Raw genomic sequence first — 111,642 nt, forward strand, 5'->3', positions numbered from 1 at the left:
ATCGTCTGCGCCATGCTGAGGTAGGGGCCGATGCCGCTGCGGAACAGGGGCGTCTCCGGGTTGGTGGGCTCCCAGGGGCGCAGCCATTCGGCGTTGCGGATCCGCACCTCCCGCCAGATGGAGGCGTCGCGAAGACGCAACGGCCGGAGCCCTACCGGACCCTCGGCCAAGGTGGCGGGCCAACCCCGCATACGATCCACCCCTCCATGATTGCCCCGAGACTCGCCGTGCGCCACCATCGGCCGGGCGACTCAGGACGTACGCGGGTGGTCGCCGCCGCCGATCTGGTCGACCGCGTGACGCAGGACGCCGGCGAGGACGGCCATGCCGTCCTTCACTCCCCCGGCCGAGCCGGGCAGGTTGACGATCAGCGTACGGCCGGCCACGCCGGCGAGGCCGCGGGACAGCACCGCCGTCGGGATCTTCGCGAAGCCGGTCAGGCGGATCGCCTCCGCGATGCCGGGTATCTCGCGTTCGATCACCCGGCGGGTCATCTCCGGCGTCAGGTCCAGGGGGGTGAGCCCGGTGCCGCCGCTCGTGATCACCGCGTCGTACTCCGCGGCGACCGCCTCCCGCAGCGTCTTCTCGACGGGCTCGCCGTCGGGGATGACGACCGGGTCGCCGACCTCGAAGCCGAGTTCGCGCAGCCCGGCGACGATCAGTGGCCCGGAGGTGTCCTCGTAGACGCCCGCCGACGCACGGTTCGACACGGTGACCGCCAGGGCCCGCATCATCGCTCCTCTCCGCCGGGCCGCCGCCAGTGACCGGTCTTGCCGCCGGTCTTCTCCTCGACCCGCACGTCGGTGATCACCGCGGCGGGATCGACGGCCTTGACCATGTCGATCAGTGCCAGAGCCGCGACGGAGACGCAGGTGAGCGCCTCCATCTCCACGCCGGTACGGTCCGCGGTGCGCACCTGGGCCTCGATGGAGACACCCGCGTCGTGGACGGCCAGGTCCACGGTCACGCCGTGGATGGCGATCGGGTGGCAGAGAGGGACGAGGTCGGGCGTGCGCTTGGCCGCCTGGATGCCGGCGATGCGGGCCACGGCCAGCGCGTCGCCCTTGGGAACGTTCCCGGCGCGCAGGGCCGCGACGCAGTCGGCCGACAGGCGTACGAAGCCGCTCGCGGTGGCGGTGCGGGCCGAGACCTCCTTGGCGGAGACGTCGACCATGCGGGCCGCGCCGGACTCGTCGAGGTGGGAGAACCCAGAAGGATCCGTCATGGCAGCCTCAGCACCTCGACCCGGTCGCCCTCGGACAGCTCCGTGACGTCCTCCCCCACCACGATCAGGCAGTTGGACGTGGCGAGCGCGAAGATCTGGTGGGACCCCTGGCCCTCCGCGGGGCTCACCTCGTAGGCGCCGTCACGGTAACGGAGATCGCCGCGCAGGAAGTGCCGCAGCCCCGAGGGGGACCTGACCGGCGAGGCGAGGTGCGCCGTCACGGTCGGCAACGGCTCCGGCGGCAGGCCCTGGAGGGCGCGCAGCGCGGGCCGTACGAAGACCTGGAAGGACACGAAGGCGCTGACCGGGTTGCCCGGCAGGGTGAACACCGGCGTGCGGCCGTCCAGCAGGCCGAATCCCTGCGGCTTGCCCGGCCGCATCGCGACCTGCTCGAACTTCATCGTGCCCAGCCCCGACAGCACCTCTTTGACCACGTCGCGGGCGCCCATGCTGACCCCGCCGGAGGTGACGACCAGGTCGGCGAAGCCGAGCTGTTCCTCGATGGCGGCGAGCACCCGGCGGGGGTCGTCGCCGATCGACCCCTGCCGGAAGCCGACGGCTCCGGCCTCGGTGGCGGCGGCGGTCAGCGCGAAGCTGTTGGAGTCCCAGATCTGGCCCGGGCCGACGGTGCCACCGGGCTCGACCAGTTCGCTGCCGGTCGACAGCACGACGACACGCGGGCGCGGCCGTACGGAGACGCGGGCCCGGCCGACCGCGGCGAGCATGCCGATCTGGGAGGCGCCCAGGCGCGTTCCCGCCTCCATAACGGTCTGACCCGCGGTGACGTCCTCGCCGCTGCGCCGGATGTAGCGCCCGGGCTCGGCGGCCTGCCGGATCGTGACCTTGGCCGTGCCTCCGTCGGTCGCCTCGACCGGCACGATCGCGTCGGCGCCGGCCGGCACCGGAGCGCCCGTCATGATCCGCGCGCACAGGCCGGGCCGGATGGCGTGGGTGCCCTGGTCGCCGGCGGCGATGTCGCCGATCACCGACAGGCTCACCGGCGACGTCTCCGACGCCCCGGCGACGTCGGAGGAGAACACGGCGTACCCGTCCATGGCGGAGTTGTCGAACGGCGGCAGGTCGACGGGCGCGGTGACCGGCTCGGCCAGCACACCGTGCAGCGACTCCAGGAGGGCGACCTCCAGCGGTGGCAGCGGGCGCGTCGCCGCCAGGATGTCGGCGAGGTGCTCGTCGACGGTCTTCATGACGCGTCTTGCCTGGCCACGAACTCCCGCAGCCACGGCAGGAACTCGGCGGCCAGGTCGGGCCGGTCGGCGGCGAACTGCACCACCGTGCGCAGGTAGTCGAGCTTGTTGCCGGTGTCGTAGCGGCGTCCGCGGAAGAGCACGCCGTGCACCGGGCCGCCCTGGGACCGGTCGCGCTGCGCGAGGGTCATCAGCGCGTCGGTGAGCTGGATCTCGCCGCCGCGGCCGGGCGGGGTCTTCTCCAGCACGTCGAACACGGCCGGGTCGCAGACGTAGCGGCCGATGATGATCCACCGGCTCGGGGCCTCACCGGGCACCGGCTTCTCGACGAGGTTGGTCACCTTGACGACGTCGTCCTCGGCGGTGGGCTCGATCGCGGCGCAGCCGTACAGCGACACCTGCTCGGGCTCGACCTCCATCAGCGCGACGACGCTGCCGCCGAACTCGGCGCGCACCTCGAGCATCCGCTTGAGCAGCGGGTCGCGTGCGTCGATGAGGTCGTCGCCGAGCAGCACCGCGAACGGCTCGTCGCCGACGTGCTGGCGGGCGCAGTGGACGGCGTGCCCGAGGCCCTTGGGCTCACCCTGGCGCACGTAGTGGACGTTGGCGAGCTCGCTGGACTCGCGTACGGCCGCGAGGCGCTCGGGGTCGTCCTTCGCGCGGAGCGCCTCCTCCAGCTCGTACGCGCGGTCGAAGTGGTCCTCCATCGGGCGCTTGCCGCGTCCGGTGACGAGGAGGACGTCGTTCAGACCGGCGCCCACGGCCTCCTCGACGACGTACTGGATCGCCGGCTTGTCGACGATCGGCAGCATCTCTTTGGGGGTCGCCTTCGTGGCGGGCAGGAAGCGGGTTCCAAGGCCGGCCGCGGGGACGACCGCCTTGGTTACGGGTTCGTGGTCGACCATGGGAAGACCCTAGTCCCCGACTTCCCACGGGACGCCCGCGCGGGTCCGCGAGTTCCGGTCGCGGAGGGCGGGAGAATGGTCTCGTGCGTGACATCGCCGAGGACAAGACGACCCTGCGGGCCGGGCTGCTGGCCGCGCGCGCCGGGCTGAGCGAGGAGACGCGTGCCACGGCCGCCCGGGTCCTGCGCGACACGTTCCTCACGCTCCCGGAGGCCGAGATGGCCGGCACCGTGGCGGCGTACGTCTCGATCGGGGACGAGCCGGGCACTCACGGCCTGCTGTTCGCGCTGTGGAAGCGCGGGACGTACGTGCTGGTGCCCAGGCTGCTGCCCGGCGGCGACCTCGACTGGGCCTCCTACGAGGGGCCCGACTCCCTGCGGCCCGGCCCGTACGGGCTGCTCGAGCCGGTGGAGCCGCCGCGCGGCGTCACGGCCGTCCGCGGGGCGGACCTGATCATCGTGCCGGCGCTGGCGGTGTCGTCCTCGACCGGCACCCGCCTCGGACGCGGCGGCGGCTCGTACGACCGGGTGCTGGCGCGTGTCGACCCCGGCATCCTGACGGTCGCGGCGGTGTACGACTCCGAGCTCCTCGGCTCGGTGCCCGCCGAGCCGCACGACCGCGCGGTGCGCGCCGTCGTGACGCCCTCGCGGGGCATCACGCGTTTCACTTGATCACAAAAGAGGCGCTGATCACACTCCCCCGGCGTAGCGGAGATTCCTCCGGTACAGAAGAATCGGGCTGAACACCCCGATTCGTGAGGAGATGGTGAGTGCGCCGGACGACCGGAGCGGTCTCGTGAACGGCACGCCGTGGCGATTGCTCGCCCTGATGCCGCTCGGCGAGGAGATGAACCGGGGCCTCTTCGAGCCGCTGGGCGCGGAGGTGAGCGTTCCGGCCACCCGCGACCGGGAGGGGCTGCGCGCGGCACTCTCCGAGGCGGAGCTGGTCGTCGGCGACTACACCGGTCTGCTGGCCATGGACGCGGAGGCGGTGGCCTCGGCGCCGCACCTGGCGTTCGTGCAGATGCCGTCGGTCGGGGTCGACTCCTGCGACCTCGACGCGCTGACCGCCGCGGACGTGCCGGTGGCGAACACGGCCGGGGCGAACACCCGGTCGGTGGCGGAATGGGCCCTCGCGGCCGCACTCGACCTCTCCCGCCGCCTCACCTGGTCGGACCGGCGGATGCGCTCGGGCGGATGGCCGCAGCTGGAGGCCGCCGCGCACGGCGCGGACGAGCTGGGCGGCCGACGCGTCGGGATTCTGGGGATGGGCGCGATCGGCACCGAGGCCGCGCGGCTGTTCTCCGCGATCGGCTGCCCGGTGGCGTACTGGTCGCGGCGGCGCCGCCCGGAGGGGGTGTACAAGGAGCTCGACGAACTGCTCGCCACCTCCGACGTCGTCGTCGTCTGCCTGCCGCTGACCGCCGAGACGCGCGGGCTTCTCGGCCCCGAACGCCTCGCGCTGCTGCCGGACGGCGCGCTGCTGATCAACGTCGCCCGCGGCGGGATCGCGCCGGATGACGCCGTGCTCGCGGCACTGAACGACGGGAGGCTCGCGGGCGCCGCGCTCGACGTGTACGACCAGGAGCCGCTGCCCGCCGACCATCCGCTGCGCGGCCACGACGACGTCCTGCTGTCACCACACGCCGCAGGCGGGACCCGGCGGGCCCAGAGCAACATCATCACCATGGTCATGGACAACGTGCGGGCCGCGGTCGAGGGGCGGCCGGTGTCGGACGTGGTCAACGGCGTGGACGCGGTGATCCGCCGCCGCTAGCGGCCCGGCCTGCCGTTTCGTGACGGTGCCACCGAGGCAGGGGCACGGTGAGGGGCCCGGCAGGCGCGGTTTTGAACCCGGCAGAAGCCACAGTGAGGGGGCGCGGTGAAACTCGATCTGTGGCTGCTGCTCGGCTCCCTCGTGCTCATCACGGCCATCGTCGCCGTACGCGTGGCGCATCGCACCGGACTGCCCAGCCTGCTCCTCTACCTCGCGCTCGGGCTGCTGCTCGGGGAGGCCGGGTTCGGCATCCGCTTCGACGATCCGGCGCTCGCCGAGACGCTGGGTCTGGCCGCGCTCATCCTGATCCTCGCCGAGGGTGGTCTGACCACCCGATGGGCGGACGTACGTGAGGGCGTGCCGGCGGCTCTCTCGCTGGCCATCGCCGGTACGGCGGTCAGCATCGCGGTGGTCGCCGCCGCCGCGCACTGGCTGATCGGCGCCGAGTGGCGCAACGCCGTGCTGCTGGGCGCGGTGCTGGCGCCGACCGACGCCGCGGCCGTGTTCTCGGTGCTGCGGAGGCTGCCGCTGCCCTCACGGCTGTCCGGCGTTCTGGAGGCCGAGTCCGGCTTCAACGACGCGCCGGTGATCATCCTGGTCCTCGCGCTGACCGCCCCGCACGTCCCCAGCACTCTCAGGTTGGCCGGTGAGCTGGTGGCCGAGCTGATCATCGGCGGTGTGATCGGGCTGGTCGTGGGATGGATCGGCGCGTTCGCGCTGCGGCGCCTGGCGCTGCCGGCCTCGGGCCTGTACCCGCTCGCGGTGCTGTCCCTGGTGATCGGCGCGTACGGCGAGACCTCCCTGATCCACGGCAGCGGGTTCCTCGCGGTGTACGTCGCGGCGCTCGTGCTGGCCAACAGCCCGCTGCCGCACCGCCCGGCGACCCGTGGATTCGCCGAGGGGCTGGCGTGGCTCGCCCAGATCGGGCTGTTCATCATGCTCGGGCTGCTGGCGTCGCCGTCCGAGCTGCCGGCACAGATCTGGCCGGCGCTGGTGTGCGGGTTCGCGCTGGTGCTGGTGGCGCGGCCGCTGTCGGTGCTGCTGTCGACGCCGTTCCTCGGGCTCTCCTGGCGGGAGAAGGCCTTCCTGTCGTGGGCGGGGCTGCGCGGGGCGGTGCCGATCGTCCTCGCCACGGTGGCGATGACGGCCGGCGTGAGCGGGGCGGACGAGCTGTTCGCCCAGGTGTTCATCATCGTGGTGGTGTTCACGCTGCTCCAGGGGCCGATGCTGCCCTGGCTCGCCCGCGCGCTCGGCATCGCCGTCTCCGAGGCGAGCCGCGAGATCGACGTCGAGGCCGCGCCTCTCGAGGAACTGCACGCGGACCTGCTGACCGTCCGCATCCCGCCGGAGTCACGCCTCGACGCGGTGGAGATCTTCGAGCTGCGGATGCCGACCGGCGCGGCGATCACCTTGGTCGTACGGGACGGCAAGAGCTTCGTGCCCGAGCCCAGCACTCGCCTGCAGGCGGGCGATGAGCTGCTGGTCGTCACGACGAGCGACGCCCGCGGCCCGGCCGAACGGCGCTTGCGCGCGATCAGCCGGCGCGGCAAGCTGGCCGGTTGGTACGGCGAGCGAGGGGATGTGTGAGCCCTGGTCGGGAATGATCCGGCGCCCCGTACACTTAGCAGTCATCAGGTGAGAGTGCCAGGTTGCCCCACGTGGCCTGTGCAGCAAGGAGGATCTCGTGCCGACGTATCAGTACGCTTGCACGGAATGCGGTGAGCCGCTGGAGGTCGTGCAGAAGTTCACCGATGACGCGCTGACCGAGTGCCCCGCGTGCGGCGGGCGGCTTCGGAAGATCTTCTCGCCCGCCGCCATCGTGTTCCGTGGATCGGGTTTCTACCGCACCGACAGCCGCTCGGGCTCCGGTGGGACGAGCAGCACGTCCAAGGAGACCACCAAGAAGGACGACACGAAGGCCAAGAGCGAGACGAAGACCGAGACGAAGTCGGAGTCCAAGTCGTCCGACTCGTCGTCTTCCTCCTCATCCTCGAAGTCCAGCGGATCTTCGGAGAAGGTGGCCTGACCGGGCCCGGCGAGGCCGCCGGGCCCGCTCTGCCCGGCCGCTCAGCCGACCGACGTGCGCGCCCGCGGCTCGCTCTCCGGCCGCGGGGCGGTCCGTAGCCGGCCCGGCCACCAAAGGCCCGCGCCGACATCGCAGGCCAGCGCCGGCACCAGCAGAGACCGTACGAGCAGGGTGTCGAGCAAGACCCCGAAAGCCACCGCGAAGGCCATCTCCACCAGCCCGGTCAGGGGCAGGGTGGCAAGTGCCGCGAAGGTGGCGGCCAGCACCACGCCGGCCGAGGTGATCACACCGCCGGTGACGGTCAGGCCGCGCAGGACGCCCCGCCGGGTCCCCAGCCGCCGCGCCTCCTCGCGTACCCGGGTGAGCAGGAAGATGTTGTAGTCCACCCCCAGGGCGACCAGGAAGATGAAGATCTCCAGTGGGAACCCGGAGTCGACGCCCTCGAAGCCGAACACATGGGTGAACACCGGTCCGCAGACGCCGAGTGACGCGGCGAAGGACAGCACCACGGTGCCCATGAGGAGCAGCGGCGCCACGACCGCCCGCAGCAGCAGGACGAGGATCACGAAGACCACGCCGAGGACCAGCGGGATGATCACCTTGCCGTCGCGGACGGCGGCGCGCTGCGTGTCCACGTTGATCGCGGTGGTGCCGCCGACCCGGCCGCCGAGCGGGTGTACGGCGGCCCGGAGCCGGTCGACGGTGTCGCGCGCGGCCGGGCTGTCCGGCGGATCGGCGAGCGTCGCCTCGTACTGCGTGTAACCGCTCCCGGTGACGGGCTCGCCGATCTGGGCGACGCCCGGGGTGCCCGCGATCGCGTCGTGCAGTCCCGGCGAGGTCGGCGCGATCACCACGGCGGGGTTGCCGGTACCGGCGGCGAAGTGCCGGGCGATCACCTGTTCGCCGACGACCGAGTCGGGGGTGCCGACGAACTGGCCGGCGCTGGAGACCGGCCCGACCTTCAGCGACGTCAGGCCGAGCGTCAGGACGCCGAGCAGGACCGCCGTGCCGATCCAGATGACGCGTTGCCGGTTGCCGACGAACCGGGCCACGGCGGCCCAGACTCCATGCTCGCCTTCGTCGTACTCGCGGTCGAACCGGGGCACGACGGGCCAGAAGACGCCGCGTGGCAGGGCCACCAGCAGGGCGGGCAGCAGGGTGGTCATGGCGGCCAGCGCGCAGACGATGCCGGCGGCGCCGACCGGGCCGAGGCCGCTGGTGGAGTTGAGCTCGGCGGCGAGCAGGCAGAGCAGGCCGATCGTGACGGTGGCGCCGCTGGCCAGGACGGCCGGTCCGGCACGGCGCAGGGCGAGTTGCATGGCCTCGTGCTTGTCCTCGTGGCGGTGGAGCTCCTCGCGATACCGAGCGATGATCAGTAGCGCGTAGTCGGTGCCGGCTCCGAAGACGAGGACGGCGAGGATGCCGGTGCTCTGCCCGCTGACGGTGAGGCCGGCCCGGGCGAGCAGGTACACCACGCCCTGCGACAGCGTGTACGCCGAGCCGGCGGCGATCAGCGGGACGACCCACAGGAACGGACTGCGGTAGGTCAGCAGCAGCATCAGCACGACCACCGCGAGCGTGACCAGGAGCAGGGTGCCGTCGATGCTGCCGAACACCTTGACCGCGTCGGACAGCCCGCCGGCGGGGCCGGTGACGCGGACGTCCAGCCCGGGCGGGGCGCGTTCCACGGTGTGGCGGATGGTGTCGACGGCCTTCAGCACTCCGTCCCCGTCGCCGGTTATCGGCACGAGGAGCTGCATCGCCCGGCCGTCCTTGGCCGTGAGCGGTCCGGTGACGGGACCGATGCGGGCGAGCTGCGCGGCGGCCTGCCGGGCGTTCGCCTGGTCGGCCGGGGTGATGCCGCTGCGGCGCTCGTACGAGACGACGGCGAGCATCCCGTCTTCCTTGTGCACCTTGTCCTGGAGCTTGATGACCTGGGTGGCCTCGGCGCTGCCGGGCAGGTAGGCGTCGGCGTTGTTCTGGGTCACACCCTGGAGCCGGCCGCCGAGCGTGCCGCCGGCCATGAGCAGGACCAGCCACCCGACCAGGACCAGCCACTTCGTACGGCGGCTCGCCGGGAGCCGTACGAGTCTCCTGTTCATGTATCTTCCTCTCGTTTTGCGAGAAGATATTACGCGTTTGTTGGAGCGGTCAAGACATATCGCGTTTTCCGTTGTCCACAGGCGCGCAGGGGCCTCGCGCGGTGGTTCGGCGGGCCGCTAATGTCCCGCTCATGCATGCAGAGATCGGTGTGATCGGCGGCTCGGGTTTCTACTCCTTCCTCGACGACATCGAGGAGGTCGAGGTCACCACGCCCTACGGCCCGCCCAGCGACCCCATCGCCATCGGCACGTTGCCGGGCGGTGATCGAGGCGCGGGACGGCGGGTCGCCTTCCTGCCCCGGCACGGCCGCGACCACCGTTTCCCGCCCCACAAGATCCCCTACCGCGCCAACCTCTGGGCGCTGCGGTCCCTGGGCGTGCGGCAGGTGGTGGCACCGAGCGCCGTCGGGTCCCTCACCACGGCGTACGGGCCGGGCACGCTCTGCGTCCCCGACCAGCTGATCGACCGCACCCATGGGCGCGCACAGACCTACTACGAGGAGGGCGGCGCGATCCACGTGTCGTTCGCCGACCCCTACTGCCCGGCCGGCCGCCGCACGGCCGTCGAGGCGGCGACCGCGGCGGGCTGGCAGCCGGTCGACGGCGGCACGCTCGTGGTCGTCGAGGGGCCGCGCTTCTCGACCCGGGCCGAGTCCCAGTGGTTTGCGGGGCAGGGCTGGACGCTGGTCGGCATGACCGGGCACCCGGAGGCCGTGCTCGCCCGTGAGCTGGCGCTGTGCTACATCCCGGCGTGCCTGGTGACCGACCTGGACGCCGGCATCGAGGTGGGCACGGGCGTGACCCACGAGGAGGTGCTGCGGGTGTTCGCCGAAAACGTCGACCGCCTACGCGGCCTGGTCACCGACATCGTCACCGGCCTGCCGACCGAGCGCGAATGTCTGTGCCCACAGGCCCTCGACGGGCTCAAGCTTCCGTTCGACCTGCCATGACGCCCCTCCGGCCCTGACGGAGTCCTCCGGCTCGCCTGTGGGGCTCCCCGCCTTGTCGCCGACCGCCCACCCGGAGGATTCCGCTGAGGTCCTGCACCGGCTCCCGACGCCGACACCACCGCCGACCCGGCGGCCAACGGGCCACCGACCCGGGACCACGAAGCTTCCCCACCACGTCGCCGACTCCCCACCCGGAGGACTCCGTTGAGGCCCTGCACCGGCTCCCGACGCCGACACCACCGCCGACCCGGCGGCCAACGGGCCACCGACCCGGGACCACGAAGCTTCCCCACCACGTCGCCGACTCCCCACCAGGAGGGCTCCGTTGAGGCCCTGCACCGGCTCCATACACCAACACGGGCAAACGGGTTACCGCCCTGGAGAACGGACCTTCCCCGCTACCTCGCCGCCCCCCACCCGGAGGATTCCGTTGAGGTCCTACACCGGCTCCCCACCCCTACACCGCCGACCCGGCGGGCAAACGGTCACCACCCGGGAGAACGGCGCTTTCTCTAAGGAGATCAGATGAGGGCGGCGCTGAGCCGGCATCGCCGGTTGCTGGCCGCGGTGTTCGCCGCGGCCGCGGCCGCCCTGGGCCTGGCCGCCGCCCGGCCGCACGGCGACGGCGTCCGCGTGTGGGTGGCCGCCCGCGACCTGCCCGCGGGCACCACGCTGGCCACCCGCGATGTGACCGCGAGGTCGTTACCGCGAGCCGCGGTCCCGTCCGGCCTGGTGCGCGTGGCGACGGGCCGGACCCTGTCCGGCCCGGTCCGCCGAGGCGAGCCCCTGACCGACGCCCGCCTGCGGGCAGGCGGCCTCCTGACCGCAGACGACCCGGACGCCGTCGCCACCCCGATCCGCCTGGCCGACGCCGCCGTAGCCCGCCTGCTCCACCCGGGCGACCGCGTGGACGTGCTGGCCGCCCGCCCCGACAGCCCCACCCCGGCCCGCACCGTGGCGTCGTCCGTCCCGATCCTGGCCGTCCCCAAACCGGCCCCGACCTCGGACGAGGGCGCCCTGATCGTCGTCCGCACCGACCGCCCCCAAGCCGCCGCCCTGGCCAGAGCCTCCGTCGACTCCCGCCTATCCGTCACCATCCTCAGCCAGTGACGCCCCGGCTGCTCGGCGGTGGATGGCGAGCGTGCGCGTGGCGGCGGCCAGTGCGAGGGGCACTGCGATGGCGAGAGCGATCCCCGGGACGCTGATCCCTGAGTCCTCCACCAGGAATCCGATCATCGACGTCGCGAAAGCACCGCCCAGGCCCGCACGGAGCGCGGGTGCTCGTCCGTAGGCCAGCTCGAGGGCCCCGGCGCGCCACCGAGTCGGGCGGATGAGCGCCAGCCACAAGAACAACAATGCGGCCACGGTCAAGACGGTCAGTTCCGGGGAGTGGCCGACGCTTCGCAGCATCGCTCCGGCCTTGCGGGTCATGACCGTGGCGGCCTGCCCGTTCAGCACCTGACCGGCGAACTCGCCAAGGTGGGTGCGATCTGCGGGAGGGCGCGAGTAGTCGATGAAAGCCGAGGTCGCGATGACGACCACACCGGCGGCCAGGCATCCCACGACGTGCGCGGGTGAGATCCGGCGGCCGGCGACGATCAAGGCGGTCAGAACGATGCCCGGGACGAAGGCGATGGTTCCGCCGAACTTGGCGCCCCAGTCCGGCCATGCGGTGACCACCTCGGCCGCGGCACCGAGTACCAGGACGACGATCACGGCTCCACGGCGATGACCGCGGGTGACCAGCAGGTGGGCGAGGCCGGCGGCGGTGAGCAGAACAGCGGTGGCGTAGGCGGCGAAGGCGATGTTCGCGAATCCGTAGAAGCGCCCCGCGATGATCGGGTTGTATCCGGTCACGCTGTCCCACTGCAACCGTGCGCCGGTCATCACGTCGGTGGCGAACGTGACCATGGTCAGGGCGGCGATGATCGTGCCGGGTGCGATGACGTCGCGCCGCCACCGGCCTGCCAGCGCCGCTGTGACGAGGAGGATGTCGAAGCCGGCGACGCAGGCGAACATCGTGGTGACCGGATGAGGGGAACGTGACCACGGCAGCAGGTTCACCAGGTAGGTCGCCAGCGGCCCGGCCGCCCCGCACAACGCGACCGTCCGGGTCGCCGCCAGGATGCGGCGCCGTCGTCCGCCTTGCCAGTTACGCCGTAGCGCCAGCGCACCTGCCGCGTACAGGAGCAGTTGCCCGGCCATGAACGCGATCCAGAACGGTGTCATGGTGTGCTGGCTGATCTCGGCGGCGCGGTTGGCGTCGCCGAACGAGTCCGCCGCCGCGGCCACCGTGACCGGCTCGCCCTCCGGATGCCAGGCCCTGCCGACGACGGCGGCCGGAGCCGGGACGCCGGCGGCCGACAACGCGCCGGCGGTCAGATCGGTCAAGGTCACCAGACCCTGTCGCCGGGTCGAAGCAGAGGTCAGATACCGCGGGCGAAGGCCCGGGGCCGTCATGAGGACGTGCAGTGAGTTCCGCCGGGTGGTGTCGGACACGCCCGCGACCACGACTTTCGCCGAGGCCGGAAGCGCGGTGAGCACACCGCCGATACGGCGGTCGGCCTGCCGCACGGCGGCTGCCCGCCGCGTTCGGCTGATGGTCGCCGATCCGGCCCGGGGATAGGCGCGCTGGACGTCATCGACGTCCACCACGGCCAGCCTGACCGAAGCCCACCTGGCAGGGGGAACGGCCTCCGGCGCCGGGGAGTAGAAGTCGACTCGTCCCTGGTCGTCGGCTGCGGCGAACGCCGCCCCCGGCCCGGCCGCCATCGTCAGCCCGCCTGACCGGTGGATCGCCGTGCCCAGCGAACCGACCCGTGCGGCGTACTTTCCGTGCAGGTTCCGAGCACGGATCTGGGCGAAGCCGGGCACGATCGCCCCGGACCCGCTCGGGGACGGCGGCGCGGGCAGATCGCACACCGCCCGCTCGCCGCCGTACAACGATGCTCGTTGACCCGCGGAGACCGTCAGCCAGCCGTCCACCGGGCAGGTGACCCCCGACACCGTGTATGTGGACAGGTTCGCCAGTCCCGCGCGTCCGGCCAGGCGCCACAGATTCGGGGCGTCCCGCGGGTCGAGATCGTCCCACCGCAGGCCGGGCACGCCCACGACCACCACCGGCCCGTCCGGGTCCTCCCTCGCGCCGGCGTGCGCCGTCCCGAACCCCAGCGCACACCCGAGCAGGGGGACCACGACCGCCAGGGAGACGAGCATCGACAGAGTGCGCCCCAGCCGAGATCCCGCCCCTGCGGTCGGCCACCGCGCGCCGGAACAACTCAGCCGCATGCCCGCGAGCCTCTCACAGCGGACCAACCGACGCGGACGCCGCACGACCGCCCGACGCGGACGCCGCACGACCGCCCGACGCGGTGACGGTCATCACCCACGACGCGCCCGGGCGTTCCCGGATCCGTGACCCACCGGCCGATGCCCAGGCCGGCCCGATCACGGTGTGACTCGATCTCGCCGGGACGAGTCGCGGTCGGTGGTCAGGCGCCTTCGCCGGTGGTCCCGGAGGCGGTCGGGGCGGGTTGAAAACGGGTTGCCGCTGCCGTCCTCGTGCGTTCAGGCTGGCGGGCATGCGTGCTGCCGAGTTCGCCTCATCACAAGCGTTGCGCGGCAGGGTCGCGCTCGTCACCGGGGTCAGCCGCCGAGCCGGGATCGGGTTCGCGGTCGCGCGGCGGCTGGCCGGGCTCGGGGCCGGGGTCTTCCTCCACCATCATGTTCCGCACGACGCCGAGCAGCCCTGGGGAGCCGACCCCGGCGGCATCGAGGCGGTGGTCGACGGGGTCCGCGAGGTCCTCGCCGAAGACGCCTCTCTTCACCATCTCGGCCTGGACCTCGGCGAGCCCGGCGCTCCCGAGCGTCTCGTCGACGCGGCCGTGGCGGCGTTCGGGCACCTCGACATCCTCGTCTGCAACCACGCGCGCAGCGGTGGCGACGGTCCGCTCGGCACGCTGGAGGCCGCCATGCTCGACGCGCACTGGGCCGTGAACACCCGTTCCACCATCCTGCTCACCCAGGCGTTCGCCGCCCGGCACGACGGGCGGGCCGGCGGCCGGGTCATCCTCATGACCTCCGGGCAGAACCTCGGTCCGATGCGCGACGAGGTCGCGTACGCCAGCGCCAAGGGCGCCCTCGCCGCCATCACTCCGACGCTGGCCGACCACCTCGCCGACCAGGGGATCAGCCTCAACGCGGTCAACCCCGGTCCGGTGGACACCGGCTACGCTCCGCCCGCCGCCCACGAGGAGGTACGCCGGCGCTTCCCGGCCGGCCGCTGGGGAACGCCGGACGACCCCGCCCGCCTCATCGCCTGGCTCGCCACCGACGACGCCGCCTGGATCACCGGCCAGATCATCAACAGCGAAGGCGGCTTCCGCCGCTGAAGAGACTCGCGGTTGTGAGGGTCCCCCTCAACACGCCCGGCCCAGGTGAAGGGTCCCCTCAACACGCTAGGCCCAGGTGAGGGGCACCCTCAACACGCCCGGCCCAGGTGAGGGGCACCCTCACACGAGCCGAGGGCCTCGCCGACACGGCGACCGCCCGGCGATCACGTGTCGTCGGTGGACTCGGTGAAGGGGAGCAGGACCTGGAAGCGGGTGTCGCCCGGTTCGGACCGTACTCGCAGGTCGCCGCGGTGTTTCTTGACCACGATCCGCCACGAGATGTCCAGGCCCAGCCCGGTGCCCTCGCCCACCGGCTTGGTCGTGAAGAACGGTTCGAAGATCCGCTGGGTGAGCTCCGACGGCACGCCGGGGCCGTTGTCGCCGATCTCGACGAGCAGGTGGTCGTTCTCCCGTGCGGTGCGGACGGTCAGGCGGCCGTCGCCGTTCATCGCGGCGACCGCGTTGTCCACGAGGTTGGTCCAGACCTGGTTGAGCTCGCCGGCGTACGCGGGGATCTGCGGCAGGGACCGGTCGTAGTCCTTGACCACCTCGACGTGGCCGAGCTTGCCCGACAGCATGATCAGCGTCGAGTCGAGGCCGTCGTGCACGTCGATCCACTGGTATGGCGCGCGGTCCATCTGGGAGTACTGCTTGGCCGCCGCCAGCAGCGTGGAGATCCGCGTCGTGGCGTCCTCGATCTCGCCCATCAGCGACTCGGTCTCCACGGCGTACCCGAGCCAGCGCAGCGCGGCGTTCAGGAACTCCTCGCCCACCGCCGCGTGGACCTCGTCCAGGCGCTCCACCGTGATCCCGGCCGGGACGAAGACCGCGGCCAGGTCCCAGCCGTCGGCGATGTCGTGGTCCTCGAACCAGTCGGACAGCTCGTCCTCCCGGTCGCTGGTCTGCATCGCGGTCAGCTTGGGCGCGTCGGCGACCTGCTTGACCAGCGTCTCCTGCACGTCGATGAGCTGTTCGAGGAGGTGCGGGTCGATGTCCTTACGGGCGAGCATCGCGAGTTTCTGCCGCATCCCGGCGACGCGTTCGCGCAGCGAGGACGTCGCGCGGACGGCCGCCGCGGCGGGGTTGTTCAGCTCGTGGGTCAGGCCGGCGGACAGCGCGCCGAGCGCGAGCAGGCGTTCGCGCTGGCCCACGACCGCGTCGGTGTTGCGCCGCCCGAGGAACATGCCCTCCAGCAGGTGCGCCGCCATCGGGAACCACTCGCCGAACTTCTCCCCGAACTCCGCGGCCGGCAGGGAGAAGAACGCCGTGTCGGTCAGCGCGTACACCGAGGCGGAGTACCGCTGCTCGCCGCGCTGCCCCATGAGGAACTGCGTGGCGCCGCAGTACGACCCGCGCTGCTCGCTGCGGAGCATCTCCAGCTCGTCGCCGTGCACCACCCGCGTCATCCGCAGCGTGCCGGACAGCAGCACGTAGAAGCAGGTCGCGGGGTCGCCCTCGGTCAGGACCTTGGTGCCCTCCGCGTACTCCTCGACCTCGCCGTTCGCGCTCACCCAGGCGAGCTGGTCGTCCGTGAGCTTCTCGAAGAGGAAGAGCGTGCGGAGTTCGTCAGGGGAAAGCGTGCTCATCGCTCCTCCAGGTACCGGTGCACGAGAGTGACCGCCATCGCGCCTTCGCCGACCGCCGAGGCGACGCGTTTGACCGACTGCGAGCGTACGTCCCCGGCGACGAACACGCCCGGCACCGACGACTCCAGGTACAACGGATCGCGGTCGAGGCTCCAGCCCGCCGGACGCCGCCCCTCGGCGAGCAGGTCCGGCCCGGTACGGACGAAGCCGTGTTCGTCGCGCAGGATCGACTCGCCGAGCCAGTCGGTGTACGGGGCCGCGCCGATGAAGACGAACAGGTGCCCGCACGGCACGGTCTCGGTCTTGCCGCTCTCCCGCTCGCAGAGCGTGATGGCCTCCAGGTGATCGTCACCGTGGGCCTCGACGACGCTCGTGCCGACGCGTACGTGCACGTTCTCGATGGCCCGGAGCTGCTCGATCAGGTAGTGGGACATCGACTGTTCCAGCGACGCTCCCCGTACGACCAGGGTGACGGACCGGGCGTGGCGGGAGAAGAACACGGCGGCCTGGCCGGCGGAGTTCGCCCCGCCGACGATGTAGACGTCCTCGCCGCCGCACGCCTGCGCCTCGGTGGACGCCGATCCGTAGTACACGCCGCGGCCGGTGAGGTCGCCGCAGCCGGACGCCTCCAGGGACCGGTACGCAACGCCGCTGGCCAGCACCACGGCGTGGGCCGCGATCTCGCTGCCGTCGCTGAACGTGATCACCCGGGCCGAGCCGCGCGCCTCCAGGCCCACCACGTCGCGGGCGGTGAGGATCTCGGCGCCGAACTTGCGCGCCTGCCGCCGGGCCCGCTCGGTGAGCTGGCTGCCGGACACGCCGTCGGGGAAGCCGAGGTAGTTCTCGATCCGGGAGCTCTGCCCGGCCTGTCCCCCGGTCGCCTGCCGCTCGACGAGGACGGTCCGCAGGCCCTCCGAGGCGCCGTACACCGCCGCGCCCAGGCCCGCGGGCCCGCCGCCGATGACGATCAGGTCGTAGAACTCGGCGGCCGGCTCGGTGGACAGGCCGACCACGGAGGCGATCTCCGCTCCGGTCGGCGAGCGCAGCACCTTGCCGTCCGGAGTGATCAGTATCGGGATGTCCTCGGGCCCGGCGCCGGCGGCCTCGAGCAGCCGGCATCCCTCCGGCTCGTCCACCGAGTACCAGCGGTACGGCACGGAGTTGCGCGCCAGGAAGTCACGCACCTCGTACGTCGGGGCCGACCAGCGATGCCCGATGACCTTGGTCTCCTCCACGGGCCGGTCGCCGACCGCGCGCCAGGTCTCCACCAGCGCGTCCACGACCGGATAGAGCTTCTCCTCCGGCGGGTCCCAGGGCTTGAGCAGGTAGTGGTCGACGTCCACGACGTTGATCGCCTGGATGGCGGCGTCGGTGTCGGCGTACGCGGTGAGCAGCGCGCGCCGCGCGTGCGGGAACAGGTCCATCGCCTGTTCGAGGAACGCGATGCCGTCCATCTGCGGCATGCGGTAGTCGGCGAGCATCGCCGCGACGGTGTCGCCGCGCAGCTTGATCTCACGCAGCGCTTCGAGCGCGTCCTGCCCCGAGTCGGCGCGTACCACCCGGAAGTCCCGTCCGTACCGGCGTCTCAGGTCACGGGCCACCGCCCGGGACACCGACGGATCGTCATCCACGGTCAACAAGATCGGTATCCCCATAAACAGCGAGTATCCCAGGCGAGCGGCGCCTGGACGAGAGCAGCCCGAGGTGTGGCACTCGCCCGGGTCGGTCGGCCGGCCCCGGCGCTGACCTGGTAACCCACCGGAGCGGAGGCACAACGGGGCGTTCCTCGCTACCCTGCTCGCGTGGATCGGCGACACAGGTGGGCATCGGCTCTGGTTCCGACCGTCATGGCGCGCCGTCTCTGGGCCCGGTTCGAGGTTCTGCCGTTCCGCTACGGCGTGACGCTGCTGGCGGGCACGATCGCGGCGGCCGGCCTGCTGGTCGCGGGGCTGACCCTCGGCGGCGGGTCGCACGAGCCCGCCGCGCGCGCCCGGCCCGGCCGGAGCCCCGCGGAGGCGGCGCCGCCGGTACCGACCTGGGGCGCGTACGTCCCGCCCCGCCGGTCGGGGCCGACCCCCGTGCCCGCGCGGCCTCTGGTGACCTCGGTGCCCTCCCGTACCCCGGCCACCCACACGCCCTCCCGCTCGAATCCGGCCACGGCCTGCCCGACGAGCCTGAGGAAATGGCCGTGGATCTGGGAGGTGTGCCGGCGCAAACCGAACGGATGACCCATGACCCGGCCGTCACACCGAGGCGTCTGATCACAGGGGCACCTGTAGTACGGTCGAGCAGCGTCAGTCAGTCGCCAGCCCCCGGAAGGATCCCCGTGCGAAGCCCTCGTCCGGTGGCGCTGATCGCGGCGATCTCGGTGTTCACGTCGTTGTGGGTGGCCGGTGCCTCGGACCGGTCCTCCGCCTCCCAGACACCCTCGCCGAACAGCGTCGAAGCTCTCCGCAAGCAGGCCGATCAGGCCAGTGCGGAACTGGCCAAGGCGACCAAGACGTGGGAGAACCGCAGCAAGCAGCTGAAGTCCTCCGAGGAGAAGCTGAAGAAGACCCTGGCCGACCTCGGCGTCGCCGACGAGCAGCTCGACCAGATCCGCGAGCCCCTGGCACGCCTGGCCGCGAGCACGTACAAGGATCCGGCGGCGCTCGGGATACCGGCACTGATCGGCGGCAAGGATCCCGACCAGGACCTCGCGGCGGCCTCCGACCTGACGATGTTGTCCAACGACCAGAAGACACTCATCGACAAGGCGAACCAGCTGCGCAAGCAGCATGAGCAGCTCGCCGCCACGGCCCAGGACCTGCAGTCGCGCAACGCGATCGAGCAGGCCCGGCTGCAGCAGGAGGTCAGTGGCCTGAAGTCGCGCGCCGCCGCGTTGACGGCGCAGCTGACCGCGGCCCTCAAGAAGCTGGACCCGAACACACGGCTGCGGCTGACGTGCGACAAGAGCCTGGTCTCCGAGGCGCGCAAGTTCCCGAACGGGCTGATCCCGGCGCGTTACCTGTGCAAGCTGCCGCAGCCGGGCCGGTCGCTACGCGCCGACGCGGCGCTGGCCTTCTACAACCTGAACGCCGCCTACAAGCGCCGGTTCGGTGTGCAGATGTGCCTGACGGACTCCTACCGCCCTCTCGCCGAACAGCAGCGGATCTACGCCGATCGGCCGGGCATGGCCGCGGTGCCGGGGCACAGCAACCACGGGTACGGCACGGCCGTGGACCTCTGCGGCGGCGTGCAGAGCCAGGGGTCGGCGCAGTTCAACTGGCTCCGGGCGAACTCCAGGAAGTACGAGTGGTTCCACCCGTCGTGGGCCTACAGCAGCCCGTTCGAGCCGTGGCACTGGGAGTACACGAAGGAGAACACCCAGCCCGGCAGCGACTGACCCCGGGCACGCCTTTCCGCGCGGTACGTCCGAGGGCGCCGCACGGTGGGCCGGCGAGGTCTCACGAGGCGTTTCGCGACAGGCCCGAGGGCCCCGAGCAGGCGGCGGCACGGGGCCCTCGGACGTGTGGTGGCGGCTCCGTACGTCACGGGCCGCCAGGCGTCGGGTCAGCCGGTGACCGGGAGGTCGCTGGGCACCGGGGTCGGCCGGGGAGCCTCGCCGGACGAGCCGGCGCAGGTCGCGGACGAGATGGCGATCGTCTGGCTCTTGCCGAGTGCCTGCACCGCGAGTTCGAGCGCGGTGACCGTGAGGCTGCCGTCGGGGTTGTGGACCTGCTTGTTGACCGTGACCTGGACGCCGCCCAAGCCCTCGACCGGGACGGTGAGGCGGCTGTTCGGGGACATGCCGGCCTGGATGGCGCGCCCCGCCAGGCGTACGTCCACGAGGCGGGAGGAACCGGCACCGTCGTCGCACCGGGCCGAGATGAGCTTGGCGGACAGGACGGCCTTGGGGCTGATGGCGGCCTTGGCCACCTTGAGGTCGACCACGCTGGCCTCCGCGTGGCCGGGGACGGCACGCGTACGGATGACGGACAGGTGGACCAGCGGGTTGCCGGGCACGGAGGCGACGCTGCGGGTGCTGGGGCGGGACGCGGAGGACACCACGGGCGTCCGCGGGATGTTCACCAGGCCGGCGGCGTAGATGCCGAAGGCCGAGGACGGTCTGCCGCCGCCGGTCGCGGAGGCCGCCGGCATGATGGCGACGGCAGCGGCCACGGGAGCCGCGACGGCGCCCGCGATCGCGCCGTACTTCAGGTGCTTACGCATTTTTGTCTCTCCTAATGGGGGTGATGACCTCCCGGGAAGGCCGGAAGGGCGAGTCGAGAACATGTGACCGGTTTCGCGTCAGTTGGAGATCTGCACGGGCGTGCCGAGCGGAACCTTGGACAGTTGCCGCAGCGCGTCCGCCGGCACCCGTACGCAGCCGTGCGTGACGGCCTGCCCGAACACCGACCTTTGCGGCCAGCCGTGGAACGCCACGGTGCCCGGCCCTCCGCCGAAGGTGTCGAGCGAGTCGGAGTGCGCGCCGACCGGCAGGATCAGCGGGCTGTAGGTGGGCTTCGCCGGGGCGAGCGAGGCGAGGATGAACGTACGCCCGGCGGGCGTCGGCGTCTTGGGCGCACCCACGGCGACGGTCCAGGTGCCGAGCGACTTGCCGGACTTGAGCAGAGTGAGCCGGCGCGCGGAGGTGTCGACCTTCACGTCGTACGGGCTGTGCGCCGTCTCCACCTTGCCGTTGCCGGAGGCGATCCAGCCGGCCGCGCCGTTGGGCCGGCTCGGCAGCAGCACGCGCTCCCAGCCGGGCTTGGTCTCGACGACGGGCACCCAGGTCGGACCGCCCAGCTCTTTGGCCGGCAGTATCGCGACCGGCGGGCCCCCGGGCGTCGCGGATACGGGCAGTGCTTCGGTGGGGTGGACCACGGTGCCATCGGCCGACGCGAGGGCCCCGGTGTCCTTGGGGATGTTCTTGAGGGTCGTGAAAGTGGTCGCCTCCGGCAGCTTTCCGGCCGCCGCCGAACTCCCGGCGGCCGAGGGCGCGGAGTGGCTCTTGTCCTTGCCTCCACAACCCGTCACGAGCGTCGCGATGGCAGCCGCGGCGAGCGCGCCCACCACCAGACTGCGCGAGCCCCCGACCGGCGAACACACCGAAACCGATCGCCCGAGGCGAGCCCGCGTGGAGCTAATGCGCACGAAAACTCCAAAGATCACGAGAATGGGAACTTGAGGGATGAGGGATCTTGCGAGCCCTTAATCTCGCAGGAGAGTCACATAACTACCACATGTAACGATGACCCGCAGGCGGAGTGACATAAGGGGTCACGACCCGTGTAGGGGTACGTCTGACTTGCGGGTAAATGTCGTGCGTTCGGCGTTGAAAAAGCCGGCAGGGATTACCTCTGTCCCAGCCTTTGGCGGCCCGTGCGATACGAGGCGCCCACGAGCGGGAAGGCGTGGTCGGCATGCGCACCTCGTTAGGCGCGGACCCCGTCGGGCAGGGGGCGTGATGGAGATCAGCGTCTTAGGTCTTCGGGGTGAACCTCACCGCCACGCTCGACCTGTCGAAGCTGCCGATGGTCGAGCCCCGGCTGACCGGTGTGGCGGGGTTCGACCGGCTGCGGGTCATCGCCGCGACCGCCGCACTCGCCGCCACCAAGGTGACAGCCCCAAACGGGCCGCCGCCGATGGTCGAGCCCCAGCTGACCGCTGTGGCGGCATTCGACCCGCTCCGGACCATCGCCGCGACCGCCGCACTCGCCGCCACCAAGGTGACAGCCCCAAACGGGCCGCCGCCGATGGTCGAGCCCCAGCTGACCGGTGTGCCGGCATTCGACCCGCCACGGACCATCACCGCGACCGCCGCACTCACCGCCACCAAGGTGACGGCCGCGAACGGGCGGCGTCCGCTGGGATCTTGCCGTGGATCAGGCACGGCCCCGTGCCCTCGACCTGGGCGGACTTCGCGTATCGGTGCCTCGAGTACGCGCGGCCGGGTCGACCGTCCGTGATCGGACAGGGCCAGACGGTTGATTTCTCTGGGATGCCTATGGAAGATGAAAACCGTTCCCGAAAAGCGTGGCCGACCCGACAGGAGAATCCATGTCGTTGACCGTGTCCCCGCAACTCGTTCAGCAGGCCCAGCGTGGTGAGGTGGATGACGCCGCGTTCCTCGACTGTGTCCGAGACTCCCTGCCGTACGCCTGGAAGGTCGTCACCGGCCTGATCGACGAACTCCGGGTCGGTGAGGCCGACTTCACCGACAACCAGACCCCACCCCCCGACGAGACCGCCCGCGGACAGCTCCTACGGATGATGGCCAGCGACGCCATGCGCTCGGCGATCGAGCGGCACTTCGACGTACGCCTCGCTTTCCAGAACTGCCACCGCGTCGCGGCCTTCCGGCCGAGCGCCCGGCAGGCCTACGACGACTTCGTCACCGCACGCGAGCAGATCCTCAACCAGAAACCAGAACTCGTCGACTGCTGAGGAATCCCCTCTCTCCCGGGTGCCCGGACCGCCTCCAAGGCGTCCGGGCACCGCCATGCGCGGGCAAGCCATGCGTGCCCCGACCAACCATGCCTGCCCCAACCAATCGAACCCCCTAAACACCGCCCATCCGTCAGAGAAGACCGCCACCGAGCCCCACGCCGTCGGCGCGTCTCGCACCGGCCGACGGAGCGCCGCGCGACCACCCACCAGAGCGAAGCCACCACCACCCCGCCAACCCGGCACACGACAGCACCACCAACGGCGGTGGTGGTGATGCACCTTCGACGGGTAGTCAGGTGGGGTCGCATCGGTTGGCGTAGGCGCGCCGTCGGGGTGGGTACACCATCCCCGGCGCAAGATCACCGCCGACACCCACCCCGCCAGCACACCTGCGCCCACCGGCGGCAGCACCGCGTGACCGCCCGCCAGAGACGGAACCACCGCCGCACCATCAACCCGGCGCGAGATCACTGCCAATACCGACCCCGCCAGCACGCGTAAGCGAACCGACGGGATGCCGCCTGGCCACCCATTGGAGACGGGGCCACCGCCGCACCACCAACCCGGCACAAGATCACCGCCGACGCCGCCCCCGCAGCACACGTACGCCCACCGACCGAGCGCCGCGCGACCACCCACCAGAGACGGAGCCACCGCCGCACCGCCAACCCGGCACACAAGATCACCGCCAAGACCCACCCCGCCAGCACACATGCACCCACCAACAGAGCGCCGTACGGCCACCCACCAAAGACGGAACCACCGCCGCACCAGCCCGGCAGCACAAGACCACCGCCAACACCCGCCCCAACGGCACGCCCTATGCCAAGCGACTGGACGCCGCCTGGCTATCCATGAGGGATGGAGCTACCGCCGCGCCATCGACCCGGTACACGAGACGACCGCCGACACCCACCCGCCGGCACACGTGTGGCCGCCGACGGAGGGCCGTGTGACCGCTCATCAGAGACGGGGGCGGCGCCGCGCCGTCGGCCTGGCGCGAGGTCGCCGCCAACGCCCGCCTTGTCGGCGTACTTGTGCTGGTTGGCGGGGGTCGGGTGGGCGTCTGTCAGAGGTGGGCCGCTGCCGCCGGGGTGGGGATGTGCGACGGGCTCAGGACGAAGCCGGGGTCGATCTGGGCTTCCAGGTCCTGGCCGGTTGCGGCGTTGGCCCAGGCTCGGGCGTTCTTCACGTGGAACTCGATGGCCTGGCGGGTGAACTTGTCCCAGTCCTTCGTCTGGCCGTCGACGGCGGTTTGCAGAGTGGCCAGTGCCGAGCGGTCGTCTGCGGACAGGTCGGCGATGTCGAGGGGGCGGCCCTGCTCCATCGCCCGTACGGCGGCGGACTGGCCCACGCAGCACAGCAGTGCGTCGCCGACGCTGTCGCGGAGGAAGGCCACGTCGTCGGCATCGTGGACCTTGTTGCCGATGACGCGCAGGGTGACGTCGTAGTCCGCGGCGTAGTCGACCCACTGGCGGTAGACGGCGACGCCCTTCCTCGTCGGCTCGGCTACGAGGAACGTCAGGTCGAAGCGGGTGAACATGCCCGAGGCGAAGGACTCGGCGCCGGCCGTGCAGTCGACCACCACGTATTCGCCCGGGCCGTCGACGAGGTGGTTGAGGTACAGCTCGACGGCTCCGGTCTTGGAGTGGTAACACGCGACGCCCAGATCATCGTCGGTGAACGGCCCGGTGACCATGAGCCTGGCTCCGGCGACCTCCGTGGACAGCTTGGCGTGGATGGGGTCGTCGCCGCCCAGCCGTAGCAGGCGGGAGCCGGTGCCGGGCGGAGTGGTCTTCACCATGGACGCCGTGGAGGCGATGCGCGGGTTGGTCCCCCGCAGGTACGTCTTGATCTCCGACAGGTGCTCCCCCATCGCCGGGATCGCGGCCGCCGCCTCCTCCGATATGCCCAGCGCGACCCCGAGATGCTGGTTGATGTCGGCATCGATCGCGACCACCGGCGCACCCGTGGCCACCAGATGCCGCACGAACAGCGAGGACAACGTCGTCTTCCCGCTGCCGCCCTTACCGACAAAAGCGATCTTCACGGTCCCTCCCAGGACGGATGGGCGCCGACAGGCCATCGGCACCAACACCGCGCTCCGCACAGCGCCTTCGCTGACGGAGCGTCGAACGTGCTGCTACTTAGGGTGACAGTGATGCGGCAGACGGGACCAGCGGTGACCGCCTGCTGTGGATAACTGTCGAGAGAACTCTACCGATAGTGAAAACCGTTTTCATGCATTACGGCGTCCCGAAGGCGTACGCAGGCACACCGCCCTCACTGCCGTGGCAAGCCACCGAGCGATCAGGTACGCGATGCCTATGGCTTCCACCGGTCGCAGGTGGCCACGAACACGGCCACGGACGCAGACGCGGACACAGGCTCGGACACGGGCGCGGGCGCCCACCGAACGAGCGCCTTATGTACGGCGGCCCACCGGCCCAGCTGGCGGACGGCCGGGCAGTGGGCGGTCGGTAACCGGTGATTGATAACGGTGGCGGCGTTGGTAAAGGGCGGTTGGTAGTCGGCCGTTTGGCGGGCGATCGGCTGATCGGCCGTCGCTCGGTGGCCAGTAGTCGGTCGGTTGGCCGGTGTTCGGCCGGTTGGCCGCTCGGCCAGTGGCCAGTGGCCAGTGGCCAGTGGCCAGTGGCCAGCCGATTGGCGTGCGGGCGATCGGTCGGCGGGCGGCTGGCGACCGACGGCCAGTTGGTCGACCAGCGGCCGGTGACCAGTGATCAGCGGTCAGCCGATTGGCGAGCCGACGATCGGTCGGCAGACGGCTGGCGACCGACGAACCAATTTGTCGGCCAGCGGCCGGGTCGTCGGCCGGCGGCCGGTTGGGCGGTTGGGCGGTTGGGCGGTTGGCCAGCGGCTAGCTGTCGCTAGCCGGTTGGCGGGTGATCGGCCGGCGGCTAGCTGGTTGGCCGGCGGTCGGGCGATCGGCCGGCGGTCGGACGGTTGGCAGGCGGCCGGCCGTGAAGACCGGGCTCAATGGTCGCGGTGACTCAGGGCTCGGCGACGGATGTGCCGGAGCCTCACTTCGCGGCGCAGGCAGGGCAGAGGCCGAAGATCTCCACAGTGTGGTCGACGTCCACGAAGCCCGCCTCCGCCGCCACCCGGTCGGCCCAGCGTTCGACCGCGCGGCCTTCGACCTCCACGCTCCGCCCGCAGGATCTGCAGGTCACGTGGTGGTGGTGTTCACTGGTCTCGCAGCGGCGGTAGAGCGTCTCGCCGTCCTCGTCGCGGATGGTGTCGACCGCGCCGTCCTCGCTCAGCACCATCAGATGGCGGTACACCGTCGTCAGGCCGATGCGTTCGCCGCGGCGGCGGAGCTCGGCGTGGATGTCCTGGGCGCTGCGGAACCCGGCGAGGTCCTCAAGGGCGGTGGCCAGTGCCTCCGCCTGCCGTGTTCCGCGGACCCGGGTGCCCCGGACCGGCTGCGACGCGCTCACCCTCGCACCGTAGCAGCGCCCGCGACCGCCAGGCGGTCACACGGGCGACGCTCCCTCCCAGATCGCCTCGAAGGCGTAGGTCAGGCACTGGGCGAGCGCCGGGTGTTCGATCAGGACGTTGGTCGTGGAGGAGGAATCGGCGACCGGGTCGCGCAGCGACATGACCACCCGCGTGCCGTCCACGATCCACATCCGCATCGGGACGGAAGAGGCGATCCGGGCGTGCTCCCCCGCCGCCGCGTAGCGCCGGATGTCGGCCAGCATCTCCGAGTGCACCAGCGCGTCGCCCTCGTAGATGCAGCGGACGGTCCCGCCGGCCCTGGTCAGCCGCCGGATGGTGGCCAGGCCGGAGGTGCTGTCACCGGTCAGGTACGGCAGCTTGGCCATGGCGAGGATCTCCTTCTTCGCCTCGGCCTGGATCTCCTCGAGCCGTTCGGCGAGCATCTCGCGGTCGCGGAGCACCTCGACGTAGTCCAGCGGGTCGGTCTCGTCCCGGCCGTGCGACCAGGCGGGGACGAGCGCCTCGACCAGGCGGGCCGTGGCCTGTTCGAGCTGGCTGAACTGCGCGCGGTGCGCGGCCAGGAGCCGCTCGATCGCGGACGCGGGATCGACGGCGGTGTAGCGCGTGACCTGGCCCGGCAGCGCCCGTACGAGACCGCGCTCGGTCAGCCCGGACAGCACGTCGTAGATCCGCTGGCGGGGCACGCCCGACTCCCGGGCGACCTGCGCCGCCGTGTAGCGCGAGCGGTTGACCAGCGCGAGGTACACCCGCGCCTCGTACCCGGTCAGGCCCAGTTCGGTGAGCTCTCGTCGCCATCCATCCAGATCACCCATCTCTCCCACGTTATCGGGCGAAACAGCGCCTGAAGTCCGGATGCGGACGGAGTGGTCAAGAGAGAGTAAAGGCATATTGACCGCTATATGGCATATGCCTATCGTCCGCCGCAGGCACCACTGCCCGTGGTGTCACTGGCCCGGACGCCTCTTCCGACCGATTCGGAACCCCGCACCCTCGCGCCCGGCCCCCCGCCAGAAAGGGAGCAGGATGTCACCCCCAGCACTTGCTCGACGGACGAAGCGTCGCATGAGACGTGCCGGCCTCACCGTTCTCGCCTCGGTCGCGCTCGCCACCGCCTCCCTGGTCACCACCGCCCCGGCCCACGCCACCACCCCCGCCCAGACCAAGACCGCCGCCACCGCCAAGACGGCCGCCCAGGCGACCGCCGCACCGGTCCGGCGCGCCTGCGCGGCGCCCACGCACAAGAACGAGATGGCCTGCCTCTCGCTCGTCCGTACCGACGTGCAGCCGCGCAAGGGTCTTCAGCCGCAGGTCGCGCCCTCGGGCCTGGGCGCCGCCGACCTGAAGAGCGCCTACGCCCTGCCGTCGGGCGGCTCGGGCCAGACCGTAGCGATCATCGACGCGTACGACGATCCCAGCGCCGAGTCGGACCTGGCCACCTACCGCAGCCAGTACGGCCTGCCGGCCTGCACCACCGCCAACGGTTGCTTCAAGAAGGTCAACGAGAACGGCGGCTCCAGCCTGCCGAGCGCCGACTCGGGGTGGGCCGAGGAGATCTCGCTCGACCTCGACATGGTCTCGGCCGTCTGCCCGAGCTGCAAGATCCTGCTCGTGGAGGCGGACCAGCCGTCCATGGACGACCTCGGCACCGCGGTCAACACCGCGGTCAGCCTCGGCGCCAAGTTCGTCTCCAACAGCTACGGAGGCAGCGAGGACTCCAGCGACCCCAGCGCCGACTCGGCCTACTTCAACCACCCGGGCGTGGCGATCACCGTGTCGTCGGGCGATGACGGGTACGGCGTGGAGTACCCGGCCGCGTCCCGCTACGTCACCGCGGTCGGCGGCACCAGCCTGTCGCGTGCGTCCAACACGCGTGGCTGGAGCGAGACCGCCTGGAGTGGTGCCGGCTCCGGCTGCTCCGCGTACGACACCAAGCCGACGTGGCAGACCGACACCGGCTGCTCCAAGCGGACCGTCGCGGACGTCTCGGCGGTCGCCGACCCGAACACCGGCCTCGCGGTGTACGACACGTACGGCGTCGGCGGCTGGGTGGTCGTCGGCGGTACGAGCGCGTCGGCGCCGATCATCGCGGGCGTGTACGCGCTGGCCGGAGCGCCGGCCGCGGGCTCGTACCCGTCCTCCTTCCCGTACTCCCACACGGGCGCGCTGAACGACGTCACCTCCGGCAGCAACGGCTCGTGCAGCCCGAGCTACCTGTGCAGGGCGGCGGCCGGGTACGACGGGCCGACCGGGCTGGGCACGCCGAACGGCGTCACGGCGTTCGGTGGCGGCTCCAGCGGCGGGAACACCGTCACGGTCACCAACCCGGGCAGCCAGACGAGCACCGTCGGCACGGCGGTCAGCCTGCAGATCCAGGCGAGCGACTCCGCGTCGGGCCAGACGCTGACCTACAGCGCATCGGGCCTGCCCGCCGGCCTGTCGATCAACGCCTCCACCGGTGTCATCTCGGGGACGCCCACCACGGCGAGCACCTCGACGGTGACCGTCACCGCCCAGGACACCACGGGCGCGTCGGGTTCGGCGAGCTTCTCGTGGACGGTGAACCCGGTCGGCGGCGGCTGTTCCTCGACCGGCAACAAGGTCACCAACGGCGGGTTCGAGTCCGGCACGTCGCCGTGGACGACCACGTCCGGGGTCGTCTCGGTCAACGGCAGCGGTGAGAGCGCCCACTCCGGCACGCACTTCGCCTGGTTCGACGGCTACGGCACCACCCACACCGACACCGCCACCCAGTCGATCAGCATCCCCTCCGGATGCCACGCCTCCCTCACCTTCTACCTCCACATCGACACCAACGAATACGGATCGACCGCCTACGACAAGTTCACCGTCAAGATCGGCGGCACGACCCTCGCCACCTACAGCAACGCCAACGCCGCCTCCGGCTACACGGCCAGGACCTTCGACGTGTCCTCCTACGCCGGCCAGACGGTCACGTTGTCGTTCAGCGGCACCGAGGACTCGTCCCTGCAGACCAGCTTCGTCCTCGACGACGTCGCGGTGAACGCGTCCTGACCGTGATCCAGCGGGGCCCCGGGCGCGTCGCCGCCCGGGGCCCTCTCACATCCACCGGCGGATGCACGAAGGAGGTCTCCCGGCGTTGGAATCGCCGAGGGAAGGGAAGGCTGACACTGATCAAGACTCGTTCGTAAGTTCCGTGGGAAGCCCCCGAGCCCGAGGAGCCGCTCCGAATGCCCCAGGTCGGAAGCACCGAAACACCTCCCGCCAAGAGCCTCGAGCAGGGTCTGAAGAACCGTCACGTCGGGATGATCGCCATCGGCGGCGTCATCGGCGCCGGCCTCTTCGTCGGCTCGGGTGCCGGCATCCACGGCACCGGCCCGGCCATCCTGCTGTCCTACGCGCTCGCCGGGCTGCTCGTCATCCTGGTCATGCGCATGCTCGGCGAGATGTCGGCGGCCTCACCGGACACCGGGTCGTTCTCCGCCTACGCCGACCGCGCGATCGGGCGGTGGGCCGGCTTCACGATCGGCTGGCTGTACTGGTGGTTCTGGGCGGTCGTGCTCGCGGTCGAGGCGACGGCCGGCGCCAAGATCGTGCACGGCTGGATCCCGGCGCTCCCCCAGTGGACGCTGGCGCTGATCCTGATGATCTTCCTCACCGCGACCAACCTGTTCTCCGTCGGGTCCTACGGGGAGTTCGAGTTCTGGTTCTCGACGATCAAAGTCGCGGCGATCGCCGTCTTCATCGTCCTCGGCGTCCTGGCCATCTTCGGATTGCTGCCCGGCACCGACGCCGTGGGCACGAGCAACCTCGCGGGCCACGGCTTCTTCCCCCACGGGTACGGCGCGGTCATCACCGGGTTGCTCACCGTCGTGTTCTCCTTCATGGGCAGCGAGATCGTGACCATCGCGGCCGGGGAGTCCCGCGACCCGGGCCGCGCCGTGACCAAGGCGGTCAACAGCGTGATCTGGCGGATCATCGTCTTCTACCTCGGTTCGATCGCCGTCATCGTCACCCTGCTGCCGTGGAGCGACAGCAACGTCGCGAGCAGCCCGTACGTCGCGGTGCTCGACCGCATCGGCATCTCCGGCGCGGGCACGATCATGGACGTCATCGTGCTGACCGCCGTACTGTCCTGCCTGAACTCCGGGCTGTACACGGCGTCGCGGATGGCGTTCTCGCTGGCCGAACGCGGCGACGCGCCGAAGGCCTTCGCCGCGACGACCGCCCGCGGCGTCCCGCACGTGGCGATCTGGGTGTCGGTCGCCTTCGGCTTCCTCGCGGTGATCTTCGACTACACCAGCCCGGACACCGTGTTCCTGTTCCTGCTGAACGGCTCCGGCGCCGTCGCGCTGTTCGTCTGGGCGGTGATCGCCGTGTCGCAGCTGCGGATGCGCCGCCGCCTCGAACGCGAGGCGCCCGAACGCATCGTCGTTCGGATGTGGCTGTACCCGTACCTGACCGTCGCCACGATCGTCGGCATCGCCGCCATCCTCATCGTGATGCTGTTCGACCACGACGGCCGCCCGCAGGTGCTGTGGTCGGTGGCGGTCGCGGCGGTCGTGCTCATCGCCGCGTTCGTACGCCACGGCCGGTCCCGCGCCACCGAACCGATCGCCCCCGGCCCGGTGCCCGCCGACCGCTGACCGTGGCTCCCGCCGGCCGTGACGCAGGTCCGTATGTCAGGCGGTCAGGGCGAGGAAGGCGTACGTGGCCAGCCAGTGGTCGCTGACGAACCCCTTCCCCGTGACATGGGGCAGGCTCGCGGCCAGATGCCGTTCGGCGGACTCGCGCAGCGGCTCCACGCGTGGGTCGGCCGCCGGGAGGGCGGCCGTCAGCAGGCGGAACTGCCAGGCACGAGACAGGTTCAGCCCGTACAGATGCGCCTGGTGGCCGTCGCTGGCGTCGTTGACCTGGGCCGGGGTGAACAGGGCGCGCGGCCCGCCGTCCTCCAGGCCGGGCAGGAAGCCGGTCAGCCAGCCGGGAAAGCGCCCGGCGGGCAGCACCCGGCGCATCAGGTCGGCCTCGCACAACGCCGGTGACAGGAAGTCCTGGCCGCTGGGCTCCCAGTCCGCCGGGTAGTCGCGGTCGTCGCCGAACCAGTCGGCCGCTCGCTCGCCGATCGCGGCGACCAGGCGGTCGCGGCCGAGCGCGGTGCCGCTCTCGTGCAGCAGTGCCAGGGCGAACGCCGTGTTGGTGTGCACGCCGTGCCGGACCGGCGCGACGGCGCGGTCCAGCCAGCCCAGGACCAGTTCCTCGATCGTGTCGGTGAGCGGGCGCAGCGCCGCCGACCACGGCCGCGCGGCCGGGTCCGGGCAGCGTTCGCAGGCGACGGCCAGCGCGACCGCCCACGCCCAGCCGTACGGACGCTCGAACGCGGGGAACGAGCGCAGGTAGGTCGCCTCCGCCTCGATCGCCCGCGCGGTCAGCGTGCGGTCGAGGGTGCCGCGGATCCGCTCGGCGTCCACCTCTCCCGGCACGTCGCTCAGCAGCCGGACCGCGAGCCAGTGCATGTGCACGCACGAGTGCCAGTCGTACGCGCCGTGGAACGCCGGGTGCAGGTCGCGTGGCCGCGAGGGCGCGTCCGGCCGGCGCACCACCTGCTGGGTGGCGTGCGGGAACTCGGTGCCGATGTTGCGTACGGCGACGTCCGCGTACCGGGCCGCCACCTCGCCGATCGTCGTCATCGCCCTCCTTCAGAACGCCAGGACGTACATCAGGATGATGTTGCAGGCCAGCAGCGGGATCGCGGTGGGGATCTGCGCCTTGATCGGCCCGTACTTGTCCTTCATCTCCAGCAGCGCCGCCGGGACGATGTTGAAGTTGGCGGCCATCGGCGTGCACAGGGTGCCGCAGAACCCGGCGAGCATGCCGATCGCGAAGACCGCCGCCGGATTGCCGTGGAAGTGCTGCACCAGCACCGGGTAGCCGATCGCCGCGGTCATGAGCGGGAAGGCGCCGAACGCGTTGCCCATGATGATCGTGAACAGCGCCATGCCGACGCAGTAGACGATGACACCGCCGATGAGGGAGTTGTCGGGCAGCACGTTCTTGGTGATGCGGCCGACCTGCGTGCCGACGCCGGCCGCGACGAACAGCTGGCCGAGCGTGGCGAGCATCTGCGGGAGCACGGCGGCCCAGCCGATCGCCTCCAGCAGCCGCCGGCCCTCGTTCAGCGGCGCCAGCGGCGACTTCGGCCGCAGCATGACGAACCCGATGATCACGGCCACGATCGCGGCGACGCCGAGGCCGATCAGGGTCTCGGAGGACTTCTCCAGCAGCGGCTCACCGCCGGGATGGATCTTCGCCAGCCCGATCGCGAAGATGATCACCACGACGGGGATCGTCAGCGCGGGCACGAAGAGCCGGTTGCCGAAGCGGTCGGCGCCCGACTCCTGCTCGGCACGCGTCGGCCCGGGGGTGGTGCCACGGCCGAGCCGGCCGGTGGCGACCAGGAGCGCCATCGCGATGACCGCGAGTCCGAGAACCCAGGCGGGCGCGGTCTTGTGGACGACGAACGTGCTGTAGATGAAGGCGGCGCCGAGCAGACCCCAGAACGCGCCGCTGCCGTACCGCTTGGCGTTGGTGCGGTCGGCGACGGTCAGCACGGCGACCGCGAGGAAGATCGCGCCGCACAGCCAGTAGAACCACTCGACCTTGATCATCGACCGGCCTCCTGTGCTTCGGCCCGGTCCGTACGGCCGGTGAGGCCCGCCGCTTCGGCCATCCGGCCGAGCCGGTGGTCCAGCAGGTAGAGCCGCGTGCCGTGGATCACGTACGCGCAGATCGCGGTGGGGATGGCCCACAGCGCGACGTTCAGCGCGTCGAGCTTCAGGTGGTACGTCGTGTCGACGAAGCCGGTGATCAGCAGGATCGAGCCGATCGCGACGAAGATGTCCTCGCCGAAGAACTGACCCACCGTGTCCGCGCTGGCCGAGAAGGCCTTGACCTTCTCACGCATGGGGTCCGGGAGTGCGCGGCCGAAGCGACGCTCGGCGGCGCCCTCGGCCATCGGATAGATCAGGGGGCGGACCAGCGCCGCCGGGCCGTTGATCGAGGCGAGGCCCAGGGCGGAGCTGACCTGCCGGATGAACTGGTAGATGACGAGGAGCCGGCCGGTGGTGAGCCCGCTCAGCCGGGCGATCAGGCGCCGGCCCTGTTCTTGCAGGCCGAAGCGTTCGATCAGGCCGATGACCGGCAGGACGAGCACGAACAAGGTGACCGAACGGCTCGACGCGAAGCCGTTGCCGAAGGCGTTCAGGATGGCCGTCACCGACAGGTGGCCGAGGAATCCGGTGACGATGCCCGCGACCGTGACGACGACGAAGGGGTTGAGCCGCAGCGCGAAGCCGAGGACGACGAGGAGTACGCCGATGAGGACGAGCACGACCGCCCTCCTTCCCGAGTAGGGGACCGAGGGGCAGACAGGGCGCAGCCGTTGCGGGTACCGTACGTATTGTTGAGCAATCCGGCAAGAGGGCAATAAGGGGCGAGATGGCGCAAGATGGCTCTTCTGCCGGACCGGAGTCCGGCGACGCCGGAGGCTCCGGCGCCCCGGATGAGCGGTCCGCGCCGCTCGCCGGGCTGTCCGGCGCCCGCATGCTGCTCGACCGCACGAGCACCGTGTCCAAGCTGGCCGACGCGCTGCGCGCGCAGATCATCGAAGGCGCCCTGCCGCCCGGCACGCAGCTCGCCGAGCACGCCGCCGCTAAGGAGCTCGGCGTCTCGCGCAACACGCTGCGCGAGGCGTTCCGGCTGCTCGCGCACGAGCGTCTGGTGGTCCACGAACCGCACCGCGGCGTGTTCGTGCGCACCCTCGACGCCGACGACGTCCGCGACATCTACACCACGCGCCGCCTGGTCGAGTGCGCCGCCGTCCGCGCCGGGGACGCGCCGCCCCCGGCGGTGGCCGAGATCCGCGCCGCGGTGAAGACCGCCGAGCTCGCGGTAGCCGAGTCGCGCTGGCACGACGTGGGAACGGCCGACCTGCGGTTCCACTCCGCGATCGTCGCGCTCGCCGGCAGCCGCCGCCTCAACGACATGATGCGCCGCATGCTGGCCGAGCTGCGCCTGGTCTTCCACGTGATGGCCGACCCGCACCGCTTCCACGAGCCGTACGTGCACCGCAACGCCGCCATCGCCACGCTCATCGAGCAGGGCCGTACGCGAGAGGCCGCCGAGGTGCTGACCGGCTACCTCGACGATGCCGAGGCCCAGCTCCTCCGGGGCATCGCCGAACGGTCGGGCGACCGCGGAGGCGGCTGAGCGCACCGCACCCGCAGGGGTCTGGTCACTGTTGATGGTCCCTATCGTCCGGCCGGTTCCCTTGAGCTCACGCGTCTAGGGCCGGTCTTCCGCTCCGGCCTTCGCCACCGTTGCCGACGGCCGAGGTCTCCCGTTCGCGGTGTCGTCGGCCTCGAAGCGCAGCAGGTCTCCCGGCTGGCACTCGAGCGCCTCACAGAGCGCGGCGAGTGTCGTGAAGCGCACCGCCTTGGCGCGGCCGTTCTTGAGTACCGCCAGGTTGGCGGGGGTGATCCCGACGCGGTCCGCGAGCTCGCCCACGGACAGCTTCCGCTTGGCCAGCATCACGTCGATGTCGACGATGATCGGCATCAGATCACCTCGTCGAGCTCGGCCTGCATCTGCGTCGCTTCGACGTCGCGCGCGACGGCCTGGGCGAGCAGCATCCGCAGTACGAGCACGATGAGCGCGCCTCCCAGGACTGCCATGCCGATCCCGCCCATGATGACAGTTATGCCTGGGTTGTCCGAATGCTCCGGCGCCAGCACGGCCGTGAGCGCGAACCACAGGAGGGCGGCCGCCACGATCGCGCCGATCATGACGTCGACGTAGCGGAACGCGGCATGAGAGAACACGGTTCCGCGTCGCACCATCGTCACCAGCCGCCACACACAGGCCACGACGACCTGGGCCGACACGACGCCCAGCAACACGATCACCCGGACCGGGGTCAGCGGGAACGACCCGTCCTCCGGGTCGTTCCCGCTGACCAACGCCCACAGCAGCACCGCCTGTACGAACACGGTGCTGGCGAGCACCCCGACGAGCACGACGCGCAGCGCACGGACCGTCAGCTCTCCCATCACTTCTCCTTCGATCGACTTACGATCAAAATCTATCGAATCTCGATAGATAGGGAAAGGTGTCACCGGCGGGGACGGCGCGGCTCCTACGCGTCGAAGGCGAGCGGCCCGTCACCGGTCGACGGGACCGCCGGCCGACCGGGACGGGGAATCACCGCCCGGACCGTGCCGCTCCACCGAGAGCGGCGAGCGCCTGTGCCGCCTGCGCGCGGCGGATGTCCTCGACCGAACGCCCGGTGGTGAGCAACTCGTCGATGAGGTCGATGTGCAACGTTGCGAGCAGCGCGTGCGCAACGTATCCGGCGTCATTCGCGGTGCACCCGGTCGCGGCGTCCTGGATCAGGCGCTGCAGGAGCCCGTGCATCCAGCGGTAGCGCTCCGACTGCAGATTCCCGGTGGTGGCCACCTCGCGGGCGCGCATGAGGTTGCGGTTCTCCAACTTGAACGTGAGCACCGCGTCCAGGAACGCGACGATCCGGTCGGGCGCCGGAGTGTCCGGCCCGAGCGGCCCCGGGCCGGACTCCACGGCCGTTCGAAGCGGCAGGAACTTCGCGGCGGCCAGTGAATCGAGAAGCCCGTCACGATCACCGAACGCCCGGAACAACGTTCCCTTACCCACACCGGCCGCCGCGGCGATGGCGTCCATCGACACCGTCTGGGGCGCATCGGCATCCGCGAAGAGCGCGTCCGCGGCGGCGAGCATGTCCTCGCGAGACGCCGGCGGCCGGCCCTGACGTCGGCCAGAGGTTTTGGACTGCCGGTCCGAAACTATGTTAGGCTCCGATGGACTCATAGTCCGAAAGTCTAGCCGGGGACCGCGATGCCATCGAGGGCGCCGCTTCCCGGATGGTTCACCGATGCGATGCCGAGCAATCACGAATCGGAGTATTCACATGCAGGTAAAGCCGTTCACGATCACCATTGGTGATGACCAGCTAGAAGATCTGGATCGTCGGTTGCGGCACACTCGCTGGCCCGATTCCATACCAGGCATGGACTGGGAGGACGGAACCGACCTCGCATTTCTTCAGCGCCTGACGGAGCACTGGCGGACGGATTTCGACTGGCGGGCGCGGGAGGCCAGGCTGAATGCGTTGCCGCAGTTCACCGCGGAACTCGACGGGGTCGGGGTTCACTTCATTCACCAACGCGGAACAGGCCCTGACCCCTTGCCGTTGGTGATCACGCACGGCTTTCCGGGCTCTGGTTTCGACATGGAGCAGATCATCCCGCTCCTCGCCGACCCCGGCGGCCATGACGCGGACCCGGCCGACGCGTTCGATGTCGTGGTTCCCTCGCTTCCGGGCTACGGGTTCTCGCAACGGCCGACCCGGCCGGGCTTCGGTCCCGAACATGTGGCCGAGCTGTGGATGAAGCTGATGGCAGGCCTCGGTTACGAGCGCTTCGGCCTGCATGCCGGCGACTGGGGTGCGGCCGTCTCCATATGGCTCGCGTCCCGCTTCCCCGATCACGTGTCGGGGCTGCACCTCAATTTCGTTCCCGGGCTCTTCCGGCCGCCCGTGGGCGATGGAGAGCCGACCCTGACGGCGGCCGAAGAGGAGTTCCTCGGCGCCATCTCGGCTTGGTTCGATGCGGAAGGCGCATACCACCGCCTCCAGTCGACGAAACCGCAGACCCCTGCGTACGGGTTGACCGATTCACCGGCGGGCTTGGCGGCATGGATCGTCGAGAAAATGCGCGCCTGGAGCGATTGCGGCGGCGATGTGGAGCGCGTGTTCACCTTGGATGCCATCCTCACCAACATCTCGATCTATTGGTTCACTGGCACCATCGGCTCGGCCATGCGGTTCTACCGCGAGAATCGTCTCCGCCCGAATCATTTTGCGCCCGGTGAGCGTGTCTTGCCGCCGCTGGGGATAGCCGCGTTTCCGCAGGACCTGATTCCACCTCGTGCCTGGCTGGAGCGCGTCTTCAACGTGACCCGCTGGACGCAGATGCCCCGCGGAGGACACTTCGGCGCCATGGAGGACCCGGAACTTCTCGCCAGGGAGATACGCGAGTTCTTCCGCCCGCTCCGTGCGCACCGTGAGGACCCACCCGGCCTGACTTCGTGAACCGGTGGCCATCGCGCTGGCGCTGATCCCGGGCACGGCCGTCGCCGCGTCGCCGTCGACGGGATCCGGCGTACCGACGGCTACGGCAACGGTGATCGCCCTCGACCACGGTCACCTGCGAAGTCATGAGACTGGCAGCAGGTCCGCCACCGGTACCGCCCACTGGTGACCCCGGCCACGACGGATATCCGGTTTCGGCGGCTACACGGACGCCGACGACCAGACCGCTCGCCGCGATCGCCCGCGCCCCGGCACGCCGCCCGGCTCCGGACAGCGCCACGCCCCCGGCGCCCGTGCGGGGCGCCGGGGGGTGTCCGTCAGCGGAAGCCGGCGACCGGGCGCGGAGAGTAGTGCTTCTCCAGTGCGGCCACCTCGTCGTCGGTCAGCTCGACCGACAGTGCGGCGATCGCGTCCTCCAGGTGCTGCGGCCTGCCCATGCCGACGATGGGCGCGGACACCGCCGGATGGCGCAGGACCCACGCGAGGGCGACGGCGGCGCGCGTCACGCCGCGTGCCTCGGCGACCTGCGCGACCGCGTCCACGATCTCCCGGTCGCTCTCCTGGTACAGGGTCTTGCCGAACTCGTCGGTCTCGGCGCGCGCGGTCGTGGCGTCCCAGTCGCGGGCGAGACGGCCGCGAGCGAGCGGGCTCCACGGGATCACGCCGATCCCCTGGTCCAGGCAGAGCGGCAGCATCTCCCGCTCCTCCTCGCGGTGCAGGAGGTTGTAGTGGTTCTGCATCGTGGCGAACCGCGTCCAGCCGTTCAGCCGGGAGGTGTAGAGGGCCTTGGAGAACTGCCAGGCGTACATCGAGGACGCGCCGATGTAGCGCGCCTTGCCGGCCTTGACCACGTCGTGCAGCGCCTCGAGGGTCTCCTCGATCGGGGTGTGGTGGTCCCAGCGGTGGATCTGGTACAGGTCGACGTAGTCGGTGCCCAGCCGGCGCAGGCTGGCATCGATCTCGCTCATGATCGCCTTGCGCGACAGGCCCGCGCCGTTCGGGCCCGCGTGCATCCGGCCGTGCACCTTGGTCGCGATCACGACCTCGTCGCGGCGGGCGTACCGGGCCAGGGCCCGGCCGGTGATCTCCTCGCTGCTGCCGTCGGAGTAGACGTTGGCGGTGTCGAAGAAGTTGACGCCGGCCTCGACCGCCTGCCGGATGAGCGGGGCGGCCTGATCCTCACCGAGCGTCCACGAATGGTTGCCCCGGTCGGGTTCGCCGAAGCTCATGCACCCCACGCAGATCCGCGAGACGTCGAGACCGGTCGAACCCAGCTTCACGTAATCCATGAATCCAGTCTCTCGCCGTCACGCACCGTGGCCGCCCGAGGGCGCGCATCCGAACACCGGGCGCGGGTGGTCAGTGAGCGGCGCGCGCCGGTCAGCGGACGGTGCGTGGACGGTCAGCGGGCGCGGCGACGCTCGGCGGCATGAACTCCTCCACGCCCATCGGGACCGGCCGCAAGTGGGCCACGCTCTCCCTCTGCTGCCTCGCCGTACTGGTCCTGTCGGTCGACCTGACCGCTCTTCACCTGGCCATCCCCAACCTGATCGGCGACCTGCGCCCGTCCGGCACCCAGATCCTGTGGATCGCCGACGTGTACGGCTTCGCGCTCGCCGGGCTGCTCGTCACGATGGGCGGGATCGGCGACCGGATCGGCCGCAAGAAGCTGCTGCTCATCGGCACCACGGCGTTCGCGGCGACCTCGGTCGTCACCGCGTACGCCACCAGCGCCACGATGCTGATCGCCGCACGTGCCCTCCTCGGCGTCGCGGGCGCCACGATCATGCCCTCCACGCTGTCGATCACCCGCAACGTCTTCACCGACGCCAAGGAGCGCACGGCGGCGGTCGGGATCGCCAGCGGCGTCGGCGCGCTCGGGGTCGGGCTCGGTCCGATCATGGGCGGCGCGCTGCTGGACCACTTCTGGTGGGGCTCGGTGTTCCTGATCAACGTGCCGATCATGGCGGTCGTGCTCCTCGCCGGGTTGTTCGTCCTGCCCGAGTCGCGCAACCCCAGGCCCGGCCGCCTCGACGTGCCGAGCGTGCCGCTGTCGATCGCCGGCGTCCTGGGTGTCGTCTACGCCATCACCGAGGCCGGGCACATCGGCCTGTTCCACGCCAGGGTCGGCGCCGGCCTCCTGATCGGCGTCGCCGGCCTGGCGGCGTTCGTCCGGCGGCAGGCGCGGCTGTCCGAGCCGCTGATCGACGTCGCGCTGTTCCGCCAGGCGGCCTTCTCCGGCTCGGTCGGCGCGAACCTGTTCGCGATGTTCGCGCTGGTCGCGCAGTCGCTGGTGTTCTCCCAGTACTTCCAGCTCGTCCTGCACTGGTCGCCGCTGCAGGCCGGGCTCGCCGGGCTGCCCGGCGGCGTCGCCGCGGCCATCGGCGGCGCGGCGCTGGCCGCTCCGCTGATCCGCCTCATGGGACGCGCCCGTACCGTCGGCCTCGGCCTGACGGTGTCCGCGGTCGGGTTCGCGCTGTACGCCCTGAGCGGCACCGAGTCGAACTACGGGGCGCTGCTGGCGGCGATGATCCCGTGTGCTCTGGGCATCGGCGTGGCCCTGACCGTCACCAGCGACACGATCCTGGCCTCGGTGCCGAAGGACCGGGCGGGGGCCGCCTCGGCGATCTCCGAGACCGCCACCGAGCTGGGCGGCGCGCTGGGCATGGCCGTGCTCGGCAGCGTCCTGACCGCCGCGTACCGTACGCACCTCGACCTGCCCGCGGGCCTGCCGGCGGGCGCCGGCCGGGGCATCCGCGACTCGATCGGTTCCGCCGTGGAGGTCGCCGCGGCCCTGCCCGGGCGGCTCGGAGCCGAGGTCACCACCGCCGCACGGCACGCGTTCGTCGACGGGATGCACGCCGCGGTCTTCTGCAGCGCCGGGCTCGCCGCGCTGACCGGCCTGGCCGCGCTGTTCGCCCTCCGCCGGGTGCCGAAGGTGATCCCCGAGCACCTCGAGGAGGCCGACCCGCTCCCGGAAGCGCCGGCGGCGATCCGGTGACCGTTCCTCCGGGAGGCCCGCCGCCTGGGCGGACCTCCCCGCCGTTGACCGGGGTCGTACGATGATCAGCGCTGATCGGGAAGGGAGATCGCCGTGACCGACGGGACGTTCGCCGTGGAGCCGATCGGATGTGTCGAGTCGCCCCTCGTGGACCTGGCCGAGGCGCCGCGTCAGGGCGACGAGGGCACACCCGAGTCGTGGCTGGTCTTCGCCCCGGAGGTGGCCGAGGGCCTGCGCGACCTGCGACCCGGCACGGACGTGCTCGTGCTGACCTGGCTCGACCGCGCGCGCCGCGACGTGCTGGTGGTCCACCCGCGCGGCGACACGTCACGCCCCGCGACGGGGGTGTTCAGCACGCGTTCGCCGAGCCGCCCGAACCCGATCGGCCTGCACCGGGTGACCATCGTCGCCGTCGAGGGCACCCGCGTGCGCGTACGCGGCATGGAGGCCCTCGACGGCACCCCGATCGTCGACGTCAAACCGGTGCTGGGCCCGATCGCCGAACGCTAGCGCTCACGGCCGGCGCGCAGCCAGGCGACGTAGTCGGCCACCGCGCGTTCGAGGTCGTAGCGGGGGTGGTAGCCGGTGTCCTCACGGATCCTCGTGGTGTCGAGGCAGACGGTCGTGCCCGGTCCGGCGGGGTCGTGGCCGGCGGGCAGGTCCAGGCGCGCGTCCGGGACGACCGCCCTGATGGCGCCGGCGACCTCGGAGTTCGTCGTGGCGTACCCGTTGCCGACGTTGTAGGTGTCGTGGCGCAGCGTGGCGGCGGTCTGCAGCAGCGCGATGGCGCGGCCGCAGTCCTTGGCGTAGCACATGTCGATGCCGTCCTCGGCGTACGGCGTGCGCTCCGGCGGGAAGGCCGGGTCCTCGCCGTTCACGGCGGCGTGGACCAGGCGCGGCGCGGCGAAGAAGGGGGACGCGGCGCGTCCGAGCGGGCCCCAGATCGCCCCGATCCGGAAGTTCACCACGGCGAACCCGGCCTCGGCCGCCGCCCGCAGGGCCAGGATCTCCATGGCCTTCTTCGCCGCGGGGATCGTGTGGGGGCCGGCCGTCGGCAGCGGGGCGTCCTCGCGCAGCCGGTCGCCGGGCACTCCCCCGTACACGCCGATGGTGCTGGCGATCCCGACCCGCGGCACCTCCCAGGCCTCGGCCGCGCGCAGCACGTTGAACAGCCCCTGGGTGCTCTGGGCCAGGGCGTCCAGCGCTCGGCCGCCGAGCCCGGCGGCGGCGAGATGCACGATGCCGGTGACGGCGTGCCGCTTGCCCAGCGCGAGGAACGCGTCTTCGTCGGTGACGTCCAGCGGCTCGACCAGGAGCCGCCCGCCGGCCTCGTCGGCGAGGAACTCGGGGAGCCGCGCCGTGCGGTGCCGCGTGACCACACACGTCTCGCCGAGATCGAGAAGGGCCCGCGCGACGTGGGAACCGATGAAGCCGAGCCCGCCGGTGATGAGGATCATTTCGCCGCCCTTGAGTTCGCTAGCGTGCTAATGAGGCGTCAGCCTAATGGCGCGATCGCTAGCATGCAAACGACCTGGCCGCGTGTAGTGTCGGGTCGCCGGTGATCGAACGGGCGGAGGAACGGGAGACGGCGTGGACGATCTGCTCTACCTGTTCGTCCGGGCGAACAAGCTCATCCACACCGCCGCCGACGAGGCGATGAGCCGGCACGGCGTCCGCGTCGGGCAGAACCGCGTGCTCGCGGCACTCTGGGAGCGCGACGGGCTGACCCCCGGCGAGGTGGCCGCCCGCGTGCACCTCACCACGCCGACGGTGGTCAACACCGCCACCCGCATGGAGGAGGCCGGTCTGCTCACGCGCGTCCGGGACCCCGATGACGGCCGGCTCGTACGGCTCCACCTCACCGAACGCGGCCGGGCCGCGCGCGAGCCCGTCGAGGAGGAGCGGCGGCGCCTCATGGAGCGGGCCACCGCGACGCTCACCGACGACGAGCGCCGCCACCTGCACAGCGCGCTCACGAAGATCGTCGAGCGGCTGTCCTGACCGCCGTCCGCCGCCGTACGGTGTCGGCATGGTCGTCGGACGACAGCCGCCGGCCGCTGGGAGACGGCGTCTCGTAGGGTCGACTCGACACGACTTCTCGACAGGGCGGAGCCAGATGAGGCGACCCACGCTGGAGGCGGTGGCGGCGCGGGCCGGCGTGTCCCGGGCGACGGTGTCGCGCGTCGTCAACGGCGCCGCGAACGTCAAGCCGCACCTGCGGACCGCGGTGATGCGCGCGGTCGAGGAGCTCGGCTACATCCCGAACTCCGCGGCCCGCAGCCTGGTCACCCGGCGCACCGACTCCATCGCCCTCGTCGTCTCCGAGCCGCCGTCGCGGGTGTTCTCCGACGACCCGTTCTTCTCCGCGGTCATCCGGGCGGTGAGCCAGGAGCTGGAGGCCGCCGACCGGCAGGTCATCCTCATGCTGGCCTCCTCCGCGGCCGGGCACGCGCGGGTCGAACGCTACGTCGCGGGCGGCCACGTCGACGGCGTGATCCTGCTGTCGATGCACGGCGCCGAGCCGCTGCCGGCCTCGCTCAGCCGCTCACGGGTGCCGATGGTCTCCCACGGCCGCCCCGTCGCCTCGCTGCCGGTGCCGTACTGCGACTGCGACAACCGCGGGGGTGCCCGCGCCGCCGTCGAACACCTGATTTCCCGTGGCCGCCGGCGCATCGCCACCATCTCCGGGCCGCCGGACATGACCGCCGCGCAGGACCGGCTCGGCGGCTACCGCGAGGTCATGGCGGCCGCCGGCCGGAGACCGATCGTGGCGACGGGCGACTTCACCCGCGAGTCGGGCGCGACCGCGATGCGGCGACTGCTGGCCGACGAGCCCGAGATCGACGCGGTGTTCGCCGCCTCGGACCTGATGGCGGTCGGAGCACTCGGCACGCTGCGCGCCGCCGGCCGCCGGGTGCCGGACGACGTGGCGGTGGCCGGCTTCGACGACATCGCCCTCGCGGGCTTCAGCGAGCCGCCGCTCACCACCGTCCGCCAGCCGGTCACCGAAGTCGCGGCCTGCATCGTACGGACGCTGCTCAGCACCGACCCCCCATCCGCCCCGGTCATCCTCCCCACCGAACTGATCGTCCGCGAGTCGACCTGAGCCGGTGCGGCGCGAGGGTCGCCGGCTCTCGGTTGTGAGGGCACCCCTCGCGAGCAGGCAGGAGGTCACAGTGGACGACGGCGCCGGGCCGAGCCTCATACCTTGCTGATCCTCGCGTAGCGCCCAGGTGTCATGCCCCACGCCGCCTTGAACACCCGGGTGAAGTGAGCCTGGTCGGCGAAGCCGGTCGCGAGGGCCGTCTCCGCCAGGGCGCATCCCTCGCGCAGCCGCCTGCGGGCGACGTCGAGGCGGCGCATCACCGAGTACCGGTACGGGCTGGTGCCGCACAGGGCGCGGAACTGACGCGCGAACTCGTAGCGGTCAAGACCCGTGACCGCTTCCAGCTCGCTCGACCGCACGACCGCCAACCGGCTCTCCAGGAACTCCCGGCCGCTCTCGATGGCGGGCAGGTCGAGGCGGCAGGGCAGCGCACGGATGCGACCGGCCGCGCTGCACCGGAGCAAGCCCTCGGCGAGCTCGAGGACCACGGCGTCGAGCGCCAGCGGCTCGCTCGTCCCCTCGAACGCCGCTCGCACCGCGTGCGTGAGGGCCGGGTCGTCGGTCACCGGAGCGGCGAAGGGCAGCGACGTCCGCCGTCCGGTGACGGCCGACAGGGCATCGGCGATCCGGGCCGGGGCGACATAGATCTGCCGGTAGCCGAACACGCCCGCCCCTTCGGCCCGGCCGTCGTGCGGCTCGTCGGGATGCAGCACGAAGACCTGTCCGGGAAGACTGCGCTCGACCGTGCCCCGGTACTCGAACGCCTGGACCCCGGCCTCGGTGACGCCGACGGCGTACACATCGTGCCGGTGCCGGCTGAACGGGGAGCCGCGCAGACGAGCGCGAAACAGCTCCACGCCGTCCACCGGCCCGCGGGTCTCCACCCACTCGCCCAGGCCCCACGAACGTTCAAGACCGCCGCCGTGCGCGTCGGTCACGCTGGTCGCCATATCCGGAGTTTACGGAGGACCCCATGCAAGCCTCTTTCACTCCAGCCGGGCTGATCGCGTTCGTGACGTTCGCCGCGGTGGCCGCCGGAACTCCCGGTCCCAGCAACGTGCTGCTGGCCGCCGTCGGCGCCCGGACCGGCGTACGGCGGGGCATGACGAGTCTTCTCGGGCAGGTGACCGGGATGAGCGCCATGTTGTTCGTCGTCACCCTGGGCCTGGGCAGCCTGCTCCTCGGCCACCCGTGGATCCTCGAGACCCTCAAGTGGGGTGGGGCCGCCCTGCTCTGCTGGATGGCCTGGGGGATCGTGACCGCCGAACATGCCGAAGGCGCCGCGGACGCCTCCACCGGGTTCCTCAGCATGGCCGCCTTCCAGTGGGCCAACCCCAAAGGGTGGCTGATCACGGCCGCGGCCGACGCCACGTTCCTCGACCAGCACGGCCACGGAACCCTGGACCAGGCGCTCATCTTCGCGGTTCTGTTCATGCTGGCCGCACTGCCCAGTTGCCTACCGTGGCTGGTGTTCGGTGCCGCGCTCCAACGCTTCCTCCGCACCCCGCGAACCTGGCTCGTCTTCCGCTGCACGATGGCCGGCCTGCTGGCGGCGTCCGTCATCGTCTTCGTCTGGCCCCACAGCTGATCCGCACCGCCGGAGGGCGGTCCTGGTCCGGCGCCGAGGAGGGACTGTCAGCGGACCAGGCGGCCGAGCAGTGCGGAGGCGGCCGTGATGCCCACCGCGGCGGCGACCACGAGGACGCCGAAGTCCAGGAGCAGGTGGCCCGGCGTGCCGATGAGCAGGTGCCGGAGGGCGTCGACCTCGTAGCTGAGCGGGTTGACGTGGCTGATCACCCGCAGCCACGTCGGCATCAGGTCGACCGGGTACAGGGCGTTGGAGCCGAAGAACAGCGGCATCGTGATCGCCTGCCCGATGCCCATCAGGCGGTCGCGGGACATGGCCAGGCCGGCGATCGTCATGGACAGGCAGGAGAAGAACGCCGTGCCGAGCATCACGATGACGATCACGCCCAGCCAGCGGAGCGGGTTCAGGGTCAGCGTCACGCCGAGGATCGCCGACAGCACGAGGATGGCCACGGCCTGGGTGAGCGCCCTCGTGCCCGCGGCGAACGCCTTGCCCGTGATCAGCGCGGCACGCGGCGTCGGGGTGACGAGGAGCTTGGCCAGGACGCCGGCGTCCCGGTCCCAGATGATCTGGATGCCGTAGAAGATCGCGATGAACAGCGTCGACTGGGCGAGGATGCCCGGCGCCAGATAGTCCAGGTAGGGCACCTTCCCGGTCGGGATGGCCCGGAGGCGCGAGAACGTCTCACCGAAGATCAGCAGCCACAGGGCGGGCTGGATCGCCCGGGTGTACAGCTCCGTACGGTCGTGGCGGATCTTCTGCAGCTCGACGATGCACATCGCCACCACCCGGGCCGGCAGGAGGCGCCAGGTGGTCCAGGCGGGCGGGACGTCAGCCGAGCCGGCTGGCGGTACGGCGGGTGCGGCGTGCGTCACGGAAGTCTCCTGATTCTTCGAGTTGGTCGCCGGTGTACGCGCGGAACACCTCCTCGAGCGTGGCGCCCGGTTCGAGGCCGGACTTGAGCTCGTCCGGGGTGCCGAGGGCGCGGATCCGCCCGCGGTGCATGAGCGCGATCCGGTTGCAGTACTGGTCGGCCTCGTCCATGTAGTGCGTGGTGACCAGCACGGTCATGCCGGTCGCCCGCCGTACCTCCTGGATGCGCTCCCACACGCCGTCGCGCGCCACCGGATCCAGGCCGATCGTCGGTTCGTCGAGGATGAGGAGCCGCGGCGAGCTGATCAGCGCCTGGGCGAGCTCCAGGCGGCGGATCATGCCGCCGGAGTAGGTCTGCGCGCGCCGCTCGGCCGCGTCCTCCAGCTTCACGGCGGCCAGCACGTCGCGTACGCGCTCCTTCCGCTCGCCCCGCGGCACGTCGAAGAGGCGGGCGAACAGCTCGACGTTCTCGCGCCCGGTCAGGGACCCGTCGGCGGACAGCTGCTGCGGCAGGTAGCCGATCGTGCGGCGGACGGCCATCCGGTGACGCGCCACGTCGAGGCCGAAGACCTCGACCATGCCGGCCCCGGCCGGGAGGAGGGTGGTGATCAGCCGGATCGTCGTCGTCTTCCCGGCGCCGTTCGGCCCGAGGAGCCCGAAGATCTCGCCTTCGACGACGTCCAGGTCGACGTCGTCGACCGCCACGGCACTGCCGAACGCGTGCCGCAGCCCCCGGCAGACGACCGCGTACCTCTGGTCACTCATGGGTTCCCCCGTCTCAGGTGGTCGTTCGGGTCGGGGTCTCCTCGGCCGGCCCGGCGTGTTCCCGCAGGCTCGCGAGGAGGCGGCCGAGCGCGGGCAGGGCCGCGGCGATCGCCGTCCGGTCCTCCTCCGTGAGCTCCTCGATGCGCGCGCCGACCATCCGGGCCCGGCGGTCACGCCAGTCGGTCAGGTGCCCACGCGCGTCCGGCGTGAGCTCGAGCCGTACGGCGCGCCGGTCGTCCGGATCGGTCTCGCGGCGCAGCATCCCGGCCGCGAGCAACTGGTTGACGAGGGTGCTCACCGAGTTGTCGGCGAGATGCAGCTCCCGCGCGGCGGCGGCGACGCTGATGCCGGGATGGTTGCCGACGACGACCAACAGCTCGACCTGAGCCGGCCGCAGCCGTGGTGGCACCTGCTCCCGCAGCCGCCGCCGTACGAGCCGGCGCATCGCGGTGTTGACGGACATCAGCTCGGCGGCGAGGCGTACCCCCTCATCAGTCACCAAATCAGAATACCTCTTAATAAGAGGTAATTAATAGGTAGCTCCTCGCGGGCGCGTACGAAGCCGGGTTCGCACGAAGCCGGGCCGTACGATGCCGGTCGTCGACGACCGACCACGCCGGCGTACCCGTTCCACCACCTGACCAGCGACGGCCTGTGGGAGGTACGCACCGCCGACGGAGGTGGCAGCGTGGGCGCGCGCGTGGGCGCGCTGCGCGACTCGGCCGCGAGCGGCCGGCTGACGGCGCCGCCGGTACGGAACCTGCGGCGCGACCCCCGGTTGCCGTCCCAGCTCGGCCGGGCGCTGCTGGGCGTGACGGCCGATCACCGGGTCGCGGTGCCGGCCCGTTACGTTGGCCGTGGGCGGAGCGCGCAGGGGCAGGTGCTCGAGCTGTCCGGACGCGAGATCGGCGGGCCGCAGCCGGCGTTCCCCCGCGTCGCGGATGACCGCGTCGCCTGGCACACGCGCGAGGTCTTCCGCTCCCCCGTCCGAACCGCCGCCTGACGTATCGCCTTGGGCGGCGCGGAGCCGATCGCACGAGTGCCCGTACCCAGAATGGAGACCCATGACATCCGCGCGCCATGAACTGATCGCCATCACCGGCGGCCCCGGCTCGGGCAAGACCACCCTTGTCGAGCTGCTGCGCGAGAACGGATTCGCCGCCGCGCCGGAGGCCGGGCGCGCGATCATCCAGGATCAGAGCGCCATCGGAGGCACCGGCCTGCCCTGGAGCGACACCACGCTGTTCGCCGAGCTGATGTTGTCCTGGGAGATCCGCTCCTACCGGTGGGCGCTGACGCGGACCGGGCCGGTGTTCTTCGATCACGCCGTGCCGTGCGTGGCGGGATACCTCCGCCTGCTGGGACGCGACGTGCCGGACCATGTGGAGGCCGCGGTGGCGGCGTTCCCCTACCGCCCGCAGGTGTTCATCGCGCCGCCATGGCCGGAGATCTACCGCACCGATGAGGAGCGGCGCCAGAGCTGGGACGAGGCCCAGCGGACCTACGAGGCCATGGCCGAGACCTACGCCCGATACGGGTACGACCTGGTCGAGCTGCCCCGTACCGACCCGGAGGAGCGCATGAGGTTCGTGCTGCGCCACATCGCCCGCTGACCGCGGGTTAGTGTCCTACTCGTGGATGAGGTCAAGCTCGCCGAGCTGTACAGATACCCGCAGGCCGGTCGCTGGCTGCGGGCGAACATGGTGGCCAGTCTGGACGGGGCCGCATCGTATGAGGGGAAGGTCAGTCCCCTCGGCAGCCAGGTCGACCAGCAGGTGCTCTCCTTCCTGCGCGGGCTGGCCGACGTCGTGATCGTGGGAGCGAACACCATCCGCGTCGAGGGGTACGGGCCGATGCCGCCGCAGGACTCGTGGCGCGACGTCCGGAAGGGGCGGCCTCCGGCTCCCCCGCTCGCGATCGTGTCCGCGCGGCTGGACCTGGACTTCGACGCGCCCGTGTTCACCGACGCCTACGTACGGCCGATCCTCATCACGTGCGCGAGCGCGTCCGCAGAACGCCTCAAGGCGGCCGAGCGGTGCGCCGACGTCCTCGTCTGCGGTGATCTCATCGCCGACATCGGCCAGGCGCTCGACGCGCTCGCCGAGCGGGGATTCACCCGGCAGCTCTCCGAAGGCGGCCCCCGGCTGCTCGCCGAGATCGCGGCGGCCGGGCGTCTCGACGAACTCTGCCTGACGCTGAGTCCACGGATCGTGGCGGGAAACGGACCGCGCATCGCCAACGGGCCCCTCATCGAGGACCTGCCGTTCCGGCTCGGCCATGTCTTCGAAGAGGACGGCTTTCTGTTCACCCGGTACGTACGAGTGGCGGCGGGCGACGCCTGACCGTGGCGCTAAACGACGTTGTGGCGAGCGGTGGCCGGCGGACGCCAGCCCAGAATGCTTTCCACCATTCGCACGGACGGCACGATTTCGGCGACGTCGTGAACCCGGACGATTCTCGCTCCTTGCAGAATGCACACCGCCACGGTCGCGATGGTTCCCGCCAGCCGTTCGTTCTGGGGAAGGTTCAGGGTCTCGCCGATGAAGTCCTTGTTGGACACGGCCACAAGCGTCGGATAACCGATCCCGGTGATTTCCGGTAGCCGGCGGGTCAGTTCCAGCGAGTGGTAGGTGTTCTTGTTCAGGTCGTGGCCGGGGTCGAGGATGATGCGCTCCGGCGACAGGCCACGGCCGATCGCGGCATCCGCGCGCTCGCGCAGGAAGGCCGCGACCTCCCCGGCGACGTCGTCGTACGCGGGGCGCGGAAACGGCGTGCGCGGCGCGGCGAGACTGTGCGTGATGATCAGGTTCGCGTCGGCCTCCGCGACGACGTCCGCCAAGCTCAGATCGTGCAGGCCGGTCACGTTGTTGATCACGTCGGCGCCGGCCGCGAGCACCACCCGGGCGACCTCGGGACGGTAGGTCTCAACGGAGATCACCGCGTCGGTCCGCTCCCGCGCCGCCGCCACGACCGGGACGACGCGATCGATCTCCTCGCGCTCGGTCACCTCCGGCCCCGGCGCGAACGGAACCCCTCCGATGTCGATCCAGTCCGCCTCGTGCGCGATGGCGTTCTCGACCGCCTCGACGGCCTTCGACAGCGCGAAGGTGCGCCCACGATCATGGAAGGAATCCGGCGTCCGATTGATTATCGCCATGACGGCGACTTGACGCGAAAAGTCGAACGCCCGGCGGCCAATGGACCGCCGCGGACCGATGAAGTCAGGGTAGAAAATCTGAGGATTCGCTTCCATGCGCCCGACCTTGACGAAGATGGGTACGGTATACCGGCCGTGCCAGCATAACGGCAGCTCACCGAACCCCCGACCGGCCTGTTTTCGGCGCCCGGGGTACGACGCCGGCGGACAGTGCAGTGCCTGATCGTCGTCCGGCGAGTGACAGCAGTCTGACCGTGACGCTCCGTGTATATACGATCACTCTCTGTAAAGATGCCTCGTGACAGAAGGGATCCGCATGGCAATCACCCGACGTACCGTCCTCGCCGCCGCCACGACCCGCACCGTCACGGCGCTCCTGGCGGCGGCGTCTCTCATAACCGGCGCGGCCACGGCGGCCACCGCACAGCCGCGTCCAGGCGTCGTGCCGCTCTACCGGACGTACCAGCCGAATGTGCACGACCACTTCTACACGACCTCGACCGCCGAACGCGACAACGCCATCATGAGGCTCGGGTATCGCCCCGAGGGCGTCGCCGCCTATGTCTTCCCGCAGCAACGCTGGAAGACCGTGCCGCTCTACCGCCTGTACCAGCCGAACGTCCACGACCACTTCTATACGACCTCAGCCGCCGAACGCGACAACGCGACCACACGACTCGGCTACCGCCCCGAGGGCGTCGCCGCCTACGTCTTCCCGCAGCAACACCGGGACACCGTGCCGCTCTACCGCCTGTACCAGCCGAACGTCCACGACCACTTCTATACGACCTCAGCCGCCGAACGCGACAACGCGACCACACGACTCGGCTACCACGCCGAAGGCGTCACCGCCTACGTCTACCGCCCGTAGACGGACGACTCGCCGAACCCGCCGGGCCCTACGGTCCGGCGGGTTGTTCGGCCTGATCCCCCCAGAAGCCCCCGTCATGGGCGGATCGAGGCCGAGGAACCTTCCCGCGCGGCAGGATGCCCGTATTCCCTAACATGCCCGCGTGAGCGGAAGACAGGCCAAAAAGGGCCGTCGAGGGCCGCGGTCGCACGGCGGTGGCGAGTCGGACCAGGAGCCCATCGAGCTGCGGCCCGACGAGCCGATCCGCGACCTGCTCGACAGGACGCCGGTGCGGCTCCGCATCGAGGGAGACCTACTCGTCGGCTACGGATTCGGCCACCAGCGCGTGGAGATCCCACGGTCTTCGGTGAAGTCGTTGGGCTACTACTACAAGGCACGCTACAGGAGCGGCCCGCGGCAGGGCCTGGTCGTTCTCGACGGCGAGGGCCGCATGCTGCTGCGCGCCAAGGGAAGCTGGACCAAGAAGGTGCTCGCCTTCAGCGCCAAGGCCGGACTGCCGACTCCGCAGCACCGGGACGAGGGGCGCCTCTGGCGTCGGGCAAAGGGCTACCGGCGGTTGCGGACCGCTCCACGCGGCGCGGAGCCGGCCACCGCTCTCGTGGTCGTCTTCGTGCTCGCGGTCGCGATGCTCGGCGGGATGGCCGGCCTGTTTCTGGCCCAGCTGCTGCCGGCCTCGTTCGGCGCGGTGCGTTTGCTCTTCTACGGCCTGGCCCTCATCGGGGGAATCATCGCGGGTGCCGTCGTGGGCGGCCAGGCGGTGAAGTACGCGACCGAGGCGCTGAAGTGGATGGCGCGCCTGGTGACCCCGTCCGGCGAGAGGCCGCCCGCCGCCGCGTCCACGAGGACATCTCCTCGGAGGAGCCGCCGCACCAAGAGCGACTTCCCCCAAGTCGTCGTGTTGGCCCTCCTCATCTTCGGGCCGATCGTGCTCGCGGCCACGCTCAGCAACGGGATACAGGACGAGCGCCTCATCAACCGGCTGCGCCATCACGGAGTCCGCGTGAGCGGCCAGGTGTGGGATCAGGTGGCCGTCTCGCGCTCGACCGGCTATCGCCGCGATATGAGCGTGGAACACCGCATACACCTTCAGTTCGTGACAAATGGCAACCGGTTGGTCTGGACCGCCGAGCCGGCGATCGACGGGCACCGCTACAGCAAGGGTCCGCTCAGCGATGCCACGATCGTTTACGACCCGGCGAATCCCGAGACGGCGGTCGTGGCCCAGCAGCTGAGGTGGTCCCCATGGGGTGGCGGACGCACCGGGAACCTGGTGTTCGGCAGTACCCTGACCGCCGCACTGGCCGCGTACGTGCCCTTCTGGCTGCGCCGGCGGAGGGCGCGCTGACGCCCCGCCAGAGGGAGAATCAGCGGCAGGACTACCGCTTCGGGCCCGAGAAGATCGCCATGTACCTCGAGCGCTGCCACGACATCACGATCAGCGGGTCCGAAGCTCGGCGGTTCTCGCCATGCTCACTCCACGGGCGGCACGCCGGGAAGCCCCGGCCGTCGGCGACCACGTACTACGCTGTACTCGGCGGTGGTCAGCCGTCAGGGCCAAGATCCGACTCGGGGCAATATATGTGCAATGATCAAGGTCCGGTCGGTAGGCTCAGCTCTTGCCGCTAGGCGCTGACCAGCGACAAGCCCTCGTAGCTCAGGGGATAGAGCAACGGTTTCCTAAACCGTGTGCCGCAGGTTCGAATCCTGCCGGGGGCACCTATGTGATGTCTCAGGACATCGGAAACCCTCCGAACCTACGGGGTCGGAGGGTTTTTTCTTTGGGGTTGGTAGTCGCGGGTGGGGTCGATGGTCAGTTCGCGGAGGAGTTCTCCGGTGGTGGCGGTGATCACGCGGACGTGGAGATCGTCGATGAGCATGATGACGTGGGTTCGGGCGTGGGTTCGTCCGATGCCGAGGTGGTGGAGCCGGCCGCCCGTGCGCAGGGTGACGACGCCGGAGTCGTCGATGCGGTCGTGGCGGACCCGGGTGTGGGTGTCGGCCTGGCGGCTGGTGGCGGGCAGCGCTTTGGGCAGGGTGTTGTAGACGGTGGCGGGCGTGGCTCGGTGCGGCAATGACCGGTGCGGGCGCTGGTGGTTGTAGGCGTGGGTGAAGCGGTCGATGAGGGCCTGTAGCTGGGCCACGGTTGCCGGCTGATCAGGCTGGGCCCGTAGCCATTTCTTCATCGTCTGCTGGAAGCGTTCGGCTTTCCCGCAGGTGGTGGGGTGGTTGGGTCAGGTAGCGGCTGATCGTGGCCCGCGACACTTTCCGCTGGTGGTGGTGTTCCAGATGCCAGGCGATCGTTTCGGGCCCGGCGTCTAGCCCCTGCTCGGATAGTTCTTTGTGGATCCGGATGATCAGCTCCACCGTTCCGGCATCGATCGCGGCCGGAGAGGTCTTCGGCCGCCGCGACCACGGCTCGTACGCTGTCTCGCCCTCGGCCCGGTACCGGGCGACCAGCTTCGACACCCACCCCTTCGAGACCCCGTAAGTGCGGGCGACCTCGGCCTGGGAACGGCCCTCAACGACCACCGCGGTGATCACAAGTCTGGCTTTCGACACCGCCAGACTCTGACCCCCCAGGGTTTCCTATGTCGTGAGACATGCGTTTCCTATGTCCTGAGCGAGCACACTGCCGGGGGCACCTACTACAGACAGCGAGTCCCCTACTTGACCAGCACAACCACTGGCGCGGTAGGGGTTTCCTGTGCGCAGGCAAGTGCCGCCCGATGCCGTCATGCGCCGCCATCCGTGGGTATGACGTGGGTACGCCGGTCGTCCAGCGCTCTGCTTCGATCTCCTTGCCCATCTCGCCCAGCCTGATCAATGCAGGCGGCCGACACGATGCCGGCCGGCCCCGGGTGGGGGCTTGAGCCGACGCGCAAGCTCTAGCAGAGGCCGGCCTCCCTGGCGGTCGGTGACCCTGCCCAGCCCGTGCCGTCCCGCCAGACGCTGGCAACGTTCTGTTCCTCCAAGAACCCCACGCATGCTAGCCCGATGTCCTCGTTGAAGACCGCGAGCATGCGTACATGGGCATGGCCGTTGGGGTAGAGGAAGTGTCGGTAGGCCAGTAGCTGGGCGAGGGCTTCTCGGGCCGCGCCGACTGCGTCGCCGCGGCGGAGCATCTTGACCTCGATCAACCACTCGGCGTCGCCATGCTTGACGGTCAAGTCGCGTGGATAGACCTTGGTGTTGGGATGGAGTCCTAGAGTGTGTCCTCAAAGCCATATGAGCAGGGTGGCCAGGTCGATCATGCCTTGGTAGGACTGGCCGGTTTTGTCGTAGCGGGTGGCGATGGCGCGGTATTGCTTGAGGTGGGCGAAGCAGCGTTCGACGACGTTGCGGCGCCGGTAGATATGTGGGTCGAAGGCAGGTGGCCGGCCGCCGGATGGGCCGCGGCGAAGGCGGCCGGCTTGCTGGTCGCGTCGTTCGGGGATGGTCGCGGCGATGCCGCGGCGGCGTAGGTAGGCGCGGATGGCGCGGGAGCTATAGCCCTTGTCGGCGATCACCCGTGCCGGGCGACGCCAGGGCCGGCCTGGATGGATCCGGGGATGGCGGGGAATGCAGATACCGGACATGACCTGCTCGAACATTGTGCAGTCGTTGACGTTCCCGCCGGTCAGCACAACCGACAGCGGCCGGCCATGCCCATCACAGGCGAGATGGATTTTGGTTGTGGTCCCGCCCCGGGACCGGCCGATAGCATGATCAGTTCAGTCTGACCTCCGCCGGCGCTGGCCCCCTGTGTGGCCGGTCGCTTGGCGCCGTGCACCGGCGGCGTGCTGGTGAGCCCGCACGATCGAGGAGTCCACCGACACCTCCCGGTCCAGCTCATCGATCGCTTCGGCGATCACCCGCGCCCGACAGACCAGCATCGTCAAGGTGCCGTTACGGGACCAGCGCCAAAACCGGTTGTAGACGGTCTTCCAGGGCCCGTACCGCTCGGGCAGATCCCGCCAGGCAACCCCGGTCTTGGCCTTGAACAACATCCCGTTGATCACCCGCCGATCATCCACCCGCGGACGTCCGCTCACCCGACGGCGGCAGCAGCGGTTCAATCGCCCGCCACTGCTCATCGGTCAGCTCATGCCTCTTCACCACGAGCCAAGATCAAACCAGATCACCCACCCAACCTTTGAGGACAGGCTCTAGCCCCTGCAGGAATTTGCCGTACTCGCGGATAACTGTTTCGTGCTTGCGGGTTTTGCGCTGAGTGTGGGCTGCAACGTTGGCGACGTACTCACCATCGTTCTTAGGTTTGAACTCAGCGGGCCTGTCTGGCCCGGGCGTGGGCGTCCGCACCGTGGTGACGATCTTGTCTGGAATCGTCTGGCGAACCTTTTCGCGAGCAATCAGCGCTTCCTGGTAGAGACGGACGTATCGCTGCAGGTCGGTACCATCGTTGCTTCGTCGGGCAGGTCGGCGATGCTGTAGGTGGTGGCGAGGATGTTCCTATACTCATAGTGAACCGCCGCACAATCCATTGGGCAACCGGCGCCGGCGAGGCCCCGGCTATTTCTGCGGCGATACTGCGGAATTTGGCGGACGTTGATCAAGGCAGCGCGATCACAGCTTCTACCTCGGCAAACGTCCCCGTGTAGAGGGTTCTGCAGGTTCTGCGGATTCTGCGGCGGTGGGGCACTTGGCCCGGACAGTTCAAGGCAACGGGGGTGTGGATGCGGCCAATGATACGCCGATCTGGTTGATTTGAATGCGCGATTTACTGGTCATGGTGAGTCCACTCGATCGACTTGGACCGCACGACCAGGCCGCCGACGGCCAGTGGAGGAGTTCTCCGATGTATTTCGCCATGGATCGTCGCGGAGGACGACCTGACCGTCGTCTCATTCGTCTACAGGACTGGGTCATGAACCTCGGTGACCGTCAGCCCCAACTGCTTCGCCAAGCGGGGGGTACCATTTCCCCAGGTGGCGAAGTGGACACCGCTAATCGGTAAATTTAGAATCAGTGATTTACTACTCGCCTCGACGCCTTCCTCAGGTACGCCGAGAGTGCGATATATGTTTTTCCGTCAGGCATAATGGTATTTTCGAGCAGATCTCGAATCTGAGCGATAGAAAGTCTCCTCAGATTCATACGTTTTCGGTCTGCGGCGGAGCGCTCGGTTGTTGTCAGATCACTTGCCATAAAGCAATATATCTGCTCAGTGCTACTTCCCACTGAGGGATAGAAGCTGCCAAGCGCGGTTAGAGTATTCGGACGTAGCCCGATCTCCTCCGAAAGCTCACGCCTTAGAGCACTCTCGACAGTTTCTCCGGGCTCCACCTTTCCTCCAGGACATTCGAGCAACGTCTGCCCAAAAATGGGACGCCATTGCTCGACCAGCATAATCTCGCCAGTCTCTAGGATGGGTACAGCAATGGCTACCTTTGGTTGGTCTATAAATACGACCTCGCGCCGGATCTCGCCATCTATATCGTAACGAAAGATATCTGAGCAGACCTTGAAATTTTTCGCATGGTAGATAAGCTTCTGCGTCACAGTGCCACCTTCCGTGCCTGTTTCCAGGCGAGTTGATAGCTTTTGATGATTCCATGTGTAAGTTCTACATCTGAACGGCTCATGCAATATTGAATCGCTTCCGTACCGCGTCTCCCAGGCAGGAACGTGCTAACAAAGACCTGTTCGTCATCAACGATGATGGCCCGCCAGACAGGGTAACCCGTCGCTAGCCGCATCTCTATCGAGACGCCCATGAGCTTAGCGAAGGCGCGAAGGCGGCTGACCGTGGTTTCTAGATCCGTTCGCCATGCGTCCGACGGCTCCCCTTCCTCTTTGGCCCGCTCATCGAAAGCCTTGCATGACGGGTCCAGGAGAAGGAACTTGATGATAATCGGCCTATCGTGGCGTTTTTCCAGAGCGCGACGGAAGATATCCTCCGTTACAGTCCGCTTCGCACTTATTCCGAAGAATGCGATCTCTCGCCGGGTTTCTGAGATCAAATCCCCAACTGAAAGGCGTTCCGAAGGCGCGCGGGCTACGATGTTAATCGTAGCGGTGTTTTCTTCTGACGTGCTGGCGCTCATATTTCGATATAGACCAACACAAACGCGTACCAGTATTGCGACGAGTATAAGTCCGACGACCGCCACCACATAGAGCCAGTTGGGGCGCCGCGAGAACAGAATATTCGATATTGTCGCTGATAACACACTTGCAGGGATGCCCAAAAAAGCCGCAATTAATGCGGAGTCTCTAAGGATCTTAGTAGGGCGCTGGCTATTGTCCATGGTAGATCTTCATCACTGGTGAAAGGTTGTGAGTCGTAGCAAAGGCACGCAAGGCATCCACGGTCGTTAGATATAGATCGCTAGTATTACGCCGTAATAGGCGTAACGACCAAGCATCGAGCGATTGATGCCAGCCGGCATGTTCGATGAAATCGCTTTCTTGCAACTCTCTTTCGAGCTCGCTTAGGGGCACGTAACAGGTATGATTCTTAGACGAGACTTTAAGCTGCCTAGCTAGGTGCGGAAAGGGTAGGGTGCGCTTGACGGAAAGTACCGAGCTATCCGTCGCTTCGCCGATCAATAGCGCCAAAGAGTCACTTGTAACACCACCGGCAATTCGTGACGAACTTACGACTATCTTAAAACTAGTGCGCAATACGAACAGCTCTTCGATACTTTCCGCAGGCTTTGGGCAGCATGTAAGATCGTCGCGCGAGAGAGCCCGATGGAAATGGTCCGCGATTATTCTGGCACTAATGTCAATTAGCGAACAGCCAATGCTGTTCATGAGAGCATCCGTACAGCCTACAGCCCGGGCCCATTCAAGGAAAAGATGTCCTCCCATGCCGCCAGGAACAATCGTGGTCCTTATGTCAACGGCGGCCGCGGCCCTTGCGAACGAGATAACTGCGGCTAAAGCCTCGAAATCAATTCCTTCTGAACCTCGGGGCATAAGCGCATTTCCGCCAACCCTTATCACCAAGCCACGAGCCGTAGAGGCCAAACACCCCGGATCCGTCAAGTTAGCTTCCCTCGGTGGCTGGGCCGGTAGACGTGAAGTGAATAAAGCTTCTGTATCACAGTGGCCTAGGTAGGGCAAGACGCGAGCCTGTTGTGAGCCCAAGATGCTTCGGTTGCATTCTGGCCCTATCGGTGGTCGGCCTCGCAAGAGCACGTGAGCCAGCGAGGGCGGACGGCGGTCCTTCTGGTGGGCTTGACTTCTTCGAGGGCATATCCGAAGACGACCCGGTCTGCACTCTAGTGTTTCTCATTAGCATAGGTCACGATTCGAGTGGGAATTCTGGCCATCGAGCGTGGGCGAAATAGAGGTTTCGGGTGGTCAATAATGCGCCCGGCCCCGTGCCAGGGAATGTGCCACCTTGGCACGCGGTGTGACAGAACCGCAAGCAGCAGCGAAGACGTCTCTGAGCAGGAGGTTTCCGCCGCGGGGCGTGTCATGCAGTTCCCGGCCTGGCGTGCAGTATCTCCGAAGTAGGTGAGAGTGCCGGTCTGTAGATCAAGGTAGTGCGGCCAGTTCAGTTGACCACCAGTGGTGTAGAGCACCGAGACGCGGACCGTGCCCTGGCAGGCGAGCCGCAGACCCAAAGGTCTAGCAGAGGCACTGACGTTCAGCCAGGTAGCCTGCAAGTGCAGCCTGGACTATCCAAATGATCGCGTGGTGGGTACCAGATGGGTAGGCCGCGTGCTGTTGAGCGAGAACCTGCATGTCAGACGCATTACGGTCGTTGCGTTCCTAAACCGTGTGCCGCAGGTTCGAATCCTGCCGGGAGCACCTAGATCAACCAGCGAAAACACCGGCTTGAGCAGCGAGACGCGGAGCGTGTCCCCCCGGGCGCCAAGGTCCATCGCCGGGTTCCGCGCCTGCTGAGCTACCCAGGAGCCGGTCGGGTTGGCCGTCACGCCGGCAATGTGCGACCTCCTGGTCCCGTGCTCGGTGAAGATCAACACGTACAGCCGGCGGTGTCGACGTGCAGGAAGCCTGGCTGCGACGATGCCCCATCCGGGGTTCTGCCGGGCCATCACCACCACCGCCCGCTGGCGTTGATGTCCTCCTCGATGCCGGACAGGCCGGAGGGTCTCGCTGGCGCCGGTGAACACGAATCGCCATGCGGGTACGCGCGGCGGAGACGTCATCGAGGGATCTCGACCGCGAAGTTGTTCGCCGTCAGCGCGGCGGCCGCCCGCGCCAGGCGCTGCGCGGGCGCCGGGTCGGCGTACGGTGCCATCGGAATCGGGGTGGTCATAGTGCCTCCTAGCTTGCGTCGTAGGGAGCACGTGTTCGTCCACCGGTTCGACAACACGCCCCCGGAATGTGAGGCGGCGTGCCGACCTCACATTCCAATGCGCTGTCATGTCGAACCGGTGAAGGCAGATGCGACCGAAGGAGTCGGCGGCACCATGAGCATCCCATCCGACCCGGGTCTGGACGCGGTCATGAGCGAGCGGCGGCAGCTGGTCAATCTCGCGTACCGGCTCCTCGGCTCGCTGGCCGAGGCCGAGGACGCGGTGCAGGAGACGTACGCCCGCTGGTACGCCATGTCCCGGCGGCAGCAGGACGCCATCGAATCACCCGGCGCCTGGTTGACGACGGTCGCCAGCCGCATCTGCCTCAACCTGCTCGGCTCGGCACGGGCCCGGCGAGAGACCTACGTGGGCGAATGGATCCCCGAGCCGCTGCCCGAGCCCACCGCCGCCGACCCGGCGGACCGGGTCACCCTGGACGAATCGGTCAACATGGCGTTCCTCGTCGTGCTCGAGTCGATGACCCCGGCCGAGCGCGTCGCGTTCATCCTCCACGACGTCTTCCGCTACCCCTTCGCGGAGGTGGCCGAGATCACCGGCCGTACGCCGGCGGCATGCCGCCAGCTCGCCTCCTCGGCGCGCCGCCGCGTCCGCGCCTCGCAGGCACCCGCGAGTCCGACGGCCCGGCAGGCCGGCATCGTCAGGGCCTTCAAACGGGCGTGGGAGGCCAAGGACATCAACGCCCTCATCGGACTGCTCGACCCCGACGCCACGGCCATCGCCGACGGCGGCGGCCTCGCCACCACCTTCCTGGACCCCATCGAGGGCGGCGAGCAGGTCGCGCGCGCCTGGGTCGAACTCGCGGGCCGTGCGACCAGCGACATGGCGTTCGTGGAACGCACGGTCAACGGCCAACCCGGCCTGGTGGCACTGCATAACGGCGTCACCGTGTCGGTGTTCGCGTTCGACATCGCCGGCGACCGCATCAGGCGCATCTGGGTGATACGCAACCCCGACAAGCTCCGGCCCTGGAAGACGGGTTGACACGCGCGTCCTGCCCGGCCGGGCCACATGGTCCGATGCGTCCCCCAACCCCCGAGAGCCCCGGCCCGCGGTACGCCGTGGTCGTGGGGAGATGAGGGCCGCAACGGAGCGTGGCGCATCTCGCTGGTACAGCCCATCGGCGGCGACCTGGCCGAGGCGCGCGCCGCCGGCCAGAGCATCGCCTTCCAGCACCAGCCCGAGACCGCCGGGCGCAAGCGGCGCAGGGAGGTGTGCCAGGTGGGCGAGGACTCCTGGCTGATCACCTATGACGCGCCCTGGCTGACCGGGCCCCTCGCGCACTTCCGGGTCAGCGTGGTCCGCCACGTCGGCTCCATCTTTCAAAACGGCGTGGTGGCAGCGGTCCGGAACACCATCGGCTCCGGCTCGATCCCACAGGGCACCAGCGTGCTCGTCGGCCGCGAACAAGGAGCCGACCAACTCCGCGCAACGTTCCAGCCCGGCGACCAGGTGCAGGTGGGCTTCCACCTGATCGATCAGGACCAGTTCCGCTTCGCCGTGGGCGGCTTTCCGATCCTGCGTGACGGCGCGGCCCCGGACGGCTGTCGAACGTCGGCTCGGCGCCGCGCACGGACGCCGGCCTCAGCCAGGCCGGCACCCGCCTGTACCTGGTGGTGGTCGACGGCAGCTCGTCGACCAGCGCCGGCATGCTGGTGCGGCCGAGAAGCGTTGTGATGGTTCAGGTACTCACGAAGCACCATTGCCAGATGGCCAGTTGGATCGAGTTCACCGGACGAGAGGGCACACAAACCGGCCTGTGCTTCTTTGACCTTGCAGACGACGGCCGGATCGCCCGAATCACCGACGCCCGATCCATACGAACTTCCGGCCAGCCGAGCTCATCTCGTCGAACGCTACTAATGGAGATCCGAAAGAACATAACCGGATAACCGGATGACAATTCCCTAGGATGAGCATCGGTTGATGCTGGCCGCTGCCAACGCCGTACGCAAGACCTAGGCCGATCGTCGCGGACAGGGCTGGTGCATTTTGCTGATGACGGTGCGGTTGATGCGTTTTAAGGTTTGGCCATGGCTTTCACCCCTGTTGAAGCGGCGTATTTGGCTGGTCAGCCACGCGGACGGCTGGCGACGGTCGCGCCTGACGGCACACCGCAGAACAAGCCCGTCGGGTTCGGCTACAACGCCGAACTCGGCACGGTCGACATCTACGGCTTCGGGATGGAGTCGTCGGCGAAGTTCCGCAATATCAAGCTCCGACCGGATGTGTCCTTTGTGGTCGACGACGTGGTGGGCGCCGGGGCGTCTGGTGTGCGCTTTCTAGAGATCCGGGGCCGGGCGGAAGCGGCGTCGCTGGCCGTAGCTCCGGCAGAGCATATGAGCACCGGCTTCATCCGCATCCACCCGCGCCGGATCGTCGCCTACAACATCGATCCGGACCGGCCGGGTTTCTACGGCCGAGACATGCCGTTTGAGGAGGCAGGTCAGTGACGGTGGAGACCGCGGTCGTTCTGGGGCCCGGCGGCCCGGTCGGTACGGCGTGGCTGGCCGGCCTCGCGGCGGGGCTGCGCCGTGAGGGGGTCGACCTTGGTGCTGCCGATCTGATTGTCGGCACGTCGGCGGGCGCGATCGTGGGAGCGATCCTGGCCAGTGGAGGAGACCTCGATCGGCTCGCGCTGCGTCCGCCGGCCGATCCTGGTGGCGTGCGTACTGATCCGCAGAGACTTGCGAAGGTGTTTGCGACGCTCGGCGATACCGAGCTTGAGCGAGCCGAGGCCCTGCGCCGGGTCGGCCGGCTCGCTGTCACCGCTTCGACCGGCGGCGAGGATGCCGCCATCGCCCGGATGCGGTCACTGGTCGGCGCGGCGGAATGGCCGGACCGGCCGCTCCTGATCCCGTCGGTGGACGCCGAGACCGGCCAGGCGGTGATATGGGACCGGCACGGCTCCGCATCACTGCCCGAGGCCATGGCCGCCAGCATCGCCTTCCCCGCGACCGCGCCGCCGATCACCATCGACGGGCGTCGCTACATCGATGGTGCTCTCCGGGCCGGAACCAACGTCGATTTGGCCGGTGACGCGCGCGTCTTGATCGTCGCCGAGCCGATGGCGCACATGTCCGGCGCGAACGGTGTTACGGCAGGCGAAGGGGTCGTACGGCTGGTTCCGGACGCTGAGGCGATCGAGGCATTCGGACCGGATATCACCGATCGTGCCACTTGGGAATCCGCATATCAGGCCGGCGTCAGACAGGCTTCGGACGCCGCCGAGCGTATTAGACGGTATGACGTGACCGCTCGGTGGAGCTGAGTGGTTGCAGGCCGGGGCCCCGCTCACAAGATTCGTGGGTTGCCGGGGCCGCCACCGCCCCAGCGCGAGAGGGGAAATCGTCTGGGGCCGGCGTGCGGTCACACGGCTAGGGCGCCGCCGACGAAGGTCCGTTCCGGCGGAGATGCCACGAGTTCGACCATGGTGCCGGCGCGGAGTTCCTCGCCAAGGACGCGGGTGATCGCGTCGGTGAGAGCGGTGCCGAGGCGTGCGACGATTTGGGCGGCGTCGGGGCGGTCGAAGACGCCGGCGCGGATGCCCAGAATCACCGAGGCGTTCGTGTCCACGGCCTTGCCGCCCTGCGCGAAGCGGTCTGCGGGGACTCCGGCCAGGCGGATGCTCACGAGGTCGCGGGCCCATTCGCCGTAGACGTCGACGATCGCCTCGGTCAGGGCGGTGACGAGCTCGGGTTCCTTGCCCGTCAGCCTGTTCTCTGGAAGGTGGACGGTCAGATGCGGCACAGTGGACCTCGTTTCCCTTTGATCCTAAAGGCTTTGAATATAAAGGTATCTGGTGGAGGTCGCCGATGTCCACGGAATCAGACGGTCCGGCCGTCGATGAGGCCGTCCGCACCCTGCTGCTGCTCATGCCACGGCTCGTCGGCCGCGCCAAACGCCTGCCCATCCCCCCATCGCTCCAGGGCCTGGACCTCGCGCCGCGCCATCTCGCGCTGCTGGCCCATCTGGAGTACGACGGTCCAGCCAGCGTCAACGAGCTCGCCGCCCGCCTGGAGGTGGCCCCGACGACCGTCAGCCTCATGGTGAGCGAGTTGTCGCGGCCGGGGGTCCTGGAGCGTACCCCCGATCCCGCCGACCGCCGCCGCCGCATCATCGCCATCTCCTCCGCCTACACCGGACCGATCGGCGAATGGCTCTCCGGCAGCGCCTCCGCCTGGGAGCGCGTCATGCGCGACCTCAATCCCGCCGAACGCGCGACGGTCATCACCGCCCTGCGCGCCTACGAGGCCGCCTTGGAGTAAGGGATCATCCGGAAGCGGAACGATCATTCCGCGCTATCAGCCACCTAACATCGGGTGTTTCAGTTTCTGTCGTCGCGGAGAGCGGCTTGGAACCGCGTGTGTACGCCGAGACGCCCGGTCAACGGATGGACGACGATGGCGGCCTGTGTGGTATCGGCTTCGCGCTGGAGCGGCAGGACGGCGAAACGGTCGTCGGACTGAAGTCGGCCCGGTCTTGTGGACGGCTGATCGCTTGGGACGATGGGTCCCGGAGTTCACAAGTGCCGATGTCACGACCGGCCCGGCTGATGCGCGCCGCTCCGGTTTGAGGGGGCGCACCGGCGTCGCCGGCGGGGGCTGACCCGCCGTGACCCGGCGGTGGTGCCGCCGCATGACCTGGTGAACCGCACCTTCAGCGCGAGCGCGCCGAACCGGGTCTGGACCGCCGACATCACGTACGTGCCCACCGGTGAAGGGTGGTTGTACCTGGCGGTGGTGCTGGATGTGTTCTCCCGGCGGCCGGCAGCGTCGCGGACTGCTTCGACAACGCCGTCACCGAGAGCTTCTTCGCCACGTTGGAGACCGAACTGCTCGACCGGCACCACTTGTCCGCCCGCGCCCAGGCCGAGACCGCCTGCTCACCACTTGTCCGCCCGCGCCCAGGCCGAGACCGCCTGCTTCGACTTCATCGAAGGGTTCTTCAACCCCCGCCGCCGCCACTCGACCCCGGGCATGCTCGGCCCCGCCGAGTACGAAAGGAGACACGCCCGACCACCCGGCTACGCTGCCGCATAGCCACCTCGGCCTCGGCCAGCGAGCCGAGCAGCCGATAGGCGCGATTGATCAGCTGCCGCCGCTCGCTGATGATCACGGTGAGGGCTGGATCGGACCGGCCGTGTCCTGGCCTGATTACTCATGGGTGTCGCCGACCCTCCTTGGACTCATCTGCCCTCACCACTTCGACAAGACAGCGCACCGAATGTGAAGTCGGCGCCCCGCCTCACATTCTGCGGGGCGGTCTTGTCGTACCAGAAGAGACGAACACAGCGGGCAGGAAGCTCGGGAGACACCAGGATCCGCTTCTGCGTCCCCCGCGATCGCGTTGGGACGGCGAATCTGCTCGTTGTGACCCGCCACACACGACCAGCCAGGAGGCACCATGACGACTTCGGTTCCAGCAGCATCGTTCACTGACGCGGCGCCCGCGGAGACCCTGGAACGGGTGGCCGCCGCGTTGAGGGAGAACAATTTCGCCGTCGAAATCCTCGAAGACGCCGCCGCAGCGCGTACCCGCGTCAAAGACCTGGTTCCCGAGGGCGCCAGCGTGTTCACTGGGGCCAGCGAGACGCTCCGCCTGTCCGGCATCGATGAGGACCTCAACAGCAGCGGGCGATACGAGTCCGTCAAGGCACGCAGCGTGACCATGGACCGCGCCACCCAAATGGCCGAGATCTGGCGGATGCTCGCCTGCCCCGACGTCATTGTGGGCAGCGTCGCCGCGGTCACCGAGACCGGCTCCCTTGTGGCCGCCTCGGCCAGCGGAAGCCAGCTGGCCGGCTACTCGGGCGCCGCAGCCCGCGTGATCTGGGTCGTCGGAGCGCAGAAGGTGGTGCCTGACCTGAGCACCGCGCTGCGCCGCATCGAAGACCACTGCCTCTCGCTGGAAAACGAACGCTGCATGGAAGCCTACGGGGTGCCCAGTGCCCTCAACCGCATTCTCGTCCTCAACGCAGAACCCCACCCCGGGCGCGGCACCGTCCTGCTGCTCCGCGAAGCCATCGGATTCTGACACCGCCAGGAGTCATCCAGCCGAGACTGATCCAGGCAGGAGGCTGGACGATGATGACGCTTCGCAAGAGTGACCAGGCCTGGTACTCGAATTTCCCCACCTTGAGCGACTCGTTGCCGAAGATCGTGCCGGCTGGTGAGGAGCTCCCCCGACGCTTGCGGGTGCTGATGTCCGTAGCGCTCGGGGGAGCTCGTACGAATGCTCACACCCGGGGAGACGTGGAAGCGCACGCGTCGCGTGAGAGGGGCTGGACGATCTCGGCGATCGCCCGGCATCTTGATCGGGGCCGGAAGACCATCCGGGCGTATCCGGGCGGGCAACGCGATCCAGCCGAACATCCGTAAGGCGATCAAGTACAACAGCCGCAGAGCCATTCTGCGATCCTGCCGAAGCCGAGCCGCCGAGCGCAGCGAAACCCGAGGTCATACCCTGTGACGCAACAATCGGCACCCACAGGGCTAGGTGTGCATGTGGGGTTCGTTCGCCGGGCCTCGCCCGGATTGTGGATGGGGCACGGCATCGCCGTAAAGGATCGAGGCCCAGGCGTTGGTGAGGGTGTCGATGAGGACTTCCTCGTCATCGAATGGCGGAACTGCGGCTGCGGCGAGGTAGTAGAGGCGTTCTCCCAGCCAGGTCAGCGACGCGGCTGCGGCGCGCGTGTCCATGGAGCCGAGTCGTCGGCGGGCGTGGGGGTCGGATTCGATGCGGGCGGTGGCAGCGTCGGTGAACAGGTTCATCTGCTCGAGCCACAACTCCCGCAGCCCCTCATCCGATCCCCAGCTCTCCACGATGGCCATGAGAACGCCGGCATTGTCACGCCACAGCCGAGCCCCGTCGGCCACGCCTGCCCGAAGCGCAGTGACCGGATCCTGCTCCTGGTCGATCCAGGGGCGTGCCGCCTGCTGCCCCTGCGCGACGGCCTCGCGCACCAGTTCACCGAGCACGGCCTGTTTGCTCGGGAAGTAGAAGTAGAAGCTGGCCCGGGAAACCCCGGCGGCGGTCAGAATGTCGGCCACGCTGAGACTGTCGAAGCGGCGCTCCCGCAGCAACTCGCGCGTCGCGGACAAGATTCGCTCCCGTAGCTCGGCAGCATCCGGGGTCGGTCCGGATCGACGGGCAGAGCGCACGGTCCGTTTGGAAGGCATGCCACCCATCATAACCGTGTCCATACATGATGTATGGACACAAAGACCATACATGATGTATGGTCAGCGCTGTGACTCAGATAGCGATTCATTTGGTCGTCAGCGACCCGGACCATGCCGCCTCCTGGTACACCGAGGCGTTGGGGGCACGAGAGACGAGCCGCCTCACGCTTCCCGACGGCCGCACGCTGACCGTCGAACTCCTGCTCGGCGACACGGTCCTGGCGGTGGCGGGAGAAATGCCCGAGCGAGGCATGCGCACGCCGGCGGCGCTGGGCGGCACGCCCGCCGCGCTACACGTCCAGGTCTCCGATGCCGACGCCGCCTCGGCCCGGGCGCTGGAGGCCGGAGCCACGGTCTTCGAGCCGGTCCACGACGCATTCTGGGGTGACCGCACCGGCCAGTTCCTTGACCCGTTCGGGCATCGCTGGGCGTTGGACCAGCATGTGCGGGACGTGCCGCACGAGGAGATCGTCAGCCGGGCTGCCGAACTGTTCAGTGGATCGGCGACGGCATGAGGTACCGCACTTTGGGCATGAGCGGCCTTCGGATCTCCGAACTGATCCTGGGCGCGATGACGTTCGGGGAGCAGGGCGGGGTAGGCGCCCCGCTGTCGGAGTGTCGACGGATGCTGGATCTGTATGCCGAGGTGGGCGGCAACATGATCGACACCGCCGTCAACTACCGTGACGGGGCCAGCGAGGAGTTCCTCGGAGAGCTGCTGGGCCGCCGTCGCGAGTCGTTCGTGCTCGGGACGAAGTACACCGTCTCCCGTGACCGCGCCGACCCCAATGCCGCCGGGAACCACCGTAAGAACCTGCGTGCATCTTTGGAGACCAGCCTGCGCCGGCTGCGGACCGATTATCTGGACGTGTACTGGGTGCACATGTGGGACCGGCATACGCCGGTCGAGGAGACCATGCGTGCGCTGGACGACGCGGTGCAGGCAGGCAAGGTCCTGTACGTGGGAATCTCCGACGCGCCGGCCTGGGTCGTGTCCCGCGCCAACACGCTGGCGCAGTGGCGCGGTTGGAGTCCTTTCATCGGCCTCCAGGCCCCCTATAGCCTGCTCCAGCGCGACATCGAACGCGAACTGCTGCCGATGGCCGAGTCCCTTGGTCTGGGCGTCACCGCGTGGAGCCCGCTGGCCGGCGGGGTGCTGTCCGGGAAATACACGCGATCGGAGTCCGCCTCCGGCGGCCGGCTGGCCCCAGAGTCCCTTTCGGCCAGGGACCACGCCGTCGCCCGAGTCGTCCAAGATGTTGCCGACGAGCTCGGCGCCACGCCCTCACAGGTAGCGATCGCCTGGACGATGAACCGCTCCCCCGTGATCCACCCCATGGTCGGAGCGCGCACCGCGGACCAGCTCCGCGACAACCTCGCCGCCGTCGACCTCACCCTCCCGCCCAAGACCATCACCCGCCTGGAGGAGGCCACCGGCTTCGCCCTCGGCTTCCCCAACGACTTCATCGCCCAGACGTCCCCGTGGGTCTTCGGCTCCGCACTCATCGACCAACCCCTCAACACGACAACGCAATAGCCGTACGCCGGCGAACACGCCACCACTCGCGCGACGTGGGAGGCGGGCGGTCCCCGCTGTAGGTTCGAGCGATCTTCTCGGGGAGGCGTCCGTCTCCCCGAGAAGATCGCTCAGGCTCCATTAACCGTGCATGTACCAGTGGAGGATTGGTATCCGTGCAAGGCGCGGGTCACGTCACGTCGCGTGCGAATGTAACGAGTTCGTGTGGGTCGCGGTCGGATTCGTCGAGGCCGAAGCTGATGATCCGCCGAGGGTGTATGCGGATGATCGCGCCGTCCGTACCGGGCCAGGGGCCCTCCGGGACGTGGACCTGTTCGGCCGTGCCGCGGACCTCCAGGCAGCGAACCCGCCAAGGCTCCCGGGAGAGCACATCGTCGATGACGAACGCGACGCGGTGGTTACTGGCCACGTTGCGGAATTTGCGGGTGGTGCCCATCGACCGGCCGCCGATGTCGATCGTGTCGTGCTCGGTGTTGTAGCGGAACATGACCGGGGTGACCTGGACGGTCCCGTCGGGTTGGACGGTCGCCAGCCGGCCGAGGTCCTGGGTGCCCATGTAGGCGATCTCGAGGTTGGTGAAACGCATGGCGGATGTCCCTTCTGCTTCGGATCACACGCCGGTGGTGATCAGGGTCTTGCCGAACGCGGTGCGGCCCTCGATCACGGCGTGCGCCGCCCCGGCCCGCTCGAGCGGGAACGTCTGTCCGATGACCGGTGCGATCACGCCTGCGGCGGCCTCGCGCAGCGCCTGCTCGACATAGCGCGTGCGGTCGCGGTCGGACAGTTGCACCGCCTCGATACCGGTCACCGAGACCTCTCGCTCGTCGGCGGCCCGCCGGTCGATACTCGCGAAACGCCCGCTGGGCATGCCGTGCGCGGAGAACCGTCCCGCGCGGGCGGTGAGTGTGAAGCCGGCCTCACCGAGCGCGCCGCCGACATTGTCCAGCACGACGTCGGCGCCGTGCTCGCCGAACACCGCCCGTGCCTGCTCCACCCAGTCCGGCCGAGCAGAGTCGATCAACGCGTCGGGACCGAGCCGTGCGACCCGCTCCAGCTTCGCGCCACGGGCGACCGCGACCACCTTCGCCGCGCGGGCACGGGCGAGTCGCACACACAGCAACCCCAGGCCACCGCTGGCACCGATCACGAGCACTCCGTCGCGCGGGCCGACCTTCGCCGTGTCGAACAGGGCCAGCGCCGTCACTCCGTCATGCAACAAAGCCGCGGCCACCGTGAGGTCAACGCCGTCGGGCACCGCCACCGCCGCCTCCACCGCGACCACGACACGATCGGCGTAACCGCCCTCCCCACCGGTGTGGGCCACCACTCGGCGACCACACAGACTCTGGTCGACACCCGCACCGACCCGCACAACGCGACCGGCGACCCCGTTTCCCGGCACGTACGGCGGGCGCATCGGCCAAAAGCCCTGGCCCGCCCCTGAGCGCACCATCGTCTCCAGCCACAACGTGTCGATCACCTCAACACCGACCAGGACCTCCCCGGCGCCCGGCACCGGATCGGGCGTCTCGACCAACTCGAACACCTCCGGCCCACCGAACCTCGACACCATCGCTGCACGCACCACGCCCACGCTCCGTTCTCCCAACAGGGCTGACCGCTGGCTCTCGCTTCGCGGTGCCCGTTACGCTAGGAGTTCAACATTGGTTGAAGTCAAGCGTGGAGAGTCACCATGACCGGCAGCGTGACTGTGCTGCCCACGGCCACGTAGATGGGCCGGTGGGCCACCTGGCCCTCGCGGATCTTCACGTGGATCGCATCGATCAGCACGACCGGGTGAACCGCGTCGAGGGGGCGAAACTGCCACGCCGCCAGTTCCTCGGCGACCCGGTCGGTCACCCGGAAGATCAGATCACGGGAGACCTCCACGTCATAGATCTCCGCCAGATGCGCACGAATCTCGTCGGTGGTCAGCCCCTTGGCATAAAGACTGACGATGGCCTCGTCGAACCCTTCGATCCGGCGAGCGTGCTTGCGCACGATCTGAGGTTCGAACTCACCGGCCCGGTCTCGCGGGACCTGCAACGGCACCACACCGACCTCGGTCAGGACCGTCTTAGACGAGCGGCCGTTACGGTGATTGCCGCCCGGCTGTTCCGGGCGTGTGCTTTCCACTCCGGAGCGCACCGCGTAGCGGGCCTGCCAGTCGGGCGTTTGCTGCTCCTGGCGGACGCGGACTTGCAGGTCGCGGAGTTCTCGCGGGGGGGGGGGGGGGGGGGGAAGCTCACGTTCCGGGCGAGTTCGCGGGAGGTGGTGCACCGGGCGCGGACCGGGCAGGGCTGGCACTGCCCCTTGGTGAACGCGCGGGAGGGGGGTGGTACCCCGCCGTCGTCGGTGCGCCAGCGCAGACGGCCCGCCGCGTCGCGGTAGTAGTTCTGCACCATGATCTGCCGCAGGACCTGGAGGCGGGGACCGAACGCGCGGTCTGCCCCGTGCTGATAGAGGTCTAGCCGGGTCGCGTACCGCGGCCGGTACGTGGGTGGAATCGGTGCGCTGCGTGGTGCGTTCGCGCACGAGCCCGGCATCCTTGCGACGGGCCGGCGCGAGGTCCAGGAGGCGGTCGGCGCGATCGCCCTGGGCGAGACGGTCGCGGAAGTCGGCCAGCACGCGGTGGTGGAAGCCGGGGTATTCAGCTATTTGGCCAGGGCGTATTTGAAGTCGATGCGGCAGCGGACCGCCTCGGCGGCATGTCGGTCCGACAGGTCTAGCAGGAACTGCAGCACACTGACGGTGGCAAGCTGAGCGGGCGAAAGACCGGGGCGCCCATCGCGCGGGTACCAGTCGGCGAAGTCTTCGTCGCACCACAGCCCGTCCAGCCGGTCACGTACCCACATCGCCGTCGTACCGCCCGGATTACTCGCCCGCGCGACCTGCGCAGTCAAAGACGGGACCTGCTCACCGGAACGGGGACGAAACGACGGACACCTCGGGACGCCTCGTGGCTCAGAAGGACGGCGTCACCGTGACCGTGTACGCGTTCGAGATCGCAGGCGAGCGGATCAAGCGCATGTGGGGAATACGCAACCCCGGCAAACGCCGGCCCTGGATCACGCACTGACCTGCCGTGCCTCGCAACCGCGGGGCTGTCGTCGGCGGCCTTGCGCGCGACCCGGAAGGCCATCACGTCGCGGGTACGGCCGGTTGACGACCCTGACACGGCTGCCGACCGGGACGGCGGAGAAGCCGATGACCAGCCGGGAGTGGAACACCGCGGCAACGGTACGGCGGCCGCGGCCTGACATTTCCGGGGGCTGCGTCGTCGTACTGGTAGAAGCAAAGATCCCACACCGATTTGAAGGGACGGGTAGCGATGCCCACGCGACGCGAGGAAGACGAAGCCGAGATCAGGCAGCGGCTCGACCAGGTCATCGAAGGAATCGGGGCCAAGGACATCGAAGGCCTGAAGCGGCTCTACGCCACGGACGTCGTGTCCTTCGACGTCGAGCCACCGCTTCAGCATGTAGGCGTAGAGGCGAAGATGAAGAATTGGGTGAGGGCGTTCGCGTTCTTCCAGGATTTGAAGTACGAACTCCGCGACCTGGCCATCACCGTGGGCGATGATGTGGCATTCGGACACGGTTTCGGGCGGCTCAGCGGCACACTGCCGAACGGAACGGCGACGGACGGGATGTGGGTCCGGGGCACCTTCTGCTTCCGGAAGCTCGACGGCGATTGGTTGATCGTGCACGACCAGGCTTCTGTGCCATTCGACATTGCCAGCGGCAAGGGAGTCACCGACCTCGAGCCCTGACGGCCGCAGAGGTCTCGGAGCGCCGCCGGCGGCGCCATCCGTTGAGCCGCTGCCCTGGTCTCGGTCGCGCGGGCCAGGGCGCGGCGATGCCGCCGCCGGTGACGCCCCCGTTCGGGCTGCTCCATGCATGAGGGCGTCTCCGGGGACCTTCAGGCTCCGTGTCAGCCAAGGGTGGCGGTAACTGGTCAGCTCCCGGTGTCGGGTTGGCGGAGGCGGGGTTCTCTCGGGTCTTCACAGTGCTTCGAGGCCAAGATCGAAAAGCAGCGGCAGGAAGCCACTGGTCACACGGTTCGGCGGCATTCCCCTCAAGCGGCAGCGGGACGCGGTCGTCACCGACCGCCTCCCGGTCCCGGGCATCGTCCGCCACAAGGAACTGGTCACCCGAGTTGGCCCGACATGAGCGGTGCTCGGCCGCCCACCAGACCATCACCGCCTCGGCCCACACCCGAGCCGCCGCAGTGTTGCGCCGCTGTCGGATCCCCAGGCGGTGACCGCATCGGCCGAGCCGGACGATGTGGTGGTCGAAGAGCGTCGGCTGAGGGACTACGACGCGCTGGCTGGGCGTCGAGCGGTTGGCCTGATGGCCAAGTCCGTCACCGCCACGACCCACCAGCCGGCCGCGGCCGCGCCGCCGAGCGACCTGAACTGCCTGACCCGGGCGCTGAAGGCGCCGCTCTTGGCGGCCTCGGTGGAGCGGCTGGCCCAACGAGCCCGGACCGAGTCCTGGCGGAGAAACGGCGCCCGATCAAGCGGGCCAAAGGACGATCCGCCGAAGCGGTGAGTCCGCCCGCGATGTGGCTGTGACGCTTCGCACCGCCCGGACGGTGGAACCGGTGTTGGTCCTTGCCTCTCTTTCGCGAGGTCCTCGGCGCGGGCGAACTGCATTCAACGCGCCGAGAGGCAAGGACTTCGTTCTCATGCCTGAATTGTGCCCAAATAAGGCGGTTTAAGAAACTTTGGGGCGCCATGCAACCTATGGCGGCTTCCGTGCGTACTTGATGGCGCAGATGGGAGAGCGGAGTTCTCGTGAACGAATTTTTTCAGCGCCCGTGCAGTCATGCGGCACGGTCACGCGCGTCCCTCAGCACGTCACAAAGGCTGGTGGCGGCTTCGGTGGTCGTGGTGGCCGCCGCCACGGTGTTGACCGGCTGCGGAGGGCATCACCAGACGGGTTCGGGCGGGAGTCCTACGCCGGGTACGGCGGCGTTGCCGCAGGCGACCACGTACACCACGCTGAAGGGCCTGTCGCTGGATTCCGGTACGGCCGGCGGCGGTGGCGGCACGGTGGTGCATCCTGCGGTGTCGGTCCCGATATCGGCCACACCGGGCGGGCCGCCGGTGGCGGTGCTCCCCAGCAAGGAGCTGGGCAGCCCGACCTGGGTGCCGGTCGTGGAGACCAAACCGGGCTGGCAGCGGGTGTTGTTGCCGTCCCGGCCGAACCGTGCAACGGGATGGATCCCCACCAACGGCAAGGAGCAGACCGCGCACAGTTCCTACCTCATCAAGGTCCAGCGGTCCGCGCGGCGGCTCACGCTCATCAAGGCCGGCCGCACGCTCGGCACCTGGAGCGTCGCGGTCGGCGCCGCCAAGACGCCCACACCCACCGGGCGTACCTTCCTCCTCGCCTCACTGGCTCCCGCCAAGGCGACCTACAGCCCGCTCATCCTGCCGCTCGGCGCACACTCCGACACCCTGGACTCGTTCGGCGGCGGACCCGGCACAGTGGCGCTCCACGGCTGGCCGGACGCCTCCGTTTTCGGCAAAGCGGCCACACATGGCTGCGTACGGGTGCCCGCGGACGCACTGAGCAAACTGTCCCGAGTACCGCTCGGGACCACTGTCCGGGTCACGGACTGATCTCGGCCACGTACCCGGTCTTCTGAAGACCGACCCCCGCTTCGGTCACGACCCCCTGTTCACCTTGAAGGAGATACTTCTGTGCGTCTGACTCAACTGACCGTGATCGCGGCTGCCGCGGGAGTGATCGCCACGCCGCTGGCCATCGCGGCTCCCGCCTCGGCGACCGCAGCGGGAAGCGGCTCGGCGTTCGGCATCGCCGCCACCGGCCTGGTGACCATCCCCCCGACGCCGGCCGTGTCGTCCGAGGCCGAGCAACCGGCCCGCAAGAGACTCGCCGGGCTGCCGTCCAACCCACTGGCCTCCGCGTCGGTGCTGTCGGTGTCCGCCTGGGCCGGTCACGGGCGGGCCAGCGTCACCGAACTGCGACTGGCCAAGGCCGGGCTGTCGGCCAAGCTGGTCTTCGCCAAGTGCGAGAACGGCAACGGCATCTCCCACCTGGGCAAGGCCACTCTGTCCGGGAAGAAGCTCAAGGTGAGCCCCAAGCCGAACACCGGCCTCACGGTGCCGATCCAGGGCGTCGGCACGGCCTCGGTCATTCTCAACAAGCAGGTCCAGGGCCCCGGCGGCGGCATCACCGTCACCGCGATCGAGCTGACCCTGCACCTCGCGGCGGGCAAGACCCAAACCGTCAGCATCGCCTCAGTCACCTGCGGCCCCGCGAAGTCGGAAACCCCGCCCCCCGGCGACCCGGGCACCCCCAGCCCGACGCCGACCACGAGCGCGCCGCCCGGTGAGGCACCGGCACCCACCCCGGTCCCCGGCGACATCCCCGTGACCGGCTGACACCACAACCCCGACGGTCGCGGTGGGGGATCAGCACACCGATCCCCCACCGTGACCGCACGCCACGACCGCCGTGCTCCCGCCGTAGCCCCCCGCAGACCCACAGCGACCGGGCACGCCGTGGGGATGTCACCGTCGCACATCCCTTCGCCGAACGAACCGCCGCCGACTGGGACCCACAACCGAGGAGACGACCGTGGCCGACTGGCGAATCGACGCCGACACCCTCACGCTCATCGAAAAGGGACGACCACGCCCGAACGGATACACCTGGGCCGAATTCAGCGCGATCGAGCGTCCGGCCTGCCCTACCTGCGGCGAACCGATCTACGTCACCCCTATCGGCGTCGAAACCGACGGAAGCGATGAGACGCTGTACGTCCCCGGCCGCGCCCGGTGCGTACACGGCTGCTACCGCCGCTGACCGGCTCCAACCAGCCATAACGATCACTGGCCGCGAGGTCGCCCGCAGGCGTGCGCGCACGAGGTCAGGCGAAGCCTGCTGCCGAGTGCGGAACCCGCCTTTCCCTGAAGCCTCTGCAGATCTCCGGCCCGTGGAGGTTCTAGTTGGGCGGGAGCAGCTTGTCGATCACACTGGTCGGCGGTGTGCTCGTCGCGCGGGTCACCGTTCTTCCAGCGGTCCCTGCGGGGCCCTGGTCGGCGTCGGTGTCCGGGCGTTGTCTCCCGTCATGGCCCGTGGGGCTCCCAGAAGGCCGGCGGGGCGGGCTCGGAACGGCGGTCGCCCCGCGCGGTGTTTCCGTGGAACGGGAATCCCCACCGGCCGATCCACGAGGCCACGGGGAGACCGGGCCGTACGGCGTGGCAGATCGGGTCGGTGGCGCCGCGGCGGCGCCGGGTTTTCGCCCTACCAGCCAATCGGTGCGGGCCGCGAGCACCGCGGTCACCGCCGCGGCCACCGCCAGCACCACCGAGGCACCGGCGAATGCCCTCACGCGCCGTCGTGTCGCGGAGGCACGCTGGGAGTGCCGCGGGCGACGAGGTTCCCGGTCCGGCGATTCGACACGGCCCTCGGACACGACACGGCCCTCGGGCACGACGGGGACCTCGCGGCCGGTAGAGGCCGCGGGACCGGCGGGGGCCTCGGGATCAGCGTCGGCTTCAGCGACCGGGCGGACCCCGGGACTGAGCCAGGCGGAAAGCTCGCGGGCGGACGGACGTTCCGCCGGGTCCTTGGCGAGCGCCGCCTCCACTGCTCGCCGCAGTGACGGCTCCAGCCCGTCGAGATCGGGTGGCTCGTGGATCGTCCGCTGCGCGACCGCTTCGAAGTCGCCCTGGCCAAAGGGATTACGGCCAGTTCCGGCATAGGCGAGAAGGCAGCCCCAACCGAACACATCGGCCCCGGGAGTGGCGGGGCCTTCGGTGAGCCGTTCCGGTGAGATCCAGCCAGGGCTACCCATGACGACGCCGCTGCTGGTCATGCCCCCGGACGCCGGGATCTGCCGGGCGATACCGAAGTCGATCAGGCGAAGGCCAGAAGGAGGCAGCAAGACGTTGGCCGGCTTCAGATCCCGATGGATCAACCCGACGTGATGGACAGCGGCCAGCGCACGCGCGACACCCACGGCCAGCGCCCGCAGCTGCACAGACGGGAGCGGGCCGTCGTTCTCGACGACGTCCTCAAGCGAGCGGCCTTGAACATACTCGGTGACGATGTACGGCGGCATCTGATCTGTACCGTCATCCAACAGCCGAGCCGTGTACGCTGACGGAACCCGACGTAGGCAGGCCGCCTCGGCTCGAAGGCGGCGCCGCTCCTGGTCGGTGGCGTCCTTGTAAGCGGCCTTGACGGCGACGAGGCTGCCGCGCCGATCACTCGCCAGATAGACGACGCCCATCCCCCCGCATCCCAATCGGCCGACCAGCTCATAGCCGCCGATCTCGACAGGATCCGTGGCCTGAAGCAGCTCCACACCAGGAGGCAGAACCGAGCCTCCTTCACCAGTCGCCGACAACGACACCATCCGTACGCCCCTCCGACCGTCGAGACGACTCCAGCCAACCAAGAATTCGCGGACGCTTCAGACTTCGAGGCGAAACCCGAAACGGCAGACGCAGCGGCCACCGAAAAAAACTCGGCACTATCCCCCTCAGCGCCAGACCCGACGAACCTGTTACCGCTAGCGATCACCAGCACTGCCTGCCGTGCCTTGCGATGGCCTGTAGGGGCGCTTCCCCAGGCCCGTTACAGGCTCTTCGATTCGGGGCTCAACGGTCGTGGGCCTGGTTCAGGAAGCCGGTGACGACGGCGTAGAAGTCGTGCGGCCGCTCCTCCTGCAGGTGGTGGGAGGCGTGATCCATGACGTACAGATGACCTCGCGGCACGATCCGGGCGAGCATCAGCGGATAGTCGGGCGTGAGGAATGCGTCGTACATTCCCCAGGCGAACAACACGGGGGCTGTGATGCGCCCCAGCTCGTCGGTGAGGTCCTGCCAGTCGCCGCGCGGGTTGTCCGACGCCGCCGCGAGCGCCATCTCCTCCGGGTCGAGGCTCTGCTGATGGCGCAGGGAGACGGTCTGGTCCGGGATCGCATCGGGGTCGTACCACTCCAGCCGTGCCATGAGATCGCGCATCTTCTCCCACGACGGACCGCTGCCGCCGTAGTAGGCGTCGCGGGCGTTGCGACCGCGACGGGTGCCCTCCGGCAACGGCGCGAGCGGGCCATAGAACACCGGCATGCTGCCGGTGACCACCAGCGAGCGCACCCGCTCGGGATACTTCGCCGCCAGGTTGAGCGCGATCGTGCCGCCCCAGGAGTTGCAGATGAAGTCGGCCCGGGCGATGTCGAGCGCGTCCATGAGCGCGACGGTCTTCGCGGCGTGGAAGTCCCACATCGGCCCGGTGATGACGCACTTCTCCGACCGGCCGTACTGCAGGATGTCGACCAGGTAGCACTCGCGGTCGCGCGCGAACATCGGTGCGACGGGGCCGAAGTCCGACCAGGCCGTACAGCCCGGCCCACCGCCGTGTAGGAAGATCGTCGGGCTGCCCGTACCCATGCGCAGGTAGTGGTACTTCACGCCGTCGGCGTCGGCGTACGCCCCCTCGGGAGCCGGCTGGATGTCCATGACGGGATCCTCGCGCCGCGACGGCCGTACGCCGAAGCTCGCCGGTCCGCTGAGCGGTCCGCGGTCCTTACCACCCGCGGGCGCCGTGCGTAGCGTGCGCCGCAGGGAACCACCCCGGGAGGTGTCGTTTGGAAGCCGTGGTCACCGCGGTCGATGTCGCCGAGCAGCGCGCTCGCGCCCTCGTCGGCCGGGCCGAGCACCGATCGCTCGGCGTCGTACGGGCGGCCGCGGCCGCGGAGTTCGCGCGGGCCGCCGGGGAGACCTCTCCGCGCCTGATCGACCCGGAGCACGCCGCCTTCGTCGTCCACCCGATGTACGTCGTCAGTCTGCTGCGCGGCGCGGCGGGCGCCGACGACGAGGAGTTCCGCCCGGACGGGATGTACCGAGACGAGGTTCCGGGGACCGACGGTCTGGACGTCGCCCTGATGGCCGGTGGCCAGGACGTGCGCTGGGTCGCCGACGTACGGCCCGGCGACCGGATCGATGTACGGCGCACGCTTACGACGGTCGAGCGCAAGGGGCGCGGCGCCGGTTTCCTGCTGTTGACCGTCGAGAAGACCTATGGAACGGCCGAGCGCGGTGTCCTCGCCGAGGTCACGGAAAGGTTCATCGTCCGATGACGAACCAGGACGTCTCCGCCGCGGCTGACAACGCAACGGGCCGACCGACGATGCCCGGTGCGAAGATCGCGCCCGTACGGGCGGTGCCCGACGCGGTCCGGCTGCTGCGGTTCGGCGCGGTGACCCGGAACGCGCACCGCATCCACTACGACGCGGAGTTCGCCCGCTCCGAGGGGCTGGCCGGCCCCGTCGTCATGGCGCAGCTGCACGGTTGCCTCCTCCACCGGGCGGCGACCGCCTTCGCCGACGGCGATCCCCGCGCCGTCCGCGCGCTCGGATGGCAGAACCGCGCACCCGCCCGTCCCGGTGACCGTCTCATCGTCACCGGCATCGTACGCACGGTCGACGACGCGACCGGCGAGGTCACGCTCGACCTGGAGGAGACCCTCGACGACGGCACCGTCTGCTGCCTCGGACACGCCGTCGTGGCCCTGCGGTCATAAGCGCCCGTGTGCCGCCCCGCCGACGTCACGCCGGGTGGACGCGCGGATGTGTCCGATGGAAACGGTGACGGCGCCGCCCACAGGCGACGCCGTCACCACGACGGGCGGACACGGATCAGTCCATCGTCAGGGCGACCTTGCCGACCGCCGCGCCGCTGCGCAGGCGTTCGGCGGCCTCCTCCAGCCGGTCGAGACCGTACCGCTCAATGTTCAGGGTGAGCTCGCCGGAGGCGATCTCGGCCAGGAGACGCTCGCCCACTTCGGCGAGGCCGCGGCCTCGCGTCATCAGGTTGACCGGCAGCAACGCGACATCGGCGAGCAGGAAGTCCGCCAGATCGACGGAGAACTCGCGGCCGGCGGAGTAGCCGATCAGGGTGGCCCGGCCACCCGGCCGGACGAGCCCGAGCGCGGCGGCCAGCACGGGCCCTCCGACGGTGTCGATGAGCACCTCGACCGGCCCGCCCAGTGCCTCGGCCGACAGGTCGGCGGCCAGGACCGCCTTGGCACCGGCGGGGACATGTTCGAGCTTGGCCGGCCGGCCGACGACGCCGATCACCTCCGCCCCCGCTCGTACGGCGAGTTGCACCGCCATGGAGCCGACGGCACCGGCCGCGCCGGTGACCAGGACCCGCTCGCCCTCGCCGACCGCCGCGACGTCGTGCACGGCCGCCCACGCCGTACCGGCCGGGGAGAAGAAGGAGCAGGCCAGGGCGGGATCCGTACCGGCCGGCGTGGCGACGGCGGCCTTGTCCGGGACGACGGCGTGTTCGGTCCAGCCCCCGTCACGGCGCAATCCCAGCCCGGAGCCGTTCAGCCGGACCAGCGAGCCGATCGGGTGGACGTCCGACGCGACGACCGTGCCGCAGGCGTTCGTGCCCGGGACGAATGGCAGCGTGGGCAGGATGCCGAAGCGACCGTCCACGATGTTCAGGTCGAGGTGGCCGACCTGGGCGGCGTGCACTCGAACGAGCGTCTCGCCTGGCGCGCGCGGCGGCACGGGCCTTTCCACGAGTTGCGGCAGCGACCCGAACCGTTCCAAGATCAGTGCTCGGGAGCTTTCAGGGCCTTCAGTCACAGTTTCACCCCATAGCGGCGCAGGACACGTGTGGAGACGACGCGCAGGACCCGGTCGAAGACGAAGCCGAGGATGCCCAGCGTGATGATGCCGACGAACACCCAGTCGATACGACCGTAGTTCCGCGACGTCCAGATCAGCGCGCCGAGGCCGACCTGCGCCGCCACGATCTCGGCCGAGACGATGGTCAGGAAGCTGTTGCCCATGGCCAGGCGGGCGCCCGTGATGATGTGCGGCACCGTGGCGGGCAGCACGACGCTCCGCATGACCTGCCATCGGTTCGCGCCCAGGCTGGTGGCCGCGCGGAGCTTGGACTCGTTGACGGACAGGACGCCGGCGATGGTGTTCAGCGTGACGATGAAGACGGACGTGTAGAAGATCAGCACGACCTTCGACGACTCGCCGATGCCCAGCCACACCACCGCCAGGGTGACGAAGGCGACCGGCGGGATGAACCGGAAGAACTCGATGTACGGGTCGAGTAGCTGCCGGATCACGGTGAGGCGGCCCATGAGCAGGCCCACGGGCACGCCGACGACCAGCCCGAGACCCCAGCCGATGAGGATGCGGCGGCTGGAGGCGATGACGGAGTTCAGCAGCGTGCCGTCCGACGCGAGTTCCTTGGCCGCGGTGATGGTCTGCGCCGGCGAAGCGACGAGCGCGGAGCCGTACTGCATCGCCACGAGCTGCCAGATCCCGACGCCGATGGCAATGGAGATCAGGTACATGCCGACGGTGCGGATGCGGCCGGAGGCCACGCCGGATCGCCGGCCCCGGACCCGGGGGGCGGTGTCCGCCTGCTCGACGGTGTCGACGGTCGTCACCCGTCCTCCTCTCCGGTGGCGAGCCCCTGCTCGCGCAGGGCCGCGCGGACCTCCTGGCCGATGTCCTGCCGCAGCTTCTGGTGCAGCGCGATCGCCTCCGCCGACGTCTCGTCGCGGGGCCGGGGCAGGTCCACCCGGTAGATGTTCTTGATCGTGGCCGCCGGACCCGCCGTCATCACCGCGATGCGGTCGGCGAGGATGATCGCCTCGTCGATGTCGTGGGTGACGAACACGACGGTGCACCCGGACTCCCGCCAGATGCGGTCCATCTCCTCCTGCATGACCTGCCGGGTCTGGGCATCCAGCGCGCCGAACGGCTCGTCCATGAGCACGATGCGCGGCCGGTTCGCCAGGACCCGGGCGATCTGCACCCGCTGCCGCATACCGCCCGACAGCTGACCCGGGAACTTGCCGGCGAACTTGCGGAGGCCGACGAGCCCGAGGTACTCATCGGCCAGGGCGGCCTGCTCCGCACGGGACATGCCGCGCATGCGCGGGCCGAACGCGACGTTCTGCCGCACGGTGAGCCAGTCGAAGAGCGCTTCGCTGCTCTGGAACACCATGCCGCGTTCCGGCGACGGCCCGGTGACGGCCTGTCCGTCCACGGAGACGCTCCCGGTCGTGGCCGGGGTGAACCCGGCCAGTGCGGACAGCAGGGTCGACTTGCCGCACCCGCTCGGGCCCAGCAGACAGAGGAACTCCCCCGCGGCGACCTCAAGGGAGATGTCGGCGACGGCGTGGTAGGAGCCGAAGCTGATGTTCACGCTGTCGATGCGCGTGGCCGCACCGCGCGCGGCCTCTCGATCGATCTCGGTGGTCAAGCGTCCTCACTTCCCCGCGTGCTGGGTGAACCAGTTCTGGATCACGGCGGCGCTCACGTCCGGCTTCGACTTGACCTTGCCGGTCTGCAGGAAGAAGTCGGCGGTCGACTCGTAGCCCTTCAGGTCGGCGGCGGTGATGTCGCGGACGCCGAAGTCGATCTCCTTGATCGCGGCGATGGTCTGCGCGGTCGGCACCTTCGCGGCCTTCAGTGTCGCCTGCGCGGCGGCCTGCGGATCGCTCTCGGTCAGCTTGGCGGCCTCGTCGATCGCCTGGGCGACCTTGCCCGCCGCGCTCTGGTTGGCGCTCAGCCACTTGTTCCCGGTGATGAGCCACTGCACATAGGACAGACCGTAGTCTCCGGAGGCCTCGACGATCTTCCCGCCGAGCTGCGCGCCCTTGGCCGGCCACGGCTCCCACAGGACGTAGGCGTCGATGTTCCCCTTCTGCAGCAGCGCGGGGATCTCCGGCGGGTCGGCGGTGACGAACGAGACCGTCTTCGGGTCGATCTTCTTGGACTGGAGGAAGCGCGTCGCGGCGAGTTCCGACAGGCCGGGAACGATCGCCATCTTCTTGATCTGTGACGGGTCGCCGATGTTCTTGCGCTCGACGACCTTCAGGTACTTCCCGGAGGACTCGTAGACGAGGAGCGCCCGGAGGTCGGGATTCTGCTGGAGCGTGCCGATCGCCGTCGTGTCCGAGCTACCGGCCATCTGCACCTGGCCGGAGGCGATCGCGTCGACGGCGTCGCCGCCCTTGCCGAACTGCACGACGTCGACGTTGACCCCGTGCTTCGCGAACAGCCCCTTTTCCTGGGCGAGGAAGATGGGCGCGTACGACGGGTCGATGCCGACCGCGAGGCGGATCTTGGGCCCGGCGGCGTTTCCGGCGGCGCCCGCGGAGTCGGTCGTGCCGGCACCGCAGGCGGACATGGTCGTGATCAGTGCGATGGCGGCGGCGACGGCGCGCCATGGGATGTGCCGTGCTTTCAAAGAGCACCTCGATGGCAGTAGGCCGGGGGCCCCGGCGTGGGTTCGACGTTGGCCGAAGTTCGTCGAACCGTAAGGTCGGCGGCACTCACGCCGCATGACCGAAGGTCCACTCACCGGAACGCCGCGGGATCGCCATCCGTGGCGACGCACCGATCTTCACCGGTCTGCTCAGCGAGACGTTTCCGTAGGCAAGACCTCCCCGGCGATCGATCATCTCGTCATCGCTCAGCTGGACATTCGGGAGGACGACCCATGACCGAGCCCGATTCGCCCGGTTCCGAGGGCGGGGGCACCCACCCGGCGGGACGACGGCCCAAGCGGCCAGGACGACAGGACTGGTCGTCCTGGCCCGAGTACGACGCCGCCGCCGCGGGCTTCCGCGGGTACTGGTACCCGGTCACCTGGTCGAGCCACGTGACCGGCAAGCCCCTCGCGGTCACGCTGTGCGGCGAGAAGATCGCGCTGGTCCGCGACGGCGGACAGGTGCACGCCCTGCACGACCGCTGCCCGCACCGCGGGGTTCCCCTGTCGCTCGGCGACCAGCAGTTCCCCGGCACGCTCAGTTGCCCGTACCACGGGTGGACATACCGCCTCGACGACGGCGAGCTGTGCGCGGTCATCACCGACGGGCCCCAGTCGCGCATCTGCGGCAAGGTCCGGGTGCAGACCTATCCGGTGGCCGAACGCCTCGGCATGGTGTGGGTGTACATGCCGCTCGCCGACGAGGAACCGCACCCGATCGACTCGCAGCTGCCCGAGGAGCTCGTCGACAACGCCTTCATGATGGGCGGCCGCATCGAGCCGCGGGCCGGGAACTGGCGGTTCGCCTGCGAGAACGGCTTCGACGAGGGGCACGCGAAGTACCTGCACCGGACGTCGCTGTGGCGACTGTTCAAGGCGATGCCCACCTGGAACATCACGCGCATCGTCCCCGAGGGCCGCTGGATCTACCGGGTGCAGGACGAGGTGCACTGGGAGGCCGACTTCCCCGGCGTGGGCCGGTGGACCGGCAAGCGCTGGTGGAAGATCCAGCCGCCGAAGGAGACCTTCAACCTCGGCAACACCGGCAAGCCGAAGAAGGTCGACCCGGTCATCGAGTCCCGGGAGTTCCCCGGCTTCGCCTCGCTGTCCATGCCGGGCGTGCTGCGCATCGCGTACCCGAAGTTCATCCACTACGAGTTCTACGTGCCGGTCGACGCCGACAACCATCAGTACGTCGGCGTGATGGTCAACTTCACCGAGGGCTGGAAGACGCTCGGCTTCTACGCCAAGTACCTCGGCGCGGTCCGCTGGCTGTTCCACGGCCAGTTCTCCGGCCAGGACGCGTGGATGGTCGACGTGACGGACGCGCCGCCGGAGAAGCTCTACCGCCCCGACGTGTCGCTCACCGCCTGGCGCACCCTCGCCGAAGAGGAGTTCGCCAAGAAGCGGGCCGAGACCGGCGCCAAGTGACCCCTGAGGAGTATCGATGCGACGAACCCTGCTGACCCTCGTCATCGGCGCCGGCCTCGCGGCGGCGGCACCGTGGCTGTGGCGCTGGATCGCCCGTACGAGCAACACCCAAGTCCACCGGATCAACCAGTGACGGGTTTGGAGGGGCTGGACGAGCGGCGCCGGAACCTGGTCGCGGCGGCCTGGAAGCACGTCACCACCACGCGGTTGCGCGAGCTGATCGTCGGCCTCGTGAACGAGCCCAGCCCCACCGGCGGCGAGGGACCGCTGGCCGAGTACATCGCGGGCACGCTCGACGCGTCCGGCATCACCGCGGCGACGCAGCCGCTCGACGACCGGCAGGCCAACGCATGGGGGCGGCTGCACGGCGACGGCAGCGGCCCCGACCTGATGCTGTACGCGCCGATCGACACGCTGACCACCGGCGACGCGGACGAGGACGCGCCGTGGACCGGCCCGGAGCTCCGGCCCGACATGCGGCCCGCCGCCCGCGTCGTGGGCGACCTCGTGGTCGGGCTCGGGGCCTCCAACCCGAAGGGCCACGCCGCGTGCGTGCTGATGGCCGCCGAGGCCATCCACCAGGCCGGACTGCCACTGACCGGGGATCTGCTGGTCGCGTTCGGCGCCGGGGGCATGCCCACGAACGCGCTGTCCGGCAGCGTCCGGCGCAACACCGGCCAGGGCGCCGGCTGCTCGTTTCTCCTGGAACAGGGGCACTGGACGGACTTCGCGGTGATCGCCAAGCCGGGATGGACGGTCTCGTGGGAGGAGGTCGGGCTGGCCTGGTTCGAGGTGACCGTGGGCGGGATCCACACCTATGTCGGATCCCGGCACCGGCTGCCGTACGACAACGCGATCGCCCGCGCGGGCGAGGTCGCCGTACGGCTGGAGCACTGGTTCACCGAGTACGCCGAACGGCACACCGAGGGCACGGTCGCCCCGCAGGGCATCGTCGCCGCGATCGAGGCCGGCCGGCCGCGGATGGCGGCGGTCACCCCGGCCTCCTGCCGCCTGCTGGTGGACCTGCGGCTGAGCCCCCGGACGACGCCGATGCAGGCCAAGCGGGAGTTCGCCGCCGCGCTGGCGGAAATCCGCGCCGAGCTGCCCGGCGTCGAGCTGTCGTCGGAGATGGTCCTGGCCATTCCGGGCACCGCGTCCGATCCGGGCATGTGGGTGTCCCGCAGCGCGATCGCCGCCTGGGAGGCACTGGAGGGCCGCGAGCACGAGGTGATCCGCGGCAACAGCGGCGCCACCGACGCCAACATCCTGCGCAGCCGGGGCGTCCCGACCGTACGGATCGGCATGCCGAAGGTGACCGAGGCGCCCTTCGAGATCGACTTCGCCCTCGGCATGAACACCGTCGACGTCCGCGCGATGGAACGCCTCACCCGGCACCTCATCCGCACGGCGGTCGACACCGTCACCCGCACCCGATCGGAGGTGGGACTGTGACCGAGCGAAGCGAGGGAGTCGAAGACGCGCCCTTGTGGTCACCCCCTCCGACGCCGGGAGGTCGGTCGGGGTGGGTTGGTCGGGCAAAGAAGGAGGGCTCATGACCGAGGTCGTTCTGGGAGTCGGCGCGTCGCACAGCACGCTGATGAACACGCACTGGGAGGAGACGGTCCACAAGGACGAGGCCGGGCGCTTCCGCGACGCCCTGTACGCCGCGCGCGACCGGATCGCCGCGGCGCGGCCGGACACCGTCGTCATCGTGGGTTCCAACCACTTCCGCGGGTTCTGGCTCGACCTCATCCCGAGCTTCACGATCGGGGTCGGCGAATGCGTCGCGAGCGGCGAGTCCGGCACGCCCAAGGGCCCGCAGCCGGTCGACGAGGAGCTGGCCCGGCACGTCGCGGGCACGCTCGTGGACGGCGGCCGCTTCGACGTCGCGTTCTCGGCCCGGCTGCAGATCGACCACGGTCAGTCGCACGCGATCCAGTATTTGCTCGCCGGGCTGGACGTGCGGATCGTGCCCATCGTCGTGAACGTCTTTGCGCCTCCGTTGCCCACCCTCGCCCGCTGCGACGCGCTGGGACACGCGATCCGGGAGGCCGTCGAGGCGTTCCCCGGGGACCGGCGCGTCGCCGTGATCGGCTCCGGCGGCCTGTCGCACCGGCTGCCCTGGCCCGACTGGCGCAGCCCGGACGGCGAGGACGAGGAGTTCATGGTCCGGGCGTGGCTCGACGGGCGGAACAACTGGCAGGACTACGACGTGCGCCGCCGTCAGATCATCCGGGCCGCCCGGGCAGCGATCAATCCGGAGTTCGACGACGAGCTCCTGACCATGGTCGAGAAGGGCGAGCTGCACCGCATCACCACGTACACCACCGAAAGCCTCGAAGAGGTCGCCGGAAACGGTGCGCAGGAGGTACGCACCTGGCTGGTCATGGCCGCCGCGCTCGGCCACGCGCCCGGCCGTCGCCTCGCCTACGAGGTCATCCCCGAATGGCTCACCGGCATGGGCGTCGCCGTCATCGATCCCCACGGAAAGGTTTCTTCATGAGCATCTGGAACGCGCTGGCCGACGTCGACTACCGGCACACCTACGTCGACGCGGGCGGGATCAAGACCCGGGCGCTGCAGGCGGGGCCCGAGGACGGCGAGCACGTCGTCTTCCTGCACGGCACGAGCGGTCACCTCGAGGCGTTCGTTCGCAACATCCCCGAGCACGCTCGGCGGTACCGCTGCCACGCGATCGACATGCTGGGCCACGGGTACACCGGCAAGCCGGACGTCCCGCAGGAGATCCCCGCGTACGTCGACCACCTGATCGCCTACCTCGACGCCGTCGGCGCCGAGCGCGCGCACCTGGTCGGCGAGTCGCTCGGCGGCTGGGTGTCGGCGTGGGCCGCAAGCGAGCACCCGGAGCGAGTCGCGTCGCTGCAGCTGCTGTGCATGGGCGGCACGAAGGTCAACCCGTCGGTGATGGAGCGCCTGAAGAAGACGACGACCGCCGCCTCCCTCGAGGACGACATCGAGCTCACCCGGAACCGGCTGCGGCTGCTGTGGGCCGAATGGGACGAGGAGTTCGGCGACGAGCTCACCGAGGCGCGGTACGCCATCTACCACCGGCCGGACTTCCAGAAGAACCTGCCGAACCTCCTGGCCCTGCAGGAGGTGGAGATCCGCGAGCGCAACCTGCTGCGCCCGGACCGGATGGCCCGGATCACCGCCCCCACCTTGGTCGTCTGGGGCAACAAGAACCCGTTCGGCGACGTCCCCGAGGCACAGGCGATCACCGACGCCATCCCGGGAGCACGGCTGGAGATCTTCAACGAGTGCGGGCACTGGCCCCAGCACGAACAGGCCGCCCGCTACAACCCGCTGAGCCTCGCGTTCCTCGCGGAGGCGTAATGACCGGGGATCCCGAAGGGCGCGGAGGCGCGATGACGGGGCTCCGGAAGGGCGGTGCGGCACGATGACCGGCATCCGGAAGGGCTACGCGGACACGTCCTTCGGGCAGGTCCACTACGCCGAATGTGGGTCCGGCGCTCCCGTGCTGCTCCTGCACCAGACGCCGCGATCCTGGGACGAGTACCGCGAGGTGCTCCCCCTCCTCGGCCGGACGCACCGCGCGATCGCCATGGACACGATCGGCTTCGGCGCCTCGGCGCCGCTCGCCGAGCACCGCATCGAGACCTACGCGGCCGCCGTCGTGGAGTTCCTCGACGCGCTCGGCCTCGAGCGTACGACGCTGGCGGGCCACCACACCGGTGGCGTCGTCGCGGTCGAGGTGGCGGCGCGGGCGCCGGACCGCGTCGAGCGGCTGGTCCTGTCGTCCACGCCGTACGTCGACGCCGCCGCCCGTGAGATGCGGCGGCACCGCCCTGCGATCGACCACGTGGAGATCGATCCCGACGGCTCGCACCTCACCGAGCTGTGGCGGCGCCGACAGCCCTTCTACCCCACCGACCGGCCGGACCTGTTCACCCGGCTGGTCCGGGACGCGCTGGTCCTCGGCCCGGACATCGAGAAGGGGCACGAGGCGGTCAGCGCGTACCGGATGGAGGAGCGCATCGGCCTCGTCCGCTGCCCGGTGCTGTGCGTCGGCGCGTCGGCCGACCCGTTCAGCTTCCCGGAACTGAAGTCGCTGTCGTCACGTTTCGACAACCCGACCATTGCGGTCATCGAAGGCGGCATGGTTCCTTTGATGGAACTACACTCCCCCGAGATAGCTGATCTGATCGCGAGGTTCGCGTCATGACCGTGGTTCCGTTCGCCCGTACCGACCCCGAACCCTCGATCAGCCCCCAGAACGACGCCGACGCGATGAACTCCGTCCTCGGCAAGGCTCGTCTCATCATCGAGGCGTTCACCGCGGAGGACGACGTCCTGTCGCTCGCCGAGCTGGTGCGGCGCTCGGGGGTGGCGAAGGCCAGCGTGCACCGGCTCGCGCAGGAGCTCCTCGAGTGGGGGGTGCTGGAACGGGCCGGCAACCGCTACCGCCTCGGCCTGCGACTCTTCGAGATCGGCCAGCGGGTGCCCCGGCAGCGGACCCTCCGCGAGGCCGCCCAGCCGTACATGGAGGACCTGCTGATCGCCACTCAGGAGGCCGTGCACTTCGCGATCCACGACGGCCTCGACGTGCTGTACGTCGAGAAGCTCATCGTGCACCGCGGCATCAACAAGGAGTCCCGCGTCGCCGGCCGCCTCCCCCTCTACTGCACCGCGACGGGGAAGGTGATCCTCGCCTTCTCCCCGCCGTCCCTGTTCCAGGAGGTCGCGCGCAACGGCCTGCGACCACTCACCCGCAAGACGGTCGTGCAGCCCGGCCTGCTGCGCGCACAGCTGGACAAGGTCCGCGAGGACCGGCTGGCGATCGAGGTCGAGGAGACCCGACTCGGCTACATGAGCGTCGCCGTCCCCGTCTTCAGTGCCCCCACGACGCTCGCGGGGGCACTGTCGATCACGGCACCCACCTGCCGCATGAACGTCGGCCGCTTCAGCGGCGGCCTGCGCACCGCAAGCCTCGGCATCTCCCGCACCCTCCAATCCATGGCCTGACCCATCCCCGACGCCCGGGGTCGACGGGTTCACCTCGCGTAGGCAGGAACCGAGCCGTCCGTGACGGGCCGCCCAGGCGTGGCCACCTGCGGAGGAGCCGAGGCTTCGCCGGTTCAGTGCGCGAGGTAGCCGCCGTCCACCGGCAGTACGGTGCCGGTCAGGTAGCCGGCGTGTTCGCCGGCGAGGAGCAGGAGCGCGGCGGTCAGCTCTCGGGTCTCGCCCCAGCGGCCCATCGGCACCTCCCGGCGCACCATGGCGAGGGCGACCGGGTCGTCGCGGGACGCCTCGTTCATCTCGGTCAGCACCGGCCCGGGAAGCAGGCAGTTGGCGGTCACCCCGGTACCGGCCAGCTCCAGTGCCAGGGACCTGGTCAGCTGGACGACCGCACCCTTCGACGCCGCGTAGCCGGCGCGCTCCGGGGCTCCCACCACGCCGAGTACCGAACCCACCGTTACGATGCGCCCGTAGCCGGCGGCGGTCATCCGCCTGCTCGCCTCCCGCACGGTGTACCAGGTGCCGTAGAAATTGGTCGCCATACAGGCATGGAGCACGTCGGTGTCCAGGTCGGCGACGCTGCCCCGCGCCAGGGTTCCGGCGCTGGTGACCACGATGTCGGGTCCGCCGAGCCGCTCGGCCACCTCGTCGACCATGGCACGTACCTGATCCTGGTCGGAGACGTCGCAGCGTATTCCGATGGTCCCCGGGCCGATCCGCTCGGCGCACGCCGTGGCCCGGTCCGGATCCCGCGAGGTGATCGCGACCCGCGCCCCGGCGTCCGTCATGGCACGCGCGGCCGCGAGCCCGATGCCGGAGGCACCACCGGTGATGAGCGCCGTCCGGCCGGCGAGAGAGAACACGGCGTCTGAACCGTTCACTACCGTACGGCCTGGGTCAGGGTTCGCTTGGCCGAGCGGCCCTCCCGCAACTCGACCGGAGCCGCACCGGTTCCGTCGATCAGCCGGGCATCGGCGAACACAGTGGGCCGTGCCCTGTCTTCCGTCATTTCCTACTCCGATTCTGCGCCAGGCGCGGCGGTCAGGAGATGTGCACCTCGACGGTGCCGGTGGCGCAGACGGTGCCGTCGGCGGCGGTCTCGGTGAGGGCGAGTTCGACGAGGTGGCCGTCGTCGGCCTCCCGTACGGTGCGCACCGTCGCCGAGCAGGTCAGGGGCACGTCGGCGTACGCGGTCGCGTGGTTACGCCACTCGACGCGGTGCAGCACCGCGCCATGACCGGCCCAGCGCAGCACCGTACGGGCGAACATCTCGCCGTGCATCGTCGACTGCACCACGACGTCGGGGAACCCCTCGTGGCGGGCATGCTCCTGGTCGTAGTGGATCCGGTGGGAGTTCCAGCTCACCGCGCTGAAGCGGAACAGCCGGACACGCGTCGGCGTGAACTCCAGCGGCGGGCACACCAGGCCCGGTTCAAGCTCCATCGCCGTCTCCCAGCACGATCACCGACTCGTCCGACACCACCAGTGGCGTCCCGGAGTCGTCGAAGTACTCGGTGCGCAGCCCAAGGATGACGAAGTCCCCGGCCTTGCCGCGCTTGCGGTCGGCGCCGGTCAGGGAGCGCTCGGCGTTGATCGTCATGCCGGCCCGCACCGGGGCGAGCAGCCGTACGGCCTGCCCGCCGTGGACCTGCCGGACCGGCAGCCCTTCGGTGCAGGGTGACTCCTGCGCGCCCAGCCCGTCCGGTCGCAACTCGTCTTCGGGCGGGCCGTCCTCCCAGCTGAGGATGCCGGTCAGGAACATCGGCGGCGCGATGACCGGACGGCCCGCCGCCTCCGCCGCGCGGGCGGCGACGGCGTACTCGTCGTCGCCGACCGCGATGGCGTACCGGCACAGGTCCCGGACCGTGACCTCGCCGAGGCGCACGCGTTCGGTCCGGCCGCGCAGCCGGGCTGCGCGGGCGCGGACCTCCTCCAAGGGATCGCCGGTCATGAGTCCTCCTTCGTCGGAGGGCGTGACCGCAGGGGCGCGTTTTTTGATTCCCTCGCTTCGCTCGGTCATGAGTCCTCCTTCGTCGGAGGGCGTGACCACAGGGGCGCGTTTTTGATTCCCTCGCTTCGCTCGGTCATGAGACGTACTTCTCGTACCAGCCGCGGAGCATCACGGTCTTGAGGTCGGGTCGTGTCTTGATCAGCTTCTGCCCGAGGAGGAAGTCGAGCTCCTTGCCCGCGGAGGTGTAGTCGGCGTCCGTGAAGCCCCGGGCCGTGAAGTTGATCTCGGGAAGGACCTTGGCGGTCTGGTCGGCGGGCAGTTTCACCTGTTTTTGCGTCGCCTCGGCGGCCGCCTTCGGGTCCTTCGTCACGACCTGGTCGGCCTGGGCAACGACCTTGAAGATCTTGCCGGCCGTGTCGTCGTGGCCGCTCAGCCACTTCTGGTCGGCCAGGAGCCACTGGACGTACCCGACGCCGAAGTCACCGATCCGGCCCGCGAGGTGGCCGCCGGCCTTCACGCCGTTGGCCGCCCACGGCTCGAACAGGATGTACCCGTCGATCGACCCCCGGCCGAGCATGCCCGGCATGTCCGGCGGAGACCCCTTGACGATCTTGATGCTGTCGGGGTCGATGCCGTTGTGCTTCAGGTAGGCGTGGGTGGCGTACAGGCCGAGGCCCTGGATGGAACCCATGGTCTTGATCTGTTTGGGCGAGTCGATGCCCTTGCGCAGGACGACCTTGAGGTAGCGGTCGGAGGACTGGAAGACGCCCATCGAGCGCAGGTTCGCGTTGTTCGCCATGAGCGGCAGGGCGGTGGAATCGGCGTTCGCGGAGATCTGGGCCGTCCCCGCGACGACGGCCTCGGCGGCGGCCGGTCCGCCCTCGACCTGCATCAGCTGGACGTTCACCCCGGCCTTGGCGAACATGCCGCGTTCCACCGCCAGGTAGAGCGGCGCGTACGACGGGTCGACGCCGACGGCGATGCGGATGACCGGGCCCTTGGCGCCGGCGTTCGCCGCTCCGGCATCCGTCGTCCCCGCCGTACACGATGCGGCCAGGACCAGCGCGGCTCCGGCGATGACAGCGGTGGCGGCGCGCCGCACCACGGGTTTCATGACGTCTCCTCGGCGAGTTCGAGGGCGATCTGGGTGATCTGGTCCTCCTGGCCGCCGACCAGCCGGCGTTCGCCGCAGCGCAGCAGGATCTGGGCCGGGTCGACGCCGTAGCGTTCGGCGGCGCGGGACGCGTGCCCCATGAAGGAGGAGTAGACGCCGCCGTACCCCATCGCCAGGGAGAGACGGTCGACGACGCACTCGCGGTCCATGATGGGCCGGACGACCTCCTCGGCGACCCGCATCATGCCGAACGTGTCGATGCCGGTGCTCAGGCCGAGCCGGTCGCAGACCGCGACGAGCGCCTCGGTCGGAGTGTTCCCGGCGCCGGCGCCGAGGCCGCGCGTGCACCCGTCGACCTGCACGGCGCCGGCGCGGAAGGCGAACATCGTGTTCGCGACGGCCAGGGAGAGGTTCTGGTGGCCGTGGAAGCCGATCTGCGCCTCCCCGCCGATCTCGGCGATCATCGCCTCGACCCGGTCGGTCACCTCGTCGAGGATGAGCGCCCCCGCCGAGTCGGTGACGTACACGCACTGGCAGCCGGCGTCGACCATGGTGCGCGCCTGCCTGGCCAGGTCCTCCGGGCTGAGGCGGTGCGCGAGCATGAGGAAGCCGACCGTCTCCAGGCCCATCTCGCGCGCCAGCCCGAAGTGTTGTTCGGAGATGTCGGCCTCACTGCAGTGGGTGGCGATGCGGATCACCGAGACGCCCAGGTCGTGCACGGCCCGGATGTCGTCCTTGGTGCCGACTCCGGGCAGCATCAGCGCGGCGATCTTCGCCTGTCGCGCCTCGGCGACCGCCGCCTTGATGAGGACCCGCTCGTCGGTGCCCGACCTGCCGTACACGTAGGACGAGCCGCCGAGCCCGTCGCCGTGGGTCACCTCGATGACCGGCACACCGGCCGCGTCGAGTTCGCGCACGACGCCGCGGACCTGTTCCTCGGTGAACTGGTGCCGGACGGCGTGGCTGCCGTCCCGCAACGTCGAGTCGGTGACCCGGATGTCGAGACCGTCGCCGTACGCCATCACGCACGCTCCTTCGTCAGCAGGTGCTCCGCGAGGACGTCGCCGACGCGCGCGGCGGCGGCCGTCATGATGTCGAGGTTCCCGGCGTACGGCGGCAGGAAGTCGCCGGCGCCCTCCACCTCGAGGAAGATCGCCACCCGTCGGCGTGCTTCGCCCGACTCGCCTCTCCCGACCAACCCACCCCGACCGACCTCCCGGCCTGCCCCGACCGACCTCCCGTTGTGGTCCGCGTCGAACTGGGGGTCCGACAGCAGCCGGTAGCCCGGCACGTACCCCGCCACCTCGGCGGCGACCTCCTTCACCGACGCCGTGATCGCCGCCTCGTCGGCGTCGTCGGGGATCGAGCAGTAGACCGTGTCGCGCATCAGCACCGGCGGGTCCGCCGGGTTCAGGATGATGATCGCCTTGCCGCGCTTCGCGCCACCGAGTACCTCGATCGCCCGCGACGTGGTGCGGGTGAACTCGTCGATGTTCTGCCGGGTGCCCGGGCCGGCCGACAGGGAGGCGATCGACGCGACGATCTCGGCGTACGCCACCTCGGTGACCCGGGACACCGCGTGCACCATCGGGATCGTGGCCTGCCCGCCGCAGGTGACCATGTTGACGTTGGGCGCGTCCAGGTGCTCGCGCAGGTTGGCGGGCGGCACGACGTATGGGCCGCGCGCCGCCGGGGTCAGGTCGATCGCGCGGATGCCGGCGGCGGCGTACCTCGGGGCGTTCCGTACGTGCACGTAGGCGGAGGTGGCCTCGAAGACGAGGCTTGGCAGCTCCGACTGCGCGAGCAGCCAGTCGACGCCGTCGGCGGAGGTCGTCAGGCCCTCCTTGGCGGCTCTCGCCAGTCCCGCGCTGGCGGGGTCCACCCCGATCATCCAGCGCGGCTCGACCAGGTCCGAGCGGAGCAGCTTGTAGAGCAGGTCGGTGCCGATGTTGCCGGATCCGACGATCGCGGCCGAGATCTTCGTCATCTGCGTCTCCCTGTCAGCCGAAGGTCACCGTGACCGGGCCGAGCACGTCGAAGTCGGCCGTCACGACGTCGCCCGCCACCACGTCCACCGCTCGCGTGCAGGCACCGGGGAGCACCACGTGCCCTGGTTCCAGGGACACGCCCCGCTCGCCGAGGGTGTTGGCGAGCCAGCCGACCGCGGCGGCCGGGTTGCCGAGCACCGCCGACCCCGGTCCGCGGTCGACGAGCTCGCCGCCCTTGAGTAGCCGCCCCTCGACGCGTTCCAGGTCCACGTCGCCGACCGGCACCCGGCGCTCGGAAAGCACGACGCCGGCGCTGCTGGCGTTGTCGGCGACGGTGTCGGCGAGTGTGATCCGCCAGTCGGCGACCCGGCTGTCGACGATCTCGATCGCGGCGCGCAGGTGGTCGGTGGCCGCGAGAACGTCGTCGACCGTGACGCCCGGCCCGCGCAGTTCGTTCCGGAGGACGAACGCGATCTCGATCTCGGCCTTCGGGGCGAGGAGGTCCGCCGCCGTCACCTTGCCGCCGTCCTCGATGAACATCGACGCGAAGAGCACGCCGTAGTCCGGCTGGTCGACGCCGAGCATCCGCTGCATGGCGGCGGAGGTGAGCCCGACCTTGTGGCCGCGCACCGTCTCCCCCGCGGCGATCCGCCGCCGCGTGTTGATCAGCTGGATCTCGTACGCGTCGGCCGTATCCAGGCCGGGCCAGGTCTCGGTCGGCGGCGGGATCGCCACACGGTCCCGCTCGGCGGCGACCAGTGCCCGCGCCGCCTCGGCGAGCACCTCACCAGGTACGGTCATGTTCGTTTCCCTCCTGTCACGCGGCGACGATTCCAGCCGCCTTCCGGCCTGGACAGCCGATCGTCCTGCTCAGCGGACCACCGTTTGTCAGTGCAGGTGGATGCCGCTGACGCTGGACAGGACGGCGACCAGCACGAAGAGGAAGGCGAACAGCAGGACGGGGTGGGGGAGCTTGTCGCCGGCCCATTCAACGCCCCTGGCAGGAGGTGGACGCGTGGCTGCTCTCCCTGCTCGGCACCGACGGCCGCATGTCGATCGGCGATCTGGCGGCTCGCGAGCCGGGTGTTCCGCTTAGCGGACCGAATCCGCCCGTTCCTCGCCGCGCCGAACCGCCCGTGAGCCGACCGTCCTGCTCACCGGACCGGATCCGTTGGTGAGGCGCGCCGCCGTCCTTACCGTCACCGTCATGAGCACGCTTGCCGAGATCTCGATGCCAACGGACGACAGCCCGCCGATCGAGGTCGACATCCTGATCGTCGGCGCCGGCCCGGCCGGTCTGTACGGCGCGTACTACGCGGGCTTCCGCGGGCTGCGGGTGGCGGTCATGGACGTGCTTCCCCAGCCGGGCGGCCAGATCACCGCCATGTACCCGGAAAAGCCCATCTACGACATCGCGGGCCTGCCCTCGGTGCGCGGCCGTGACCTGGTCGACAACCTGCTGGCGCAGGCGGCGCCGTACGGACCGGAGTACCTGCTCGGTCACCAGGCCGTCGACCTGAGCTACGACGACGACCGGCCCGTCGTCCGCAGCGTCCAGGGCGCGACCGTACGCGCCGGGGCGGTCATCGTCACCGGCGGGATCGGGACGTTCACCCCGCGGCCGCTGCCCGCCGCGCGCTCGTTCGACGGGCGGGGGCTCGTCTATTTCGTGCGGCGGCTCGCCGACCACACCGACCAGGACGTCGTGATCGTGGGCGGCGGGGACAGCGCCTTCGACTGGGCCGACAGCCTGGCGCCCCTGGCCCGCTCGGTCACGATCGTCCACCGCCGCGACCGGTTCCGGGCGCACGCCGCGACCGTCGAACGCGTCCGGGAGGCGGGTGTCGAGATCCTCGTCAACAGCGCGGTGACGGCCGCGGCAGGCTCGGACGGCCTGGAGACCGTGCAGGTCACTCACCTGCCGGACGGGACGACGCGGGAGCTGAAGGCGCAGACCCTCATCGCCGCGCTGGGCTTCACCGCCGACCTCGGGCCGCTGCTCGGCTGGGGCCTCGAACTCCGATCGCGGCGGATCACGGTCGGCACCGACATGGCCACGAACCTGCCCCGCGTGTACGCCGCGGGCGACATCACCGACTATCCCGGCAAGGTCCGGCTGATCGCGGTCGGCTTCGGCGAGGTCGCCACGGCGGTCAACAACGCCGCCACCGTCATCGACCCGGAGGCCGAACTGTTCCCAGGGCACTCCACGGACGGCCCCGCAGAAAGGAAATGAGATGGCCTACGTCATCGGCGCGGCGTGCGTCGACGTCATGGACCGGTCGTGCATGGAGGAATGCCCGGTCGACTGTATCTACGAGGGAGCGCGCAAGCTCTACATCCACCCGGTCGAGTGCATCGACTGCGGCGCCTGTGCGGAGGTCTGCCCGGAACAGGCGATCTCCGCCGACCGGGCCGCCGATCCGGACCACCGGCTGGACAACCGGCGGTTCTTCGAGGAGCCGCTGCCCGGGCGTGAGGAGCCCGTCGGCTCGCCGGGAGGCTCGGCGAAGATCGGCCCGGTCGGTGCGGACACCGCGATGATCAAGGCGGGCTGACATGCGCATCGGAATCCGTCTGCCTCCCTGCCGCCCGGTGGACGAGGTGGCCGAGGCCGCGAGGCGGGCCGAGGAACTCGGCTTCGACGACGTCTGGGTGCCCGACTCCCAGACCCTGTGGCGCGACGCCTACGCCACGCTGGCCTGCGCGGCTCTGCGCACCGAGCGGGTCCGCCTCGGGACGGCGGTCACCAACGTGGTGACCCGGCATCCGAGCGTCGTCGCCGCCGCCGCGCGGACCATCGCCGAACTCGCTCCGGGCCGCTTCGTGCTGGGGGTCGGCGTCGGCAACAGCTCCGTCGAGCCCGTCGGCCTCCGCTCCTCCACCACCGCGGAGCTACGCGCGGGCGTGACCGGACTCCGCGACACGCTGCCGGGGATCCCCATCCACGTCGCGGCCAGCGGACCGCGCAACCTCGCGCTCGGCGGTGAGCTGGGCGACGGCGTGATCCTGCTCGCGGGGGCCTCGGCGGCCCGCGTCGAGGAGGCGCTGACCATCGTCGGCCGCCACGGCACGTCGCCCGAAGTGACGGTCTCCGCCTTCTGCCACGTCACCGACGACCTCGAACGTGACGCGCCCGCGCTGAAACCGGTGTGCGCGGCGATGGCCCAAAAAGGCGGCGGCGCCGCCCTCGCCGCCGCCGGCATCGAGGTGCGCGTCCCACGGCAGGTGCCCGAGGTCCGCCCCGACCTGCTGCACGCGGAGAACTGGGAGCACGCCGTCGAGGTCTGCTCCGCATGGGTGAGCGACGCCGACGCCGTTCGGTTCGCCGAGGAGTTCTGCCTGTACAGCTCCGTGGAACGGATCGCCGACCGGATGGCCGGCCTGAAACGACTCGGAGTCACCGGCGTTCTGCTCCAGCACGTCGGCTCCTACACCCTCCCCCACGAAGTGATGGAATCGCTCGGAAAGGTGCTCGCGTGATCCGTGTCCTGGAGATAGGCGACTACGCCGCGCCGGACGCCGGGCGCATGCTCGTCGGCCTCGGCGCGGACGTCACGATCGTCGAACCGCCCGATGGCGTCGCGGCCCGCCGCACGGACCCCGTCGGGTTCGCGCACCGGGCGGCCGGGAAGTCCTCCGTCCGGGCGGAGGACGCCATCGAGCTCGCGCCCGGGTGCGATGTGGTCCTCGACGGAACGTGGGGCGGTCCTCTTTCTCAGGTCGCAGGCGACCTGGTGGCGGCAGCCGGGCGCGGGGTCGTCCACGTCGTGCTGACGCCGTACGGAGACGCCGGCCCGGCCGCCGACTGGGCGGCGACCGACCTCACCGTCGCCGCTGCGGGCGGCATGCTCGCACTGATCGGCCGGCCCGACCGCCCGCCGCTGCGCCCGTACGGCGAGCAGGCGGACCAGCTCGCCGGGCTGAACGCCGCGATCGCGACCCTGATCGCCGCACGCGCGGGCGGCGGGCAGCGTGTGATCGTCTCCGGGCAGGCCTCGGTCGCCGCCAGCCTGGAGTTCGGTGCGATCACCTACATCCACACCGGCCGGGTTCCGGAGCGTACGGGCAGCACGCACCCGATGGCGCCGCACACGCTGTTCGCCACGGCGGACGGCCTCATCGCCGGTGGCCTGGGCGGCAGCCCACGGATGTGGGACGCCACACTCGCCTGGCTCACCGAGAACGGCACGGCGGGCGACCTGGTCGACGAGCGGTGGCAGGACCCGGTGTACCGGGTCCGGCACCGCGAGGAAATCTTCGACCGGCTCGCCGACATCGTCGGCGAGATGAAGCGTGACCAGCTCTTCCACGAAGGACAGGCACGGCGGCTCCCCTGGGCCGCGGTGCTGCGCCCGGAGGAGCTGACGGGCAACGCCCAGCTGGTCGAGCGCGGATTCTTCGTCGACGTCACGACACCTGTGGGCCCGGCGCGCGACGTGGGCTTCGCGGCCCGCGTCGGCGGAGCGGCCCCGCCGACCCGGCTACAGGTCCCCGAACCCGGCGAGCAGGCCGCCCGGGCGGCCGCCGAACGGGCACAGGACGCCGCGTCGGCCGAACCCACCACCTCGGCGACCGCCGAACCGCGGGTGCGGGACGCCGCGCCGGTCCTGCCGCGGCGCGGCGCCCTGGAAGGGATCCGGGTCCTCGACCTCACCTGGGTGCTCGCCGGGCCGTACGCGACCAAGACCCTCGCCGACCACGGCGCGGAGGTCATTAAGATCGAATCGCGGCACCGGCCCGACCCGACCCGCTTCTCCCCCGGGTTTCACCTCTCCCGGTCCGACGAGACCGACCCCGACACGAGCGGCTACTTCAACAACGTCAACCGAAACAAGAAGAGCGTCACCGTCAACCTGCGTACGCAGGAGGGCCGTGACCTCGCGCTCCGGCTCGCCGCGCACTGCGACGTCGTCGTGGAGAACTTCGCGGCGGGCGTGCTCGACCGGCTCGGGCTCGGCTACGACCGGCTGCGCCAGGTCCGCGAGGACATCATCGTCGTGAGCATGTCGGGCATGGGCCACACCGGCCCATGGCGCGACTACGTCTCCTACGCCGACGCCGTCTCGGCGCTGTCCGGCTGGACGGCGCTCACGGGAGAGCCGGGCGAGCAGCCGGTCGGCGTCGTGTACGGCCTGGCCGACATCATCGCCGGCCATCATGCCGCACTGGCCGCACTGGCCGCACTGGCCGTACGCGACCGCACCGGCTCGGGGCAGCACGTCGACATGGCCCAGTTGGAGACGGCGGCCGCTCACCTGGGTGACGCGATCCTGCGCGCGGACCGCGGCGAGACCGTCGAGCCGCTCGGCAACCGGCATCCGCGGATGGCACCGCACGGGGTGTTCCCCTGCCTCGGCGACGGCACCTGGGTGACCATCGCGGTCCGGACGGACGAGGAGTTCGCCCGTCTGGCAGCCGTCGCCGGCCTACCCGACGACCCGGGCTGGGCGACCCTGGCCGGACGCCAGGCGGACGAGTCCGCGTTGGAGAAGCACGTCGCCGCCTGGACGCGGTCCCGGTCCGCCGAGGCGATCGCGGAGATCCTGCAGGGCAACGGCGTCCCCGCCTACCCCCTGCGCGACGGCCGTACGCTCGTCGAGCACGACGCCGCGCTGCGCGCATGGGAGTTCTACGTACCGCTCCGCCACCCGGCGGCGGGCACCTTCCTGCACGAGGGGCTGCCGGCGCGGCTCACCCGCACGCCGGGCAGCGTGCACACGCCAGCGCCGCGCCTGGGCGAGCATACGGCCGAACTGCTCGCCGGCCTGCTCGGCTTGGACGAGACCGAGCAGGCGGTGCTGCGCGGGGGCGGCGTCCTGGAGTGATGCCGCCGGCAGGTGCGCCAGGACGCGGTCCTGTCAAAACAGCCCGCGTCCACCTTCCACAGCCCTCCACGCTGTGCCTCAGGCATCGCGCGACCGGCACACCCGCGTTCAGGAGCAGCGTCGCAACGGCGCGGCGAACGGGGGGAACCGTTGTGGCCGGCACCCGCGTGATGGGGACATCGGCAATATTCGGATCATGTCCAGACATGTCACTTCTTGTTACGCGACAGCCACGGAACCGTTAGTCTTCCTCCTCGTGATCATGAGACTCACCATCCAGAGCCGGTGCAGATATCGGTGAGGCCCGCGACACAGCATCCTCGGATACGGCGGTGCTTCGGCCCGCGTCAGGAGCCGGTCTCGGCGGCCTTAGGTTTCCTCTGTCTTGCGAGCCGATGAGGATTTGATCGATGTCAGCGGCCCTTTCAGCTCGTCACCGCGCGGAACTCCAGCCGATGGATCGGGCGGTGCTCATCCTGCTGGTCACGCTGGTCGTTACCGGTGGCGGGTGTTTTGCGGCGACCGCAGCCACCCAGCCGGCGTATCGGACTGTCGTGGTCATGTTCACCGGAGTGGCGGCGGCCGTGGTCTGTGCCGCGGTCGCGGTCGCGGCCTATTTCCTCCATGACGCACGCGCGCTGCGCAAGCGCATCGAGGTGATGGAGTCCGACATCGCACGTCTGGCCGATGATGTCCTGCCGGCGATGGTGAAGCGTCTGCGCGAGGGCGCGTCGGCGGACACCGTTCTGGCGGAGATCGCCCTCCCGGCGGACGAGGCGCAGCGGCGCGTGCTTCGCACCGCGGCCCGGGAGGTCGGCCGGGGTGAACGTATGCGGGACGCCGCGATGGCGGCCTGTGCGAACGCCGCGGCCCGGGTTCAGGCCCTGGCGACCAGCATGCTCGCCGACCTGCGCGAGATGGAGCACCGTCACGGCGAAGAGGTCCTCGGTGACCTTTTGCGGCTGGACCACAGCACCGCCCAGGCGGGCCGGCTGGCCGACAGCATCGCCGTGCTGACCGGGGCACGTTCGGGGCGGCGCTGGACCAAGCCGATCGTGATGGAAAGCGTTCTGCGTGGTGCGGTCGGCCGTATCAGCGCGTACCAGCGGGTGCGCGTGCACTCGACCAGCACCGTCGCGGTCGCCGGGTACGCCGCCGAAGGTGTGATGCACGCGCTTGCCGAGTTGATGGACAACGCCACCATTTTCTCGCCTCCCTCCGACCTGGTGTACGTGTACGTCGAGGAAGTACACGCGGGCGTCATCGTCACGATCGAGGACGCCGGCCTGGCGATGACTCCCGCCGCACTCGAACGAGCGAGGCGGGCGGTCTCCTCCGAGCCTCTCGACCTGACGACGCTCTCGGGAACACGGCTGGGGCTCGCGGTGGTGGGCTGCCTGGCGCGCAAGCACGGCCTGACCGTGTCTTTCCGACCCTCCTCACGCGGCGGCACCGGAGCCGTGGTCCTGCTCCCGCAGCAGCTCATCACACAGGTGTCAGGTGATGTCGCCGTTACGCGTCCGGCCGCCGCGACGCGCGTCGGCGGGCCTGTACGTACGGGCGGCGCCACCGCCTCCCGCCCAGCGCGAGAGGTGGCGCCCATGGAGGCGGAGACCTCGGAGCAGGACCTCCGGTCCGGGGCGAACGGTTCCTCTCGGCTGCCCCAACGCCGACGGGGGCAGACCTACTCCTCGTCCGCCTCCGCGAAGCCGGCCGCGTCGAGGCCCGTTACCGCGAAGCGAACCGCCGATGCGGGAGCGCGATTCCGTGCCTTCCGGCAGGCGGCCCGCGGTCAGGCAGCCGCGTCCTCCCCGGACGGCACCGACGACGGCAATGACCGCTGACGGTCCGGGCCTGGCCACACAACAGATTGGAGGCGGGGCGGGGACCTTCCAGTCCGAAATCATCGGATTCTCGCCCATATCCCTATGAAAACCGCAGATCGCGCGCTCGACTGGTTGCTGGAGAATCTACTCGCGCGGACGCCGGGGACACGCCATGCCCTGGTTCTGTCGAGTGACGGGCTGAAGCTGTGCCACACGTCCGGACTGACCGTGGACCAGGCCGACCAACTGGCCGCCATCGCATCGGGCATCCAGAGCCTCGCCCATGGCGCGTCAGCCGAGTTCGGTGATGGCAACGGCGGGGTGCGGCAGTCGATGACCGAATTCCACGGCGGCCTGCTGTTCATCGTGGAGGCCGGAGAAGGAGCCCACCTCGCCGTCATCGCGAGCGACGATGCCGACGTCGGTCTCATCGGTCACAACATGGACGAGTTGGTCGAGCAGCTCGGCGAGCAGCTGGTCGCCGCACCCCGCGAAGGCCGACCGGGCAGCCGGTCATAATGAGCCCGCGGTTCGACGGCGAGGAGCCGGACCGGCTGTACACGGTGACCGGCGGACGCAGCCACGCGGACGAGAACCGGCTCGACATCGTCACGCTGATCGTCAGCGAGTCCGGTCCCGAGCCGGGCATGCAGTCCGAGCACGCCAAGATCCTGGCGATGTGCACCGGTCCGCTGTCGGTCGTGGAGATCTCCGCCGAGCTCGGGCTGCCGGTCACCATCGTGAAGATCCTCCTTGCCGATCTGCTCGACACCGGCCACGTCACCGCTCGCACTCCCGTGCCGACCTCCCGCTGGTCGCAGCTACCCGACGTCGAACTCCTGAAGCAGGTACTCATTGGACTCCAGAACCTCTGATCAGGCCCTCCTCACGCCGTTGCGGAAGACCGCCACCACCGGCCTGAAGATCGTGATCGTCGGCGGGTTCGGCGTGGGCAAGACGACCATGGTCCACTCGGTCAGCGAGATTCGCCCGCTGAGCACCGAGGAGACGATGACGCGAGCCGGCGTCGGAGTCGACGACGCCTCTGACGTGCGGGACAAGACGACGACCACGGTCGCGTTCGACTTCGGGCGGATCAGCCTTAATGACCAGATGGTCCTCTACCTGTTCGGTGCGCCCGGGCAGGAGCGGTTCTGGTTCTTGTGGGACCGGCTGTTTCTGGGGGCCTTGGGAGCGGTCGTCCTCATCGACACCCGCCGCCTGGAGGACTCCTGGTACGCCATCGACCGTCTCGAGCATCAGAAGACGCCCTTCATCGTCGCGTGCAACGACTTCGGCGGACCGGTCTACACGCTGGACCAGGTACGGAACGCACTCGACCTGTCCGCCCACGTCCCGCTCATCAAATGTGACGCACGCCGCCGTGACTCCAGCAAGACCGTGCTGCTCGAACTGGTCAACCACCTTCACGCGCTGTCCGCCACCGCGGAGAACACGCGATAGGACCGATCCGGACCTCTGCCCGGCGTTGGTCACCCCGCCGAAACGAGCGGGCGAGGCCCACAAGACGATACGGAGAAACCTCATGACTGACTCACCGCAGGTGGCAGGTTCCGCACCGCCGGGTTACCCCGACCACGCCGACGCCGTCCCCCTGTACGGGCCGCGCTATCAGACCCGGCCGGTCGAGCTGTACCGGGAGATGAGGAGACAGCACGGTCCGGTCGTCCCGGTCATGCTCCAGGGCGATATTCCCGCCTGGCTCGTCATCGGTTACCGGCAGCTCCACCAGGTGCTGAACGATCCGAAGCTGTTCAGCCGTGACTGCCGCCGCTGGAACGTATGGGACCGGGTCCCGCCCGACTGGCCGTTGATGGCCTTCATCGCCTATCAGCCGTCGGTGCTGTTCACCGACGGGGCCGAACACGAGCGGCACGCCGCGGCGATCAGAAGCGCGCTTTCCGGCGTCGACCAGTTCGAGCTGCGGTTCCAGTGCGAGCGGATCGCCGACGGCTTGATCGACTCGTTCGCCGGCAGCGGCAAGGCCGACCTGATGAACCAGTTCGCCAGCCCCCTGCCGGTGCTCGTCGCAGCTTGGATGTTCGGCCTGCCGGAGGAGGAGGCCCCGGAGCTGGCACGCGACGTGGTCGAGGCGATGAACGGCTCCGCCGAGGCGTACCAGCGGTTCGCCGCCACGATGAATCAGCTCTTGCAGACCAAGCGTGAGAGCCCTGGCCCCGACATCCCTTCACGCATGCTGGCCCACGCCTCGAACCTGACCACCGAGGAGCTCACCCACGACCTCATCATCACCTTGACCGCGGGCCAGGACGCCATGGCCAACTGGATCGGCAACACCCTGCGGCTGATGCTCACCGACAACCGGTTCGCGCTGACGCTGGCGGGCGGACGCCGCAGCGTCGGGCAGGCGCTGAACGAGGTGCTGTGGGAGGACACCCCCGGGCAGAACAGCCTCGGGCGATGGGCGACCCGCGACACCCAGCTCGGCGGGCGGCACATCCGCACGGGCGACGGGATCGTCCTCGGCCTCGCGGGAGCCAACGCCGATCCGGAGATACGGCTGGACCCGCACACCGGCCCCGGAGGAAACCACGCCCACATGGCATTCGCCCACGGTGAGCACCGGTGCCCGCATCCGGCCCCGGAACTCGCCGAGGTCATGGCCCAAACGGCCGTCGAGGTTCTTTTGGACCGGCTCCCGGACACGGTACTCGCGGTCGAGCCCGAGGACCTCGTCTGGCGGCCGTCCATGCAGATGCGCGGCCTGACGGCTCTCCCCGTCACCTTCACCCCCGCCTACGTCGCCGGACGCTGAACCGGCGCTCGATCAAGAACGGAAGCAGGCATGCCACACCTCATCACGCGTCCGCGCTCATACCTGCGGAAGACCGCACACCGGCTGCAGAGCGTGTTCGGCTGTGCCCTTCTCGCGGGTACGGCGATCCTCTCCTCCGCGACCGGCGCACGCGCCACCGAACCTCACGTGGTCGAGTACGGTCCGCTGCCAACGGGGCCGCTCTCGGGCGCCTGTGAGGTGGAGTTCGACCTCAAGGGACGGCTCTGGGTCGAGCAGTACCTTGCCGGCCAGTTCGCCCGGATGGACCCCGCGACCGGCCGGTTCACCGAGTTCAACACGCCGATGCCGCTGTCGGTACCGGGCGGGGAGGAAGTCGGTCAGGACGGGGCGATCTGGTCCACCGAGGTCACAGGCAACAGTCTGCTCCGTATCGACCCCGACTCCGGCGCCATGCGAGAACTCCGCCTCCCCTGGGCGAACGCCCTCAGTGTGAAAGCGCTCGAACTCCCGTTGCACGTGGGCCTGGGCCTGGCGAACGACATCAGCAAGGGCCCCGACAACGCGATGTGGTTCACCCTCGGCGGGCTGAACTCGGTAGGCCGCATCGACATGGCGACCCACACGATGACCAAGTATCAGCTGCCCACGGTCCTCGGCGCCGAGCAGGCACTGTTCGGTATCATCAAGCCGGGCCCGGGCCGCACCATGGTCACCGACATGCCGCTGGAGAACAAGGTCTACTCCATCAACGTCGACACCAAGAAGATCACCTCCTACACGATGCCGACGCCCCTGTCATTCCCCCTCGGCGTCACCACCGGCCCCGACGGCGCCATCTGGGTCACCGAAGAACTGGCGATGAAGCTCGCCCGCATCGACCCCGCCACCGGCAAAATCACCGAATATCCGCTCCTCGGAACGGACGGTCTGCTCAGCGGGCTGCTCAACGGCATCAGCATCGGCAACCCCCTCCCGATCCCCGGCCCGATCGTCACCGGCAGCGACGGCAAGCTGTACTTCCCCCTGAACTTCGCCGGCAGCCTCGGACTGGGCAACCGCATGGCCGGCTTCGATCCGGCAACACACAAGATCGCGACCTACCCGACCCCGTCGTCGCTGTCGAGCCCCTGCGACATCAACAACCAACAACAGGGGTCGATCTGGTTCGCCGAACTCACCGCCAACAAAGTCGGCCAGCTGATCATCTCCTAGCGCCGGCCCGTACAGAGCAACCGTCGCGATCGCTTCGGCAGCCTGTCCGTGCGACAGCTCGGGTCGTATGGGATCCCCGGCGACCACGGCTGTCGCACGGGCCGGTGTCCAGCGCCGTACCTGCGCACATGCCCCGCTCGGCCACGAACTGCTGGAGAGAAGGGCCCGGGACGTACTCAGCCGAATCACCTGCAGAACATGGCAAACCCGAGCTGTCGCGAGGAGGTCGAGCCGGAATCACCGCCTACCGTGCGGATCGACGGGTCAGGCCGGCGACAGTGCACCGGCGGCGACCAGGGCGAAGACTTTGATCACTTCGACAGCGACGTAGCCGAGATGGAGCCGGGACGGCGCGACCTCGCCGCCCGTGATGACGACCGCCGCACGTCGATCCAGCGCGGGACGCAGCACGGTCATCTGGACGATCAGGCAGGCCGCGGCGATGACGGCGGGAACCCACCCGCGGACGTTGACATGTCCCGTGGCCAGCGCGGCCAGAAGGAGAACGGCCAGGGCTGACTCGGCGATGTTCAACGCCTTGAACACCAACCGTCCGATCCCCAGGCCGAGGGGCACGGTGATGCCCGGTGCCCGGAACTTCAGTGGTGTTTCGAGGAAGGAGATCGCGATCACCATCCCGAACCACGTGAAGGCGAGGGCCGCGGCGAGACCGCTCATCTCAGGACCCCTCCGGTTCCGGCTGGGCGCCGGCGCGAGCGGCGGAATCATCGTCGAAGGTGATCAAACACACGCCCGGCCGTACGAAGGGCTGCAACGTGGAAGCGGGCCTGGAGGGGTCGAGACGAGCCAGTAGCTCGGTGAGCAGGCCCTGATGGGCGGCGCACACCACGTCGGGATGGGCGCGGGCGATGTCGCGGAACGGGCAGTCGTGCAACAGCACCCGGCCGTCAGAGGCCGGTTCCGGGTCAAAGCCCATCTCAGTGAACATCCCGGTGACCCGGCGCCGTGCCTCGGCGGACGATGAGGCAGGCGATGGGGTGGTCTCCGGCAAAGAGCCGAGCCGCCGGGCGGCCCAGTCCGCTCCCGCCCGCTCCGCGCGCCGTCTGCGGCGCGCCGGCGTGGTGTCGAAGTGGGCGGCCAGCACGTCGGCGAGTTCCTGGTAGGCCCCACCCGGCGCCCCACCGTTTCTGAAGGCGGGCGCGTAGAGGGTCCGTGGCCGTCCACGGCCGTGCGGCCGCTCCCCGGTGGCGATGACCAGTCCGGCCTCGATCAGTACGTCGAGGTGGAACCGGATCGTGGTCACGTGCTGGCCGGTCGCGGTCGCCAGCGCGCGGGCGTCCAACGGATGCGGGGACGCTCGCAGATGCTCCAGCACCGCGACTCTCGCCGGTAGTGCGAGCGCACCGTGGGCGCGTGCGCGTTCCTGGACGCTCATGCGGACTCCTTGACCGCGGCGACCATAGGCGTGTCGGTGCCGAGACGGCCCAGCTTGGACGCCCCGCCCGGCGAACCGAGCGGCTCGGTACGGCCAGGCAGAACCTCGGTGAAGAACGCGGCGTTGTCCTCCGTGAACGCCGACCACTGCCGCGGCACGTCGTCTTCGTAGTAGATGGCCTCGACCGGGCACACCGGCTCGCAAGCCCCGCAGTCCACGCACTCATCGGGATGGATGTAGAGCGCGCGGGCTCCCTCATAGATGCAGTCGACCGGGCACTCCTCCACACACGCCCGGTCCAGCACATCCACACAAGGCTCCGCGATCACGTAGGTCACCGGACTCCCCCTTCCCTTCAGAGCCTCTTTTTAAAGGACTATAGTCCTCTAAAATCACTCGCGGACGCGGGGGTGGGGACACCCGAGGGCTGGACCTGCCGGGCCGCCGGCGGCTGAACGGCGTGGGGCCGCCCGCCTTCAGGTTCGATCCGTCCGCGAGACTCCTGAGGTGGGGCGAGTTCTGAGATGGGCTCGGCACAGATCGGGCTCCACGAAGGGGTCGAGCCGGTCCACGCTGACCCCGGACCCCCAAGCGTCCATGGCCCCCTGCATCAGTCCGAGGTGGATCGGACAGGTTATCTGCGGCCGGCTCATCGCGAGCTCCAGGAACGGGCAGCTGCGCAGGCCGATCGACGGCAGCCCGCCGGCGTCGCCGCCCTCCTCCACCTCCGGCCCGAAGCCGAGGTCCTCCAGCAGCGTGACCAGGCGCTTCACCGGCTCCTCGGTCGCGCCCGCGGGGTCATGGTGGCTCCGGCCCCAGGCACGGCCCGCCTCGACCGCGCGACCGCTCGGGTCGGGATCCTCACCGAGAGACTGCGTCAGGATTTCGGCGAGGACCCGGTAGCGCCTGGGGGTGTTCGGGTCCATCCGGCGGACCGCGCGGAACAACTGCGGCGGTCGCCCCGGCGAGCGGTGCTCTGGCGTCACTCGTTCGACCTGGCCGTTCTCGGTGAGCACGTCGAGGTGGAAGCGGACCGTGTTCGGGTGGACCCCCACGCGGTCGGCGATCTCGACGATCGACTGGGGCGAGGACGCCTCTCGCAGAACCGCGAGCACGTCCTCGCGCCGTCCCGGCCTGCCTCGCGAGCCCCGCCCGTGGAGCCGGGAGGTCACGCTTCCCCCGGCGGCACACACGGCCGACCGATCCCGTACGTCATGACGGAGAGTTTATACAATAGGCTCTTGTAAAAATACCGTCGAGGGAGGAGAACCCGTGGCCGAGCGCACCGCCGACACCCACCGGTCCCAGCAAGAGGAGCCCGAGCAGGAGCTGGACGTTCGCCCGCTCCGCAAGCCGGACAAGCATCCGACGATCTTCGCCGCGTACGCCGAACTCCCGGTCGGCGGGTCGTTCGTGCTGGTCAACGACCACGACCCCAAGCATCTGCGCGAGGAGTTCGAGACCGATCACGCCGGCGGCTTCGGGTGGGAATACCTCAACCGCGAGCCTCGGGACTGGCGGATCCGGATCACGAAACTCGTCGGCACCCCACTCCCCCGGATCCTCACCGACACCACCGATCCCGCCTCGCACAGCGGTGAGGCCGACGTCACCGGTGCGGTCTGGAAGCTCCAGGTACGCGACCGCGACCTCGACTCCAACATCATCGCCCTGCCCGCCGGCGGCACGATCGAGGCTCACACGGGCCCCGACCTCGACGTCCTGATCCACGTACTTGCCGGCAGTGGCCGGCTGGCGACCGAACGCGGAGATCTCGAGCTCACCGCCGGCGCGTTGGTGTGGCTGCCGCGCCGGTCACGGCGCCAGTTCACCGCGGGTCCGGAGGGTCTGCGCTACCTCACCGTGCATCAGCGGCGGCAGTCACTGCTGCTCGACACCAGCCGGATCGGAGCGGGGCGATGACCACCGGCGACCACCGCCCGGCCGGTCGCCCTGGCCGCCCAGTCGTGCCCTGACAACTTTTCCTGCAGTGCACGGCCCAGCCGCCCGATCAGTAGCCCCAGGCCCGGCTCCTGCGTCTCAGCCATCCTCACCTCATTCAGTCACGACCGTTGACTGTCACTGACCATGACTACCTTGAGAGCCAGTCGACCCCGCACCCGGGCGGGGAAGAGCAAGCGAAGGACGACCGCCATGAGCGACGCCGGCTTTGCCTACACCCTCACCCGCACCCTCGACGCCCCGGCCGACAAGGTCTGGGCCGCCTGGACCACGCCCGAGATCTACGGCCGGTGGGCCAACGCCGAAGAGGTCGCCATGGACGTACGCACCGGCGGCACCTGGTCGGCGGTCATGATCATCCCTGGCGGGGACCGTATCCCGCTGTCCGGCACCTACGCCGAGGTCATCGACCACAAGCGCCTGGTGCTCGGGATGGACGCCCCGGGCCAGGCCGAGCCCGTCCTCATGACCGTCGAAGTCACCGCCGACGGCGACCGCACGCAGATCGCCCTGTCGCAGACCTTCGACTCCGCACAGAACCGCGACCAAGCCGAACAGGGCAGCAACTTCCTCCTCGACGGCCTCACCGCCCACCTCGCCTCGGCCTGAGCCGAGGGCGCACCTGCGGCAGCCGCAGGGAGAGGCGCCCGGGGTTTCGTGTCGGGCACACCGAGCAGGACCTCGATAAAGGCCACGAACCAAGGGAAACGGACCCGGCGGAGGTCACGGCCGGCGGGATCATCGCGGTCGGCCGTCTTCCCCGATCTCCCGACCGGGTCCGCGTCTTGAAAGGATCGGAAATGGCTGAGCAGTTCTCCGTCGGAGACCACGTGAGATGGAACTCCGAAGCCGGGTACGTGGAAGGCGTCATCATCAAGAAGCACACCCACGACGTCGGATACAAAGGCTACGTACACCACGCCAGTGAGAGCGACCCGCAATACGAGATCAAGAGCGACAAAACCGATCACATCGCCATGCACAAAGGACGCGCGCTGACGAAGCTCTAGAGCCCTACCCGTGTCAGGTGCCGGTATGAGCATCATCGAGGATGTCCGCGAAGCGGTCATCGCCATCCCGGCCGGTTCCGTCGCCTCCTACGGTGATATCGGCGAGCGGATCGGCGCGGGCCCACGGCAGGTGGGACGGGCGATGAGCCTGCTCGGCGACGGCGTGCCGTGGTGGCGTGTCGTCCACGCCGACGGAACACCCGCCTCATGCCACGGCGGAAAGGCGCCGGCGCTGCTCAACGCCGAGGGAACACCGATGCTCGGCGGACGAGTGGACATGAAACGCGCACGGCGGTCCTCCAAGCGGTGACCGCGGGGCGGCGACTCGGCTAGGTGCGACGTTGGGCGGGAACGGCGTAACCCGGAACCGACGGCCAGCGTACGGTCAGCACGACCGATTCCTCTTCGGCGTACCAGGAGTGATCGACACCCTGGCCCCACACCACGTAGTCGCCCTGGTCGGCGAGGAGAACGCTGCGCCCCGGCACCTCCACCCGGAACCGGCCGCTGATCAGTACGAGCAGCGCGGTGCGCTTCTCTTCGGTGACCCACTCCGCACGTCGATCTCCGCGCGGATGTACGCCCCATTTGATCTCGACGTCATCGCTGTGCCGGACATCGCCCACCGGCTTGAAGTGTCCGAGCAGCCAGCCGCGATCACCTGCGGCGTCCACGGTGGCGTTTCCCACGTATACGTTCTCACTCACGGGCCGCGACGTTATCGCCTCAAGCGGCGCGGACGGCTATCAGAGATCCGGAATAACGTTCCGCTTGGCAGCGGCGACTAACGCGGTAGGCGCAATCCGGCGATGAGGAGCTCGACCAGGCGACGCGCGTCGTAGCGCGGATCGCTGTCCGCGCCGATGCAGAGGTTCCCGACGCCGCGCATGAGTTCGTACGCGTCGATGTCGGGCCGGATCTCGCCGGCGGCGGCCGCGGCTTCGAGCAGCCGCGCACACACGGGCATGAGCCGGTCGAGGAAGTAGGTGTGCAGCGCCTCGAACCCGGCCTCGTCGGACCGCAGCACGGCGGCGAGCCCGTGCTTGGTGACCAGGAAGTCGACGAAGAGGTTGACCCACCGCCCCAGCGCGTCATGGGGAGTCGCACTGCTCGCCAGCAGGGCCGGACCCGCCTCGGCGCACGACTCGACCTGGTGCCGGTAGACGGCGATGATGAGGTCCGCTCGCGTCGGGAAGTGGCGGTAGATCGTGGCCACCCCGACTCCCGCCCTGGCCGCGATGTCGCGTACCGGCGCCTCGACACCCGAGGTCACGAAGACCGCCGCGGCCGCATCGAGCAGCGTCCTCTCGTTGCGCCGGGCATCGGCCCGCTTGCGCGGGGCCGCACGCCCCGCGTCCCCGTCACGGTCGTTCACCGCGCCGCTCCCTCCATCGCCGAGCTTGCCAAAACGGAACAAGGATCCGTATTGTTATCGGAACAGGGTTCCGTTTGCCCATGATGCCAGAGCGACGGCCCGACGACCAAGACAGCCAGAACAACCACCGAGCAAACCACCGTTCACCAGCAGTGAAGGAAACACGGTCATGCAGTACCGCACCTTGGGCCGCACCGGCGTACAGGTCAGCTCTCTCGCGCTCGGCGCGATGAACTTCGGCAGGATCGGACGCACCACCCAGGACGAGGCCACCGCCATCGTCGACGCGGCCCTCGACGCCGGGATCAACCTCATCGACACCGCCGACATGTACGGCGACGGTGAGTCGGAGGAGATGGTCGGCAAGGCCATCGCCGGGCGCCGCGACGACATCGTGCTGGCCACCAAGGCCGGCATGCCGATCGGTGACGAGCGAAACCATCGGGGCGGTTCGCGCCGATGGCTGGTCACCGCGTTGGACGACAGCCTGCGCCGCCTCGGCGTCGACCACGTCGATCTCTACCAGATCCACCGGTGGGACCCGGCGACCAGCGACGAGGAGACGCTGTCGGCCCTGACCGACCTGCAGCGCGCGGGGAAGATCCGCTACTTCGGCTCCTCGACCTTCCCCGCGTACCGGATCGTGCAGGCCGAATGGGCCGCGCGGGAGAACCACCTGAGCCGCTACGTCACCGAGCAGCCCAGCTACTCGATCCTGCAGCGCGGGATCGAGTCCGACGTACTGCCCGTGACCGAGCAGTACGGGCTCGGCGTGCTGGTGTGGAGCCCGTTGGCCTCGGGCTGGCTGTCGGGCGCGATCCGCGAGGGCCGGGAGGTCACCACCCACCGGTCGGCGTTCATGCCGGA

General features: G+C 69.7%; 117 protein-coding genes, 1 tRNA gene and 4 pseudogenes (2 of these 122 cut by a window edge). 63 read left to right on the forward strand and 59 right to left on the reverse strand.

All coding sequences use genetic code 11. The features are described 5' to 3' along the window. The 5 genes in view from ABEA10_RS05925 to galU are tightly spaced (at most 60 nt apart) and all read right to left on the reverse strand, a layout consistent with a single transcriptional unit that may run on beyond the window. On the reverse strand, positions 1-191 hold the 5' portion of the coding sequence (locus ABEA10_RS05925; RefSeq protein WP_345458460.1) for a GNAT family N-acetyltransferase. Its footprint begins 424 nt before the window's first position; 191 of the gene's 615 nt are visible here — the first part of the coding sequence; its start codon is at positions 189-191; its stop codon lies off the left edge, out of view. A 60-nt stretch (positions 192-251) separates the two neighbouring features. Then, the gene (locus tag ABEA10_RS05930; protein WP_329242599.1) at positions 252-734 is read right to left on the reverse strand and encodes a MogA/MoaB family molybdenum cofactor biosynthesis protein; all 483 of its coding nucleotides are present in this window, start codon (positions 732-734) and stop codon (positions 252-254) included. Further along, on the reverse strand, positions 731-1,225 hold the full coding sequence (gene moaC / locus ABEA10_RS05935; protein WP_329242602.1) for a cyclic pyranopterin monophosphate synthase MoaC: 495 nt from the start codon (positions 1,223-1,225) through the stop codon (positions 731-733). Before moaC ends, ABEA10_RS05930 begins: the two co-directional genes overlap by 4 nt. Continuing rightward, complete coding sequence (gene glp, locus ABEA10_RS05940) at positions 1,222-2,430, reverse strand: molybdotransferase-like divisome protein Glp (protein ID WP_345458464.1); 1,209 nt, start codon at positions 2,428-2,430, stop codon at positions 1,222-1,224. The genes moaC and glp overlap by 4 nt, the downstream gene beginning before the upstream one ends. Continuing rightward, a complete protein-coding gene (gene galU / locus ABEA10_RS05945) occupies positions 2,427-3,335 on the reverse strand; it encodes a UTP--glucose-1-phosphate uridylyltransferase GalU (RefSeq protein ID WP_329242607.1) in 909 nt (302 codons plus the stop codon). Before galU ends, glp begins: the two co-directional genes overlap by 4 nt. Before the next feature lie 83 nt (positions 3,336-3,418). Here galU and ABEA10_RS05950 point away from each other — a divergent pair, with 83 nt between their 5' ends. The 4 genes from ABEA10_RS05950 (at position 3,419) to ABEA10_RS05965 (ending at position 7,137) form a co-directional block, all read left to right on the forward strand. Further along, complete coding sequence (locus ABEA10_RS05950; RefSeq protein ID WP_345458467.1) at positions 3,419-4,006, forward strand: 5-formyltetrahydrofolate cyclo-ligase; 588 nt, start codon at positions 3,419-3,421, stop codon at positions 4,004-4,006. 94 nt (positions 4,007-4,100) lie between these two features. Next, complete coding sequence (locus ABEA10_RS05955) at positions 4,101-5,111, forward strand: NAD(P)-dependent oxidoreductase (RefSeq protein ID WP_345458469.1); 1,011 nt, start codon at positions 4,101-4,103, stop codon at positions 5,109-5,111. A 105-nt stretch (positions 5,112-5,216) separates the two neighbouring features. Further along, a complete protein-coding gene (locus tag ABEA10_RS05960) occupies positions 5,217-6,698 on the forward strand; it encodes a potassium/proton antiporter (RefSeq protein ID WP_345458471.1) in 1,482 nt (493 codons plus the stop codon). Between the two features lie 97 nt (positions 6,699-6,795). Next, positions 6,796-7,137, forward strand: coding sequence for an FmdB family zinc ribbon protein (locus tag ABEA10_RS05965; RefSeq protein WP_345458473.1), 342 nt, complete (start codon positions 6,796-6,798; stop codon positions 7,135-7,137). A 41-nt stretch (positions 7,138-7,178) separates the two neighbouring features. Here the strand turns inward: ABEA10_RS05965 and ABEA10_RS05970 are convergent, their stop codons facing one another. After that, positions 7,179-9,239, reverse strand: coding sequence for an MMPL family transporter (locus tag ABEA10_RS05970; protein WP_345458475.1), 2,061 nt, complete (start codon positions 9,237-9,239; stop codon positions 7,179-7,181). Positions 9,240-9,370: 131 nt separating this feature from the next. On the opposite strand from ABEA10_RS05970, the gene ABEA10_RS05975 reads away from it, so the two are divergent. After that, on the forward strand, positions 9,371-10,189 hold the full coding sequence (locus tag ABEA10_RS05975) for an S-methyl-5'-thioadenosine phosphorylase (protein WP_345458477.1): 819 nt from the start codon (positions 9,371-9,373) through the stop codon (positions 10,187-10,189). A gap of 525 nt (positions 10,190-10,714) precedes the next feature. Then, a complete protein-coding gene (locus ABEA10_RS05980) occupies positions 10,715-11,299 on the forward strand; it encodes an RcpC/CpaB family pilus assembly protein (RefSeq protein WP_345458479.1) in 585 nt (194 codons plus the stop codon). Here ABEA10_RS05980 and ABEA10_RS05985 read toward each other — a convergent pair. Continuing rightward, positions 11,273-13,405 carry a hypothetical protein gene (locus ABEA10_RS05985; RefSeq protein WP_345458481.1) on the reverse strand — a complete coding sequence of 711 codons (2,133 nt, stop codon included), beginning with the start codon at positions 13,403-13,405 and terminating at the stop codon, positions 11,273-11,275. The two genes, ABEA10_RS05980 and ABEA10_RS05985, sit on opposite strands and share 27 nt — an antisense overlap. 365 nt (positions 13,406-13,770) lie before the next feature. On the opposite strand from ABEA10_RS05985, the gene ABEA10_RS05990 reads away from it, so the two are divergent. After that, the gene (locus ABEA10_RS05990) at positions 13,771-14,580 is read left to right on the forward strand and encodes an SDR family oxidoreductase (protein ID WP_345458483.1); all 810 of its coding nucleotides are present in this window, start codon (positions 13,771-13,773) and stop codon (positions 14,578-14,580) included. Between the two features lie 164 nt (positions 14,581-14,744). On the opposite strand, the gene ABEA10_RS05995 is transcribed toward ABEA10_RS05990, so the two are convergent. Beyond that, entirely contained in the window at positions 14,745-16,166 is a 1,422-nt protein-coding gene (locus ABEA10_RS05995; RefSeq protein WP_345458485.1) for an ATP-binding protein, read from the reverse strand. After that, positions 16,163-17,797 carry an NAD(P)/FAD-dependent oxidoreductase gene (locus ABEA10_RS06000; protein WP_345458487.1) on the reverse strand — a complete coding sequence of 545 codons (1,635 nt, stop codon included), beginning with the start codon at positions 17,795-17,797 and terminating at the stop codon, positions 16,163-16,165. Before ABEA10_RS06000 ends, ABEA10_RS05995 begins: the two co-directional genes overlap by 4 nt. A gap of 171 nt (positions 17,798-17,968) precedes the next feature. Here ABEA10_RS06000 and ABEA10_RS06005 point away from each other — a divergent pair, with 171 nt between their 5' ends. Together ABEA10_RS06005 and ABEA10_RS06010 are read left to right on the forward strand one after the other, a co-directional pair. Further along, entirely contained in the window at positions 17,969-18,394 is a 426-nt protein-coding gene (locus tag ABEA10_RS06005) for a hypothetical protein (RefSeq protein WP_345458489.1), read from the forward strand. A 98-nt stretch (positions 18,395-18,492) separates the two neighbouring features. Further along, positions 18,493-19,551: a D-alanyl-D-alanine carboxypeptidase family protein gene (locus ABEA10_RS06010; RefSeq protein WP_345458491.1), complete on the forward strand. Its 1,059-nt coding sequence runs from the start codon at positions 18,493-18,495 to the stop codon at positions 19,549-19,551. Positions 19,552-19,718: 167 nt separating this feature from the next. Here ABEA10_RS06010 and ABEA10_RS06015 read toward each other — a convergent pair whose 3' ends face one another. Together ABEA10_RS06015 and ABEA10_RS06020 are read right to left on the reverse strand one after the other, a co-directional pair. Beyond that, a complete protein-coding gene (locus ABEA10_RS06015; protein WP_345458493.1) occupies positions 19,719-20,378 on the reverse strand; it encodes a choice-of-anchor P family protein in 660 nt (219 codons plus the stop codon). A 78-nt stretch (positions 20,379-20,456) separates the two neighbouring features. Further along, a complete protein-coding gene (locus ABEA10_RS06020; RefSeq protein WP_345458495.1) occupies positions 20,457-21,221 on the reverse strand; it encodes a L,D-transpeptidase in 765 nt (254 codons plus the stop codon). A 422-nt stretch (positions 21,222-21,643) separates the two neighbouring features. On the opposite strand from ABEA10_RS06020, the gene ABEA10_RS06025 reads away from it, so the two are divergent. Then, positions 21,644-22,117: a hypothetical protein gene (locus tag ABEA10_RS06025; RefSeq protein WP_345458497.1), complete on the forward strand. Its 474-nt coding sequence runs from the start codon at positions 21,644-21,646 to the stop codon at positions 22,115-22,117. Positions 22,118-22,208: 91 nt separating this feature from the next. Continuing rightward, complete coding sequence (locus ABEA10_RS06030) at positions 22,209-22,595, forward strand: SCO5389 family protein (RefSeq protein ID WP_329242654.1); 387 nt, start codon at positions 22,209-22,211, stop codon at positions 22,593-22,595. 1,072 nt (positions 22,596-23,667) lie between these two features. Here ABEA10_RS06030 and ABEA10_RS06035 read toward each other — a convergent pair. From ABEA10_RS06035 to ABEA10_RS06045, 3 genes are all read right to left on the reverse strand, one after another. Further along, entirely contained in the window at positions 23,668-24,648 is a 981-nt protein-coding gene (locus tag ABEA10_RS06035) for an ATP-binding protein (RefSeq protein WP_345458500.1), read from the reverse strand. Between the two features lie 991 nt (positions 24,649-25,639). Continuing rightward, positions 25,640-26,056 carry a Fur family transcriptional regulator gene (locus ABEA10_RS06040; protein WP_329242659.1) on the reverse strand — a complete coding sequence of 139 codons (417 nt, stop codon included), beginning with the start codon at positions 26,054-26,056 and terminating at the stop codon, positions 25,640-25,642. Positions 26,057-26,092: 36 nt separating this feature from the next. Continuing rightward, positions 26,093-26,890: a TrmB family transcriptional regulator gene (locus tag ABEA10_RS06045; RefSeq protein ID WP_345458502.1), complete on the reverse strand. Its 798-nt coding sequence runs from the start codon at positions 26,888-26,890 to the stop codon at positions 26,093-26,095. Between the two features lie 250 nt (positions 26,891-27,140). Here ABEA10_RS06045 and ABEA10_RS06050 point away from each other — a divergent pair, with 250 nt between their 5' ends. Continuing rightward, the gene (locus tag ABEA10_RS06050; RefSeq protein ID WP_345458504.1) at positions 27,141-29,111 is read left to right on the forward strand and encodes a putative Ig domain-containing protein; all 1,971 of its coding nucleotides are present in this window, start codon (positions 27,141-27,143) and stop codon (positions 29,109-29,111) included. 176 nt (positions 29,112-29,287) lie between these two features. Further along, complete coding sequence (locus ABEA10_RS06055; protein ID WP_345458506.1) at positions 29,288-30,703, forward strand: amino acid permease; 1,416 nt, start codon at positions 29,288-29,290, stop codon at positions 30,701-30,703. Between the two features lie 36 nt (positions 30,704-30,739). Here the strand turns inward: ABEA10_RS06055 and ABEA10_RS06060 are convergent, their stop codons facing one another. Genes ABEA10_RS06060 through ABEA10_RS06070 form a run of 3 tightly spaced genes read right to left on the reverse strand, consistent with a single transcriptional unit; the run spans position 30,740 to position 33,444 of the window. Further along, on the reverse strand, positions 30,740-31,744 hold the full coding sequence (locus tag ABEA10_RS06060; protein WP_345458508.1) for a DUF2891 domain-containing protein: 1,005 nt from the start codon (positions 31,742-31,744) through the stop codon (positions 30,740-30,742). A gap of 9 nt (positions 31,745-31,753) precedes the next feature. Next, positions 31,754-32,722, reverse strand: a complete 969-nt coding sequence (locus ABEA10_RS06065) for a DUF979 domain-containing protein (protein ID WP_345458510.1) — start codon at positions 32,720-32,722, stop codon at positions 31,754-31,756. Next, positions 32,719-33,444: a DUF969 domain-containing protein gene (locus ABEA10_RS06070; RefSeq protein WP_345458512.1), complete on the reverse strand. Its 726-nt coding sequence runs from the start codon at positions 33,442-33,444 to the stop codon at positions 32,719-32,721. The genes ABEA10_RS06065 and ABEA10_RS06070 overlap by 4 nt, the downstream gene beginning before the upstream one ends. A gap of 107 nt (positions 33,445-33,551) precedes the next feature. On the opposite strand from ABEA10_RS06070, the gene ABEA10_RS06075 reads away from it, so the two are divergent. Further along, a complete protein-coding gene (locus ABEA10_RS06075) occupies positions 33,552-34,322 on the forward strand; it encodes a GntR family transcriptional regulator (protein WP_345458514.1) in 771 nt (256 codons plus the stop codon). Between the two features lie 75 nt (positions 34,323-34,397). Here the strand turns inward: ABEA10_RS06075 and ABEA10_RS06080 are convergent, their stop codons facing one another. The 3 genes from ABEA10_RS06080 to ABEA10_RS06090 form a co-directional block, all read right to left on the reverse strand. Beyond that, entirely contained in the window at positions 34,398-34,670 is a 273-nt protein-coding gene (locus ABEA10_RS06080) for a helix-turn-helix domain-containing protein (protein WP_345458518.1), read from the reverse strand. After that, on the reverse strand, positions 34,670-35,161 hold the full coding sequence (locus ABEA10_RS06085; protein ID WP_329242688.1) for a DUF2975 domain-containing protein: 492 nt from the start codon (positions 35,159-35,161) through the stop codon (positions 34,670-34,672). The genes ABEA10_RS06080 and ABEA10_RS06085 overlap by 1 nt, the downstream gene beginning before the upstream one ends. A 151-nt stretch (positions 35,162-35,312) precedes the next feature. Then, a complete protein-coding gene (locus tag ABEA10_RS06090) occupies positions 35,313-35,864 on the reverse strand; it encodes a TetR/AcrR family transcriptional regulator (RefSeq protein ID WP_345458523.1) in 552 nt (183 codons plus the stop codon). Between the two features lie 190 nt (positions 35,865-36,054). On the opposite strand from ABEA10_RS06090, the gene ABEA10_RS06095 reads away from it, so the two are divergent. Further along, on the forward strand, positions 36,055-37,236 hold the full coding sequence (locus ABEA10_RS06095) for an epoxide hydrolase family protein (RefSeq protein WP_345458525.1): 1,182 nt from the start codon (positions 36,055-36,057) through the stop codon (positions 37,234-37,236). A gap of 317 nt (positions 37,237-37,553) precedes the next feature. Here ABEA10_RS06095 and ABEA10_RS06100 read toward each other — a convergent pair whose 3' ends face one another. Beyond that, the gene (locus ABEA10_RS06100; RefSeq protein ID WP_329242700.1) at positions 37,554-38,525 is read right to left on the reverse strand and encodes an aldo/keto reductase; all 972 of its coding nucleotides are present in this window, start codon (positions 38,523-38,525) and stop codon (positions 37,554-37,556) included. Positions 38,526-38,665: 140 nt separating this feature from the next. Here ABEA10_RS06100 and ABEA10_RS06105 point away from each other — a divergent pair, with 140 nt between their 5' ends. Together ABEA10_RS06105 and tsaA are read left to right on the forward strand one after the other, a co-directional pair. Next, positions 38,666-40,237, forward strand: coding sequence for an MFS transporter (locus ABEA10_RS06105; protein WP_345458528.1), 1,572 nt, complete (start codon positions 38,666-38,668; stop codon positions 40,235-40,237). A 93-nt stretch (positions 40,238-40,330) separates the two neighbouring features. After that, positions 40,331-40,747, forward strand: coding sequence for a tRNA (N6-threonylcarbamoyladenosine(37)-N6)-methyltransferase TrmO (gene tsaA, locus ABEA10_RS06110; RefSeq protein WP_345458530.1), 417 nt, complete (start codon positions 40,331-40,333; stop codon positions 40,745-40,747). Here tsaA and ABEA10_RS06115 read toward each other — a convergent pair. Beyond that, the gene (locus tag ABEA10_RS06115) at positions 40,744-41,694 is read right to left on the reverse strand and encodes an NAD-dependent epimerase/dehydratase family protein (RefSeq protein WP_345458532.1); all 951 of its coding nucleotides are present in this window, start codon (positions 41,692-41,694) and stop codon (positions 40,744-40,746) included. The two genes, tsaA and ABEA10_RS06115, sit on opposite strands and share 4 nt — an antisense overlap. Before the next feature lie 133 nt (positions 41,695-41,827). On the opposite strand from ABEA10_RS06115, the gene ABEA10_RS06120 reads away from it, so the two are divergent. Both ABEA10_RS06120 and ABEA10_RS06125 read left to right on the forward strand, forming a co-directional pair. Continuing rightward, the gene (locus ABEA10_RS06120; RefSeq protein WP_329242712.1) at positions 41,828-42,238 is read left to right on the forward strand and encodes a MarR family winged helix-turn-helix transcriptional regulator; all 411 of its coding nucleotides are present in this window, start codon (positions 41,828-41,830) and stop codon (positions 42,236-42,238) included. A 115-nt stretch (positions 42,239-42,353) separates the two neighbouring features. Beyond that, positions 42,354-43,343, forward strand: coding sequence for a LacI family DNA-binding transcriptional regulator (locus tag ABEA10_RS06125; protein WP_345458536.1), 990 nt, complete (start codon positions 42,354-42,356; stop codon positions 43,341-43,343). 95 nt (positions 43,344-43,438) lie between these two features. Here the strand turns inward: ABEA10_RS06125 and ABEA10_RS06130 are convergent, their stop codons facing one another. After that, positions 43,439-44,293 (reverse strand): AraC family transcriptional regulator, encoded by an 855-nt coding sequence (locus tag ABEA10_RS06130; protein ID WP_345458538.1) that lies wholly within the window; start codon positions 44,291-44,293, stop codon positions 43,439-43,441. 23 nt (positions 44,294-44,316) lie between these two features. Between ABEA10_RS06130 and ABEA10_RS06135 the strand changes: the two genes are divergently transcribed. Beyond that, complete coding sequence (locus ABEA10_RS06135; RefSeq protein WP_345458540.1) at positions 44,317-44,931, forward strand: LysE family translocator; 615 nt, start codon at positions 44,317-44,319, stop codon at positions 44,929-44,931. A gap of 47 nt (positions 44,932-44,978) precedes the next feature. On the opposite strand, the gene ABEA10_RS06140 is transcribed toward ABEA10_RS06135, so the two are convergent. From ABEA10_RS06140 to ABEA10_RS06150, 3 genes are read right to left on the reverse strand one after another with little or no spacing between them, the layout of a single operon-like run. After that, positions 44,979-45,806: an ABC transporter permease gene (locus ABEA10_RS06140; RefSeq protein WP_345458542.1), complete on the reverse strand. Its 828-nt coding sequence runs from the start codon at positions 45,804-45,806 to the stop codon at positions 44,979-44,981. After that, positions 45,763-46,569 carry an ABC transporter ATP-binding protein gene (locus ABEA10_RS06145; RefSeq protein WP_345458544.1) on the reverse strand — a complete coding sequence of 269 codons (807 nt, stop codon included), beginning with the start codon at positions 46,567-46,569 and terminating at the stop codon, positions 45,763-45,765. Before ABEA10_RS06145 ends, ABEA10_RS06140 begins: the two co-directional genes overlap by 44 nt. Before the next feature lie 13 nt (positions 46,570-46,582). Next, positions 46,583-47,068, reverse strand: coding sequence for a MarR family winged helix-turn-helix transcriptional regulator (locus tag ABEA10_RS06150; protein WP_345458546.1), 486 nt, complete (start codon positions 47,066-47,068; stop codon positions 46,583-46,585). 96 nt (positions 47,069-47,164) lie between these two features. Between ABEA10_RS06150 and ABEA10_RS06155 the strand changes: the two are divergent. The 3 genes and pseudogenes from ABEA10_RS06155 to ABEA10_RS06165 all read left to right on the forward strand — a co-directional run. Beyond that, positions 47,165-47,572 (forward strand): annotated as a pseudogene (locus tag ABEA10_RS06155) (phosphorothioated DNA-binding restriction endonuclease family protein); the annotation flags it as partial. Positions 47,573-47,633: 61 nt separating this feature from the next. After that, complete coding sequence (locus tag ABEA10_RS06160; protein WP_345458548.1) at positions 47,634-48,182, forward strand: AAA family ATPase; 549 nt, start codon at positions 47,634-47,636, stop codon at positions 48,180-48,182. Between the two features lie 21 nt (positions 48,183-48,203). Beyond that, positions 48,204-48,911: a pyrimidine reductase family protein gene (locus tag ABEA10_RS06165; protein ID WP_345458550.1), complete on the forward strand. Its 708-nt coding sequence runs from the start codon at positions 48,204-48,206 to the stop codon at positions 48,909-48,911. 8 nt (positions 48,912-48,919) lie between these two features. Here ABEA10_RS06165 and folP read toward each other — a convergent pair whose 3' ends face one another. Next, positions 48,920-49,822 (reverse strand): dihydropteroate synthase, encoded by a 903-nt coding sequence (gene folP, locus ABEA10_RS06170; RefSeq protein WP_345458552.1) that lies wholly within the window; start codon positions 49,820-49,822, stop codon positions 48,920-48,922. 220 nt (positions 49,823-50,042) lie between these two features. Between folP and ABEA10_RS06175 the strand changes: the two genes are divergently transcribed. The 3 genes from ABEA10_RS06175 to ABEA10_RS06185 all read left to right on the forward strand — a co-directional run bounded on the left by ABEA10_RS06175 (position 50,043) and on the right by ABEA10_RS06185 (position 52,313). After that, positions 50,043-50,597, forward strand: a complete 555-nt coding sequence (locus ABEA10_RS06175) for a hypothetical protein (protein WP_345458554.1) — start codon at positions 50,043-50,045, stop codon at positions 50,595-50,597. A gap of 142 nt (positions 50,598-50,739) precedes the next feature. Further along, on the forward strand, positions 50,740-51,942 hold the full coding sequence (locus tag ABEA10_RS06180; RefSeq protein WP_345458556.1) for a DUF3592 domain-containing protein: 1,203 nt from the start codon (positions 50,740-50,742) through the stop codon (positions 51,940-51,942). Positions 51,943-52,240: 298 nt separating this feature from the next. Further along, a tRNA-Arg gene (locus ABEA10_RS06185) sits at positions 52,241-52,313 on the forward strand. A 38-nt stretch (positions 52,314-52,351) separates the two neighbouring features. Here ABEA10_RS06185 and ABEA10_RS06190 read toward each other — a convergent pair. The 6 genes and pseudogenes from ABEA10_RS06190 to ABEA10_RS06215 form a co-directional block, all read right to left on the reverse strand. Continuing rightward, the gene (locus tag ABEA10_RS06190) at positions 52,352-52,780 is read right to left on the reverse strand and encodes an integrase core domain-containing protein (protein ID WP_345458558.1); all 429 of its coding nucleotides are present in this window, start codon (positions 52,778-52,780) and stop codon (positions 52,352-52,354) included. Further along, positions 52,752-53,156: a helix-turn-helix domain-containing protein gene (locus ABEA10_RS06195; protein ID WP_345458560.1), complete on the reverse strand. Its 405-nt coding sequence runs from the start codon at positions 53,154-53,156 to the stop codon at positions 52,752-52,754. Before ABEA10_RS06195 ends, ABEA10_RS06190 begins: the two co-directional genes overlap by 29 nt. A 326-nt stretch (positions 53,157-53,482) precedes the next feature. Further along, a complete protein-coding gene (locus tag ABEA10_RS06200; protein WP_345458562.1) occupies positions 53,483-53,764 on the reverse strand; it encodes a hypothetical protein in 282 nt (93 codons plus the stop codon). Positions 53,765-53,812: 48 nt separating this feature from the next. Beyond that, positions 53,813-54,695, reverse strand: a pseudogene (locus ABEA10_RS06205) (IS5 family transposase). Between the two features lie 864 nt (positions 54,696-55,559). Then, positions 55,560-56,096, reverse strand: coding sequence for an NUDIX hydrolase (locus ABEA10_RS06210; protein WP_345458564.1), 537 nt, complete (start codon positions 56,094-56,096; stop codon positions 55,560-55,562). Next, a complete protein-coding gene (locus tag ABEA10_RS06215; protein WP_345458566.1) occupies positions 56,093-56,845 on the reverse strand; it encodes a hypothetical protein in 753 nt (250 codons plus the stop codon). The genes ABEA10_RS06210 and ABEA10_RS06215 overlap by 4 nt, the downstream gene beginning before the upstream one ends. 2,139 nt (positions 56,846-58,984) lie before the next feature. On the opposite strand from ABEA10_RS06215, the gene sigJ reads away from it, so the two are divergent. The 4 genes from sigJ (at position 58,985) to ABEA10_RS06235 (ending at position 62,159) form a co-directional block, all read left to right on the forward strand. Beyond that, a complete protein-coding gene (gene sigJ, locus ABEA10_RS06220) occupies positions 58,985-59,872 on the forward strand; it encodes an RNA polymerase sigma factor SigJ (RefSeq protein ID WP_345458568.1) in 888 nt (295 codons plus the stop codon). Between the two features lie 237 nt (positions 59,873-60,109). Continuing rightward, entirely contained in the window at positions 60,110-60,565 is a 456-nt protein-coding gene (locus tag ABEA10_RS06225; protein WP_345458570.1) for a hypothetical protein, read from the forward strand. Positions 60,566-60,921: 356 nt separating this feature from the next. Beyond that, positions 60,922-61,341 (forward strand): PPOX class F420-dependent oxidoreductase, encoded by a 420-nt coding sequence (locus ABEA10_RS06230; protein ID WP_345458572.1) that lies wholly within the window; start codon positions 60,922-60,924, stop codon positions 61,339-61,341. Further along, positions 61,338-62,159 carry a patatin-like phospholipase family protein gene (locus tag ABEA10_RS06235; RefSeq protein WP_345458574.1) on the forward strand — a complete coding sequence of 274 codons (822 nt, stop codon included), beginning with the start codon at positions 61,338-61,340 and terminating at the stop codon, positions 62,157-62,159. Before ABEA10_RS06230 ends, ABEA10_RS06235 begins: the two co-directional genes overlap by 4 nt. A 98-nt stretch (positions 62,160-62,257) precedes the next feature. Here ABEA10_RS06235 and ABEA10_RS06240 read toward each other — a convergent pair whose 3' ends face one another. Then, a complete protein-coding gene (locus ABEA10_RS06240) occupies positions 62,258-62,638 on the reverse strand; it encodes a tautomerase family protein (protein WP_345458576.1) in 381 nt (126 codons plus the stop codon). Between the two features lie 65 nt (positions 62,639-62,703). Between ABEA10_RS06240 and ABEA10_RS06245 the strand changes: the two genes are divergently transcribed. From ABEA10_RS06245 to ABEA10_RS06250, 3 genes and pseudogenes are all read left to right on the forward strand, one after another. Further along, the gene (locus ABEA10_RS06245) at positions 62,704-63,156 is read left to right on the forward strand and encodes a MarR family winged helix-turn-helix transcriptional regulator (RefSeq protein ID WP_345458578.1); all 453 of its coding nucleotides are present in this window, start codon (positions 62,704-62,706) and stop codon (positions 63,154-63,156) included. Between the two features lie 384 nt (positions 63,157-63,540). Next, positions 63,541-63,930, forward strand: a pseudogene (locus tag ABEA10_RS51020) (DDE-type integrase/transposase/recombinase); the annotation flags it as partial. A 364-nt stretch (positions 63,931-64,294) separates the two neighbouring features. Further along, entirely contained in the window at positions 64,295-64,924 is a 630-nt protein-coding gene (locus ABEA10_RS06250) for an LUD domain-containing protein (protein WP_345458580.1), read from the forward strand. 458 nt (positions 64,925-65,382) lie between these two features. Here the strand turns inward: ABEA10_RS06250 and ABEA10_RS06255 are convergent, their stop codons facing one another. After that, a complete protein-coding gene (locus ABEA10_RS06255; RefSeq protein ID WP_345458582.1) occupies positions 65,383-65,991 on the reverse strand; it encodes a TetR/AcrR family transcriptional regulator in 609 nt (202 codons plus the stop codon). Positions 65,992-66,140: 149 nt separating this feature from the next. Between ABEA10_RS06255 and ABEA10_RS06260 the strand changes: the two genes are divergently transcribed. Together ABEA10_RS06260 and ABEA10_RS06265 are read left to right on the forward strand one after the other, a co-directional pair. Then, positions 66,141-66,587 (forward strand): VOC family protein, encoded by a 447-nt coding sequence (locus ABEA10_RS06260; RefSeq protein ID WP_345458584.1) that lies wholly within the window; start codon positions 66,141-66,143, stop codon positions 66,585-66,587. Then, positions 66,584-67,609 (forward strand): aldo/keto reductase, encoded by a 1,026-nt coding sequence (locus ABEA10_RS06265; protein WP_425550874.1) that lies wholly within the window; start codon positions 66,584-66,586, stop codon positions 67,607-67,609. Before ABEA10_RS06260 ends, ABEA10_RS06265 begins: the two co-directional genes overlap by 4 nt. Before the next feature lie 169 nt (positions 67,610-67,778). Here the strand turns inward: ABEA10_RS06265 and ABEA10_RS06270 are convergent, their stop codons facing one another. The 4 genes and pseudogenes from ABEA10_RS06270 to ABEA10_RS06285 form a co-directional block, all read right to left on the reverse strand. After that, the gene (locus tag ABEA10_RS06270) at positions 67,779-68,195 is read right to left on the reverse strand and encodes a PPOX class F420-dependent oxidoreductase (protein ID WP_345458588.1); all 417 of its coding nucleotides are present in this window, start codon (positions 68,193-68,195) and stop codon (positions 67,779-67,781) included. A gap of 24 nt (positions 68,196-68,219) precedes the next feature. Beyond that, positions 68,220-69,197, reverse strand: a complete 978-nt coding sequence (locus ABEA10_RS06275; protein ID WP_345458590.1) for a zinc-binding dehydrogenase — start codon at positions 69,195-69,197, stop codon at positions 68,220-68,222. Between the two features lie 119 nt (positions 69,198-69,316). After that, positions 69,317-69,712, reverse strand: a pseudogene (locus ABEA10_RS06280) (transposase); the annotation flags it as partial. A 551-nt stretch (positions 69,713-70,263) separates the two neighbouring features. Beyond that, positions 70,264-70,512 (reverse strand): transposase, encoded by a 249-nt coding sequence (locus ABEA10_RS06285; RefSeq protein WP_345458592.1) that lies wholly within the window; start codon positions 70,510-70,512, stop codon positions 70,264-70,266. Between the two features lie 428 nt (positions 70,513-70,940). Here ABEA10_RS06285 and ABEA10_RS06290 point away from each other — a divergent pair, with 428 nt between their 5' ends. The 5 genes from ABEA10_RS06290 to ABEA10_RS06310 all read left to right on the forward strand — a co-directional run bounded on the left by ABEA10_RS06290 (position 70,941) and on the right by ABEA10_RS06310 (position 74,448). Continuing rightward, the gene (locus ABEA10_RS06290; RefSeq protein ID WP_345458594.1) at positions 70,941-71,381 is read left to right on the forward strand and encodes a YybH family protein; all 441 of its coding nucleotides are present in this window, start codon (positions 70,941-70,943) and stop codon (positions 71,379-71,381) included. Between the two features lie 487 nt (positions 71,382-71,868). Beyond that, positions 71,869-72,162, forward strand: coding sequence for a hypothetical protein (locus ABEA10_RS06295; RefSeq protein ID WP_345458596.1), 294 nt, complete (start codon positions 71,869-71,871; stop codon positions 72,160-72,162). 320 nt (positions 72,163-72,482) lie between these two features. Next, a complete protein-coding gene (locus ABEA10_RS06300; RefSeq protein WP_345458598.1) occupies positions 72,483-73,238 on the forward strand; it encodes a L,D-transpeptidase in 756 nt (251 codons plus the stop codon). Positions 73,239-73,319: 81 nt separating this feature from the next. Continuing rightward, a complete protein-coding gene (locus tag ABEA10_RS06305; protein ID WP_345458600.1) occupies positions 73,320-74,024 on the forward strand; it encodes a hypothetical protein in 705 nt (234 codons plus the stop codon). A 196-nt stretch (positions 74,025-74,220) separates the two neighbouring features. Continuing rightward, positions 74,221-74,448: a hypothetical protein gene (locus ABEA10_RS06310; protein WP_345458602.1), complete on the forward strand. Its 228-nt coding sequence runs from the start codon at positions 74,221-74,223 to the stop codon at positions 74,446-74,448. Positions 74,449-74,587: 139 nt separating this feature from the next. On the opposite strand, the gene ABEA10_RS06315 is transcribed toward ABEA10_RS06310, so the two are convergent. Together ABEA10_RS06315 and ABEA10_RS06320 are read right to left on the reverse strand one after the other, a co-directional pair. Further along, on the reverse strand, positions 74,588-75,955 hold the full coding sequence (locus ABEA10_RS06315; protein ID WP_345458604.1) for a serine/threonine-protein kinase: 1,368 nt from the start codon (positions 75,953-75,955) through the stop codon (positions 74,588-74,590). A 295-nt stretch (positions 75,956-76,250) separates the two neighbouring features. After that, positions 76,251-77,111: an alpha/beta fold hydrolase gene (locus ABEA10_RS06320; RefSeq protein WP_345458606.1), complete on the reverse strand. Its 861-nt coding sequence runs from the start codon at positions 77,109-77,111 to the stop codon at positions 76,251-76,253. 137 nt (positions 77,112-77,248) lie between these two features. Here ABEA10_RS06320 and ABEA10_RS06325 point away from each other — a divergent pair, with 137 nt between their 5' ends. After that, on the forward strand, positions 77,249-77,731 hold the full coding sequence (locus tag ABEA10_RS06325) for an FAS1-like dehydratase domain-containing protein (protein ID WP_345459004.1): 483 nt from the start codon (positions 77,249-77,251) through the stop codon (positions 77,729-77,731). Further along, positions 77,728-78,174 carry a hotdog family protein gene (locus tag ABEA10_RS06330; protein WP_345458608.1) on the forward strand — a complete coding sequence of 149 codons (447 nt, stop codon included), beginning with the start codon at positions 77,728-77,730 and terminating at the stop codon, positions 78,172-78,174. The genes ABEA10_RS06325 and ABEA10_RS06330 overlap by 4 nt, the downstream gene beginning before the upstream one ends. A 115-nt stretch (positions 78,175-78,289) precedes the next feature. Here the strand turns inward: ABEA10_RS06330 and ABEA10_RS06335 are convergent, their stop codons facing one another. From ABEA10_RS06335 to ABEA10_RS06350, 4 genes are read right to left on the reverse strand one after another with little or no spacing between them, the layout of a single operon-like run. Next, positions 78,290-79,249, reverse strand: a complete 960-nt coding sequence (locus ABEA10_RS06335; RefSeq protein WP_425550875.1) for a quinone oxidoreductase family protein — start codon at positions 79,247-79,249, stop codon at positions 78,290-78,292. Further along, positions 79,246-80,073 (reverse strand): ABC transporter permease, encoded by an 828-nt coding sequence (locus ABEA10_RS06340; protein WP_345458612.1) that lies wholly within the window; start codon positions 80,071-80,073, stop codon positions 79,246-79,248. Before ABEA10_RS06340 ends, ABEA10_RS06335 begins: the two co-directional genes overlap by 4 nt. Beyond that, positions 80,070-80,894 carry an ABC transporter ATP-binding protein gene (locus tag ABEA10_RS06345; protein ID WP_345458614.1) on the reverse strand — a complete coding sequence of 275 codons (825 nt, stop codon included), beginning with the start codon at positions 80,892-80,894 and terminating at the stop codon, positions 80,070-80,072. Before ABEA10_RS06345 ends, ABEA10_RS06340 begins: the two co-directional genes overlap by 4 nt. A gap of 6 nt (positions 80,895-80,900) precedes the next feature. Beyond that, complete coding sequence (locus ABEA10_RS06350; protein ID WP_345458616.1) at positions 80,901-81,884, reverse strand: ABC transporter substrate-binding protein; 984 nt, start codon at positions 81,882-81,884, stop codon at positions 80,901-80,903. A gap of 252 nt (positions 81,885-82,136) precedes the next feature. On the opposite strand from ABEA10_RS06350, the gene ABEA10_RS06355 reads away from it, so the two are divergent. The 6 genes from ABEA10_RS06355 to ABEA10_RS06380 all read left to right on the forward strand — a co-directional run bounded on the left by ABEA10_RS06355 (position 82,137) and on the right by ABEA10_RS06380 (position 88,340). Beyond that, positions 82,137-83,336 carry an aromatic ring-hydroxylating oxygenase subunit alpha gene (locus tag ABEA10_RS06355; RefSeq protein WP_345458618.1) on the forward strand — a complete coding sequence of 400 codons (1,200 nt, stop codon included), beginning with the start codon at positions 82,137-82,139 and terminating at the stop codon, positions 83,334-83,336. A gap of 129 nt (positions 83,337-83,465) precedes the next feature. Next, positions 83,466-84,788, forward strand: a complete 1,323-nt coding sequence (locus ABEA10_RS06360) for a M20 family metallopeptidase (protein ID WP_345458620.1) — start codon at positions 83,466-83,468, stop codon at positions 84,786-84,788. Positions 84,789-84,888: 100 nt separating this feature from the next. Next, a complete protein-coding gene (locus ABEA10_RS06365) occupies positions 84,889-85,839 on the forward strand; it encodes a DODA-type extradiol aromatic ring-opening family dioxygenase (RefSeq protein ID WP_345458622.1) in 951 nt (316 codons plus the stop codon). Continuing rightward, complete coding sequence (locus ABEA10_RS06370; protein ID WP_345458624.1) at positions 85,836-86,690, forward strand: alpha/beta fold hydrolase; 855 nt, start codon at positions 85,836-85,838, stop codon at positions 86,688-86,690. Before ABEA10_RS06365 ends, ABEA10_RS06370 begins: the two co-directional genes overlap by 4 nt. Positions 86,691-86,754: 64 nt before the next feature. Continuing rightward, entirely contained in the window at positions 86,755-87,540 is a 786-nt protein-coding gene (locus ABEA10_RS06375; RefSeq protein ID WP_345458626.1) for an alpha/beta fold hydrolase, read from the forward strand. Continuing rightward, the gene (locus ABEA10_RS06380) at positions 87,537-88,340 is read left to right on the forward strand and encodes an IclR family transcriptional regulator (protein WP_345458628.1); all 804 of its coding nucleotides are present in this window, start codon (positions 87,537-87,539) and stop codon (positions 88,338-88,340) included. Before ABEA10_RS06375 ends, ABEA10_RS06380 begins: the two co-directional genes overlap by 4 nt. A 113-nt stretch (positions 88,341-88,453) precedes the next feature. Here the strand turns inward: ABEA10_RS06380 and ABEA10_RS06385 are convergent, their stop codons facing one another. The 8 genes from ABEA10_RS06385 to ABEA10_RS06420 all read right to left on the reverse strand — a co-directional run bounded on the left by ABEA10_RS06385 (position 88,454) and on the right by ABEA10_RS06420 (position 94,188). Beyond that, positions 88,454-89,215: an SDR family NAD(P)-dependent oxidoreductase gene (locus ABEA10_RS06385; protein ID WP_345458630.1), complete on the reverse strand. Its 762-nt coding sequence runs from the start codon at positions 89,213-89,215 to the stop codon at positions 88,454-88,456. Further along, positions 89,215-89,343: a hypothetical protein gene (locus ABEA10_RS06390; protein ID WP_345458632.1), complete on the reverse strand. Its 129-nt coding sequence runs from the start codon at positions 89,341-89,343 to the stop codon at positions 89,215-89,217. Before ABEA10_RS06390 ends, ABEA10_RS06385 begins: the two co-directional genes overlap by 1 nt. 32 nt (positions 89,344-89,375) lie before the next feature. Further along, a complete protein-coding gene (locus tag ABEA10_RS06395; RefSeq protein ID WP_345458634.1) occupies positions 89,376-89,777 on the reverse strand; it encodes a hotdog family protein in 402 nt (133 codons plus the stop codon). After that, entirely contained in the window at positions 89,767-90,354 is a 588-nt protein-coding gene (locus ABEA10_RS06400; RefSeq protein WP_345458636.1) for an FAS1-like dehydratase domain-containing protein, read from the reverse strand. Before ABEA10_RS06400 ends, ABEA10_RS06395 begins: the two co-directional genes overlap by 11 nt. 64 nt (positions 90,355-90,418) lie before the next feature. Continuing rightward, entirely contained in the window at positions 90,419-91,399 is a 981-nt protein-coding gene (locus ABEA10_RS06405; RefSeq protein ID WP_345458638.1) for an ABC transporter substrate-binding protein, read from the reverse strand. Further along, positions 91,396-92,421 (reverse strand): 4-hydroxy-2-oxovalerate aldolase, encoded by a 1,026-nt coding sequence (dmpG, locus tag ABEA10_RS06410; RefSeq protein ID WP_345458640.1) that lies wholly within the window; start codon positions 92,419-92,421, stop codon positions 91,396-91,398. The genes ABEA10_RS06405 and dmpG overlap by 4 nt, the downstream gene beginning before the upstream one ends. Further along, positions 92,421-93,386: an acetaldehyde dehydrogenase (acetylating) gene (locus ABEA10_RS06415; RefSeq protein ID WP_345458642.1), complete on the reverse strand. Its 966-nt coding sequence runs from the start codon at positions 93,384-93,386 to the stop codon at positions 92,421-92,423. Before ABEA10_RS06415 ends, dmpG begins: the two co-directional genes overlap by 1 nt. 13 nt (positions 93,387-93,399) lie before the next feature. Next, positions 93,400-94,188: a 2-keto-4-pentenoate hydratase gene (locus ABEA10_RS06420; protein ID WP_345458644.1), complete on the reverse strand. Its 789-nt coding sequence runs from the start codon at positions 94,186-94,188 to the stop codon at positions 93,400-93,402. Positions 94,189-94,594: 406 nt separating this feature from the next. On the opposite strand from ABEA10_RS06420, the gene ABEA10_RS06425 reads away from it, so the two are divergent. From ABEA10_RS06425 to ABEA10_RS06470, 10 genes are all read left to right on the forward strand, one after another. Then, positions 94,595-95,623, forward strand: coding sequence for an NAD(P)/FAD-dependent oxidoreductase (locus tag ABEA10_RS06425; protein WP_345458646.1), 1,029 nt, complete (start codon positions 94,595-94,597; stop codon positions 95,621-95,623). 1 nt (position 95,624) lies between these two features. Beyond that, positions 95,625-95,945, forward strand: a complete 321-nt coding sequence (locus ABEA10_RS06430; RefSeq protein WP_345458648.1) for a ferredoxin family protein — start codon at positions 95,625-95,627, stop codon at positions 95,943-95,945. 1 nt (position 95,946) lies between these two features. Beyond that, positions 95,947-96,870 (forward strand): LLM class flavin-dependent oxidoreductase, encoded by a 924-nt coding sequence (locus ABEA10_RS06435; protein ID WP_345458650.1) that lies wholly within the window; start codon positions 95,947-95,949, stop codon positions 96,868-96,870. Beyond that, the gene (locus ABEA10_RS06440) at positions 96,867-99,215 is read left to right on the forward strand and encodes a CaiB/BaiF CoA-transferase family protein (RefSeq protein WP_345458652.1); all 2,349 of its coding nucleotides are present in this window, start codon (positions 96,867-96,869) and stop codon (positions 99,213-99,215) included. The genes ABEA10_RS06435 and ABEA10_RS06440 overlap by 4 nt, the downstream gene beginning before the upstream one ends. 560 nt (positions 99,216-99,775) lie before the next feature. Next, positions 99,776-101,059, forward strand: a complete 1,284-nt coding sequence (locus ABEA10_RS06445; RefSeq protein WP_345458654.1) for a sensor histidine kinase — start codon at positions 99,776-99,778, stop codon at positions 101,057-101,059. Positions 101,060-101,143: 84 nt separating this feature from the next. Beyond that, positions 101,144-101,560, forward strand: a complete 417-nt coding sequence (locus ABEA10_RS06450; protein ID WP_345458656.1) for a roadblock/LC7 domain-containing protein — start codon at positions 101,144-101,146, stop codon at positions 101,558-101,560. Then, a complete protein-coding gene (locus tag ABEA10_RS06455) occupies positions 101,560-101,916 on the forward strand; it encodes a DUF742 domain-containing protein (protein ID WP_345458658.1) in 357 nt (118 codons plus the stop codon). Before ABEA10_RS06450 ends, ABEA10_RS06455 begins: the two co-directional genes overlap by 1 nt. Beyond that, entirely contained in the window at positions 101,897-102,505 is a 609-nt protein-coding gene (locus ABEA10_RS06460) for a GTP-binding protein (protein WP_345458660.1), read from the forward strand. The genes ABEA10_RS06455 and ABEA10_RS06460 overlap by 20 nt, the downstream gene beginning before the upstream one ends. Before the next feature lie 82 nt (positions 102,506-102,587). Then, a complete protein-coding gene (locus ABEA10_RS06465; protein WP_345458662.1) occupies positions 102,588-103,838 on the forward strand; it encodes a cytochrome P450 in 1,251 nt (416 codons plus the stop codon). A gap of 30 nt (positions 103,839-103,868) precedes the next feature. Continuing rightward, positions 103,869-105,032 carry a Vgb family protein gene (locus tag ABEA10_RS06470; protein WP_345458664.1) on the forward strand — a complete coding sequence of 388 codons (1,164 nt, stop codon included), beginning with the start codon at positions 103,869-103,871 and terminating at the stop codon, positions 105,030-105,032. 264 nt (positions 105,033-105,296) lie between these two features. Here ABEA10_RS06470 and ABEA10_RS06475 read toward each other — a convergent pair whose 3' ends face one another. The 4 genes from ABEA10_RS06475 to ABEA10_RS06490 all read right to left on the reverse strand — a co-directional run bounded on the left by ABEA10_RS06475 (position 105,297) and on the right by ABEA10_RS06490 (position 107,600). Continuing rightward, positions 105,297-105,710, reverse strand: coding sequence for a hypothetical protein (locus tag ABEA10_RS06475; RefSeq protein ID WP_345458666.1), 414 nt, complete (start codon positions 105,708-105,710; stop codon positions 105,297-105,299). A 1-nt stretch (position 105,711) separates the two neighbouring features. After that, a complete protein-coding gene (locus ABEA10_RS06480; protein ID WP_345458667.1) occupies positions 105,712-106,428 on the reverse strand; it encodes a helix-turn-helix transcriptional regulator in 717 nt (238 codons plus the stop codon). After that, positions 106,425-106,766 carry a ferredoxin gene (gene fdxA, locus ABEA10_RS06485; protein ID WP_329243193.1) on the reverse strand — a complete coding sequence of 114 codons (342 nt, stop codon included), beginning with the start codon at positions 106,764-106,766 and terminating at the stop codon, positions 106,425-106,427. The genes ABEA10_RS06480 and fdxA overlap by 4 nt, the downstream gene beginning before the upstream one ends. A gap of 138 nt (positions 106,767-106,904) precedes the next feature. Next, positions 106,905-107,600, reverse strand: coding sequence for a helix-turn-helix transcriptional regulator (locus ABEA10_RS06490; protein WP_345458674.1), 696 nt, complete (start codon positions 107,598-107,600; stop codon positions 106,905-106,907). A gap of 100 nt (positions 107,601-107,700) precedes the next feature. Between ABEA10_RS06490 and ABEA10_RS06495 the strand changes: the two genes are divergently transcribed. The 4 genes from ABEA10_RS06495 (at position 107,701) to ABEA10_RS06510 (ending at position 109,710) form a co-directional block, all read left to right on the forward strand. Further along, the gene (locus ABEA10_RS06495; protein ID WP_345458676.1) at positions 107,701-108,351 is read left to right on the forward strand and encodes a DUF2249 domain-containing protein; all 651 of its coding nucleotides are present in this window, start codon (positions 107,701-107,703) and stop codon (positions 108,349-108,351) included. A gap of 231 nt (positions 108,352-108,582) precedes the next feature. Then, on the forward strand, positions 108,583-108,999 hold the full coding sequence (locus tag ABEA10_RS06500) for an SRPBCC family protein (protein WP_345458678.1): 417 nt from the start codon (positions 108,583-108,585) through the stop codon (positions 108,997-108,999). 191 nt (positions 109,000-109,190) lie between these two features. Then, the gene (locus tag ABEA10_RS06505; protein ID WP_345458680.1) at positions 109,191-109,400 is read left to right on the forward strand and encodes a hypervirulence associated TUDOR domain-containing protein; all 210 of its coding nucleotides are present in this window, start codon (positions 109,191-109,193) and stop codon (positions 109,398-109,400) included. Between the two features lie 25 nt (positions 109,401-109,425). After that, entirely contained in the window at positions 109,426-109,710 is a 285-nt protein-coding gene (locus tag ABEA10_RS06510) for an MGMT family protein (RefSeq protein WP_345458682.1), read from the forward strand. A gap of 19 nt (positions 109,711-109,729) precedes the next feature. Here ABEA10_RS06510 and ABEA10_RS06515 read toward each other — a convergent pair whose 3' ends face one another. Further along, entirely contained in the window at positions 109,730-110,107 is a 378-nt protein-coding gene (locus tag ABEA10_RS06515) for a signal peptidase I (protein ID WP_345458684.1), read from the reverse strand. A gap of 77 nt (positions 110,108-110,184) precedes the next feature. Continuing rightward, positions 110,185-110,775 (reverse strand): TetR/AcrR family transcriptional regulator, encoded by a 591-nt coding sequence (locus ABEA10_RS06520; protein ID WP_345458686.1) that lies wholly within the window; start codon positions 110,773-110,775, stop codon positions 110,185-110,187. Positions 110,776-110,944: 169 nt separating this feature from the next. Here ABEA10_RS06520 and ABEA10_RS06525 point away from each other — a divergent pair, with 169 nt between their 5' ends. Continuing rightward, positions 110,945-111,642, forward strand: partial view of an aldo/keto reductase gene (locus tag ABEA10_RS06525; RefSeq protein ID WP_345458688.1) — the 5' portion only. It continues 322 nt past the right edge of the window; only the first 698 of its 1,020 coding nucleotides appear in the window; its start codon is at positions 110,945-110,947; its stop codon lies off the right edge, out of view.

Origin of the sequence: Actinoallomurus oryzae, assembly GCF_039541955.1 — a bacterium.
GTDB lineage: Bacteria > Actinomycetota > Actinomycetes > Streptosporangiales > Streptosporangiaceae > Actinoallomurus > Actinoallomurus oryzae.

Bases quoted from the DNA above. Each gene is read 5' to 3' on its own strand.
- ABEA10_RS05930 (WP_329242599.1), bottom strand. From the start codon at position 734: ATGATGCGGGCCCTGGCGGTCACCGTGTCGAACCGTGCGTCGGCGGGC.
- moaC (WP_329242602.1), bottom strand. From the start codon at position 1,225: ATGACGGATCCTTCTGGGTTCTCCCACCTCGACGAGTCCGGCGCGGCC.
- glp (WP_345458464.1), bottom strand. From the start codon at position 2,430: ATGAAGACCGTCGACGAGCACCTCGCCGACATCCTGGCGGCGACGCGC.
- galU (WP_329242607.1), bottom strand. From the start codon at position 3,335: ATGGTCGACCACGAACCCGTAACCAAGGCGGTCGTCCCCGCGGCCGGC.
- ABEA10_RS05970 (WP_345458475.1), bottom strand. From the start codon at position 9,239: ATGAACAGGAGACTCGTACGGCTCCCGGCGAGCCGCCGTACGAAGTGG.
- ABEA10_RS05975 (WP_345458477.1), top strand. From the start codon at position 9,371: ATGCATGCAGAGATCGGTGTGATCGGCGGCTCGGGTTTCTACTCCTTC.
- ABEA10_RS05980 (WP_345458479.1), top strand. From the start codon at position 10,715: ATGAGGGCGGCGCTGAGCCGGCATCGCCGGTTGCTGGCCGCGGTGTTC.
- ABEA10_RS05985 (WP_345458481.1), bottom strand. From the start codon at position 13,405: ATGCTCGTCTCCCTGGCGGTCGTGGTCCCCCTGCTCGGGTGTGCGCTG.
- ABEA10_RS05990 (WP_345458483.1), top strand. From the start codon at position 13,771: ATGCGTGCTGCCGAGTTCGCCTCATCACAAGCGTTGCGCGGCAGGGTC.
- ABEA10_RS05995 (WP_345458485.1), bottom strand. From the start codon at position 16,166: ATGAGCACGCTTTCCCCTGACGAACTCCGCACGCTCTTCCTCTTCGAG.
- ABEA10_RS06015 (WP_345458493.1), bottom strand. From the start codon at position 20,378: ATGCGTAAGCACCTGAAGTACGGCGCGATCGCGGGCGCCGTCGCGGCT.
- ABEA10_RS06030 (WP_329242654.1), top strand. From the start codon at position 22,209: ATGTCGTTGACCGTGTCCCCGCAACTCGTTCAGCAGGCCCAGCGTGGT.
- ABEA10_RS06045 (WP_345458502.1), bottom strand. From the start codon at position 26,890: ATGGGTGATCTGGATGGATGGCGACGAGAGCTCACCGAACTGGGCCTG.
- ABEA10_RS06050 (WP_345458504.1), top strand. From the start codon at position 27,141: ATGAGACGTGCCGGCCTCACCGTTCTCGCCTCGGTCGCGCTCGCCACC.
- ABEA10_RS06055 (WP_345458506.1), top strand. From the start codon at position 29,288: ATGCCCCAGGTCGGAAGCACCGAAACACCTCCCGCCAAGAGCCTCGAG.
- ABEA10_RS06060 (WP_345458508.1), bottom strand. From the start codon at position 31,744: ATGACGACGATCGGCGAGGTGGCGGCCCGGTACGCGGACGTCGCCGTA.
- ABEA10_RS06065 (WP_345458510.1), bottom strand. From the start codon at position 32,722: ATGATCAAGGTCGAGTGGTTCTACTGGCTGTGCGGCGCGATCTTCCTC.
- ABEA10_RS06075 (WP_345458514.1), top strand. From the start codon at position 33,552: ATGGCGCAAGATGGCTCTTCTGCCGGACCGGAGTCCGGCGACGCCGGA.
- ABEA10_RS06080 (WP_345458518.1), bottom strand. From the start codon at position 34,670: ATGCCGATCATCGTCGACATCGACGTGATGCTGGCCAAGCGGAAGCTG.
- ABEA10_RS06085 (WP_329242688.1), bottom strand. From the start codon at position 35,161: ATGGGAGAGCTGACGGTCCGTGCGCTGCGCGTCGTGCTCGTCGGGGTG.
- ABEA10_RS06090 (WP_345458523.1), bottom strand. From the start codon at position 35,864: ATGCTCGCCGCCGCGGACGCGCTCTTCGCGGATGCCGATGCGCCCCAG.
- ABEA10_RS06095 (WP_345458525.1), top strand. From the start codon at position 36,055: ATGCAGGTAAAGCCGTTCACGATCACCATTGGTGATGACCAGCTAGAA.
- ABEA10_RS06100 (WP_329242700.1), bottom strand. From the start codon at position 38,525: ATGGATTACGTGAAGCTGGGTTCGACCGGTCTCGACGTCTCGCGGATC.
- ABEA10_RS06105 (WP_345458528.1), top strand. From the start codon at position 38,666: ATGAACTCCTCCACGCCCATCGGGACCGGCCGCAAGTGGGCCACGCTC.
- ABEA10_RS06115 (WP_345458532.1), bottom strand. From the start codon at position 41,694: ATGATCCTCATCACCGGCGGGCTCGGCTTCATCGGTTCCCACGTCGCG.
- ABEA10_RS06125 (WP_345458536.1), top strand. From the start codon at position 42,354: ATGAGGCGACCCACGCTGGAGGCGGTGGCGGCGCGGGCCGGCGTGTCC.
- ABEA10_RS06130 (WP_345458538.1), bottom strand. From the start codon at position 44,293: ATGGCGACCAGCGTGACCGACGCGCACGGCGGCGGTCTTGAACGTTCG.
- ABEA10_RS06135 (WP_345458540.1), top strand. From the start codon at position 44,317: ATGCAAGCCTCTTTCACTCCAGCCGGGCTGATCGCGTTCGTGACGTTC.
- ABEA10_RS06145 (WP_345458544.1), bottom strand. From the start codon at position 46,569: ATGAGTGACCAGAGGTACGCGGTCGTCTGCCGGGGGCTGCGGCACGCG.
- ABEA10_RS06160 (WP_345458548.1), top strand. From the start codon at position 47,634: ATGACATCCGCGCGCCATGAACTGATCGCCATCACCGGCGGCCCCGGC.
- folP (WP_345458552.1), bottom strand. From the start codon at position 49,822: ATGGAAGCGAATCCTCAGATTTTCTACCCTGACTTCATCGGTCCGCGG.
- ABEA10_RS06175 (WP_345458554.1), top strand. From the start codon at position 50,043: ATGGCAATCACCCGACGTACCGTCCTCGCCGCCGCCACGACCCGCACC.
- ABEA10_RS06190 (WP_345458558.1), bottom strand. From the start codon at position 52,780: ATGAAGAAATGGCTACGGGCCCAGCCTGATCAGCCGGCAACCGTGGCC.
- ABEA10_RS06215 (WP_345458566.1), bottom strand. From the start codon at position 56,845: ATGGACAATAGCCAGCGCCCTACTAAGATCCTTAGAGACTCCGCATTA.
- sigJ (WP_345458568.1), top strand. From the start codon at position 58,985: ATGAGCATCCCATCCGACCCGGGTCTGGACGCGGTCATGAGCGAGCGG.
- ABEA10_RS06230 (WP_345458572.1), top strand. From the start codon at position 60,922: ATGGCTTTCACCCCTGTTGAAGCGGCGTATTTGGCTGGTCAGCCACGC.
- ABEA10_RS06245 (WP_345458578.1), top strand. From the start codon at position 62,704: ATGTCCACGGAATCAGACGGTCCGGCCGTCGATGAGGCCGTCCGCACC.
- ABEA10_RS06250 (WP_345458580.1), top strand. From the start codon at position 64,295: ATGACGACTTCGGTTCCAGCAGCATCGTTCACTGACGCGGCGCCCGCG.
- ABEA10_RS06265 (WP_425550874.1), top strand. From the start codon at position 66,584: ATGAGGTACCGCACTTTGGGCATGAGCGGCCTTCGGATCTCCGAACTG.
- ABEA10_RS06270 (WP_345458588.1), bottom strand. From the start codon at position 68,195: ATGCGTTTCACCAACCTCGAGATCGCCTACATGGGCACCCAGGACCTC.
- ABEA10_RS06290 (WP_345458594.1), top strand. From the start codon at position 70,941: ATGCCCACGCGACGCGAGGAAGACGAAGCCGAGATCAGGCAGCGGCTC.
- ABEA10_RS06320 (WP_345458606.1), bottom strand. From the start codon at position 77,111: ATGGACATCCAGCCGGCTCCCGAGGGGGCGTACGCCGACGCCGACGGC.
- ABEA10_RS06330 (WP_345458608.1), top strand. From the start codon at position 77,728: ATGACGAACCAGGACGTCTCCGCCGCGGCTGACAACGCAACGGGCCGA.
- ABEA10_RS06355 (WP_345458618.1), top strand. From the start codon at position 82,137: ATGACCGAGCCCGATTCGCCCGGTTCCGAGGGCGGGGGCACCCACCCG.
- ABEA10_RS06365 (WP_345458622.1), top strand. From the start codon at position 84,889: ATGACCGAGGTCGTTCTGGGAGTCGGCGCGTCGCACAGCACGCTGATG.
- ABEA10_RS06370 (WP_345458624.1), top strand. From the start codon at position 85,836: ATGAGCATCTGGAACGCGCTGGCCGACGTCGACTACCGGCACACCTAC.
- ABEA10_RS06375 (WP_345458626.1), top strand. From the start codon at position 86,755: ATGACCGGCATCCGGAAGGGCTACGCGGACACGTCCTTCGGGCAGGTC.
- ABEA10_RS06380 (WP_345458628.1), top strand. From the start codon at position 87,537: ATGACCGTGGTTCCGTTCGCCCGTACCGACCCCGAACCCTCGATCAGC.
- ABEA10_RS06390 (WP_345458632.1), bottom strand. From the start codon at position 89,343: ATGACGGAAGACAGGGCACGGCCCACTGTGTTCGCCGATGCCCGGCTG.
- ABEA10_RS06395 (WP_345458634.1), bottom strand. From the start codon at position 89,777: ATGGAGCTTGAACCGGGCCTGGTGTGCCCGCCGCTGGAGTTCACGCCG.
- ABEA10_RS06400 (WP_345458636.1), bottom strand. From the start codon at position 90,354: ATGACCGAGCGAAGCGAGGGAATCAAAAAACGCGCCCCTGCGGTCACG.
- ABEA10_RS06405 (WP_345458638.1), bottom strand. From the start codon at position 91,399: ATGAAACCCGTGGTGCGGCGCGCCGCCACCGCTGTCATCGCCGGAGCC.
- dmpG (WP_345458640.1), bottom strand. From the start codon at position 92,421: ATGGCGTACGGCGACGGTCTCGACATCCGGGTCACCGACTCGACGTTG.
- ABEA10_RS06415 (WP_345458642.1), bottom strand. From the start codon at position 93,386: ATGACGAAGATCTCGGCCGCGATCGTCGGATCCGGCAACATCGGCACC.
- ABEA10_RS06420 (WP_345458644.1), bottom strand. From the start codon at position 94,188: ATGACCGTACCTGGTGAGGTGCTCGCCGAGGCGGCGCGGGCACTGGTC.
- ABEA10_RS06425 (WP_345458646.1), top strand. From the start codon at position 94,595: ATGAGCACGCTTGCCGAGATCTCGATGCCAACGGACGACAGCCCGCCG.
- ABEA10_RS06430 (WP_345458648.1), top strand. From the start codon at position 95,625: ATGGCCTACGTCATCGGCGCGGCGTGCGTCGACGTCATGGACCGGTCG.
- ABEA10_RS06435 (WP_345458650.1), top strand. From the start codon at position 95,947: ATGCGCATCGGAATCCGTCTGCCTCCCTGCCGCCCGGTGGACGAGGTG.
- ABEA10_RS06445 (WP_345458654.1), top strand. From the start codon at position 99,776: ATGTTCACCGGAGTGGCGGCGGCCGTGGTCTGTGCCGCGGTCGCGGTC.
- ABEA10_RS06450 (WP_345458656.1), top strand. From the start codon at position 101,144: ATGAAAACCGCAGATCGCGCGCTCGACTGGTTGCTGGAGAATCTACTC.
- ABEA10_RS06455 (WP_345458658.1), top strand. From the start codon at position 101,560: ATGAGCCCGCGGTTCGACGGCGAGGAGCCGGACCGGCTGTACACGGTG.
- ABEA10_RS06465 (WP_345458662.1), top strand. From the start codon at position 102,588: ATGACTGACTCACCGCAGGTGGCAGGTTCCGCACCGCCGGGTTACCCC.
- ABEA10_RS06470 (WP_345458664.1), top strand. From the start codon at position 103,869: ATGCCACACCTCATCACGCGTCCGCGCTCATACCTGCGGAAGACCGCA.
- ABEA10_RS06475 (WP_345458666.1), bottom strand. From the start codon at position 105,710: ATGAGCGGTCTCGCCGCGGCCCTCGCCTTCACGTGGTTCGGGATGGTG.
- ABEA10_RS06480 (WP_345458667.1), bottom strand. From the start codon at position 106,428: ATGAGCGTCCAGGAACGCGCACGCGCCCACGGTGCGCTCGCACTACCG.
- ABEA10_RS06500 (WP_345458678.1), top strand. From the start codon at position 108,583: ATGAGCGACGCCGGCTTTGCCTACACCCTCACCCGCACCCTCGACGCC.
- ABEA10_RS06505 (WP_345458680.1), top strand. From the start codon at position 109,191: ATGGCTGAGCAGTTCTCCGTCGGAGACCACGTGAGATGGAACTCCGAA.
- ABEA10_RS06510 (WP_345458682.1), top strand. From the start codon at position 109,426: ATGAGCATCATCGAGGATGTCCGCGAAGCGGTCATCGCCATCCCGGCC.